Origin of the sequence: Pedobacter suwonensis (assembly GCF_900111825.1) — a bacterium.
Classification (GTDB): Bacteria; Bacteroidota; Bacteroidia; order Sphingobacteriales; family Sphingobacteriaceae; genus Pedobacter; species Pedobacter suwonensis.
In genome coordinates this window covers 61032-176374 of sequence record NZ_FOJM01000004.1, presented here as the reverse complement: position 1 = coordinate 176374, position 115343 = coordinate 61032, and the positions used below count along the sequence as shown (strand labels likewise).

Below are 115343 nucleotides of genomic sequence, written 5' to 3'. Positions count from 1 at the left end.
GTGCAACACCAGATATTAAGCTACTACCTTTTGCCTTGAACCAGGTAACCCTGAAAGCTGACCACGAAGGCCATGACACAAAATTTATTGAAAACAGGAATAAGTTTATCCGTACATTGGCTAAAACAGACCCTAATTCATTCCTGTATATGTTTCGCCATGCCTTTGGTCAGAAACAGCCTGCTGGTGCGAAACCGCTTGGCGTTTGGGACAGCGAAGATACTAAGTTGCGGGGCCATGCCACGGGACATTATTTAAGCGCTATTGCACAGGCTTATGCCGGCTCAGGTGGTGATCAAACATTGCAGAAAATTTTCGCCGATAAAATGGCGTATATGGTAAATACACTTTATGCCTTATCTCAACTATCCGGAAAACCTCAAAAAGCGGGAGGTGCATTTATTGCCGATCCTTTGGCTATTCCTTACGGTCCGGGAAAAACTGCTTATGATTCTGATATCAGCGAAAAGGGAATTAGAAGGGATTACTGGAATTGGGGAAAAGGTTTTATAAGTGCTTATCCGCCAGATCAGTTTATCATGCTTGAAAATGGTGCTAAATATGGTGGTCAAAACAATCAGATTTGGGCTCCCTATTATACTTTACATAAAATATTAGCCGGACTAATTGATATTTACGAGGTTAGCGGGAATAAAAAAGCACTTGAAATTGCCACCAATATGGCTGATTGGGTACAAATCCGACTAAGTGGCTTACCACAACAAACCTTAACCAGAATGTGGAATACCTACATTGCCGGTGAGTTTGGCGGCATGAATGAATCAATGGCACATCTTTACCGAATCACCGGAAAGGAAAAATACCTAAAAACGGCACAGCTTTTCGATAATATCCGCTTATTTTATGGCGATGACGCGCACAGCAGTGGCTTAGCTAAAAATGTAGATCTTTTTCGTGGCCTTCACGCCAATCAGCATATTCCACAGATTGTTGGCAGTATGGAACTTTATCGGGTATCCCAACAGTCAGATTACTTTAAAATTGCGGATAACTTCTGGCATAAAGTTGTAAACAACTACATGTATAGCATAGGTGGTGTTGCTGGTGCAAGAAATCCGGCCAATGCAGAATGTTTTATTGCACAGCCAGGAAGTTTATATGAAAACGGCTTTTCTGAAGGTGGGCAAAATGAAACCTGCGCCACTTACAACATGCTTAAACTTACAGGCGATTTGTTTCTTTTTGAACAAAAAGCGGAATTAATGGACTACTACGAACGCGCTTTATATAATGATATTTTAGCTTCCGTAGCAAAAGACAATCCCGGAAATACTTATCATATCTCACTTAGACCAGGTTCTGCAAAACAGTTCAGCAATGGAGACATGAGCGGCTTTACCTGCTGCAATGGTACCGCATTAGAAAGCAGTACCAAGCTACAGAATTCGATTTATTTTAAAAGCAAAGATGATGATGCACTTTATGTAAACCTTTATATCCCCTCTACATTAGATTGGAAAGCGCGAAAGATAAGAATAGAACAGACAACAGATTTCCCGAAAGAAGACCATACCAAACTAACGGTGCATGGAAATGGAAAATTCGACATCCATGTGCGTGTGCCAGGATGGGCAAACAAAGGTTTTTTTGTTAAAATCAATGGCATTACACAAAAGCTTGTGGCCAGCCCGGGCAGTTATCTTAAAATAAGCCGCGATTGGAAAGATGGAGATGTTGTGGAATTGAAAATGCCTTTCACATTCCACCTCGATCCGGTAATGGACCAACAGAATATTGCCAGCTTATTTTACGGCCCCATATTGCTTGCTGCCCAGGAACCTGAAGCGCGAAAAGACTGGCGTAAAATTACCTTAGATGCACAAGACATCAGCAAAAGCATTAAAGGTGATCCAAAGCAGCTACAGTTCACCATCGATAATGTGGCTTTCAAGCCATTTTACGAAACATACGGTCGCCATTCGGTTTACCTGGATGTAACCTTAAAATAACTCTTTCGGATTGGGGCAAAACGCCCCAATCCGAAAGAGAAATCAGATGCCTCACAGCATTACCTGTCTGTCCGGAGGACTCCACCGACTAATAATTGAAAAGAGTCTGTGACTCGTTTTGCTCCGACACAGTTATAAATCAACAATACCTTAAGACAACTTTCCCTCTACCGCTTATTTAGCTGTTGTTAGCCTGCCGACCGAAAGCACGTCAGATATTTGGTCTATCTGATCGCTGACAGTACCATTACTCAACCAATGCAAGTACTAAGTAATGCGCCAGCAGTGTGCAAGCAGTTACGAAGCAAACCCGGCCGGAAGGTGGCATAAATGTGGGGTAAACGTGGCGTAAAGGTGGACATGGAATATTTTTTGGGAGATTTTTAATCAGACGGATTAATTTGGGTGATCATCCCTAGTGATTTTCTAATATACCAAAATATGGTGAAGTGAACAAAAAGAGAGCTTCGTATTTTGTCACGGGTAGCAGAAATGCGATTTATCCGTGTCTTTCTTTAGTATTCTGAAGGGCCCGACGCTTCAATAACTGGAAAGGTTTGCGACTAAGTTTATCAATTCAATTTTATCGTTATAAACCAAAGAGACACTCTGCTTAACGCTACGGACAGAGCTGGCTATCTTCGTGTATTAAGAACCAACATCTAGCTTAATAACACCAATCAATCTACAATATTCCTTCCGGCTGGAAAAAGGCCTTAATAACCGTTTTGGAAGCCTGTTTTTTAGGCACCAGAAAAACTCAAAAAAATAAGCGTTATAAATACGTTAAAAATAACATCACTTTATTTTTTTATTTAATAAGTGTTGTTACATTCGTGCGGACGTTAGATGAAATTAGCTGCTGGTAAATCAACCGAACCGGATTAACAGCTAAACTTCTTTGAACGCAAATGCCCTTAATTTCACAACTGAAGGGTTTTTATGCTAACCAAATTCATAAAGCAGATGAAAGATGTTTCAGAGGAACTAGAACTTTTGTTGCGCGTAGCTGATGGTGATCGCCCCGCGTTTAACTTGTTGTATAGGAAATATCTTCAAAATTTGCGAAAATTCGTCGCTTCAATTTCCGGTAATACCGATCTGGCGGATGAACTTGTGCAGGACATCTTTGTTAAGATATGGCTTAACAGAAAAAACCTTCCACTTATCGGGTCTTTCAAACCTTACCTCTACCGCTGCGCACGCAACCTTTTAATCGATCATATCAGAAAATCAAAAACACAGATCAGGATAAAGGAAGTTTCAAAAAACCTGGAAGAAGATTATGCCATTGGCACAGATGATCATTTAATTTATACACAAACGCTGAGCCACCTGCATAGTGGCATTAACCTGCTTCCAGAAAAACGAAAAAAAATTGTGGAACTCAAAATCCATGAAGACCTTTCTCTTGATGAAATTGCTCTGCAGCTAAAAATATCAAAATCGGTAGTTAAAAAACAGCTCTATACCGGCATGGCTTTTCTCAGAAATTACCTGAAACATTTTTACAGGATTGCACCCTTTATTTCATTTCTATATTTTTTTCTTTAAGGAGGGGTTCTTTTTCTTTTCGCACACGTCTTAGCAGATATGGAACGAAAGGATGCTGAGCAACTCCAGCAAAAATTAATTCAAGGTGAATTGACAGAGACTGAACAGCAGGACTTTTTTAATTGGTTAAAACAATTAGATGAGCCTGAGTTAAGTGCATTCCTGAAAGAATATAGCGCATCATTCGAACAAAAACCCGATAGTTTAACAGGAGAACAGCATGAAGATTTGACAAACAAAATCGAAATGCGGTTAGATGCATTAGGCGTTCCCAAAACACAGTACCGGAGACATATGCCTTTTAAAATCATGGCCGCAGCGGCCGTATTGGTTTTGGTATGTTCCACTATATTTTGGTACTATGCGAACTTAAACGCGAACAAACAAGCCACAATTTCCAAAAACACGACCATCCCGCGCGCAACACCAATTTATGGTGGAAATGATAAAGTCCTGCTTATTCTTTCCAGCGGCAAGCGTGTTGAAGTAAATAATTTCACCAAAGGGCAATTGGCTGTAGAAAACGGATATTCGATTGAAAAAGAGAGTAATGGCCTGTTAAAATACAGGAAAATCAATACCGCTACCGCTCCGGCATCTGGCAATACCAACACAATTGTAACACCCCGGGGCGGACAATACTGCGTTAATCTTTCTGATGGAAGTAAAGTTTGGCTGAATGCGGAGAGTAAAATTACCTATCCGGTAGTTTTTTCGGGCAATACCAGAAAAATTGCCTTAAAAGGCGAAGCGTATTTTGAGGTCACCCATAATCCGGATAAACCATTTATCGTTGATTTTGAGGGTTCGAATGTTAAAGTATTGGGTACCCATTTTAATATCTGCGCATATGGCGATGGCGAAACGCCCAAAACCACCCTGCTTCAGGGTTCTGTACAGGTAAGTACGGGCGATAGCAAAAAAATAATCTTACCAGGTCAGCAGGCCATTTCCAGCAAAAAAATCTGCATTGTAAATGTTGATACCAACCATGTTTTGGGCTGGAAGAATGGCAATTTCTCATTTGAGCACGAACGCATCGGCACGGTGATGGGAAAAATATCACGGTGGTATGATGTTGATATAAAATATCAGGGTGAAGTAACACAAGAGGAATTTGTCGGTTCGATTCCAAAATCAAAAAATTTGGAAGAAGTACTCCACAGGCTGGAGTTGACCGGATTGTTACACTTTAAAATTAAAGGAAGGAGCGTTACCATTATGCCATAACCTTACCAAACAGGCTGGCCCATCCATGGAACAAAAGCCAGAGTGCTACGAACACTCTGACCTGATGTTCGGATCGCCACCAAGTAATCTACACAATAGTACAAGCCAAGTATAAACCCAAACATTCAAATATATGAATTATTATGCACGCGTAAGTAGGCTTTTGGCCTATCTGCGTAAACCGCTAATGGTTATGAAATTAACATGCCTACTTTTAGTTTCCTTAATGCTACAGCTCTCTTTGGCCTCCAGCGGCCAAACGGTAACGCTTTCGAAAAAGAACGCGGCTGTTGAAAAAATTTTCAAGGAAATTGAGCGCCAAACCGGATATCAGTTTTTGTATACCAGACAAATGCTTAACGGAACTCATCCGGTAAGTATAGAAGTAAATAAAATCAGCTTAGCAGAGGCATTGGACCTTTCGCTGAAATCACAACCCATCAGCTACAAGCTCGAAGACAACATTATCATTATTCAGCGTAGGGCAATTATTGAACCCGCCATAAATAAAGCAGCCGAAATTGTTGTTACCGGAAAAGTTACTGATGAGGCCGGCCTTCCCATCCCTTCTGTGAGCATTAAAATTAAAGGCACCAGTACGGGCGTGCAAACAGCACCAAACGGAACCTATAGCCTTAAAGTTCCAACCGGTAATGAAACTTTGGTTTTTAGTTCAATAGGTTTTGCGTCGCAGGAAATAGAAGTTAACAACCGAACTGAAATTAATGTTAAGTTGAAGGCAGAAGCCAATAATTTAACAGATGTAGTGGTAATCGGATATGGATTGCAACGTAAAGGCGATGTAACCAGTTCGGTAGCGAGTGTTAAAGCCGAAAATTTTGTAAAATCGCCTGTATTAGATGCAGGACAATTAATCCAGGGTAAAGTAGCTGGACTTACAATTAATACACCAAGCGGCGACCCTACAGCGGGAAGCAAAATCAGGCTTCGTGGCAATAATACACTTTTTGGTGCCAATGCCGATCCACTTGTGATTGTAGATGGTGTACCAAGCAGTCTTAAACTGGTAGCACCAGAAGATATTGAATCGATAGATGTGTTAAAAGATGGTTCTGCTGCAGCTATTTATGGTGTGCGCGGTACCAATGGCGTAATTATTATTACCACTAAACGATCTTCAGGTAAGAACAGCAACGTAGTAGAATATAGTGGTTCCGTAAGTACACAAACTATTGCCCGAAAACTCAATATGCTTACTGCTGATGATTATCGCAGACAGATTGCAGAAGGAACACGCCTTCCATCATATGATCTTGGTGCAACTACGGATTGGTTAAAAGAGATTTCGAATAAAACACCGATTACCAATATCCATAACATTACTTTTCGCGGGGGTAACAGCCAAACCAATTACCTGGCTACATTAAACTACCGTTATTTTAACGGGCTATTTAAAAAGTCTGATAATTCTACACTTACGGCAAGGGCAGATATTAACCATTCCATGTTTGATAATAAGGTAAAGATTAACATGGGTGTTTTGGTACAGAACAACAAATATACCCAAACCCAGGATGGTAACAGTTTCAATGGCGCTGTTTACCGCCAGGCCCTGATCCGCAACCCAACATCTCCCCTTTTTGGTAGTGACGGACATTATTTTGAAGAACCGAACAACTTTGAATACGATAACCCTGTTGCACGCCTTTTCGAAAGTACAGGTCTGAACCAAAACACTACACAACGCTTAAATTCTCAGATTACTTATAACCCCATCGCAGATCTTAAGTTGAGCGCCTTAGGTTCATATACCAAATATGTTTCAAATGGCGGTTATTCAGAATCTAAATTCCACATTTCCAACATCAGAGATAAACTGAACGGCTATGCTTCACTGGGTTCTACTCAAAGTATAGACAGGTTGCTGGAGCTTACGGCTCAATATTCCAAAAAATTGGGCGATCACAGTTTCACTTTATTGGGTGGATACAGTTATCAGGATAATTCTTACCTGAATTTCTATGAACGCAATTATGATTTCCCTACAGATGCTTTTGGGTATTACAATATCCAGCAAGGCCGTGGTGCAAACCGCGCTTTAGATGCGCTGCTTGGGAGTGGCTATTCGGAAACGAACCTGATTGGATTTTTTAGCAGGCTAACCTATAGCTATAAAGAACGCTACCTGTTAATGGCCTCTTTAAGGAGAGAGGGTGCCAGCCAGCTTTATGGTGCTGAAAAACCCTATGGTAATTTCCCTTCCGTATCTGTTGGATGGAAAATCACCAACGAAGCATTTATGAAAGATCAAACCATTTTTGATGACTTAAAGCTTCGTGCAGGATATGGTGTAACCGGAAACCAGCCGAGCGATGGATTCCGGGCCGTTGCTTTATTGGGTTATGGCGACAATGTGTATTCTAACGGCAACTGGATCCAGACACTTGTTCCTACGCAAAACCCGAATCCTGCTTTACGCTGGGAAGAAAAAAGAGAAACAAATATTGGTCTTGATTTTAGCCTGTATAAAGGAAGAGTTACCGGTACATTTGATGTTTACAATAGAAATTATAATGGCTTACTATTTGATTACCAGGTACCCAGCCCACCAAACCTCTACCCAAGTACAAGGGCAAATGTGGGCACCATGCAAAACAGGGGTCTTGAGGCTTTATTGAATATTGTGGCCATACAACATCAGGATTTTGAATGGACAACCAGCTTCAACTTTTCGACCAACCGAAATAAACTCGTTAGCTTATCTAACGATTTATATCAGGCCACAAACGATTTTTTCACTACCGGAGGAACAGGTCCGCCAGCAACCACTTTTACCAATATCGTTCGCGTTGGCGATAACATCGGAGATTTTTACGGCTTTAAAGTTAAAGGTGTAACGGCCGACGGTCAGTGGATTTATGAAGGTAAAAACGGGGAAGATGTTTCCTATAGCCAGTTTAATCATGCCTTTGAAGATAAAAAAGTACTCGGAAACGGGATTCCTAAATTTACCGGCGGATGGAACAATAACTTCAGGTATAAAGACTTGGATTTAAGCATTACCATGCGGGGTGCATTTGGTTTCCAGATTCTGAACTTCCAGAGAATGTATTATGAAAACACAGGTATTCAAAACTATAACCGACTGGTATCAGCTTACGATCCTGTTTTTGGTACAGCTGTGCTTAATAAAAATATGCCCGTAGAATTTAACAGTTATTATGTAGAAAACGGCGATTTCTGGAAAATTGACAATATTGTATTGGGTTACACTTTTAACAAGCTAAAAACCAAATATCTTAAAGGTGCAAGAGTGTATGTTTCTTCATTAAACACTTTTACCATTACCGGCTATAAGGGCTTAGACCCTGAAGTAGACTGGAGTGGTTTGGCACCTGGTAATGATAACCGGGACAAGTATCCTACCGCCCGTACATTTACATTAGGTTTTTCTCTTAATCTTTAATCCAACATCATGAAAACAAGATATATATTGGGTACTTGTACCCTGGCATTTATGGTACTGATTATAAGTTTAACATCCTGCACGAAATTAAAGGACGAAAACTACTCCAGATTTATTCAAAATAATTTTACCCCGAATACCTCTGATGTAGCGGCGCTGGTTGGCGCAGGTTATACCTATTGGAGGCCTTTAATGCTCGGAAGGAGTAACAACTCTATTTTTCGTACCAATGAGATTTCCAGTGATGAAGCCGTAATACCCGCACGCCCTAACGGCTGGGTTGATAATGGGATCTATCGACGCATGCACGAACATAGATGGACATCTGACGAAGACAACAGCTACCAGATCTGGAACAATGCCTATGGAGGTATTACTTCATGTAACCGTGTACTTTACCAGATTCAGTCCAATCTGATCCCCATTACCACTGGAAAAGACGCTACCATAGCCGAATTACGTGCCTTAAGGGCATCATATTATTATGCCCTATGCGATTTCTTTGGTGGTGTGCCTATTGTAGATAAATTTGATGTACCATCCGGATTTCTTCCACAACAGAATACGCGTGCGCAGGTATATGCTTTTATTGTGAAAGAGCTTACCGAAAGTCTTCCGAACCTGAGCAAAGCCAATAACCAGGCCACCTATGGCAAGTTCAATTACTGGGCCGCCACTGCCCTGCTGGCCAAAGTTTACCTGAATGCCAACGTATATATTGGTACTCCAGCCTATACTCAATGTATTGCCGCGTGTAATGAAATCATTGCATCAAACGTATATACACTGGAAGCCAATCAGAAATCTATCTTTCTTGATGCAAATGAAGGCAGCAGAGAAACCATTTTTGCGATACCTTTTGATGAAAAGTTTACTTCAGATGGTGCTAATGCCTTTACCCTGCACATGGAAACACTTCAGCCAGAAAACCAGGCTACTTACAACTTCAAAAACTCGCCATGGGGCGGTATCTGTGCCACACCACAGTTTGTAAGCACGTTTGACCCGGAAGATAACAGGCTAAAAGACAATTATGTACAAGGACAGCAATATACTGCTTCAGGTGCTGTTTTATTGGGAACCATTGGTGCCAGTAATGGTAAGCCACTCATCTACATTAATGAGCTTCCGGGAGTTGATCAATCGGATGAAGTACATGGTTTCAGGTTAGGAAAATTTGAATTTAAGCCAGGTGCCCTGGTGGGGATGAACAACGATTTCCCTTTGCTCAGGTATGCAGATGTTCTGATGATGAAGGCCGAATGCCTGTTAAGAACAGGAGATGCTGCGGGTGCTGCTGCGCTGGTCACACAGGTTAGACAGCGATCTTTCTCAAGCAATCCTTCAAAAGCAACCGTAACCGGTAGCCAGCTGTTGCAGGGTAGTGTGTATAACTATGGCCTTCGCAACCACTTAACTTCTACGGTAGAAGGTGGTGCCGATATCCAATACGGAAGGTTCCTGGATGAACTGGGCTGGGAATTTAATACCGAGGGCCGACGCAGGCAGGACATGATCAGGTTTGGCGTATTTACCAAAAAATCATGGTTGTCACATTCGCCAAATGGAGATTACCGTACACTGTTACCTATTCCGCGTGCGGAGTTAGCTAAAAACCCGAATATAAAACAAAACCCGGGATACTAATCCTAAATAACGAGGTTGTATTTTAAGTTATATATTAAAAATCAAATTTGTCATATGGAGCCTGTCGAACGCTTTTAAGATATTTAAAAAATGCCCTTCGACAAGCTACCCATTGACAGATCCTATAGAAGAATCGTCATTTCGACTGGAGCGTGCCGATTTTTTATCGGTAGCGAAATGGAGAAATCTATAGAGACAGATTTCTCGACTGCGTTGCACTTCGCTCGAAATGACGACTCGGGAGAGGGCTGTCAATCACATTGATTTTATACAAAAATTACCTCTCAGGATGACAATTTTACACTTATAAAACAACCTCAAATGATATAAACGATGAAAAGAAAATTTATTGCCGTAGTTACATTATTGCTTGGCTACCAGATTTCCGCACAAGCTCAATCTTTTCAAAAGACCTCTCAAGGTATTCGTACCGTTACCCAGTCGATGAATGTGGAGGTTAGTTTTTACTCACCCAATATTGTTCGTGTTTTTAAAAAGCCTGAAGGGAGCCAGCAAAAAAAAGAAAGCCTCGCTGTTATAAAACGTCCTGAGAAGTTAAAGTTCGATATTAAAAACAATGGGCAAACGGTAACCATCAGCAGTAGCGTAATAGCTGCAACGGTTAACTTAAAAACGGGAAAAGTTTCATTCGATGCTCAAAATGGAAAGAAGTTATTTACAGAAAAAGACAATAGCACCAGATTTACCGCAATAAATGATGCCGGGAACCCAACTTATGCGGTTAAACAAGCCTATTTATTAGACAAGGAAGAAATTATCTATGGCCTTGGCCAGCAACAGAATGGAAAGTTAAACCAAAGGGGACAAAAATTACTCCTTAAACAGGAAAACACAAAAGTTGCCATCCCTTTCTTCCAATCGGTAAAAGGTTATGGTGTTTTTTGGGACAACTATTCACCAACCACCTTTACAGATAATGCTCAGGAAACTTCATTTGATTCGCAGGTTGGCAACTGTGCCGATTATTATTTTATGTTTGGCGGAGGTGCTGACGGTGTGGTTGCTCAAATGCGTACACTTACAGGGCAATCTCCTATGATGCCTTTATGGTCATTTGGTTTCAGCCAATCGCGCGAACGCTACAAAACCCAGTTTGAACTTGTTGATGTAGTTAAAAAGTACAGAGCGTTAAATATCCCACTTGATGGTATTGTACAAGACTGGCAATATTGGGGAAAAGACGACAACTGGAATGCCATGAGTTTCGATCCCACTACTTTCCCAAAACCACAAGCCATGGTAGATAGTGTGCATCAACTCAATGCCCATCTTTTTATCGTTTCATGGCCTGGTTTTGCACCAAAAACCCCACAATATCAAGAGTTTAAATCAAAGAATATGCTCCTAAACTTTGATACATGGCCGCCGGGCGCAAATACAAAACCTTATGATGTTTATAATCCTGCTGCGCGTAATATTTACTGGAATTACCTAAGCAAAGGCATATTCTCTTTAGGTATTGATGCCTGGTGGCTCGATTCTACAGAACCAGACCATATTAATGTGAAGGAACAGGATTTCGATCAGCCTACCTATTTGGGAAGTTACCGGAGTGTAGAGAACGCTTTCCCGCTTCAACACACCGGAGGAGTTTATGACCACCAAAGAGCAGCAAGCAGTAAGAAACGCGTACTGCTGTTAACCCGTTCAGCATTTGCAGGCCAGCAACGATACGCAACCAATACCTGGAGTGGCGATGTTGGTTCTAACTGGCCTACCCTACAAAAACAGATACCCGCGGCATTGAACTTTTCATTAAGCGGCCTGCCTTATTGGAATGGCGATATTGGTGGCTTTTTCGCCGGTGATTTTGTGAAAGGTGGCGGTGCAAAAAATCCCGATTTCCAGGAGTTATATAACCGTTGGATGCAGTTTGCAACCTTTACTCCTTTGATGCGTTCGCATGGTACCGATATACCAAGAGAAATATATCAGTTTGGCAAAAAAGGAGAGCAGGCATTTGATATCCAGGAGAAGTTTATCAACCTCCGCTACCGCTTACTTCCGTATAATTATGCAACGGCCTGGTCGGTAACTCATCATGCCGGATCATTTATGCGTCCATTGTACTCACAGTTTCCCAATGATCCTGCAGGTTTCGAAAATAGCTCCGAATACATGTTCGGAAGGGCTTTTCTCGTAGCTCCGGTTACCGATAAGGGGATGACAAGTAAAGAAATCTATCTTCCATCTGGCAGTAAATGGTTCGATTTCTGGACAGGCGAAGTAGTTAAAGGCGGACAGACGATAAAACGCGAGACGCCTATGGAAATTGTACCGCTTTATGTAAAGGCAGGCTCAATTGTTCCCTGGGGGCCAAAAGTACAATATTCAACAGAAAAAAAATGGGATGATCTGGAAATCCGCATCTATCCTGGTGATAATGGCGATTTTGTTTTATATGAAGATGAAAACGACAGTTATAACTATGAGAAGGGCGCATTTTCAGAAATCCGCTTCAAATGGAACGACGCTACAAAAATACTTACCGTTGAGGATAGAAAAGGAGAGTTTAAAGGCATGCTGGGCCAACGCAAATTCAACATCGTGATGGTAAGTAGGCAAAACGGAACAGGCATTGATAATCAAAAGATTAACAAATCATTTATGTATAGCGGTCGTAAACTTTCCGTTAAACTTTAGCAAAAAGCTCAGCAGGTATATAAAATAATATCAACTACATCACAAATGGGCAAGGGAAAAGAAATATACTTTAAGGCAGCGGCATTGTCGCTGCCATTGGTATTTTTATGCATCATTGAAATCCTGTTACGCTTATTCAATTATGGCTTCGATCCATCTTTGTTTATCAAAGATTCCGACCAGCAGGGCTACATGATGATGAACCCTACCGCCTCTTATAAGTTTTTTTCTACCAGTGCCAATGCAACACTGGGCAACCGCGAACGGTTCAGCATCATAAAATCCAAAAATACCTTTAGGATATTTGTGATAGGCGAATCAACCACTGCCGGCTACCCATACATGCACAATGGATCTTTCCACAGGTGGCTACAATACCGGCTGATGCATGAATATCCCAGCCTGAATTTTGAGGTGATCAACGTTTCGCTTACCGCTGTAAATTCCTATACCGTATTAGATTTTGCCAAACAAATTGTTAACCATGAGCCAGATCTGGTATTGGTATACACCGGGCATAACGAATACTACGGTGCTTTAGGTATTGGCTCTACCAGCCAGATTAAAGGTAACAGGGCCTGGATAAAACTGGTCATTAAACTGCGCGAACTTAAGTTGGTACAGTTGTTAGACCGCATCATTGAAGGCGTATCAAAGCTTTTTGGAAAAGAAATTGATAAACGGGAAAACCTGATGAAACGCATGGTAACCAAGCAGCAAATTGCTTATCAATCGGCCGATTTTAATCGAGGAATAATGCAGTTTAGCAGCAATATGGACGAATTGTGCCGGTTATTATCAAAAAAACACATCCCAACCGTAATCAGTACACTGGTCAGTAATGAAAAAGACCTTAAACCATTTATCAGTACCGGTAAGTTTTCTGCGCGAAGCCATTATGCAATAGGCGAAAAACTGTATGCAAACGGCGATTTTAAAGCGGCAAAAACAAATTTTGTTTTGGCGAAGGAATACGATCAGCTCCGTTTCAGGGCACCTGAAGCTTTCAACCAGATCGTTAGAAAATTGTGCAAGCAATATCCTGGCATTTACCTGGCTGATACCCGTGCCTTATTTGAAAAAAATGAAACAGGCGGAATAATCGGTAAAAAAACCATTTTAGAGCATGTTCACCCAAATTTATCGGGTTACGCCATCATGAGCGAATCCTTTTATCAGCAGATTAACAAGAGGAAGTTAATACCGGCAAAAAAACAAGATGAAATGTCTTTTGCACAATTGCTGAAGAACATGCCTGTTACCAGGGTAGATTCGCTATATGGCGTATATCAGATCATGATGCTCCGCTCGGGCTGGCCTTTTAATGAACCCATCAATTCTACCTATAACCGTGGAAATTCGATTGATGAACAACTTGCAGGTGCATTGGCCGTAGATAGAATTACCTGGAGAACAGCCATGGACGAATTGTATAAAACCGCTATGGCAAATGGCGACAAACAAAAAGCCCTAAAGGTTACCGAAGCGGTACTGCTTGAAAACCCTTACCAAACCAGTTACTATACCTACGCAGGTCGCCTGTGTTTTGAATTGGCAGATCCTCAAACCGCTGAGTTTTACTTTAAAAAGGCTTATGAGCTTATGCCCACCCCTGAGAATGCCAATAATCTTTTCCTCTTTTATTTTAAATCAGATCTTCCGGAGAAAGCACTTCGATATAGTGATGAACTAAAACATTCCGGTCAGCAAACCTATTTGGATACGCAAACTGAAGAAATATTAAAAAACATCATCAAGCTTAAAAAAGAAGCACCATCTGACAACATCAACGAATTGATTTCCAGCTACTATCATCAAATCAAAGCCGATGAGACAGCAACAAAATACAGAAAGACAAATAGCCGGTAACATGAGCAGCAAAAAATTAGAAAACCGAAAGTTTGGTCTTGTTTTAGGCACTACAGTAATTTCACTTTCTATTATTTTTTGGAAAGGAAGCTACTTACAGTACCTGTTGTTGTCACTATCAGTTGGGTTAATCATAACCGCAATCTTCGCTCCCTTTTACCTTGAATCCATAAGAAAAATATGGTTCAAAACTGGTCATTTTCTGGGAATGGTTAATGGTACAATTTTGTTGACCTTCGTGTTTATTTTCATCCTAAGCCCTATCGCCTTTTTTCTGCGCCTGTTTAAAAAGCAGGGTTTAAAAACAAAAAAGAATAAGCAGTTGGCTTCTTATTGGGAAGAGGTATCTGGCCGGTCAACGGGTTCATTTAATCAACAGTTCTAAATTTATACTTACAATGGATACACTGATCGAATTTTTCCATTTCCTAACCCAGCGCAAAAAGTATTGGTTATGGCCCTTATTTATTATCCTGCTTATGCTAGGTTTGGTATTGGTGGCCGCGCATGGTTCTGTCCTCGCCCCATTCATTTATAGTTTATTCTAATCAGGAGCACAGGATGAGCTATATTTTGGGGATTTCTGCTTACTATCATGACAGCGCAGCATGTTTGCTGAAAGATGCCGAAATTATTGCAGCGGCGCAGGAGGAACGTTTCTCCAGGATTAAAAATGATGAGTCGTTCCCTACAGAGGCGATAAAATTCTGCCTTAAATTTGCCAACATTTCCCTGGCAGAGGTAGATCATGTTGTATTTTATGAAAAGCCTTTTCTAAAATTTGAACGTTTGCTCGAAACTTATGTCCATTTTGCTCCAAGGGGATTAAAATCGTTCCTAAAAGCGATGCCGATATGGTTAACAGATAAATTATTCATCAAAAAAAACATTGCCAAAGCGCTTAATACGATAGATCCCACATGGGAAAAATCGCGCCCCATTCTTTTTACCGATCACCACCATGCCCATGCGGCCTCTGCTTTTTACCCCAGTCCATTTGAACAGGCTGTAGTATTAACGGTAGATGGTGTGGGCGAATGGGCCACAACAACAGTTTCAATAGGCAATTCGGCCCAATTGACTTTAAAAAAGGAAATTAATTTCCCAAACTCCATCGGTCTTTTATATTCTGCCTTCACCTACTATTTGGGTTTCAAAGTCAATTCTGATGAATATAAAGTAATGGGTTTAGCTTCATATGGCAAGCCGATATACAAAGCACTCATTTATGATCATTTAATCCATGTTAAAGCAGATGGTTCCTTTCTCCTTAACATGGATTATTTTGATTATTGTACCGGGCTGAGCATGACCAATAAGAAATTCGACAAGCTTTTCGGCCATCCGGCGCGTGCGAAAGACGAAGAACTGTTGGTATTTCATAAAGACCTGGCCAGTTCAATACAAAAAGTAACGGAAGAAATCATGATTAAGCTAACTCAAAGTCTTTACAAAGAATTTGGTATAGAAAATCTTTGCCTGGCAGGGGGAGTTGCGTTAAACTGTATCATTAACTCATCCATCAGGCAGCATTCTGGGTTTAAACGCATTTGGGTGCAACCCGCAGCAGGCGACGCCGGTGGCGCATTGGGTGCCGCTTTCAGTATATATTATGCTCATTTATCGGGTGTTAGAAATATCAATTTACAGGCAGACGGCATGAAACAATCGCTGCTTGGCCCATGCTATAGCCAACACGAGGTAATTAAAACACTTCGTGTTTATGGCCTTAATTACGAAAAGGCTGAGGGTGACCTTTATCATCGTAAAATAGCAGCATACTTAAATGAAGGTAAGGTAATCGCCTATTTCAAAGGCAGAACAGAGTTTGGACCGAGAGCATTAGGCTGCCGAAGTATTCTTGCAGACCCCAGAAAAAGTGAAATGAAAGCCATACTTAATGCCAAAATTAAGTTTAGAGAGTCTTTCCGTCCCTTCGCTCCCGCTATTCTGGAAGAGTTTGCGGATTTATATTTTGGTACGGGTGCAAAAAACCGTTACATGCTGTTTACAGAACGTTATTTAGGTGATCATAATAGACATCAGGCAAACCATGCAGTTCTAATTCCGGGAGCGGTACATGTTGATGGAACGGCCCGGGTTCAAATGGTGAACGAAGCATATCATCCTGATTTTCATCAGTTAATTACAGCATTTTACAAGCTTACGGGATGTCCGGCAGTAATTAACACCTCTTTAAATGTAATGAACGAACCCATGGCCTCTAGTCCGGAAGATGCCATATGTTGCTTTCTCAATACAGAAATAGATATTCTGGCTATTGAAGGTTTACTGATTGATAAAAAAAGGATCGGGCTTTAAGGAGTTGGGCGCACCTGGCTTGATTAAATTTTAGGTTAAAAAAGAAAAGTATCTGAAACTCAAATATGAAAAACAGATACCAACATATAAAATAAGGACATCAGGTTAAAAATGAGTTATTTATAGGTAAAAACCTGTAATGATAGTTTTAGGGTTCTGGTTAATTTGCTGACTACATCAATTAACTCCTAAACCCATGAACCACTTATCAAAATTAATGCTGAACCGGCGAATAGGTGCAGTACTTTCCTTAATCTTATTGTTAAACTTTACCTCGTGTAAAAAAACTAAAGTCGCGCCTGATCCTCCGGCAAATGAAACCAGTACGCAGGCCGCTACCGCCCTGCAGATTTACAAACCAACATCCATGCAGAATATGGATTGGAACGCTACCGAAAGCGAATGGTGTTACGCCCGTTCAAAGCAATCCGATCATTTTATATTGTTCTGGGGAAAAGGATATGGTACTAACAATCCTTCCTCCACAAATGTAGAGTCAAAATACCGTGTGGATATTGATGATTTACTGGCTAAGGCCGAATCTTTTTACAACCTAAATGTAAATACATTAAAATTTGCCACCGTTGGAAACGGAACTTCAAAACTGGACAAATATAAAATGATGATCTTTTTATATTATGAAGATGGTTGGCGTGCAACTGGTTCAGGATATGACGATACAATCGGCGCATTATGGGTAAGTCCACAAACCTGCAAGCCAGTCGGTTCAACAATCGCGCATGAGATTGGCCATAGTTTCCAATACCAGGTATCCTGTGATTTAGGTACCACTCATGGCTTCAGGTGGGGTTTCGGGGGCAATGGTGCAGGTGGAAATGCCTTTTGGGAACAAACGGCACAATGGCAGGCTTTTGTTTCTTACCCAAATGAACTTTTTAGCAGCTGGTTTGATCCTTACCTTGATAATTACCAGAAACACCTCATCCACGAAGATTACCGTTATGCCAATTATATGATCCACCAGTACTGGGCACAAAAAAGAGGCATAGCGGTTATTGGCAAAATATGGCAGGCGTCACAGACTTATGAAGATCCGATTCAGGTTTATCAGCGTTTATACGGACTTTCTGTGAGCCAGCTCAACGATGAATTATATGATGCTGCATCTAAATTTGTAACCTGGGATATTGATAACATCCGTACGCTGGGCGCAAGTAAAATTGGCGCACATCATTATAAAATGAACCTGATGAACGATGGTTCTTTCCAGCCTGACCCAAGCTTTTGCCCGCAAACAACCGGTTATAATGTTATGCCCTTAGAGGTGCCTGCAACGGGTACAATTGTTACCGCGGCATTTCAAGGATTGCCAAACGCTTCGGGATATAATCAGGTAGATGCCAGCATAGCCGGCTGGAGATATGGTTTCGTTGCTTTATCAACAAATGGAACCCGAAGCTATAGCCCCATGTTCACAAGTGCCTCCGGAAATGCAACATTTACTATTCCGGTAAATTGCAGCCGCCTTTGGTTTGTGGTAACCGGGGCGCCAAGCCAATACCATCCGCATGCCTGGGATGAAAACAATACCAATGATGAACAATGGCCCTATAGAGTAAAGTTCCAGAACACCAGTTTACCTGGCTACAATAATCAGGCACCTAAAGATGTGGCCTTTACTTACGACCTCGAAGTGAACCGAAGTACTACTTCTTACGATTATGCCACAGCTCAAATTGATATTGCTAAACTGGCTACTGCTTTTCAATTACCTAAACAAGATATTACCAGTAAAATAGGCACCGACATTAAATTTTATGCACTTGAAGCTAATAATAACTTAAACGCTACCCTAACAGCCAATGGTTTCGGGCAGTGGTTCGATGCCAATGGTTATGTGGTTGGCTACAGTTCGGCTAATTCGCGGGTATTTTGCGAGTTTGATGCGCAAAATTTTAAACTCAACGCTGGTCAGTATCCTAACCGTGTTAATACAGGCGATAAGTATACCATGAAACAGGCTTTGGTCTATACGTTAGCTTCAGGCAATAAAGTGACTGCTACCTTTACTGTTAACCTGACCATAAAATAGGGGTTCCAACTTAACCTGAGTTCGATTATCCATATTGCTACCAGGTAGAAGCAAGCCCCCAAAAAGTTAAACAATATTTTGGGGGCTTTTTGTATCATGTTTTAACATGCTTTGCTATACAATCAAAAGCATCCGTAACGCACGTTAAATAAGATTGGTGAGTCCTGTTATTTTGGAAAGGTGCTGTAGCTCATCATCGGTTGGGTTCTGCCGGGCTGTCCGCTATATCTTTTGCTGACCTTCTACGCCCCCCTGCCTTTACAGCAAAAGTATGCCGCTCCCATCCCGTTTAAATACGAAGGCCTGTGCAGGAAAACTTCATCTCTCTGCAATTTGCGATAAAACGAAAATAGAATCCACTATCCTGGCCACCTAAACCCGACTGGAGCATAAAACCCGGAGCGAGGCACGAGTGAGGACTTGAAGCGAAGGCGGGACTAAAAAGACCAGATGCTTCTGGAACTGCTTTCCAAAAAAGTAAATACCATTAACACGCTTAAATCATTTGAACATCCGTTTGTAGGTGTTACTTAAAGTTATCGTAGCGATTACATTTATTCGAATATAGTTTCAAAAAAGATTCTTTACGCCTTCAGGATTTCGCAAAGCCATGTGGACTCCACTCACCAGCAACACGAAATTGCTATCTCCGTATTTGCTGACTATCTCTTCCCTACACCCTCACTCGTCATGATTACTCTTTTAAGCGTTCCATCTTTGTTGTAAAAAATTTCATCTATACAAACCGATCTGTTATTGCTTCCCCCTCCAGGTTGCATGGCTCCGTTGTGATAAAAGAAATACCATTTGTTTTTAAATTTCACAATAGCCTGGTGGTTGGTATCACTATTCCCGGCTACTTCATTTAAAATACCCTGATATCTCCATGGCCCCTCAAGGGATTTACTCGTCGCATAAGCAATTTTTTCAGGAAAACCGGTAGCATACGAGAGATAATAGATGCCCTTCTCCTCGTGTATCCACGGCGCCTCTGTAAAGTTGAAACCTTCAAAATTGATTCTTTTTACAGCGCCATCAATTTCGATCATATTTTCTTTTAATTTGGCGTAATAACACTCACTGTTTCCCCAGAATATCCACCCCTGCCCTTTTTTATCCACAAAAACAGTTGGATCAATACAGGCCCAATAGTTTTTAGAATCATAACAGTCTTTATTTGTGAGCAGCGGCTTTCCGATTGCATCTTTATACGGTCCTTCAGGTCGATCTGAAACGGCAACACCTATGCCCAACGCATTTGTACTGATATACCAATAATATTTTCCATTGCGCTTAATCACCTGCCCAGCATAAGCATCGCCACCCTTTGCCCATGAAAAATCAGAAAGCTTAAGCGGAACAGGGTATTGCGTCCAGTTTTTCATATCAGTTGTGGAGAAAACCGACCAATCTTCCATTTTAAAAGTTTTTTGCTTCCCGCCTGCATCATGCCCGGTAAACAACCATAGTGTTCCCTGATCCACAATCGCTGCAGGATCTGCAGTGTATTGATGCGTGATAATCGGGTTTCCCTCAGCTACGAATTGAAACCGGTCGCCAAAAAGTTTAGGAATAAGCAACTCACCGGGAACACCTTTCCAAATACTGTTTAGGTAGCGGGCTTCCTGACCGCTTATCCCGATCACACTTCCATGTCTTGGAAAAAAATTCTTGGTGAATGACAATGGCGCATCGCTAAAGTTAAACAGATCGGTACTCTTCTGATATTCATATCTTCCTTTGGTATATAAATCATACATCAATACATAATCCGGAGAATTGTTCAGTTTAAAGATACTTGATCCCTCTACCGGAGTGCCTGTTCCGGCGTAAGCATCAAGGTATTTAAAGTCTTCCACCCATGGTCCCTGCAATGATCGGGATGTGGCCTGCTGAATTCCATTTTTTACTTCCTTTCCATCTACCTTGGTATTTCCTTTATAAAAAAAGTGGTATATCCCATCTTTAAAGATAATATCCCCATCAATACCACCAAATTTCGGGCTAAACATTAAAGTTGGCTCCTTTTCAAAACCGGTAAAGTCCTGGTTGGCGTAGGCGCAATAAAAATCAAGCTTATCATCGTCCTCAAACCTGATGGTAAAATACACGAGATATTTCTTAGCAATCGGATCATAAATCGTTTGTGGAGCCCATACCCACTTCACTTTGGCAAAAGTTGCAGGATACTCCTTTGCAAGATCGACGGCACTATGGCTCCAGTGGCCCAAATCTGAAGATTTTAACATCACAATTCCTGTATTTTTAGCCCAGCCGTTTTTATGGGTGTTCATATCTGTTGCCGTAATATAAAATCCACTTGCATCTTCTTTCCTCAGGATATGCGGATCCCTGATGCCGCCAGAATTGGAAATGGTATCCGATTTGATTACCGGATCATTTTGGTTTAGTGCATACCAGTTTATTCCATCAGAACAGACTGCAAACCGGAGCTGCTCCTGAACATTCCCTGGCCCCGATCCCTCAAAATAAGCAAAAAGATACCCTTCAAATTTATTCGGATACTTTACTTCCTGTGAAAAACATTTAAAAAAAACAATTGCCAATGCGACAATTATCAACATACATTTCGAATAAAACTTCATACGTTCAAATTATTTGGGATGCTAACAGGCATTTAAAAGTTCAGCCTGTGATTAATAGTTTGATTAACCATTATTGGTGAGGACCATTTACAAATATTTAACTATACAACAGACCTTTACCAAAAAAAAAAAATAAACGTGCAAGTAACATTTATTTTCAAATGTAAAAAAACACGATGAAATATTTTATTATCGCCGGTTTTGCCACATCCATTTGTCAGGTAAACACCAATATGAAAATGATTTCAAAGCAAATTAAATTTATGTTTTAATTTATATGCCGGTTAAATCTTGATGTGAATGTAGCCACTTTCTTCAATTGTTCATCAACACCTGTATAAATTGATTGATTTACCCCCCAAAATCGATTGATTTACAACCCCTCTTACAACCGACTGTATATTATATTTGAAACACAGAAGTAATTACTAATACCTACCTGTATTACCTAACCAAATTTTATATGAATCTAAAATGTTTACTATTAACAGCAGTACGACAAAGGAAATCAGCATCATCTGCAAGGGGAATTCCAAATGAAACTTGCTATTTATTAAAGCCAGGCTGAACCTAATCACTTCCTAAAAAATCAGAATTTATTGCTTAAACCCAGAGATTTTCCAAATTCAAAATTTTACGCCTTTGGGAAAAATAAAACTTTGGTTGTCGCGTAAACTACCATATAAAAACCTAAACATGATGATGAAAAACAAAATGCTTTTTTTAAAGTACATGGGTGCGATTTTATTAGCTGCCATTTTTACCTCCAGTTGTAAAAAGGTTGCAGAAGTAAACCCCAACGAGACGGAAACATTTAACTCGGCAATAACCAAAAAGAAAGTCCAGGCTATTCAGGCTATTGAAATTCCACAGGCACTTGCAAACGGAACCTTTTATATCATGAGTAAAACCAGCAGTAAGGTTATCGATGTACCTGGAGGGCAAAATGGAAATAATACCAGTGTATGGCAGTGGGGCGGCACAGGTGGAACTAATCAACAATGGAAACTCACTTCCCTATCTGGTGGATACTACAGTATAATCGGTGTAGAGAGCAACCGGGCCCTAACCGCGGCTGATAATACCAATGGTGGCAATATTCAAATCAACGATTATACAGGCGCCAATAACCAGCAATGGCAGTTCGTATCATTGGGAAGTAACTACTATCGCATTGTAAACAGGGCAAGTGGAAAGGCGCTTGACCTTTGGGGCTCTTCATTGGAAGATGGAGGCGATATCAATCAATATGATTCACATGGTGGCGATAACCAGCAATGGGTTTTGGTGAAAACAAAATATAACGGCCAGGTTGGCTGGGCATGGACCTCAACTAACGGCGTTCCTGCTGATGTGATTACTAGAATCACAAATGCGATGAATGATGCATGTGCACGTTACAATGCCGGTGCCGATTGGGATGCGAGAACCCTCAGTGTTTCCTACAATACAGGTGTGCCAACCGCTGAGGCAAATGTAAATGGCAGCATCAGTTTCGGTGCAAACGCAAGCTATCAGAATGTACGCACGGCTATGCACGAAATGGGACATTGCTATGGTGTAGGACAAACCGGGGGCTGGTATGATCTGACCAATGGAGGAACATACTCTGGTGCGAATGGTATTGCGACCATCAGGGCGCTAGAAACCCCGACCAGTAATATCAGTGCCGGAGGCGGTCACTTTTGGCCTTATGGTTTAAATTATGATTCGGAATGGTCAGAAACAGGGGCGTTCAGACACGTTAAAGTTGTACGTGCCATGGATTTAGATGGCGTTTATTAGTTAGTTAGATAGATGATAGCTTGAAGGGAGCGTTAAATGAATAACTCAGGTTACACATTTATGCTCCCTGGCTATTTTATAAGTAATCCTGCCTTTCCCGAAATCAATAACTTTCGGATGCAAAGGCTTTTTGCGTCACCAGCACTTCCTGATTCTCAGAAAACAATTTCCTGTTAAAAATAACAAGCGGAAGATTGCCTTGCCTAACTGTAGTTATTCCGCCTCAGCAAAGACGATATTAAAATATAGTTGTGGAGAGCCTAACGATGAGCTGCCATAAAATATTCTTATTTTCCTTCGCCTCATGTTTTTAGATATACTGATATCAAATCATCAGTTCGTTTCTCCCTTAAACAAATTTTATCGATATAAACGGTTTTCAATCCCCACAGCTTTTTAAGCTAACCTAAATTCACGCTTCATCATCCTATTTGCTGATTTACCGATTTATAAATTATCTATCAGATGTTTACAAATTATTTTAATAAAAACACCTGCTACGAAATGCCTAAAATCGCTGGATGAAGTAAGCCCAGCACAAACAATTTTCCACTTTCCGTCAACCTGATCTGATATCAATCGGATTTATTTCAGGGTATGCCGGATTAAATTAAGCCGCATAACTCGGCGTTGCCTAGTTCTCCCAACAGAATACATTTTGAATAATTTGAGAGAAAAATAAATTAAACGTTATCATAACATTTAATTTAAAATAACTAACTTAGGTGAAAACAATGTACAGCTTAGGCTAATCATTGTTGCTAACCAAATTTACACGTCTAACCAGGATAGGATTAAAGATTCTACATGATCTTTGAGTTTTATTAACTGCAACTATATTGATATGCATAAAATCTTGATGAATACCAAAAGTCAGATTTTTTTTAAAAAAAACTGACCAATTATGCCAAAATACCTGCCGTTATTATGCTGTTTATTATTCTTCACCGGGCGTATCACAGCCGATCAGAATGACGAGCGCCTGTTTAGCATCAATGAAGGGCTCTCCAATAATTCGGTAAGGTGTATCTTTCAGGACCATTATGGTTATATGTGGTTTGGTACATACGATGGACTGAACCGCTATGACGGGAGCGTTGTTAAGGTGTTTCGTAACCGGCTTAAAGATGATTACTCACTTCCTCATAATTACATTTATTGTATTGCCGAAGATGCAGAAAATAACATATGGGTGGGTACGGGGCAAGGCTTGGCCATATATAATGAGCGAAGCGGGAAATTTGCGCCGGCATATTACTCGCCTAAGCGAGGGGATAAACCTATCAAATCAATGATGGCAGTAAATACCATCGTGCGCGACTCAAAGGGGAATTTATTTATAGGTACAAATGGGGCTGGAATGTATTATAAAGGTAAGCAAGACAAATACCCATATAAAATATTAAATAGCGACAAAAACAGGCCACTTTCCAATGCGAATATAACGGGTATTGTGGAGGGGAGTCAGAACCATATCTGGATTACTGTAAGTGGAGTAGGATTATATCGTTTTGATGTCCGGCAGAAAAAACTGGTTCTGGTTAGTACTGAAATGATGCTCACCAACTGTATACTGGCAAAGGAAAATTATCTATGGATTGGAACCAGGGAGGGCCTGTATCAATTTTCGGTTATGTATGATAATAAAATACCAAAAGTCTCATCCAAAAAGAAACTGTCAAACGGGAACATATTGTCACTCCTGCTAAATCCAGGATATAAGCTCTGGATAGGGACCGAAGGAAGTGGTATGTCCATTTTGGATTTAAAAACATTACAAATTAGCCAGGCTAAACTCACACCACATAAATCTGCTTATACCAGCGGTGAAACCATACCTGCCATGTATAATGATAAAGATAATCGTAAGTGGATTTCCAAGTTAAATGGAGGCGTTGTGATCATTGACAGTACAAAAAAGCATTTTCAAGTATTCTGTAATAATCCACATACCCAAAACAGCCTGGTCCATAATTATGTATCCTGCCTGGCTGAAAAGGTTAATGGCGACATTTGGGTAGGAACTGATGGAGGGGGAATGAGCTTATACTCCCCCAAAGCGAATAGCTTTACCCAGTTCAGGCACGATCCGGCCAAATCAAATTCTTTAAGCAGCAACATCGTGACAAGCATATTAACAGATCGAAAAGGCAGCACGTGGATAAGCACTTTCGGCGGTGGTATTAATAGGTTTAACGAACAGGGGCAATCTTTTAACAGATATCGTTGCGTTAATGATAAGGGTAAGGAGAGCAATTATATCTGGCTTATTTACCAGGATCATCAAGATATGATCTGGGCAACAACAGTTGTTGATGGCGGCATATACAGATTAAACGCTCAAAATGATCAGTTTGAACTGTTTGATTCCAGTCTTTGTGATCTCAACGACTTTAAAGAGGATTCTTTCCACCAGCTCTGGGCCGGTACTTCAAATGATTTGGTAAAGATAGATACCCAGAAAAAACATCATGTCTATTATACAATAGGTAAACCCGTTAGGGAAATATTCGAAGATCGGAACCGTAACTTTTGGCTCGGCACAGAGGGCGGTGGCCTGATTCTGTTCGACAGGATAAAGGGAAAAATAAAGGCCCAGTTTTCTGATGCGGAAGGTCTGTGCAACAATTCGGTGCTTAACATCCTTCAGGATGATCAAGGGTATTTATGGCTTAGTACTTTCAATGGTTTATCCCGGTTCGATCCGGTGCGTAAAACCTTTAACAATTATTATAGTGAAAACGGATTATCAAGCAATCAATTTTCGTACAGTGCGGCTTTACGCCTGAGATCTGGCGAAATGGCCTTTGGCAGCATCAAAGGTTTTACGCTTTTTAATCCGAAAAACTTTCAGTCGAGCCCTGCAAACCTCCCCGCCCCCTATCTATCATCGGTGTATGTGAACAATCGATTTATTAGCGCAACTGATGAATTAGTAAACCAAACTAATCAGGAACGGATTTCCGAATTAACTGTACCGTATAATGAAGCGGTTTTATCACTCAGTTTTTCTGCTATAGATTTTGCAGATAAGGGCAAAATTAAATTTGCGTACCATTTAGAAGGAGGTAATAATGAATGGATTGAAACCACGGCATCAGCTCCTGTTACCTTTCTTCGGTTAACAGATGGCAAGTACATACTGCACGTTAAACGCAATAATTACATTGGCGGATGGGGGCCGGAACACCGCTTGCTGATTATAAACGTGCTCCCACCCTGGTACCGCAGCTGGCTCGCTTACTTTTGCTATGCGCTTATCGGTTCTGCTGTTATATATGCCTATAATGCCTACAGAGTGCGACAGGCAAACTTAAATTACGAAATTAAAACTGCCCAGACAAATGCACAAAAAGAGAAAGAGCTGAGCGAAAAAAAGTTCGCTTTCTTCACCAATGTTTCGCATGAGTTTCGTACACCACTAACGCTGATCATCAATCCGTTAAAAGATTACATACAACATCACCCGGCCTCTGGCAGTAAAGGAGGTCTTGATCTGGTTTACCAAAATGCAAAACGATTGCTGAAACTGGTAGACCAGTTGCTGCTGTTTCGAAAAGTTGGCGGGGAGAGTGAAGATTTAAAGATCTCAAAACTTCCCTTTTCCGAAATCTGCAAAGAAGTCCATATCAGTTTCTCTGGCCAGGCCGCATTGAAAAATTTAAACTACCAGTTTACATGCCCCGATAACCCGATTGAGCTATATGCCGACAGGGAAAAGATCCAGGCAATCCTTTATAACCTGATTTCCAACGCGATCAAATTCACCGAACCTTATGGCGAAATTAACATGCGGCTATGGGAAACAGCAAACACAGTAGAATTGAGTATAAAAGATAATGGGATCGGTATTGATAGCCATGTTAAAGAAAAGTTGTTCGATCGGTTTTATCAGGTCAGGGAAAATAGTTCTGCATCGGGCTTCGGTATCGGTCTATATCTGGTAAAGCAATTTATGGATCAGCATGGTGCACAGATTTATTATGAAAGCGGCATTGGATGTGGAACCACCTTCTTCCTCTCGTTCAAAAAAGGTAAATGCCATTTTGGCGATCTGACCATATATGAAGATATTACAACAGAAACTTTCCAGGCTGAAGATCAGGCCAAGCCAACTCCACCCACATTAAAAACAGATCCAAATCTGCTGCTAAGCACACAAGACCTTATCCTGATCGTAGAAGATAATGAAAGTATCCGCGAATACATTCAGGGCATATTCAAGAATGACCACCTGGTTATTACCGCCTCCAGTGGAAAAGAGGGACTTGAACAGGCCATTCAACATTTGCCCGACGTCATTATTAGTGATATCCTGATGGAAGATGGTACCGGATTAGAGTTATGTAGCGCCATTAAGAGCAACCCTACACTTGGGCACATACCGGTAATTTTATTAACGGCACTATCTGATGCCGAAAACCGGCTTAAAGGTACTCAATGTGGCGCGGACGATTATATTACCAAACCTTTCGAAAAAGAATTGTTAAAGGCAAGGGTTAAAGCTTTGCTTGAAAACCGGACTAAACTACAGCAATATTTTTATAACGAGATTACGCTCAAAAAGCAGAATTTCAAGATCTCACCAGAGTACCGCGAGTTTTTATCAACCTGCATCAATATTATTGAGCGTAACATTGCTGATGAAACTTTTAATATCAAAAAGTTTTCACAAGAAATTGGCATGAGCCATTCCGGCCTGTATCGGAAGGTCAAATCTGTTTCCGGCCAATCAATAGCCGGTTTTATTCGATTCATCCGCCTTCGGAAAGCTGCTGAACTCATGGTGGAATCCAATTATACCATTAAAGAAATCGCCTGGGAAGTGGGGATTAACGACATCAAATATTTCCGTAAACAATTTAGTGCCTTATTCGGGATGAATCCATCCGACTATATAAAAACCTATCGGAATACACCTCACAAATAAATTATTTTAAGCTTTTAGGGAAAACAATCTCCAAACGTTCGCTACAGCTCACGTTTGGAGATTGCTATGTTCCTCGTGATCTTGATTTTACGCAAGCCCAGTAAAGTGCTTCGTTTTAACAACCGTTTTTAAAACGTATAAGATTAAATACGTTTTTATGATGTATTTACGCTAACAATTATCGTTGGTTTAGGGGCTTAAAAAGTCATAAATCATTAAAATCTTAACCGGAAACCTGGTTTATGATAAAAGTGATGTTTAAAGCCGATTTAAATAGATTTAAACGCGAAAATTGGCGATTTACCCCCTCTTATTTGACCGATTTATTCCCTCGGCTAACACCATCTCATACTACATTAGGGTCCATAAAATGATTACTAACCAAACCTAACTGAATCCTTTTATTAGCAGATACAGGCAACAGGAAATTCAGCAATGCTTACCTGTTATTGTATCAACAGGCGGCATACAATAGATAAAATCTTTGTACAAGCCAGCCTTATAACCAGATAAAAAATAAAACAGCACTAACCAAACAAACCGGGCATCCAGAGCTATCGGTTTGATCCTATAAACCAATTCTAAACTGATAAAAGCCTATGGATGAAAAGACAATAGTATAATACCCCTATTCCTGAATGATTCCGATCATTATTTATTAACTCCAAATAGAACTATATGAATAACCAAACTTTACAAAAAAAAATTATTCCCAAAATCCTTTTACTGTTTCTACTGATGGTACCATGCATCAGCTTTGCGCAAAACAACGAGATTATCGTTACCGGAAAGGTCAGTTCTGACACTACAACAATTGTTGGCGTTACCGTACAACTAAAAAATTCTAAAAAAATAGTTTCTACAAATGCTGAAGGAAAATACTCCATAAAAGTACCTTCAGATGGTATTCTTGTTTTCAGTTATACAGGTTACGAAAAGCAGGAAGTCCCGATCAACGGACGTCCGGTGGTTAACGTGATGCTAAAATCAAGTGAAAATACGCTGAACCAGGTAGTGATTACCGGTTTTGGTGGTTCACAAAAAAAGGCAAGTGCCATCAGTTCAATTACAACAGTAAATGTGAAAGAACTGAAAGGGCCAACCGGAAACCTAACGAATACCCTAGCCGGCAGAATACCCGGGATGATTTCTTTTCAGAGGAGTGGTGAACCCGGTTTAGGTACCGATAACTCCGCATTCTTTATACGCGGGCTTTCTACGTTTGGCTCAGGCAAACAGGATCCTTTGATTTTAATTGATGGAGTTGAATCCTCAACTACCGACCTTGCCCGCCTCCAGCCTGATGATATTTCAGATTTTTCGGTACTGAAAGATGCCGCTGCGGCAGCCGTATACGGTGCCAGGGGAGCCAACGGGGTTGTACTGGTAAACACCAAAATGGGTAAAGAGGGTGCAACACAGTTTTTTTTCCGTGCTGAAAACCGCATGTCGAGTAATACAGAAAATTTCAAGTTAGCAGACAACATTACCTATATGCGCTTGGCTAATGAGGCATTGCTTACCCGATCGCCCCTGGCTAAGCCTACTTACAGCGAAAGTAAAATTAACCATACCATTGCAGGAGACGACCCTTACCTATATCCAAATAACGACTGGATGGGACAGATGATCAAAAAGAGAACGCTAAACCAAAGTTACAACCTGAATATCAGTGGTGGTAATGCACGTACCAAGTATTATATTTCAGGCACCTATAACCAAGACAATGGTGTATTAAAGGTAGACCCTATCAATAACTTTAACAGCAACATTAAACTGGCAAACTATTCTATCCGTTCTAACATCAGCCTTAACCTTACCAGCACCACACAATTTAATATCCGCATGTATGGTCAGTTTGACGACTATAATGGACCGATCGGCGGAGGTCAATTATCATTTAACAATGTACTTTGGGCCAATCCGGTGATGTTTCCTGCCCTTTATCCCAAATCAAAGCTACCATATTCAGACCACCCCTTATTTGGCTCGGGCCGTATTGTAGAGGCAGGCAGTCCAACCTCAACACTTTACGTAAACCCTTACGCAGAGATGGTGAAAGGATATAACGTATACAAAACATCCAATATACAGCCACAGCTTGAACTCCAGCAAAACCTAAATGCCATTACCCCGGGGCTGAATTTCCGAACAATGGCTTATCTGAGAAGATATTCTTTCTATTCGGCCGACCGGAGTTATAATCCGTTTTACTACGAAGCCATTGTAGATCCCACAACGCTTGATTATAGTCTAAATGTACTGAACAGCGGAACCGGCGTAACTGCCGGTACACCGGGGACAGAATACCTCGGCTTCCAGCAGACCGGGAAAAAGCTGGATTCGCGTTTTTGGCTTGAAGGTGCACTAACTTACAACCGGACCTTTAAAAAACATGCGGTAAGTGGCTCTTTAATATCTTTTATGTCTAATTATGAAGCAGCTGACGCCAACGATCTGACCGCATCTTTGCCACAGCGAAATCAAGGTATTTCAGGTCGTTTCTCTTATGGCTTTGATGATCGGTATCTGGCAGAATTTAACTTTGGTTATAATGGTTCAGAACGTTTCGCAAAAAATAACCGGTTCGGCTTTTTCCCTTCTGCAGGTATAGGTTACCGCATTTCTAACGAAAAGTTTTTTAAACCGTTAAGAAGTGTAATTGATCAGCTTAAATTCAGGGCTACCTACGGATTAGTGGGAAATGATCAGATCGGCAACATTGGCGACCGTTTTTTCTACCTGTCTAATGTCAACTTAAATGATGGTGGCTATGGCGCATCATTTGGAACCGGAGACGGAATTCCCTTTTATTCCCGTCCGGGTGTTTCCATTTCCAGATATGCCAATAATAACATTACCTGGGAGGTAAGCAGATCTTTAAATATTGGTATGGATTTAACCGCATTTAAAGATCTTAACTTAACCGTAGAGGTATACAAACAGTTTCGTTCACAAATCTTACAACCAAAATCGAGTGTAGAATCCGCTGCCGGCTTTGAAGCTTTGCCTTTTGCCAACTTTGGGAAGGCCGAAACCCAGGGTGTAGACTTCACAATGGCCTACCAACGTTCTTTTAGCGGTGGTGCGTGGGTAAATGTACGTGGAAACTTTACTTATGCAACCAGTAAATTAAAGGTAAGTGATGAAATCCAGTATGCCCCTAACATTGCTTATTTATCAAGGGTTAACCACTCCCTTTCGCAAAGCTGGGGTTTAATAGCCGAAAGATTGTTTGCAGATGAGAAAGAGGTAGCCAATTCCCCGCTTCAATATGGAGATAATACGCTGCGTGGGGGAGATATAAAATATAAGGATGTGAATAAGGATGGGATCATCAATGATGATGACATGGTGCCCATCGGTTATCCACAACAGCCTGAAATTATCTATGGATTTGGAGTATCAAGCGGATTCAAACGCTTCGATCTGAGTTTCTTTTTTCAGGGTTCTGCCAGGTCTTCATTTTTTATCAGTCCTGATAATACGCAGCCATTTTTCATGAATGGTGGTTTTCAAAATAATTTGCTGCAAGCTATAGCTGATAATCACTGGTCAGAAGATAAGCAAAATATGTATGCTTTCTGGCCAAGATTAAGTACCAACCGGATTTATTCCAACAACAGGCCTTCAACATGGTGGATGCGCAATGGTAACTTTCTTCGTCTAAAAAGCGTTGATCTGGGATACAATATTCCTGAAATCAAATCGCTGAGGTTAAGAAGTACGAGAGTATATTTTTCTGCAACCAACCTGTTCGTCTTCAGCAAATTTAAAATGTGGGACGTGGAAATGGGTGGCAACGGACTAGGATACCCGGTTCAGGCTGTATACAGCATTGGCGCACAATTCAACCTTTAATAACAAGACACTTTCATATGTATAAAATGAAAAAATCATTAAACCAGAATAAGCATACCGGTATAATCTACCGGGCTACATTGCTTATGAGCATTGTAATTGCCATTACATCCTGCAAAAAGTACCTTGACGTAGTACCTGATAACGTTTCTACTATTGATAATGCATTTAAATTAAGACTGGAAGCGGAGAAATATTTATTTACGCTTTATTCCTATCTGCCTAAAAATGGCGATGGCTGGTATAACCCGGGTATGACAGCTGCAGATGAAATCTGGTACCCTCAGGATGACCAGGCGCAATGGCATGCTGCTTTCAGAATTGCGGAAGGACAACAAAACAGGGCAGCACCTTATTTTAACGATTGGACTGGCGCGAATAAAGGTCAGAATGTAACAACAAAGCCAATATGGGGAGGAATAAGGAATTGTAATGTTTTTCTGGAAAACATGGCAGACCAAACTAAAGTGCCTGACATTACACCAGCTGAACGCTCCCGTTGGATTGGAGAAGCACTGTTCCTAAAGGCTTTTTATCACTATTACATGCTACGCATGTATGGACCTATCCCACTGATTAATACAAATGTACCTGTTGATGCCGACCTTGCAGGAGCTTATGTGAAACGTAAACCCATAGATGAATGCGTGAGTACCATATCCAACTGGTTTGATGAAGCGGCAAAGCTACTCCCAGACCGTATTCAGGATGAAAACACACAAATGGGAAGGGTAACTAAACCTATCGCATTGGCCATGAAGGCAAAGCTATTGATCATGTCAGCAAGTCCGTTATTTAACGGAAACAGCGATTTTGCGAACTTCAGGGATAAAGATGGTAACATTTTATTCAATCCAAGTTATGATCCTCAAAAATGGATAATAGCCCGCGATGCTGTGAAAGCCGCTATTGATGCCGCTACCAATAGTGGCTTTGGACTTTACAACTACACCAATGATGGATTAGGGCTAAGTGATACCACTAAAACACAACTTAGCATACGTAATGCCATTACCAAAAAATACGGTGTAGAATGTGTATGGGGGAATGCACAATCCTATTTTGTGAACGAATGGTTATGTATGCCACCTACCGAAGATAATGGTGTAAATGGTAGAGGGCCTGGCTCAGGTGTTTGGGCGCCGCCAATCAAGATCGCAAAACTATTTTATACTTCAAATGGAGTACCCATAGAAGAAGACAAAACTTTAGATTTCACTAAATACAGTCAATTGAGAACAGCCACAGACAAAGAACGGTTTTACATCAAAAATGGTTTTACAACCGCCCGTCTTAATTTCGACAGGGAGCCACGTTTTTATGCGGACCTGGGATTTGACGGATCCATCTGGTACATGAAAGACGGTAATGACAGAGGCAATGATGAAAATAATTTTTATGTAAAAGCAAAAAACGGAGATAAGGCGGGCTTTGGTAACGATTTCAGAAATTGGAGCGAAACCGGTTATTTTATTAAGAAACTGGTTAACTGGGAATCTACCACCAACAACAATTCGGTTGTTTGGCGACAATTCCCATGGCCGGAAGTTAGGATGGCCGATCTTTATTTGCTCTATGCTGAAGCAGAAAATGAAGTAAATGGCGGCTCAAGCGTGGCCATTCAATATTTGGACAGAGTAAGAACACGTGCAGGACTAAAAGGCATTGTAGAATCCTGGACGGCATATTCAAATAATCCTAGAAAATATTCCACTAAAGAAGGCCTTCGCGCCATCATCCACAGAGAGCGCACAATAGAGATGATGTTCGAAGGGCAGCGTTTCTGGGACCTGCGCCGCTGGAAAGAAGCACCAGAAGAGCTTCAAAAAGACATCACCGGGTGGAATATCATTGGTAAAACCGATGCTACATATTATCAGGAACGCTTCATCTTCAGTCAGCGTTTTATCGCGCCAAGAGATTATTTCTGGCCGATTGGTGACTATGATACCCGACGAAACACCAATCTGGTTGAGAACCCAGGCTGGTAATATGAAGAACATGAATAGGTAAATATATTTTATATGAAAAGTAAACTAAAAATTCTGGCATTAATAGCCTGTTCCATCATTCTTTTAGCTTCATGTAAGAAAGGAGAAGAACTGAACACTAATGAACCGGTTGACAATGATCCGACTGCTCCTGCTCAGGTGAGCAACATAAGCGTAGTTAACCAGAACGGAAAAGCAACGATCACTTATACTGTACCTAAAGATCCTAGGTTGCTGATCGTAAAAGCTGTGTACAACTTGTCGTCAGGCAAACAATATGAAGCGCAGACTTCATATTACAACAACTCACTGGAGGTTGCCGGCTTTGCCGATACTGACGAACATGAGGTAAAAGTATATTCTGTCAGCCGTTCAGGCGTATTATCGGACCCCATTATCGTAAAGGTAAAGCCCTTAACTGCACCGATCTGGCAAGCATTTAAAAGTTTAAAAGTACGAGACGCTGCCGGCGGTTACGATATAATGGCATCTAACCCATCAAAAGGGAATATAAACATCATGGTCATCGGCAAAAATATATATAACGAATACGTTGTGGATTATGATAAAAGTATTTTTACCAATTTAGACAGTGTCTATTCCAAAATTAGGGGTTTAGATACCAATGTTCACCGGTTTGGTTTTTTTGTTCAGGACAGGTGGGGGAATAAAACCGATACGATCTATAAGGACATTAAACCAATCTTCGAAGTACAGCTACAAAAATCCAGATTTCAGGAGTACAAGCTTCCGGGAGATCCGCCAATGTGGGGAGCGGTAAGTAAAGCCTGGGATGGCAGATATGGCTGGGAGGCCTGTTTTACACAGCAGATAGCTGGTGGTAACGGACCCCATACGGTAACCTTTAGTTTGGGTGTATCAGCAAAACTGAGCCGGATCTGGATGCGTCCTTATGCAGAGGTTAACCCACTAAGGTATTACTACCTACAAGCCATGCGCCGCTTTGAAATTTATGGTTCAGACAATCCTAACCCCAATGGCAGTCTCGATCAAAGTTGGGTTCTCCTAGGATCTTATACCATTACCAAGCCATCAGGTCTTCCTTATGGAGTTGAAAATGATTTGGATAAACAAACTGCTGAAGCAGGTTTTGATTTACCATGTGATCTTTCGGCACCAAAAGTAAGGTATCTACGGGTACGTTGCCTCGAGAACTGGGTAGGTGGAACAGGTTTGAATATTGACGAACTAACCGTGTATGGTGATACCCGATAAAAATCAGCAACAAACGGCTCTGATTTCGGCACCATGTGCCGGATGTAAAATGGGAACAAAAATATTATAAAATGGAAAAAAGAAAATTAATAATGATTATAACCATAGCAATCATTAGCATGGCGATGGTTTCCTGCTCCAAATGGGATGATTTTAAAAAATATACCGCTGACGGAGAAACGATTTATAGTGGCAAGGTCGATTCTTTAAAAATACTACCGGGAAGACTTCGTGTTAAACTAACAGGTTTGTTATCAGCAGATGCCAAAATTGAAAAGATCAAAATCACCTGGAATGATAAAAAAGACTCTTTAATTTTTGATATAGCAAAAACAGGAAGACCTGAAGCCATAGAGAAAATTTTTAGTGTGGATGAAGGTGTGAAGAATTTTAATGTGCAGACGTTTGACGCCAGTGGTAACGCTTCATTAATCGTTAGCGCGACCGGGACAGTATATGGGCCAAAATATGAAAGTAATCTTTTTAACCGCCCTATTCTCAATGCCGAACTGCTGGATAATGGCAGTGCCAAGATTGATTGGGATACCTTCGATACTTCGACAGGCGCAAAGGGAACATGGATCACCTATACTACAACAGCCGAAAAACGAACTACCGTATTTTCAGAAATTGGCGAAAATTCTCTTACCCTATTAAATTACAAACCCAATACAACCTTCAGCTACAAAACGATGTATTTGCCGGTTCCAGCGGTTATTGACACCCTATATTCAGCCGTGGATACAAAACTGGTCCGGTAAAAAGCAGATAAAATAAACGGGCTCTAAATAGCGTCCTCTCAACCGCAATGGGGAAATCTTCAAACTTTGTTAAAGATTTCTCCCATTTGCTATGCCTCAGTCGATGATACATGGTTTTGAATCTTTAGTTGATAGCTGATGTGCCACTATTTAAACTTGTTGTTACCTTTATTCGAAGATATGCCCGATTAACCGGCTAGGTTAACTATTACTCCTTTTTCTCAAGCTACGGACAGGGTTCTATCCGGCACCGCTTGTCTATTGCTCATAACGTTTGGGTTTCAATTTGGATCAACCATATCTCCATAAAAAAGCCTTAGTTGCGGCACAAACAGCTTTCTACAGTATGTTATTTTTGCTAAATTCAACCAAAAATTTGGCTAAGCGCCATTTTTCTCTAATTTTAAATAAAAAGATACATGACAAAAAACGTTTTCGCTGTAATGCTATTGGTGACCATATTCGGTTGTAAAAAACCTGGTGATGATGACATTACTGCTTACCGTTGGAAGCGAGATTTGTACCGGGCGCGGGTTCATAGCGAGGGGCCTGCGGTATTTTATTCAAAAGACCCGAATGTTTCCGGGAATCAAGACGCCATCTTTTTAAGCTCAAGTTTTGTGATCTTAACGGAACACCGCAAAAATATACAGCAAGACAGTATCTATAATGCCAGTGGAAGAACACAGATTTACAAGTATGAGAAAGTTGACGACTAATTTTCCGTAATATTTATAGGCTTAGCAAAAAAGCTTTACCCTGAATAAAATTACCATCCTGAAGGATGATAATTTTATAAAATCAATATAAAATGACAGATTTTTTGCCAAATGGTGGGCTGCAACGGTCATTCTTGCGAGAAGGATTTCAACAGATAGCTTGTCCCGACCTTTCGCGCAAGCAATATTTAAAGCAAGATCATTAGCTTGCAAGCTTGCTTCGTTGTTCCTCATCGCAATGACGACTTTTATACTGAGTCTGTCAATGGCAACTTGTCTAAAGGGCCTCTTTCAATATTTTAAATGTTATCTGGTTTCGATCGGCAGCACTGCAGTCTTTAAACCTTTAGCAGAAACACTTAGATTTAATTTCCCAGCTTGTTCTGTTGATTGAACGGTGATGACCAGTTTACCTTTAAAGGCCTTCATTTTCGGCAGGTGGAACAATTCCAAACTGGTCGGATCGCCATTGGCCACGGCTTTATATGCTCCTTGTCCGGTAACTTTAAAATTAAGGCTATTTTCAGCATCAGGACATACGGTACCGTTGGCATCTACCACGCTTGCGGTAATATAAGCCAGATCTTTCCCATCTGCCATCAAGGTCTTACGATCTGATTCTAATACAATATGGTGCGGTTTGCCTGCCGTTTTAACGGTTTGTTCGGCAACGGGCTTGCCATTACCATCATAAGCAACTACCTTTATTTCTCCGGGTTCGTATTTCACATTGTTCCACATTAGCCGGTACCTGCTGGTACTGGTCGCTTTATTCTTGCTTTGCCTGCCCCGGCTCTTATTATTGATAAACAATTCTGCCGATGGATAATTGGTATACACAAACACCGGTGTTACCTTTCCCTCACGACCGGGAAAAGTCCAGTGTGGCACAATATGCAGGGTTGGTTTTTCAGGATTCCATTTGCTGCGGTAAAGGTAAAAACGATCTTTAGGGATACCTGCCAGATCAATAATTCCAAAGTAAGAGCTGTGCGACGGCCATTTTTCATCATAAGGCGTAGGTTCGCCCAAATAATCAAAACCTGTCCAAACAAATTCGCCGATTACATATTTCAGTGAATCCTGCATCATAAATTCATCATCCGGAATCTGCGACCAGTTACAATATTCCAGATCGTATGATGAGCTTTGATTGTCATCGTACATTTTCATTTTCTGTGGCACAACCGGGAATTTATATACCCCTCTTGAGCTCACGGTAGAAGCCGTTTCAGAACCCAAAATCATTTCCTGCGGCAAGCGTTTGTACGCCTCCCCATACCAAAATGGCTTATAATTAAAGCCCGGGATATCTAATACTGCGGCAAAGTTGTTGTCCAGCGCATCTTTAAGCCTGTCCATACCCGCTGTTACCGGCCGGGTTGGATCTTCCCGGTGGCATATATCCTGTAAAAACTTTAAGATCTTGCCCCCTTCTTTAGTCGATTGATCGGGTACTTCGTTTCCTATACTCCACATCACTACTGAAGGATTGTTTCTGTTGGCATGGATCATATTTACGATATCTTTTTCGGCCCACTCATCAAAAAGATGGCTGTATCCATTTGAAACCTTAGGGGCTTTCCATTCATCAAAAGATTCGACCATGAGCATAAATCCCATTTCATCACATAACTTTACCAGTTCTGGCGCCGGCATGTTATGTGATGTCCTGATCGCATCGCATCCCATATCTTTCAATAATACGAGCTGCCTGCGCAAGGCAGAAACATTAATAGCAGCACCGAGTGGCCCTAAATCGTGGTGGTTGCAAACGCCTTTGAATTTACGGTAAACACCATTTAGCGAGAACCCTTTTTCCGCTTCGTATTTAATGGAACGGATGCCAAAAGTAGTGGTGTATTCATCTTTTAAGCTGTTTCCGGCATATAATTTTGTTACGGCTGCATATAGATTTGGTGTTTCCGGCGACCATAATTCAGGGTTTCTAACCACTAAATCCTGCTCAAACTCATTCAAATCTTCTGTTGTTAATTTCTTCGTCGCTGTTGCTACCGTTTCACCCTTTGCATTTACGATGGTGGTTTGCAGGCTCAAACCATTATAGTTTCCACTTAATGAATTAACCTGGGTCCGTATTTTTACCCGGGCAAAATCTTTGTTGATTACCGGCGTGGTTATATAGGTACCCCAAACTGGAATACTTACCTCGTCTGTAATGATAACATGCACATTGCGATAGAGACCTGCACCCGGATACCAGCGGGAGGCTTCCGGCAAATTCTCCAAACCGATGGCGAGTACATTTTTGCCAACCCTCATCTTGTCGGTTATATCAATTGAAAAAGAATTATAGCCATATGCCCAGTGTCCGACGGCCTCCCCGTTTAAAAATACTTTTGGATAGCTCATGGCGCCATCAATTAAGATTGCTGCTTTTTTGCCTTTTGTAAAAGCGGGAGCAACAAACGTATTTCGATACCAGGCTTTGCCAACAAAAGGCAGGCCACCCGTTCTTCCTGTTTTTAATGATGCCGTTTGCTCGCCATTTTGTACAATCTGTACATTCTGACTATCATTATTCCCATCAAAAGGACCTTTGATGGCCCAATCATGTGGAATACGTACCGTTTCCCATTTGCTGTCATCAAAAGCGGGATTTACAGATTCAGGAAAATCACCCTTGCTAAATTTCCAGTTTTTTTCCAGCAGGTATTCTGTCCTGCCCTGTCCTTGAGCTGTTCCACAAAATAGTGCAGCTAATAATAAAATGGATAAACCCCGGTATAACGATATTTTAATTGCATTCATCCTCAAATCTAAATGTTAAAACAGTGCTCAACAACTTAGGGAATGAACAGGTTAAAATAAGTCAATAAATGGTTTAATTTTGACTGGTTTATTTGCAAAAGCTGGGCCCACTTCAGATACTCATCATTAAAATTTTACAGTAAGCGAAATGTTAAATAGACCTTGTTTTGAGCTGTAATTAGCGATATTGAGAAGCAAAAAGCATAAGCAAACAGTTAAGGACAGTTGAACCGCTAATTTTAATTATTTTGGACACGGACAAATAGCAAACTATTTTATCCCGATGTTATTTTTTATTTCCCAATACTCGATATGAGCGTAATCAAACCAAATTTATTAAACTACTTCTTACCCTTTATACTGCTTTTTTCAGGCGCTCAGTCGGCAAAGGCAAATGGAATCATCAAGTTAAAATGCGAGCATTTAATTAATCCGATTGGCGTTGATAACCCTAATCCCCGGTTATCATGGCTAATGGACGATAACCGTAAAGGTGCATTACAAAAGGCTTATCGGATTACTGTTGGTACAGATTCATTACAGCTTAAAGGTAACATGAATATACAGTGGGATACAGAAAAAGTAAATTCAAGTAATAGTTTAATTACCTATAAGGGCAGGGCGTTAATGCCGTTTACCAAATATTTTTGGAAAGTAGATGTTTTGGATCAGCATGATAAGCTCATCTCATCAAAAATCGCAAGTTTTGAAATGGGGATGATGGGTGCTGAAAATTGGAAAGGAAACTGGATTAGTGATGGAAATGATATAAATGTCCGTCCAGCACCATATTTTAGAAATGTTTTCGAATCTTCCGGGCAGGTAAAATCTGCACGGGCCTACATTGTAGCAGCAGGCTTGTATGAACTCTATCTCAATGGCAAAAAGGTTGGCAATCATCGCCTGGACCCTATGTACACGCGTTTCGACAGAAGAAATTTATACGTTACCTACGATGTAACATCCAACATCCGGCAAGGCAAAAACGCCATTGGTGTTATTTTGGGAAACGGTTGGTATAACCACCAGGCCATGGCGGTTTGGAATTTTGATCAGGCACCCTGGCGGGCCAGGCCTGCATTTTGTTTTGATTTAAGAATTACCTATACTGATGGTACAACCGAAACCATAACTTCCGGGAGTACATGGAAAACCAGTTTAGGGCCAATCACTTCTACTAATATTTATACTGCCGAACATTGTGACGCAAGGTTGGAGCAAGAAGGCTGGAATAAAGTTGATTTCGATGATACAAAATGGCATGGAATCAACCTGCGGGCAGCCCCTTCAAAAAATATTGTTGCCCAAACCATGCATCCCATCCGTAATGTGGAGGAAATAAAAGCCAAAAGCCTGCGGAAGTTTAATGACACCCTTTACCTCTACGATTTGGGGAGGAACATTGCTGGCGTAAGTAAGATAAGGGTTTCAGGTAAAAAAGGAACGGTAATTAAACTTAAACATGCAGAACGCTTATCTGCAAACGGCCGGGCAGATTTATCCAACATTGATGTTTACTATCGTCCGAAAGATGATACCGATCCCTTCCAAACCGATATTTTTATATTAAAGGGAAATGGCGAAGAAGAATTTATGCCTTTGTTTAACTATAAAGGGTTTCAATACGTAGAAATTACATCAAGTGAACCGATTAGATTAGAAAAAAAGAGCTTGGTGGCTTATTTTATGCATAGCGATGTCCCCGCTATTGGGAAAATAGCATCATCAAATCCACTGATTGATAAAATTTGGTGGGCAACAAATAATTCCTATTTATCGAATTTATTTGGCCTCCCAACAGATTGTCCACAAAGGGAAAAAAACGGATGGACCGGAGATGGACACTTCGCTGTAGAAACAGGCCTGTATAATTTCGATGCTTTAACTGTTTACGAAAAATGGTTAGGCGATCACCGTGATGAACAACAACCAAATGGCGTTTTGCCAGATATTATCCCAACCAGCGGATGGGGCTATGGTACAGCTAATGGAACCGACTGGACCAGCACAATTGCCATCATTCCGTGGAATATTTATATGTTTTACGGTGACACAAAAGCATTGGCCGATAATTATAGCAACATCAAACAATATGTTGATTATGTAAACAGCATTAGCAAAGATGGTTTGACAACTTTTGGCAGAGGAGATTGGGTTCCTGTAAAATCTACTTCAAATTTAGAATATACCTCATCCATTTATTTTTATGTTGATGCTGATATTTTAGCTAAAACCGCTAAGTTATTTGATAAGCAAAATGACTACCTGGTTTATAGCGCTTTAGCCAATAAAATTAAAAAAGCCATTAACAACAAGTATTTCGATGCGGAAAAGGTTAGCTATGGTTCAGGCGTGCAAACCGAGCTGAGCATGGCTTTGCAATGGAATATTGTAGAAGATGAATATCGGTTGAAGTTGGCCGAAAATCTTGCGAAACGAGTTGCGGCAGACGGCATGCATATTGACGTTGGAGTGCTGGGTGCTAAAGCAGTTTTGAATGCCTTAAGCGATAACGGACAGGCCGAAACAGCGTACAAACTGGCTGCACAAGATACGTTTCCGGGTTGGGGCTGGTGGATTGCAAATGGTGCAACAACGCTTCACGAAAACTGGGATATAAAGGCCACCAGGGATATTTCTGACAACCACATGATGTTTGGCGAAATTGGCGGATGGTTTTTTAAGGGAATAGGCGGAATAAAAATTGATGAGCAGCAACCCGGTTTTAAGAACATTTTACTGCAACCCCACTTTGTAGCCGGCTTAACCCATTTTACAGCAAGCCACGAAAGTCCGTACGGCACCATTTTATCCTCATGGAAAAGATATGCGAAAGGTGTAAAATATGATGTAAAAATCCCTGCCAATGCAACTGCCAGTATAACTATTCCGGAAATAGCCGGGAAGAAAGTTTACTTAAACGGAAAAATAATTAACAATAAACTTGATATGCCTGCCGGCAGGTACGTTTTTGAGATCAGATAACCAATAAAGCTCTTTATATTAGCGTCGGATAAAGTCCAGTCATTATAAGCTGGAATGACGAAGCAATGTTACCATGATCGTTCGGTTATCTTCGTGCCCTGCAATAAGATCCTTTAAGCGGTAGATTAACCAGTTTGACACTTACAAATAGCCCTTCAATGAAAAAAATACTTTTTACACTTGGCCTCTTTTTCATTTCATATTTATTTGATAGCAACAAGACTAATTGGGTCGCCATCGGCGATTCTATCACTTACCTGAACGATCACCTCGAAGAAACTGGGAACCGCGTGCATAAAGGTTATCTCAGCAGGGTAACGGATGAATTAAAATGGCTAAATTACATTAACAAGGGTTATAATGGTTGGACAGCAGGGGCAGTAGCCGAAAAGATTGAGCGCCTGAATATCCCTAAAGCGGAGGTTTATACCATATTTTTGGGAACTAACGATTGGTGGGCAGGAAGACCAGTGGGACAGATAGAAGATTATAAATTAAATAAGGGTAATGGCACCTTCTATGGTTCAATGGCCATCATCATAAATAAAATCAAAAAATTAAGTCCAAAGGCCAGGATCATACTCATCACGCCGATGCAACGGGCTGACTTTGTATATATTGCCGATAAAAACAATAATGCCTATGGTTCATACAAAAAAAAATCAGGGCAAACATTGGAAGATTTCGCTAATGCAACCCTAAATATCGGGGCCGAAAGTGGCTTTAAGGTAATAGACCTGTATCATGATAAATCCCTTGGACTGAAGAAGCTTGTAAAATTTAAACGACTGAAAATTCCGGGAACAGGGACTTATAAAAATTATTCATTTAAATCTTCATTTAATATCCCCTTTAATCCGCAGAATGATGATTATCCATATCCTCCAGAAGCCATTCAAATGACATACGACGGCCTGCATCCATCTGACAGCGGCAATCAGGTAATCGCAAATAAACTAATTAAAGTACTTAGTTCATTGGAGCACTAATACATACCATTTATTTGGATTGAAACAATTATTTGATAAAAAGTCCGCAAATCATTTGTGCATACCACCTGGAAAGATAGTCATTGGGATGGTTGACATTGTTTCCGGTCATATCCTGATAGGCTTTATTCCTGAGCAATTCCCTGTGTACACCAGTCATATCTACAACTTCTACATCCGTTGAAGCAAGTTGATTTAAAACTTGTAGATATTGTCCCTGTAAACCATCCTGAACTGCCAGGGGATTAGCCAACATAGGCGCAATCAGTATAAATTCTGCTAAAGGATTATCAGCCTTTACTGTTTTAATTATAGATGAAATTTGATTCTTGAAATCTTCAGCACTAACATGCGAAGCACCATCATTCATTCCGAACCCAATAATCACCACATCCGGTTTTTCCGGCGAAACCAGCGCTGAAGCCTGTTCAGCCCCCCATCTCGCCATTTTACCGGCCACCGATGGATTATAATATGTTATACGGCTTTTAAAATGTTGCTGGAGTTTCCAGCTAACGAGCTCTGGCCAGCTTGGCATGTAAGGAGGGCCGCCAATAAAGCCGCTTGCATTGTAACCGGTTTCAATGCTATTTCCGTAAAAACAAAGTTTTACTGACTGCCGATCCTTTAACCGTTTTTTACTTCTGGCGAGCTTCATTTGGTTAATAAACGGCCTGGGCCCTACCCAGTTGGATGGTCTGGTTTTCTTGTAGGTAACCAAAATCTGCCTGGATTGGAAAAACAAACCTTCCTTAAATAAGATGTATCCTCCTTCTTTTTTTGCGGCCATTGACAGACCGGGCTTGAGCGTATTAAACTGCAGATCAGTGATTTTAAATGTTGGAATAGCTGAATCTGTTAAAATTTTCAGCTTACCACCTTTTAAAGTCCAGTCTACTTCCTGTTTATAGGTGATAGAATGATCTGCCGAGGTAACTGATAATATTTTTTTTGCCGGAAATAGAAGGCTGGCACTAAATTCTTCCCCGGATTGAATAACCATTACTGATTCATCTATAAGAATAGGTGTTTTCCAAAAAGGATTCATATACTCATCGAGATCGATATACGGTGTATATTTAGCCTCATCTAAAGACTTAGTCTGCCCAAAAACTTCAGGTGAAGGATAAAACAATATGGCCAGAAACAGCCAAAACAAAATTCTATTACCCATTTTAGTCAAGAAATAAAGTATCGAAAAGCCTTAAATAATTCAAGTTTGGATATATCATAAGCATAAAATTGCCATCCTGAGGGATAACTTATGAATACAAATAGATAAAATCAAAGCTTTATAAATAATCTTAATGCAAGTGTTTAAGATTAGCTTCGCTGAGCACTCGTGGTTCCCGCATGCGCAAGAATAACCACCGCCCCTGGTGGATTCTGGTAGAGGTTATGTATTGATCAGCCGTTATCCTAAAGAAAACCGGCCGGCAATGCCGACCGATTCTAATCTAACTAACCTTTACCATCCTGGATTTTGGTCCAATTTTTTTCCGCTGTTTGCATAAAAGGCAATTTCCCGGAGCGGCAGGGGCTGCAGATAATCCCTGTTCGGATTAAACTTACGTCCGGTTTCCGCAATCAAAAAGCCGTTTGCATCCACGCGGTTTAGGTAAGCCGCGTTGCTATAAGGTGCACGCGTTGCCCATTGGGTACCTGTAATTTTTATGCCTTTAATGTCTTGCGGAAGTTCGGTTTCTGCAGTCTTCCATCTTCTAAGGTCATCGTAACGAAAACCTTCCAGGCAAAGCTCAACTGTACGCTCCCTTCTTAGCTCGTTTCTCATATTCAATCCGTTGGCCGCGACAAAAACATTTGTAAGTTTAGGCATGCCTACCCTATCCCTGATTTTATTGATGCTTAGATCCAGATCTGCATCCGAAATAGAACCATTTTTTTCATATACTGCTTCGGCATAATTTAAAAGTACTTCAGCATAGCGCATAATGTGCTTATCAAAGTCAAACAAACTCGCTGCGCCTTGTCGGCCAGAGTTATTGGCAACAGCATCTTCAGACATATATTTGTAAAGTATGTAACCAGTATTAAAATTTCGCTGCGGATTGTCTGGCCAGTTGGCTACCTTGGTTACAGGATTAAATACGCGATTGGTTAACGTTCCAGGATTAATCATGGTCATGGTCATTCTTGGATCCCGGTCCTGAAATTCAGATATGAAAGTTTGATAGCCCTGGAAAACTGTTCCAGGTGAGGTAATCGGGAAGCCATTTTTATCCAGATAAAGGTCTGCCATTTTTCGCGTTGGGTTATAGCCATCCTGATCATAGGCATAGGGTACATCATGGCCAAAAATATTTCTTTGATACCTTCTGTCAAGCATGGTTTCCTTCGAATCATCTCCAGCTTCCAGAAAAAGGTAACGGTAACTCTGTGCACCGTTCCCTACATATAGGGAATATATACCACTGCTGATCACTTCCTGTGCGGCCGCAACTGCAGCGTCAAGGTACATGTTGGCATTTGCCTCTCCCCTGAATTTAAGCCAGGTCCCCTCAAATAGTGCAACCCTTGAAGCAAGGCCAGAAGCTATGCCCTTATTAATTCTGCCAACATCTCCTCCACTCAGGTTAAGAGGCAAGTCAGCTTTGGCGGCTTGTAGATCTGCTAAAATAAAATCCGCAGTCTGGGTCATACTTGACCTTGGTGCGAACAGGGCCTCATCGCCAGTTTGAAGTACTTTCGAAATCAGCGGAACGCCTCCATAAAGCCTGAAGAGTTTATAATAATAATAGGCACGGAAAAATCTGGCTTCGGCAACATATCGCTTTATGCCCGCATCGGTGCTGGCAGCACCTTTATCAATGATGTTGTTCGCATAGCGGATATTGGTGTATAAGCCAGACCAGGAAGTAGTTTCAGTTGGCAGTAGCTGTCCGTTGCTAACCGAATTAGGGTTATTGAAGGCAATATCAGATTCGGTATCTTCAGTACCCCATTGTTCCAGCCCCTGATAAAGTACGTTTGCGGCAAGTTTATAATCAGCTGCTGTTTTATAAAAGGTTGCATCGGATATATTATCTTCCGGCACAAGATTTAAATCTTTTTTACATCCTCCTAAAACTGTTAAGAAGAGCAACATGCATATTCCCGAAAATACTTTGCCAGCAGAACGCCGGCTGATAGCGTCAGCGAACAAACCATGTTGATTAATATTATGGATTTTCATAAGAATCATTTTAAAATTTAACATTCAAACCAATTGAATAAATTTTGCTGAAAGGATAAGTACCCTCATTTCGGAAAGCGTCCTCGGGATCAAAATTCCCTCCAAGTGTACCTTTTGAAATCGTGAATAAATCCGTCCCACTTAAGAACAGTCTTGCAGATTTAAGTTTAACAGCTTTAGCAATATTCTCCGGGAGGTTATAACCTACTGTAATTACTTTAAAACGCAGGTAGGCCACATTTTGCGTAACTAGCGTTGAAGAACGGTAGTTATTCGAGCGCAGGTCGTCAAACCCCACATTACCTGGAATGAATCGGGGATACTGAGCGTCAGGTCTGTTCGGGCTCCAGGTACGACCGTTATAATAGGCCAGCGAAGGCCAGAAAAAAGTGTTTGGTGTCGCAATATTTCCACCATACTGCACATTACGTTTTCCAACACCCTGTACAAATATCTGCAGGTCAAATTGTTTCCAGCCGAGATTGATATTTGAAGAAAAAGTATATCTTGGGGTCAGATCACCCAGGTATTGCATATCACCAGCTAAACCTTTGCTTTTATCTCCAAATGGCGTTAATACTCCATCGCCATCTAAATCCTTGAACATAGCATCTCCAATACCAATTCTTGCCGGAATTCCCTGGAGTTTTTTATAGTTGTCCAGTTGTGCCTGATTTTGAATAATACCGTCAAATACATATCCGAAGTAAGAATTCATTGCATAACCTTGCCTATACTGGTTGAGGCCAACTTGTGGATTATCGGTGTTTTTCAGTTCCAGTAGTTTATTCTGTGCATCACTTAACTGAACGGAAACACTATACCTGAAGGCGCCCACATTATCCTTCCAGGTCGCAACAGCGTCAAAACCTTTCGTTTTTAGTTTACCCTGGTTTGAAGAGGGGGCAGAACCGCCGAAGGTTGCAGGAACTGCAATGGCTACGAGCATGTCATTGTTGATTTTATTAAAATAATCGAATGAAAAACTCAACCTAGAATTCAGCATTGCAACATCTAAACCAATGTTTCTGTTCTCTATCGTTTCCCAAGTCCTGTCAGCAGATGCCGGGTTAGATCTTACACCAGGTAATCCTGCATTAGGAGAACCGATTGGGTAAACACCCGGCTCTCCAGGCGGAATAACCCGTGTAACCAATGGGATATAATCATAAAGACCCAGTGAACCAATTTCTTGATTGCCCATTTTGCCCCATGACGCACGAAGTTTCAACTGGTTGATGGCTTTTATTGACTTGATGAAACGCTCTTCTGAAAGATTATAAGCCAAAGCGGCTGAGGGAAATACCGCACTCCACCGTTTATCTTCCACAAACTTTGAACTTCCGTCCGCGCGGGCAGTTACATCCAGAATCAGTTTATCTTTAAAGGAATAACTTACCCTTCCAAAATAAGAACCAAGCGACTGCCTGTTTAAAAATCCTCCAAAATTAGCGAAGGCTACGTTTGTCCTGTCAGCCAGATTTAATGTAAAGATATCGTTGCTGACAAAGTTATAACCCCAGGTATTCTGCCCGTCATTTTTGGTTTTTTCTATCGAAGTGCCAGCAGTTATGTTAATTTTGTGGCTTTCCCCAAATTGTGTATTATAATCTGCATAAAGCTGATAAAGCTCATTTATGCTTCGGCTATTACTATACTGAGCAGAGTTAGGTGTTTGGCGAATATCCTGTATACCGCCTGTGTAATTGTAACGGGTAAAGGTTGGCAGCGTATAATTATTGTTATTGTAATTCAGTCTCAAAGCAGCCTGCGCAGTCAGCTTTAACCCAGGTATGACACTGTAATCTGCCTTAAAATTTGTGGCAAAATTTGAGGTATTATCCATGGATATACCGGCCTCAGATAAGCTTTGGGCGGGATTTTCATATCCCTGATAGCCATAAAATTGACCAAACGGATTAAATACCGGCTGATATGGGAATTGCCTGGTTATATTTGTGAGGGCATTACCCAAATTAGTTGGATTGGTATTGCCTAAATTGGTATAACTGGTTCGCGTTTCCAGATTCAATTTTGGAGTCAGGCGAAAATCGTAATTTAAGCGCAGGTTATAGCGTTGAGAATTATTTATCCCATAGCGCACAATACCCTCGTCTTTATTGTATCCTGCTGAAAAAAGATAATTATTGTTCTCTCCACCACCCGAGATTGAAATGTTGTGGAGTTGCTGGATGGCGCTTTTATATATTTCCTTATTCCAGTCTGTATAACCGAAGAATCCAGGATAATTAGTGATGTTATAATTCCAGCCCACCGCTTCCATAGGTGCATTTGCACGGATTTTATCGAAGACAGATTGTGGAAATCCGGCAATACCTACGTTGCGCAAGCCTTCGTCCATAAATTCTGCAAACTCAAGGGTATTTTGCATTTTTCTTAAATAGCTCGGTTCCTTAAGGCCGAAGGTAGCGCTATAACTGACTTCAGGTGGGCCGCTTTTGCCTTTTTTGGTGGTTACAATAATCACCCCATCTCCGGCACGCGCGCCATAGATGGCAGCAGAGGCATCTTTCAAAACAGTTACTTCAGCTATATCCGCCGGATTCAATGTATTAAAAGTTCCAAAACTTGTTGGCACACCATCAACTAACACAAGTGGAGAATTTCCATTAATTGAGGACGACCCCCTTACATTAAAGCCATATTCGCCGGCACCCGGCTGGCCTGATCCTTTAGTAATGGTAAAGCCGGGGATAGTCCCTTGTAAAGCGTCAAGACTATTATTAAGTGCCCGGTTTTCGAAAACTTCTGATTTTACTGTCGAAATGGCTCCCGTTACAGCGCCTTTAGTTCTTGTTCCATAACCAACAACTACAACGTCCTGTAGTTTAGTATCTGCCTTTTTTAATCTGACGTTAATAGTGGCTTGCCCGTTATAGTTGATTTTCTGAGTTTCGTAACCTATAAAAGAGATCACCAGAACGGCGTTGTTTCCCGGTATGTCTAACGAAAAATTTCCATTTACATCAGTTGTGGCACCGGTTTTTGTACCCTCTAACAGCACGCTTGCGCCAACAATGGGTCCGCCATCAGCTGCATCAGTAACACTTCCGGTTACCCGCTGTTTTTTTTGCTCATTTACGGGATTGGTAACTGGTAACGGCCTTCTGGTGATGAGAATTGTCTTATTTTTTATGGTATAACGGACCGGCTGATCTTTGAAACATTGTTCCAGCACAGCAATCAAATCCATATTGCTCGCCTTTAACGAAATCGGCTTCGCCTTCTTTACGTCTGCGTTATTGTATAGGAAATCGTAATCGGTTTGTTTCCTGATTTGTGCGATCACTTCCTTAAGGTTCGCTTTATCGGCATTGATGTTGATTTTTTGTGCAAAAATCTCAGCCCTTACCTGGAGAAACATAACGATTAGAAAAACAAAAGTTAGTTTCATTTTCAGTAAATAATTGGAATATACATAGGAGTTCCTCCTGAATAGTAATTCAGTAAATTTTTTATACATTTGGTTAATGGGTTTAGTTAAACTGTTGTCGGTTTATTTACCTGTTAGGCTAATTATAGTCATCTGCCAGGGACGGTCGCAACGTTCCTGGTTTAATGAGTTAGTTATTTTTTTTCAGAAATTCCTCCTTTCTAATATGATTGGTTTGTGGATTAATCGGTGACGATTACCTTCTTTGGGGTTATAGTGAAATGAACATTTCCCAATTTTTCCAAATTTGCTAATATTTCTGAAAGCTGCTTTCCTCTGGAAAAAGTTCCGCCAAAGTGTTCTGTATTTTTATCGCTCAGGAACTGAACATCTACATTGTACCACCTGCTCAAAACTTTCATAATGCTGTAGACATTTTGATTGTCAAACTGAAAATAGCCATTTTTCCATGACAATATCTCGTCCTTATCTATTGCATGAATCAATACATCATCATTTGCGGAGGAAGTTGTTGCGCTTTGCCCGGGCTGTATTGACTTTTCCACTTTAGTTTTTAAGTTTTTAACACGCACTGCCCCCGAGATCAGCGAGGTGGTAACAAATTCATCATCCTGATAGGCACTAATGTTAAAATGGGTACCCAGGACAGAAATTTCCTGTTCTCTTGCGGTGACTAAAAAAGGTTTCTTTTTATCATGGGCAACCTCAAAATATACTTCGCCGGTTATAGAAACTTTTCGATAATTACCTTCAAATGCGGCCGGAAAACTTATGGATGAAGCTGCATTCAGCCAAACCTTGGTTCCGTCAGATAATACCAACTGATATTCACCGCCACGCGGGGTGGTCAATTTGTTTATCATTACTGCTTCCGAAATTTCTTTACGCCCTTTGTATACCAATTTTCCGGTTTCTGTTTCCGTCACCTGTACAGTGCCTTGACTTGCAACTTCGCCTTTCGCGGGGTTTCCCAGTGAAACCTCTTCCCCATTGGCCAATGTTAATATGGCTTTGTTCCCTCCGGGTTTGAAGTCTGTACGTGCTTTTTTAACAACTAAATTTGTGCGAGGACTATCAATTCTTTCTTTATAGAACCAAAATACGATAATGAATAGCAAAATACCTGCAACGGCAGACAGCCAATACCAAGGCTTAAGCCTGTGCACCGGAGAATTCAGCGCTAACCAGACTTTGCTTTTCGCAGCATTTATCTCGTCCTCCGTGAAATGCTGATTATCAGAATTCCAGTTGAGATACCAGGTTTCCAGGAATGCCTGTTCTTCAGGAAGGATTGTACCTTGACGAAACTTTTTCAGTAAATCATTAATATTATATTCAGGCATAAATAATTATCGCTTATATCTTATAGACAATTAAGTAAATGGTATAGGGGTAGAGAAATCGAATTATTTTATAAAATACAAAACAATGTAGAAGAACAGGCCCAGCCTAAATCTTAAAACCTTAAGGGCATTTTTAACATGGCTCCTTACAGATTGCTCTGTAATATTTAAGTCCTTTGCTATTTCAATATAAGTCAGGTGTTCAGATCTGCTCATTAAAAATACGCGCTTCATTTTTGGAGGCAGACACTCAATTTCTTTGGCAATGAGCGCTGAGAGCTGACGTGCCCGCACCAGATGATCCGTCTGGGACTCAAATTTTTCAGTTACAGCCAATGATATTTTGTACTTTTCCTGGAAACCAGTGCGTGAAATAAGGTTTAATATTTTATTTCTGGTGCAGGTAATTAAATAACTGGATAAACTGGTGTGAATATTAATAGATTGGGCGCCAGACCATAAGTCTACAAAAATCTCTTGAACAACGTCTTCAGCTTCCTGTGTATTTTTGAGTCGTTTGCGGGCATGAACGTAAAGTATTCCAAAATACCGCTGATAAAGCTCAGCATAAGCACAACGGTTCCCGGACTTTAACAAGTCCAAAAGCTGAGTATCCGTAGCTGCGTTATATTTGGTCATTCGATAACGTTTTGTTGAATCGCAAATCAGGCTGAGTATTCACCGTAATCAAATGTAACAATATCATAACAACCCCGCAACCTTATCTGTCTGTAATGGCATTACTGTTCGCATCGATACGGGTTTTCAATTTTACGTCTGTGTATTTAACTCGTGTAACATTAAAAAAGGAAGGCCAGTCACTTTCAACCAAAAGCGTTTCTCAACGAAAAGACCGGCCTTATATCCTTTTTAAGCGTCAGTTTTAATTAGCCGCTAACATACCCACAAAGATATATTATGATTAATATAAACCGTCACCTACTATCCCATCAAAACATCATACTGAATTTCGCTGTGTAACTTTGAAAGGTATAGATACATGAGATTTACATCCACTCATGATCATATCTGCCGCTGTCTCTCCCATCATCATAAAATCAGTTGAAATTGTAGTTATACCATTAAGAATTATTTTTTTTATAGGCGTTTCATTGTATGAGATAATACCTACGTTTTGGCCAAGCACCAGGTTGGTGGAGATGAGCTGTTCGATAAGTTCTATAAGATCATCCTCTCTCAAATTAATATATACGGTACCCTCCATCATCACCTCATTTTTTAAATTGGAGAGAATTTCATAATCGAAGGAATGGTGTACACAAAAATTTATAAAACCTTCCAAAATATTTTTAGAATAATAGCTGTTTGCAGGAAATATGATTTTTATGGTTTTATAATTATTGAGCCTATCTTTAAGTTCTACCAATGCACCATAAATATCTTTTTGGAAATCTTCATAAACGGCACAAAAATCACCGTTGACTTCCTTAATCAATTTGTCAACGAGAACAAGTTTATCTTTGTTTATGGTTTCTATAAGTTTATAGGTGCTTTCCTCTTCATCAAAAAAGTGCGGTATGATAACAACCTTGTCATATGAGTCGGCTTTAGATTCAATAATTTTTCTGAAGACATTAATTTCATTGTTATAAATGTAAAAATCAATCACCCCGAATTCTCCCAGCCTGGCGACCAAAGCATCGTAAATGATTTTTTTATGGTTACTTAATTTGTTAAATAGCAACAAGACTTTTATCGGATGGGTAAAGTCAACCTTACAGATATAATAACCTTTGCCGGGAACGGAGTCGACTACACCGAAATTCTTTAGCTGACGGTATGCCCGCTCCACGGTGTTTCTGGCAACATCTAGGGCAATGCTAAGATCATTAATAGATGGGAGTACATCATCAACCTCTAACTGATTGCTTTCTACAGCAGCCAGAAAAGCATTGTATATCTGCAGGTATTTCGGGGTAATGGATTCCTCGTTAAGCTTTATAAATTTTAAATAATTCTTCATTATCATTTGTTGACGCCTGTATCCAGAACTCTCCTGAAACTGACTTTGAATTTATACTTGGTTTTATAAGTGACAAATGAAAAAGCCTTATGGGGGTAAGAGATTTCAAAATTTTCTTCGGGGAAAATTATCCGATTTTTTTTTGACTGAGCCAGGTCTCTACAGGTAAGAAATACTATATCTATGGAGCAATCAATTCAGCAGCTTGTTAATATAAAACGTTTTAGACAAGCACAATCGACAATATCTATCAGACAGTTGAGGATGGAAGTTTAATTCAATCGCTGGATATTGGCCTCAATAAAAATAACCAAATATTAACTATATGAATACACTAACTAAAATGCCGAAGGCATTGTATGGAAACGCATTTTCTTTTTTATGCAATTCAAGCAGTAATGTTGAACCCATTTTAACGCCTTTTAAGCATAATATCCATAATAAACTAATTGAAACATAACCGATCGCCCACGCTCGAATTCCAGTTTACACTACCGAACAACCGCTAACAAAAGAATAGCCCAATAACCGCCAGAGTTTAATAATACCAAACCATAAACAATTACTATGATTAAAAATAATTACAGAAAACCATTTCGATGAGCATGGACAGAAAAGCGTAGCCGAGGCTGGGGTTTTAATCTCACACGTCTGCAAAAAAGTAAAAGGCCGTGTCTGGCCCAAACTGAGATCAATAAACCTAATTTATCGTTTTTTAAAAGAAATTATGCAATCTAAATTTTTTACAAATCGCCTGTTTTTCATCTTTCGGGATGAATCAAGGCTAAAATTGCTGTTTACGCTTTCGCTATGTGTGGCGATGCTCATACTTTCACCTTTAGCCAAGGCTTCAAACTTGGCAAGAGTGCTAACAGACTCCAAGCCTTTAACCCTCCATAAAAAGTCCGGTAGTTTAAAAAACTTTGCCCAAATAACGGGAAAGGTAACTGATACACTTGGAAAGCCAATCCCAGGGGTTTCGGTGCTTGTTAAAGGGACTAAAAAAGGAACAACAACAGATACTAATGGAGAATTCAGGCTTGAGGCTACCTCAGGTGACATACTGGTTTTCCGGATGACCGGCTTTACAACAACCGAACTCAGGTTAGGAACGCCAATCCGCTATGAAGTTTCTTTAAAGGAAGAGACTTCTGATTTAAACGAAGTTGTTGTTGTTGCGTTCGGAGCACAGAAAAAAGTCACATCAATTGGTGCCCAGAGTACAGTGAAGGTAGATGATCTTAAGCAGCCGGTAGCCAATATTTCTAATTTGGTTGCAGGTCGCGTAGCAGGAATTGTTGGCGTTCAGCGCAGTGGAGAACCTGGTTATGATAATTCCGAGATTTACATCAGGGGTATCTCGACATTTACAAGCAGTTCTCCCTTAATACTGGTAGACGGGGTTGAACGTTCCTTCAATAACATTGATCCGGAAGATATTGCCAGTTTCAGCGTACTCAAAGATGCATCTGCTACCGCACTTTATGGGGTAAGAGGTGCGAATGGGGTGATCATTATCCAGACTAAGAAAGGACGTGTTGGCCAGGCGACTATAAATGCGCAGTACGATCAGGGTTTGACACAGTTTACCAAACTACCTGAATTTGCTGACGGGGTAACTTACATGGAAATCGCAAATGAAGGCTACCGAAACAGCTTCCCCAATGATCCCAACCCAAGATATTCTGCTGCCCGCATTGCCGCCACCCGCGACCAGACAGATCCGGATTTGTATCCGAACGTGAACTGGTTTGATGCAATTCTTAAGAATACCGGTAATAACCGCAGGTTAAGGGTAAATGCTAATGGCGGTTCTGAAAAGGCTAAATATTATCTATCTGTTGGTTACTATGATGAAACCGGCATGTTCAAAACCGATGAATTGGCAAATTACAACTCATCGATAAAATTCAGCCGCTTTAATTTCACTTCCAATCTTACGCTAGACATTACCAAAACGACTAAAGTCGATTTTGGCGTATCCGGATGGTTAAGTAATGGAAACTATCCGGGATCAGGTACTGGGAATATCTTTAACGCAGCTTATGTATTAACGCCTGTTACCATCCCTATTCAATATTCTAATGGATTAGCCTCCAAAATCCGTACTGCTGATGTAAGTAATCCATACACCATACTTACTCAGTCTGGCTATGCAACTGAATTCCGTGGACAATTATGGAGTAACCTAAGGGTTACCCAGGATTTATCGTTCCTAACAGATGGACTTTCTGTTACTGGCATGTTTTCTTATGACAACTACAATAACCACAAAATTTCAAGATCAAAAACCGTCGATGGCTTTTTGGCAACCGGCAGGGATGCGAATGGTAATCTTTTATTTGATCAAACCCAGATTGGCACCAACTATCTCGGATATGGCAGGGAAAATGGCGGTAGCCGACAGTTCTATATGGAAGGCGCCATCAACTACACCAAAAAAATTAAAGCGCATGATTTTGGTGCCATGGTGCTTTACAATCAATCTGACCGGGTGGAGGCCTTCGCTGGCGACTTCATCACCTCTATTCCATACCGTTATATGGGTCTTGCAGGTAGATTAACTTATGCCTACGACAATAAATACCTTGCTGAGGTCAATTTTGGTTATAACGGGTCTGAAACATTTGCACCTGAAAAAAGGTTCGGATTTTTCCCATCCTTCGGGTTAGGCTGGGTTGTTTCGCAGGAAAAGTTTTATGAACCCATCAAAGACGTTTTATCTTTCATGAAATTCCGCTTCTCTTATGGTACGGTTGGTAACAGTAACATTGGAGGCCGCCGCTTTGCCTATATCAGTACCATTACCAATCAGGGAGGATACTCGTATGGGCAAAACAACACCAATAATAACATTGACGGATTAAATTTTGGAGATTATGCAGTAGACGTTTCCTGGGAGCGGGCAACTAAATACAATTTAGGTATTGAGCTAAAGGCATTTAAAGACGAACTTTCAATTGTTGCAGACTTATTCCGCGAGAAGAGGGACGGAATTTTCAGGCAGCGTGGGGATGTCCCATTAACAGTTGGGGTTCCCAATCTGCCTTATGCAAATTTGGGCAAGGTTAACAATACCGGTATCGATGCAACGGTAGATTACCAGAAGCGATTAGGTGATTTTACCCTTGGCATAAGGGGAAACATCAACTGGAACAGGGCTATCGTTATCGATGATGCAAATGCACCATGGCCTTATCCATGGCAACAGCGAATCGGGCGCAAGTTAGGCCAACGATTTGGTTATATAGATGAAGGTTTGTTTAAATCTGATGAAGATGTTGCTAACAGTCCTTATCAAACAGGCATTAACAAGGCTGGAGATATTAAGTACAAAGATTTAAATGGCGATGGGAAAATTGATTCTTACGATCAGGCACCTATTGGTTATGGAAGTATTCCTGAAATCGTATACGGCTTTGGACCTACTTTTAAATGGAAGAACTGGTCTTTAGCTGGATGGTTCAAGGGCATCAGTAATGTTGATATTTTTCTCAATGGTGATGGTTTCCAGCCATTCAGGCTTGGGGGCGAACGCGGAAATTTATTCAGTGCCATCACCAACCGCTGGACACCACAAAACAATGCCTCTAACCCACTCTACCCAAGAATTACATATGGAAATGATAACATGAATTACGAAACGAGTTCATGGTGGACTAAAAACGGCTCCTTTTTACGTTTGCAAACGGTAGAACTGAATTACAATTTCGCAAACAAAAAATGGTTGAAAAAAATTGGAGCATCAAACCTGAACATTTATTTCATTGGCTACAACTTGTTAACTACAAGTGAATTCAAACTATGGGATGTTGAGCTGGGTGACGGAAGGGGTTCGCAATATCCATTGCTAAAAACCTACAATATGGGTTTAAGGTGTAATTTTTAATAAGTTGATTTAAGGACATAAAGATGAAGAAACAATTGAAATTTATCATTGTACTACTGGCAGGTTGCGGTACGATGCTGACGGGCTGTAAAAAATTCCTGGATCAGGTGCCTAACGATAGAATAACCATTGAAGAGGTATTTCGCAAAAAAGCATCTTCAGAAGCATTTTTAGCCAATGTGTATAGTTTTGTACCAGATGAATCCAATGCGATAGATGGCTATCCGATGGTTGGATGTGCAGACGAGGCTGATTTAACCTGGGCAGGTGGTCCAAATTATCCGGTTAACATTGGAAATCTAAACCCTTCAAACGTTATTTTCGACCGCTGGGGTAATTATTACCAGGGTATTCGTTCTGCAACCTATTTCATGCAGCACATTAATGAAAATATTGAGATCCGTTCATTGAATGGACAGCAACTTATTGACCAGTATCAGGCTGAAGCCCGTTTTTTAAGGGCATACTTTTATTTCCTGTTGATGCGTCAGTATGGCCCGGTTGTGTTAATGGGTGAAGAAGCAACGCCTCCTGACGCTGTAGCTGCAGATATGCAAATACCGAGGAGTAAATTTGATGATTGCGTGAGTTATGTGGCAAGTGAGTTAGATAAAGCTGCAGCTGTTTTGCCTTTGCAACCTCAACGTAACGGGCAAACGAGTGACGCTGAATTCGGCCGCATTACCAAAGGTATAGCACTTGCTGTAAAATCCAGATTATTATTATATGCTGCCAGTCCCCAGTACAATGGAAACACTGAAGTTAGTTCCTTTGTGAGTAAAGATGGGACACCATTAATTTCACAAACTTATGATGCTCTGAAATGGAAGCGGGCCGCAGATGCAGCTAAGGCCGTTATCGACCTGAATATTTATCGTCTCTATAAGGATGCTTCAGGAGATCCGGTAAAATCACTGGATGGTTTGTTTTTTAACAGCTGGAATTCAGAGCAGATATTTGTAAGAAAATCGAACGATCTGGCTCGTTGGGATGTGCACGCGACACCTAGACAGGCGGGTGGATGGTGTGGATTGGCCCCTACCCAGGAAATAGTTGATTCCTATTTCATGTCAGATGGCCTCATACCTGCTGAATCATCGCTGTATTCAGAGGCAGGTTTTACCAATGTTTCTGGTGTACAAGTATCTAATATGTACCTTAATCGCGAGCCAAGATTTTATCATGGGGTAACATACAATAACAGTATATGGCAAGGAGGCACCATGTCTGCTCCGGCACCAATAAGTTTCTTTTTATCGAGTGTTAATGGAAGAAACGGACATCCAACAGACTTTTCGAAAACCGGCTATCTGATACGCAAGAATGTTGGGCGGCAAACCAATGTTGGCGCTGGCGGAAACGGACAGGTACAATCCAGAACGCTTATTCTTTTTCGCCTTGGAGAGATCTACCTTAATTATGCCGAAGCCTTGAATGAGTACCAGCCTGGCGCCCCAGATATACTCAACTATCTTAATGCAATCAGAGAGCGGGCAGGTATCCCAACCTATGGCGGAGGTACGGGACAAGTTGCCATCCCGGCTGGTCAGGCTGCAATGCGCAGTAAGATCTGGGCTGAACGCCGTATTGAGCTGGCTTACGAGGGGCATCGTTTTTACGACATCAGACGCTGGAAAATTGCGCCACAGGTAATGGGTACCATGCATGGGATGGATATTAGTAAGGATGGTAATGATTTTTATAAAAGAGTACCTACAGCGACCCCTCACCTTTTCCGCCAATCTTATTATTGGTGGCCAATAACGCAGTATGAATTAGATAGAAACCGTTCAATTGTTCAAAATCCATTCTGGTAAATAAAAAATTATGAAAAAGAAGTCAATTATAAAAATATTGATGCTGAGTGGCGCAATATTGATGGCCAGTTCCTGTAAAGAGACCGTTATGTTGCCCGAGCAGGATGAAGCCAGTTACAATCAGGTTTACATGCCTCAATCTGTAAACGGCACTGTGAGCAAAACATTAGAAGTTAAAGATGTTGACCAGTCGTTCGTTTATGGTGCAAATTTCGGAGGTATGGGTTATCCGGATAATGACATTCGGGTTCGGTTTAGCGTAGATAATGCTTTGGTAAACACCTACAATACATTAAACAATACAAATTATGAGCCCCTTCCTGATGGTGCTTATCAGTTAAGTACCACAGAATCTGTTATACCTAAAGGAAGCCTGTCCACTTCGCCATTTAAAATTTCGGTAAAAACGACGGGTAGTAATGCAATAAAAATGTTCAGAAATTACCTGCTACCTGTAAGTGTATCTTCTGATTTCAAAATTAATGAGAAACTTAAAACCACTTACTTTTTAATCAGCTCACAGCCTAATCAGGCCGATTATCCGGATTACGACCGTTCTGCGTGGAAAGTTGTGGATTTTTCCTCTCAGGAGGCGAACGGCGAAGGTGCAAATAACGGAAGGGCAATATTTGTACTGGATAGTAATATCCAGAGCTTTTGGCATTCGCAATGGCAGGGTGCCAGCCCGGGACCACCCCATTACATTACAATAGATATGGGTAAGGTACTCACCCTGCACGGGGTAAATTTCACTGCGAGGCAGGTTGACGGTGCCGGCGGTAAACCTCAGGACGTTCGTATAGAAACCAGTATGGACAATATTAACTGGAAGCCGGCAGCACAGTTTACGCTCAATGCTGTTAGAAATCAGCAAAAAAAATGGTTAACTGATTTCGTTGATGCCCGTTATGTAAAATTCGTTATCTTATCCAGTTATAGCTCATCGAGTGTACACCTTGCCGAATTTGGTGCATATTAATTTAATGCCCTGCAGAACTGGCTTCTGCAGGGTTTTACCAATATTTTATTTATGAAAAGATCATATATTTTTATTTACCTTTTTTTGGTATCCTTAACCAATATTAGCTTCTCTTTTGCGCAGCAGCTAAAACAAGAGCAAGCAAAAAGCCCAAGGATCATCAACATCGTTAATTTTATCAGGGCAATAGAACCTCGGGAACAAGAAGTAACACCTGACGTGCTCTATCAAACCGTTGTGGAGCAAATAAAGCTGATGACCAAAAACGACCTGGGTGGCACGTTTTTGTTACAGTATGATGCCCTTATTGATGAGCGTTATCAAAAACTACTTAAAGCGCTTCCAGAAGATAAATTTGAATTAGGTGCCTGGTGGGAACTTCCTAAACCCCTTATTGAAAAAGCAGGAATAAAGTGGCGTGGAAAATATGCCTGGGACTGGCATTCAGACATTGGTTTTTCTGTAGGTTATACACCAGCTGAAAGGGAAAAGATAATTGATGTTTATTTTAATGATTTCAAACAAATATTTGGTCACTATCCCAGGTCTGTTGCAGCCTGGGTTATCGATGCCCATTCCCTGAATTACATGTATAATAAATATAAAATTGTTGCCACCGCAAACTGTAAAGATCAGATTGGAACAGATGGTTTTACCTTGTGGGGCGGTTATTGGAACCAGGCTTATTATCCAAGCAAAATCAACGCTTACATGCCGGCCCAACATGCTTCAGCTCAAATCCCGGTACCCGTATTTCGCATGCTTGGAAGTGACCCCATCAGGCAATATGCCAACGGAAGTGCTGTTGTTACTTTAGAACCCGTATATCCCGAGGCAGGTGGCAATAAAAACTGGATCAACTGGTTTTTTGAAACCTTTACTAAAGATTCTGCATTGGGCTTTAATTATACACAGGCCGGACAGGAAAATTCATTTACCTGGTCTAACATGAAAAAAGGGCTTGAAATACAAATGCCAATAATTGCCCGTTTAAGAGATGAAGGGAAGGTTAGGGTTGAAACGATGGAGCAGTCTGGAAAATGGTTTTCCAAAACTTACAAAGTTACGCCGGCAACCACCTTTACGGTAGAAAAGGATCTGGGTAATAGTGATAAAAAAACAATCTGGTACAATAGTAGATTCTATAGGATGAATATCTTGTGGGAGAAAAGTACTTTGCGCATCGCCGACATCCACCTATTCAATGAAAAGATCCCTGACCGATACTTAAATTCAGTGACAACCATCAACAAAAGTTTTTTCTACACCCTGCCTGTAATAGACGGCTCTCAGTGGGGAAAGGATGGAAATCCTGCCGGTCTACGTTTGATGGTAAATGAAAACGGAAAAGCCACGCCTGTCACAGGTGGACAACCGACTTTTGAAAATATAGGTCGATATTCAACAAAGATCACATGGCCAACTGAACATGGTAAGTTTGTATTAAATTTAACAGAGCAGACGATGTCAATAAAACTTCTTAATAACCCGTCAAAAAAATGGTATATGGAATTAAATGTTCACTATCCGGAGAAGCTGCCATTGAAAAAAATTCAACCAAAAGCTTTAGCTTTCGACTTCGACAACCATTCATACACTTTAAATGCCATTAAGGGTTTCTTTGCAGAAAGAGATAACGGTGTTGGTTTTAAAGTTATGCCTCAAAAAGGAACACTTTCATTCTTATTGGTGGATAAATAAGTTAAAACCGCAGTAGATCAAACTTATAATTGATAACCAGCGAAGGAGATGTTAGTTTAGTTTGCCTTTAGATAGAAGCAAAATTTACAGGAAGATTCCTTCGCTGCATATCGGGATGATACGATGGAATTGTCATTCTGAGAAATGTTTATGGTATAAAACATTATAAATAACTCATGTATAAGAGCGTTTAACGGCCCCGAAGTATCGTCCTTTCGAGCGCTGTAGTGAATCTGAAGGCACCGCGAGGTAAAAGCTCTTAAACCAGATTCAATAACGCAGTTCAAAGCGCTATCCATTTTGCTGCGCTACAGTCGAGATGAGGATTTTTTTAGAATCTATCAATGGTCCGGTATCGCAATATCTTTAAGATTAATTGTAATCCGATGTTTAATAAAAAAAACCACCTATAATTTCCGCTATAGATGGTTGACTTGAATTAAAACTAAGTTATTTGGTTAGCGCTATTGTCTTATCCTGTTCTGCTTCTATCAGTTGGCTGTAAAACTTCCAGTCGATACTGGGGTTTTTCATGGCTGCAACTGATATCGTTTTCATTTTATCATTCTGATTTGCAGTATACATTTTCTTTAAATCCCTCAAGGTTGTTTTGATTCCGCGCAGAATTGCAAAAAACCTGCGATCATAGAAAACGATGTTATTTTTGTTTCTTTTGCTAGACTTATATTCATCATTGGAAGCATCGCTATAGGCTTTCTGGAGTTTATCCAGAACTTTTAATCTTTCGCTGATATTTTTCAATGACTCTTCAGACAGATCCATGTCCTTAATGCCAATAATTTCTTTTTGGTCAGTTAAAACCGTAACACCGTCAATCTCTATTTCGTTTTTACCATCTCTGGAAAACAAATAAACCGAAGCCGGTAAATCATCGATATCAACCGAATCCAATTTTATTAAATTTTTGTTGAAGTTTGTACGGGCAGCAGATAATAAGTCGGCAGACAGCGGTTTAACAATTTGGGCTTTAGCACTGGTTATTAAGGTTGATAACACTATGATTTTTAGAGCGTTGTTCATGAAAACAAAGATACTCTTAATTATTTTTTAAAGTTTACTTAACAAAAATTGAGTCTTTGATATTTATCAACAAAGTGCTTTTAAATGGCCGTTAAGCATTTTTTGGAGCACAAAAAAAATGCAAATATCAATTATATGTGTATTATTTATACTGCTTTTTATATAATTTTTGAAAGCATAAACATGCGCTCACCTTGATTTTTGATTCGATCTTTGAAACCATAACACTTCAGCTCAAGCGACACTAATCACGTATCGACCAGGTTAATCAACATGAAATATTGCTGAACTATTAACTTCGTAGCAAAAGATTATTCGCCACGTTTTTTGCGGTAGTTTTTGTAGAGCTTTACGGCAATCATTATCGCCATCGCCACGCCCATAATGCCGATTAAGCCATAAATCCAGTTGATAGCATTTTTAAGAATCACCACAAACACAATGGCAATCATAAAAATGGTGGCCAGTTCACGCCATAACCTTAATTGGAAACTGGTTAGCCTGTATTGATTGTTTTTAAGCTGTTTAACAATGTTCTGGCAAATAAAGTGATAGATAAGCAGGCCGATCACGAAGCCAAGCTTAACCCACATCCAATCGGCTTGAAGCAGCCCTGAATTTAAAGTTAACATCGATGCCCCAGCCAAAACAGAAATAATCATGGCTGGAGTAGCAATGATTTTCCATAAAGTAGCTTCCATTTTGACAAACTGTTTCTGGAGGATACTTTTTTCCGGCTCGGGTTTATCGTTTGCTTCTGTATGGTAGATAAAAAGACTTAGGATATAAAAGAGCCCAGCCATCCAGCTGATCACAAATACGATGTGAACAGCAAGGAAGTACTGGTAGTATGGCAGTAAGTTTTCTATCATTGTTTTATTTTATCCAAAATGTAAGTGTCTATCCAATTTGGGATGTTGGTAATCTTTAGATCCAATATCCCATCAGAAATTCCGCCAACATAATCATGTTTACTACCAGAATTATCCCAAAGAAAAGTTTGATCCGCCTTTTTAATCATGTCTATCAGTAAGTCCATTGTCAAAAAGTAGCGTTGCTCAATTTTACCACTATCAACTAAATGCCCTCCTTTTAAAACTCTGTCTTTTACACGCTCTACATTCATTTTAGGGGTTTGTGTACCAATAAAATAAAGATAAACCTTAAAATTATTGCGATGAGCCAAATCAATTAACTTCAATTTTGAGGGGTGTGAAAATACAGTTTCGAAACTAAATGATTTTTTATTTTTGATTAACTCATAACGGATAAAATCCGCAATAATAGCAAAGTGATAGGAGTTGTAAGGCGATGTATCTATTGAATTTTTGACTATAACATTTTCCCGTATAACGAGATTCCAACTTTTAATATCAAAACCCGCCTTTATAAAGAGACCATTTTGAAAACAGAACAATTCAAAATCATCATTTGTGACATCAATTTCAAAATCAGATAAGTTTATAAAGTTTTTATTTTTAAACTCCTCTTCCAATAGATCAGCATTAATGAAAATTCTTGTAGAAAAATAGCTTGACCTTATAGAATCGAACAATGTCGTTTTACCAGAACCGTTTGGACCTGCAAAAATCCTTAATCTAGGCTTCCGCGACATTAAAAAAGCTTAATTCTCTTTACAGAAACAGTTCTTTTTTTAAAATTACCATCAGCTATCTTAACAACATCTCCATTATTGAATGTACGGTATACCCCATCAGCCTTTACCTCGGTTCTGCCCAAATTTAAAGCATCAACAACTCTCAGCACATCGTCCATCTTCTTGTTAACTGCTCTAATTAGCTGTTTAATTGGCAATTTATCCTCGTCATCTAATGATCTAACAGTCATAATATTTGAGTTATAAAGCTAATATACGAAAACCAAACGATTTGATTAAAACCTAAACTCCTTTACTACGTCAATTGCATATTTTACGTTATCGAAAGGAATATCAGGCATAATACCATGACCTAAGTTAAAAATAAAACCTTCCGTACCGCGCATGCGCTCGAACAGTTTATGGATCTGCGCCTTGATTACTGATTTATCAGCATACAATATATGTGGATCCAAATTCCCCTGAACGGCAATTCCTGCTGGTAAAGCATTTTTAATATTCAATAAATCAGCATTCCAGTCAACCGAAATTACATCTGGTTTAGCTTCGGCCATAATCGGAGCAAAAACCGAACTTCCTTTACAGAAAGAAATTACCGGAATATCTTGTCTGTTCAGATTGGCAATAATTTCCTGAATATATCGGTGTGAAAACTCCTGATAATCGTTCCATGATAAAGCCAGTGCCCAGCTATCAAAAATCTGAACGGCATTAACACCGGCTGCAATCTGAAGATTCAGGTAATCGGCCGTTATTTTAGCAATTTTAGCCAAAAGTTTATGTGCCAGTTCTGGTTGGTTATGGATAAATAGTTTGGTTAATTTAAAATCTTTGGAAGAACCTCCCTCAATTAAATAACTCATTACCGTAAAAGGTGCACCGGCAAAGCCGATTAAAGGAATATTTCCAGCTAAACGTTGTTGGATTACCTTAATTGCATCGGCAACATACTGCAGTTTATCTAAACAATCAATATTTAGGTTTTCAACGTCCTGGGCCGTCCGAACAGGATTTGCAAACTTAGGACCAACACCTTGAGTAAAACTTAAATCGCCACCCATTGCCTCTCCGGTTACCAAAATATCAGAGAATAAAATAGCTGCATCGATATCCAATAAATCAACAGGTAACATTGTTACATCTGCTGCAATTTCGGGGGTTTTACACATCTCCAAAAAAGAGTATTTGTTTTTAATTTCCCAATATTGTGGCATAAAACGACCTGCCTGACGCATCATCCATACTGGTGGGCGTTCGGTTTGTTTTGAAAATGCTGCGTCTAAAAATAAATTATTCTTCATGATTTGTATTTGGTATCTCACTTATCGTCACCCTGAATCCATTTCAGGGCCCAACATATAAAAGATGCTGAATTGAATTCAGCATGACGATTTGCTAAGGGACGAAAAGTCTAAAATTAATTTTGCAAAGGTATAAATAAAAAAAAAACGAAGTACCTTTTTATCCCTAAACCGGTGCTTCGTTATTCAAAATGACAATATTAGTATTATAACTTACCTATTTCTTTTTCAATTTTAACAATAATATCCTTCGAACGTTGGGTTTCAGCAAGTTCTTTAGCCTTTTTGGTATAGGCTTCTGCTCTTTCCCGATCTTTTTTGCGCAATGCGAGATTAGCCAGGTGGATCAGTATGTACGATTTTTCATTCTTACCTCCTACCGGAAAACGGCTTGCCAGTTGAAAGTGATATTCGGCCTTATCAAAGTTTTCTTCCTTCAACGCCATATTGCCCTGCATAAATTCGTAGTAACCCCTGCGGCCTTTGGCCAAACGCTCAGGTTGTGTAACCTCGGCAAGCAAGGCTTTGGCCTTCCCAAAATCATTGTTTTTGAAATGTTTCGAAGCCATTAAAACCGAACCATGTTTAAAATGGCTCCAGATTACAAAACACATCAATAATGCCGAAAGCGCTGCCAACTGGTATTGATGGTAAAAAACACAAACCAATCCGGCAAGCAGGAAAACGGCCATTAAAGCATATCTGCCCTTATTATTGTACATTAATGACTATCGGTAAATTTGTAACCTACGCCACGAATGGAATGGAAATAAACCGGATTTTTCTGATCTGGCTCGAAATATTTACGGAACGTTAAAATAAAGTTGTCGATTGTTCGGGTTGATGGATAAACGTCATAATTCCAAACCGTTTCTAAAATCTGCTCTCTCGAAACCGCATCATTCTTACGTTCAATAAGCAATTTTAACAACATGGTTTCCTTCTTGGTTAAGGGTGTGATGGTACCATCATCATGTTTCAGCTCAAAAGAGTTAAAATAAATGGTTTTATCACCAATTTTGTAAGAATTCAATTCTTTTAGATCGTCAGATTTTAAACTGCGTTTAACCAGAATACCAACACGAAGAATCAATTCTTCCAGGTTGAATGGTTTAACCAAATAATCATCAGCACCTTTTTTCAAACCGAGAACACGGTCTTCAGAAGTGTTCTTCGCAGTTAAAAACATGATTGGAACTTCTGCATTCTCTAAACGTATGGTTTCACAAACCTGAAAACCATCCATTTCAGGTAACATTACATCTAAAACAATTAGATTAAAGCGTTCTTCTTTAAAAACTTTAAGAGCGGTTTTGCCATCTTTAACGGCGTGAACTTTATAACCCTCCAGTTCGAGGTTTAATTTGATAGCATCTAACAAGTGATCCTCGTCCTCTACCAATAGAATTCTTAATTTTTGTGACATAATTGAGATTAACTAACTAAATGTTACTTCAAAAATACTTCCATGAGGCTGATTGTCTTTTACTGTAATATCTGCATCATGGTATTGTAAAACCTCTTTCACAATAAACAAGCCTAAACCTGTTCCTTTCGCTTTTCTGACATTCTCGTTACCAACGCGGTAAAACTTATCAAATATCAACATTTTTTCGGCATCTGAAATACCCGGCCCTTTATCAATTACGCTAAACTGAATATGTCCATCCACTTTGTTTAAATGCACATTTATCTCATCGCAGGGACTTGAATATTTAACTGCATTCTCTATTAAATTGGTAACAACAGACGATAAGGCAAATTTGTCACCCATAAGCTGCAAATTTGGCTGAATATGGGCATTGATCAATTGTTCATTGCCACAGGAATGAACCTGAAGCCGATCAGTAATTTTATAAACCAGCTCTGAAAAATTAAACTCCTCTTTAGGAAAGGTATAAGATCGGTTTTCAATTTTAGTAGCCAGCAACATATTCTCGACCAGATCATCCAGACGCTCAATATCTTTTAAAGAATTGTTTAACAACGAAATTTGGCGCGCTTTATCCAAATCTCTTTTAACAATGGTTTGGATGGAAAGTTTTATAGCTGCTAATGGAGATTTCAACTCATGCGTAATCGACATTAAAAAATTTTGCTGTTGCTCGCGTAATTTATCCTCACGTTTTAACGATTGATGCAGAAAATAGCCACCGAAACCAAGCAAAAATAAAAATACCGAACCCTCCCCCATAATCATCGTCATGCGGCTGGGTTGCAAACGCACCACCAAGGTACCCCACGAAATGAGTTGAACCAGTGCATAAAGCAATAATGCGTAAAATATAATTATAGATTTCTTCATTCCCTTGGGTTGATTATATGGGTGATTTGATTACACCGATTAATTCTCTCCTTGGTTCGTATCCACACGAACCATCGCTCAATACTATATAAGGGGTTAAGAACTATTTCTTAAACACCAAATCCAATGCTTCAAAAATAGCTCTTTTTGCTTTCTCCAATTCAATCTTGGTATGAGCTGAAGATACAAAGCCAACTTCATACCCCGATGGACCTAAATAAATCCCTCTATTCAGCAACTCGCGGTGCATTATTTTAAACTTCTCCATGCTGCCGGCATCAATATCATCAGCCGACTGGATTTTATCCTTATCAGTAAAGGCAAACCAGAAGATAGAGCCAATGGTAAACACTTTAAACTTATAGTTACGTGCAGTTGCAAAACGCTGAATGCTCGCTACAAATTCTTGTGCTTTATTGTTTAAATCTTTATAAAAACCAGATTTATTTAACTCGGTTAAAGTAGCAATTCCCGCTGCCATGGCCACCGGATTACCTGATAAGGTTCCGGCCTGGTAAACGCCGCCATCAGGAGAAATGTGCGCCATGATTTCGGCACGGGCACCATACATACCAACAGGCAACCCACCGCCAATAATTTTACCATAAGTAACAATATCCGGTGTTATGCCGTAATGCGCTGCTGCACCTTCAAAACCAACCCTAAATCCGGTAATTACTTCGTCAAAAATTAGAAGTGAACCATTATCGGTACAGATTTTACGCAAGAAATGAATGTATTCTTCATCCTGCATAATTAAACCGTTGTTGGCAGGAATACCTTCTATAATTACGGCCGCAATCTGATCTTTAAACTGGGTAAATGCCTGCTCAATCGCCGCCCGATCATTTAATGGAACCACAATGGTTTCTTCGGCAAAAGACTTAGGCACTCCTGCAGAAGAAGTTTCACCAAAAGTAACCAGGCCTGAACCTGCTTTAACCAAAAGCGAATCGCTATGCCCGTGATAGCAGCCCTCAAACTTTAAAATCTTATCCCGATTGGTAAATCCGCGTGCCAAACGAATGGCTGACATTACGGCTTCGGTACCCGAACTGGTAAAACGGATTTTCTCTACAAAACGGTTGTTTTTAATAATCAATTCTGCCAGTTCATTTTCCAGGGCTGTTGGTGCGCCAAAGCTCATGCCACTTTGCATCACTTCGGCAACTTTCTCGCGGATTTTAGGATTATTATGTCCTAAAATTAGTGGTCCCCAGCTACCGCAGAAATCGATAAACTGATTACCATCGGCATCCCAGATATAACAGCCATCACCTTTTTCGATAAAAAGCGGCGTACCATAAACTGATTTAAAAGCCCTTACAGGCGAATTTACACCACCAGGGAAATACGTTTTCGATTTTTCATACAATTCAGCAGATTTTGCCCTCGAAATATCAGGTTTACTGCCTGTATTTACCGGAATATCGGCTTCATTGCCTGCAAACATTTTCTTTAATGAATCTAACATCTTTTAAAGGTTGAGGTTAGAAGGTAGAGGGTGTAAGGCTTAGGGCGCATAAACCCTCAATCCTTGAAAATCTCTATCTTATACCATGAATTATTAGGGTTAAAGACTAAAAGGCAGAAATTGAAAGATTTTGGACACATAAACCCTTAACCTTAAAACCTTCTGCCATTTACCTTAAAGCCAGTTGTTATTTAAAATATCTTTAATATGGTAAGTAGTAATAATACTTGCGCCTGCTCTGGCAAAGGCATGCATGGTTTCCATTACCACTTTCTGTTCGTCGATCCAACCACGCTCGGCCGCTGCTTTTACCATCGAATACTCGCCAGATACATTGTAAACTGCAATCGGCAAATCGGTATCCTGTTTTAGCCGTTGAATGATGTCAAGATAGGCCAGGCCCGGTTTTACCATTAAAACATCAGCTCCCTCCTGCTCGTCTAAAGCCGCCTCTCGTAAAGCCTCTAACGGATTTCTGAAATCCATCTGATAAGCTTTTCTATCTCCTTTGCCAGGTGCGCAATCAGCGGCCTCTCTGAAAGGACCATAATAGGCTGAAGCAAATTTTGTAGCGTGGCTCATAATAGCTGCATTCACAAAACCGTTTTCATCCAAAAGATTACGCATGGCTTCAATCCTACCGTCCATCATATCAGATGGCGCAAACATATCTGCACCTGCTTCAGCATGGGTTAATGCCATTTTTGCGATTACTTCAACTGTTTTATCGTTTTGAACGTAATCATTTTCTAAAATACCGCAGTGACCGTGGGTGGTATAAGAACATACGCACACATCAGTAATCACATATAAATCATCGGCGAATTGTTTTTTTAATTCGCGTACCGCTACCGGCACCAAGGAATGATCGTGGTAAGCCGATTTGGCATCTGCTGATTTTTCATCACCAACACCAAAAAGCATGATTTTATTGAGCCCCTTTTTCATTCCGGCTTCCACATCTTTTACCAGCGTATCAATAGAATAATGGTTTACACCAGGCATGGCATCAATGGCGTGGGTAACATTGCTGCCCGGCACCACAAAATAAGGGTACACAAACATATCCTTTGACAACCGTGTTTCGGCTACCATCTCTCTCACTAACGGGTTTTTCCGTAATCTGCGCGGACGATTTAACATTTGTTTATCTATGTATTTAGTATCAAGTATTTAGTATCGGATATCAAGATTGAAGTATCGAGTATCAAGATTGAAGTATCGGGTATCAAGATTACAGTATCGGGTATCAAGACTTAATTATCTTACACCCTAAACCTTCCTGCCTCTACCTCATCTCTATTCCAAACACCGCTTCTGCCAATCCAATTTCATCCGGAGAATATGGCAAAGCATATTTAACGCCCATTTCATCAAATTTCTTACCGGTAGAGTTTCCTATGGCAATTACCTGCTGACCGGGTTCCAATAAATTGTTTGCGAAATAGGCATCCACATTTGATGGACTGGTAAAAATAAGCACATCGGCATAACTCCGATCTATATCTTCTTCTATTACGGTTTCATAAATGGGCAGATCGATTACTTTAGCATCAGCAGGTAGCGATTTTTGAATAGATTGCAAAGAATCCTGTGCCCTAGGAAACAATATCTGCTGACCAGCAACCAGTTTGGCAAAATCTTCCGCAACCTCTGTAATATCACCACTCTCACCAACAAAATCAGCAATATGACCGAATTTACGTAAGGCGTCTTCCGAACCTCTGCCAACAACACCAAATTTGGTTTTCTTTGGCAATACAGGTTTCAGGTTGAAGAAATATTCAACACTATTGCGGCTGCTGAAGAAAACCCAATCTACGTGCTTCAAAATAAACTGATCTAAAACAGTTACGATCGGGAAGGTCCGGATTAGTGAGCGCCCCTCAATTTCGATATCGTTATTCTCTAACGCTCTACGGAAATAACTGTGTTCGCCGATTTCGCGAGAAATAAAAACCTTTGCTGGTTTCTTTCTGTCTTTATTAAACTTTTCAACAATTTTTTCAGCCAGACCTTCGGTACTTTCTGCACGTAAAAACAAGCGTTCGGGAAAATGGTCGGCAGTTTCGGCTTTTGAAGTCCAGATTTCGAATTTTCCGTTTTCCTTTTTGCAATAACAGCCTAACGGCATATGGCAGCCACCTTCAAAAAGGTTTAACACCTTACGTTCAACCGTTACGGTTTCAGCTGTTTCGGGATCATGTAATTTTTGAAGAGCATCAAAAAGTTCGGTATCATTTTCCCTGATTTGAATGGCCAAAGCACCTTGGGCAGGTGCTGGGATAAACTCAGTAGTTTCCAGTTCCTCTACATGTAGATCGGTCACATCAAGATTTAAACGTTTAACACCGGCTTTGGCAATCAAAATCGCATCATAATCTTCATCCCGGAGCTTTTGGATCCGGGTAGGTACATTTCCGCGTAAATCTTCAATTTCCAAATCAGGTCGAAGACCTAATAATTGTGCTTTGCGACGATTAGATGAAGTACCCACCATTGCCCCTTTTTTTAACGACAACTTTTGTGTAACGTCAACGCAGTCTTTTAAAATCAAAAGATATTCACTTGCTTCTTCACGTGGTGGTAAAGCAGCAATGGTTAATCCGGCAGGATGTGTAGTTGGTAAATCTTTAAGGCAATGTACAGCAAGGTCAATTGTTCCACCCAAAAGCTCTTCTTCCAGTTCTTTGGTAAAAAAGCCTTTGCCTTCCAGTTTATCTAATCTTAAGTTCAGGATTTTATCTCCCTGAGTTTTAATGATTTTGATTTCTGCATCAATTCCGATGGCTGCTAATTCATCTTTGATATGATTTGCCTGCCATAAAGCCAGATCGCTACCGCGTGTTCCAATGGTTAATTTCTTCACTATTAAGATTAAATGAATTACAAATTTAATTTAAATAGTGGTTTATACCATGAATTGTTTAAAAATGAGACAGTGAGGTTACAGAAAGGAGAATTTAAAGGATTTCTATGACATTAGGCTATTATCTGTTGTCATTCTGAGCGCAGCGAAGAATTTACCTAAAGAGATGTTTCCTTCCCATAGAAAAGATCCTTCATTTCGTTCAGGATGACACAAAAAAAGGATCCCATATTATCTATTGTCATTCTGAGGGATAATTTATGATATAAAAATCAATATGATTGACGTTTTTTCCTTCGCACAATTCTTGCCTCGGCTCACCGCCGCCGAAGGGCTCTTACTTTTTGGCATCAAAAAGTAACAAAAAATGCCGGCTGAAAATTTTTCTTTCAAAGCCAGTGTTATGGCTAGAACAGTGCAGTCCGAAAAATTTATTAGGCCGGTTTTAAGTAGAACGGTGATACGGTGCTATGGCCTAGCTATACGGAAATGCATGATGCTGCATTCTGCTCATTAATGGGTAATTACAAAATAACGTCAATGGTAGCACAGCGAAGAATCTACCTTCAAGGATGTTTCCTTCCCATAGAAAAGATCCTTCATTTCATTCAGGATGACACAAAAAGAATATGAATATGAATAAATTAAGGTTGGTTTACCAGAATTTCTTTGGCCATGACCATCGGTACGCTGATGTATTTTTTCTCCATGTAGTTCATAACACGTTCCAAAACTTCACGCGAGGCTTCATCCATCTGACTGATTTCGTCAGCAAAAACACCATTTATAGCTGTGTTTTTGATTTCTTTAATCTTTCTCGGCACTTCCTGCATCGCCAGTTCAATCCGACGTTGTTTTAAAACAGAGAAAAACTCGGTAATGTTATTGCTGATAATTTCTTCGGCATGCACCAGTTCGTTATAACGTTCCTGGATATTTTTGCGTGCTACCTCCTTCAACGATTCCACCTCGATATAATGCACAGGATTATTATGGATCACTGCAGGCAGAACATCATTCGGAATAGCCAAATCTACAATCACTTTTTTGCCCTGATCGCCATTTAACAGTTTAGCATATAACGCTTCCGTGATAATTGCTTCAGTAGAACCCGTACAGGTGATGATCACATCAAACCCTTCATTAAAATCTTCAAGTGCCGCTAACGGATAAGCTTTACCCCCTAGCTCTTCAGCCAAAACTTCGGCTTTAGAGAAAGTACGGTTGAAAATGGAAAAATTGGAGTATTTATGTTTGTTAAGATATTTTGCAATATTCTGATTGGTTTCGCCGGCGCCGATAATTAAGATACGTGAGTTGCCGCACATGTTCAACTCTTTTAACTTACGGTAAGCCAATGAAACAACAGAAACAGGATTTTTAGAGATATTGGTATGTGTATAAACTTCTTTCGCCGTTTTTACTACACGATCCATAATCATGCGCATGTAATCGCCGGTAAATCCGGCATCGCGGCAATTTTCGTAAGCTTTACGGATTTGGGCAAGGATTTCCTTTTCACCAACCACCAAACTCTCTAAAGAACATGATGTTCTAAGCAAATGGTTAAAAGCTTCCTCGTTTTCGTAAACGGTAACGTTATCCAGAAAACGCTCCATAAATTCAGGAGGCAGCCCCATGTCTAAAACAGTGAGAAATTTGGTTACAAATTCCTTGTCGGTTTTCTCTTTGGTCAAGAAAACAAATTCTACACGGTTACAGGTTCCGACATAAAAAATTTCGCTAACGGGAAGCTCTGCTTGAACATTCTTCAACCTGCTATCTAAACTCTGGTCACAAATAACTAATTTCCCTAAAGATTTCAGGTCAATGTGGTGATGCGTAAAAGCTATTACTTTTAAATATTCCAAGTGCTTCCGTTATTAATATTATCGGGATACAAAAGTAACATGGCGAAGGCATGTGACTGTCATTAACCTGTAATTTACATCAATTTAGAACGGTTTTAAATAGCAAACCCAAAGATTTAAACCCTATACCGATCCATTATGAAGAGACCAATTTATAAAATTTTCCTTTGGATTTATGCACTTTTCTACATTCTGGCTGGATGCAACCACTTTTTATCCACTGAGGTATATTACGTAATCATGCCAAAATGGTTGCCTGCACCTGGCTTTTTAATTTATTTTTCTGGAATATTAGAAATTATTTCAGGGCTGTTATTGTTGATTAATAAAACCAGGAAATTTGCCGCACTACTCATTATAATGATGTTGATTGCCTTTTTGCCTGCACATATTTACATGATCCAACAGGCACCCTTTATGCTGGGTCAAATATTAATTACGCCACTAATCGCGTGGCTTAGGTTACCACTTCAATTCTTGTTTATAGGCTGGGCAGGCTATTATTTTAAAAAAATGGCCTAACAGTTTTTATTTTACGCCGTGTTTCCCTAGCAAAAAAATTTTTTCTGAAAAGCAGGTTCCGGCGTTCATCGGTTGCTTCAGCCCTGCCATCCGCTTCAATCTTTTTGTGGTTAAGGTACTGCTTTTGTGAAGGTACCTGTTTCTATCGGATGCAGACGAGCGTGGTTGGTGGGTTACTGCCAGCAAAAATGATTTTCGCTGCTGTCAGGTTTAGTTAACGCACAACTGTGGAAAGAAAAAATTATCAGCAGTTTATAAGAACACAAGCCATGGAAGGAGAATGAAGAAACGCAGTTTGCAAGCGTAGCCATCATTTCATTTTTAATTTAGTCTCTATTATTCGTTCCAATCTTTTGTGAACCTCGGCCTGAACTTTTCGAAGGCCTGCATCAAAAAGTATTTTTACGACTATCCTTTTTAGAGAACATTTTGCTGATTCTGCGAACGGTTTTATTGGTTCCTGCATCACAACAATACCATCAAGCCAATACAAAAGCACACAACAAAATGAAATTTTGTAGGTTTATATTTTATACCAATCCTTAAAATTATGATTACACAAAGCAATTTTAGCCTTAGCGGTGCAGACGGAAAATTAATTATTGGCGACATTACTTTTGATGAAAAAAACCCTAATACTCCAATCGTACTTTTTGTACATGGCTTTAAAGGTTTTAAAGATTGGGGCGCGCATAACTTGGTTGCCAGGTATTTTGCCAGTAATGGTTACCGTTACGTCAAGTTTAATTTATCGCATAGCGGGGTTCCGGTTGATGCCCCAACAGATGTTAACGACCTGGAAGCTTTTGCCAGCAACACGGTATCGAAAGAACTCTTTGATATCAATGCAGTGTTGGATTTTATTGAGAAAGCTTATGGTAAAGACACAAAGGTGAACCTGATAGGACATAGCCGTGGCGGTGGATTATCAATTATAGAAGCAGCAAATGATTTGAGGATCAACAAACTGGTTACCTGGAGTGCTATTGCGGCTTTTGATAGTCTTTGGAAAAAAGAACAGGAGGCAGAATGGAAAAAAACCGGGAAGATCTTTGTAACCAACGCCCGCACCAAAGAACAAATGCCGCTAAATGTTACCTTATTAGAAGATCTGGAAGAAAATGCAGCGACTTTAAATATTATAGATGCAGCAAAGCGCATCAACATCCCCTGGTTAATTATACATGGTGATGATGATGTCAATGTTCCTTTCGAAACCGCGCAAACCTTGGCAGAAGCCAACCCTGGCAGCAGGCTGGTTAAAATTGAAGGTGCCAACCATGTTTATGGGGCGACACAGCCTTACACTAATGAAACTTTACCACCGCTTTTGTTTAAGGTTTGTGAAAAGGTTTTAATATTTTTAGGTGAAAAATAATTAAATGTTATAACTCCTTTAACTCAAGAACAAATTAAAGAAATAGCAGAAAATATTGACTGCGGTTTTGTATACCTATGGAATATTAACAACAATAGATTGATTTTCCTGCCAAACAATCAACTCATGCAGGATAACGACTCCGATACATGGGATGAAGACGTTAAAGAGATAGAAACAAATCCGAAAGAGTACATAGCAATTGAGCATCCAGATTCAAGGGAATCATTCAAGTTTATGGAGGAATTTACAGCTGAGCTACCCGATAATACCCGGATAAAAGCTATATTGATAGCGGCACTTAGTAAGAGAAAACATTTTAGGGAATTAAATATGATATAGACAATTCAGGAGAATATAGACAATTATGGTTTGATTTCAAGAACCAAAGAATGACTGATTATGTAAAAGACAGTATCGATTATATGGTTAAATACGAAACTGATTAATGCTTCTTTTTGAATTTAAGTAGTGGTTTCAAATCATTAATTATATTCTGCTCGTGTAAATATTCTGGAATTCCGTATTCTAAGGTGCAGTTAAAATGTTTAGCAATTTCATTCAGTATTTCTTTAGTTGCTTTAATTTCTCCTTCGAACCAGTTATTCCATACTAATAATACGGTTTCTGTATTTTTTTCAAATCGATAAAAATCAAAATCAACTCCTTTATCAAAAAGATTTTCATCATATTCGATAGTTAATTCCCAACCATTTTCTTTTAAGAATTTAATTACTGCATAAAATATATCCGTGTCAATATTTGTTGCAATTTTTATTTCCATAGCATTGATTTCGAAGACATTAATCATCCCCTCTCCTTACAAAATTACGCATATCGCTACCACTCGGGCTTTGGAAAATCTCTAAGTCGAAGTATGGTACCGCTGCCAGCAAGTGGTCAAAAATATCGGCAGCTACTTCTTCAAAACGCTTTAAGGCCTTTTCTTTAGAAAACACGTAAATTTCAATCGGCAGTCCATTTTCTGTGGCCTGCAACTGGCGCACCATAAAAGTAAGCTCCTTATTGATATAGGGATTGCTTTCCAGATATTTTTCTGCATACACCCTAAAAGTACCAATATTGGTCATGTGGCGACCGTTCACCAGATTGTTAGGGTTTACTGTATTTTCTGCATTGTAACGTTCAATAAAAGCCTGGGTTTCCCGAAGGTAATCTTTAAGAAAATCGATGCTCTGCAACCTACCGATCAGTTCCTCATCGCAGAATTTAATACTCGAAATTTTAATATTGATATGCCGTTTAATCCGCCTGCCTTCACTTTCTTCCATCGCCCGCCAATTCTTAAACGATTCACTAACTATTGCATAACTTGGCACAATGGTTACGGTTTTATCCCAATTGCGCACTTTAATGGTGGTTAAATTAATTTCCGTTACCTCGCCATCGGCACCATATTTTTCTACTGTGATCCAGTCGCCAACCCTAACCAGATCAATAGCACTCATTTGTACCGATGCTACAAAACCTAAGATAGGATCTCTGAAAACCAGGATAAAAACAGCTGTTACTGCGCCAAAACCACCGAAAACATATACCGGAGATTCGCCAAGAATAATCGAAAGAATAAGTACGAAACCAACGATGTAAAATACAATTTTAGCTACCTGTTTATAGCTTCTGATGGGTTTATCGGCATATTTCTTTGATGATTCCATGATAGAAACCACCGCATTCAAAAACGCATTTACAGCAAACATGACAGCCAAAACCATGTAGATTTTTGCCAGAATCAAAGCATAAAAATGCCAGTTTTTAAAATAGACAAAAAGGTATGGAACAACATTATAAATGATATAAGCGCCAAAAATTAAGGCAAAAGCCCTAAAAACACGAAATTCGAATAACGCTTTTTGCCAGTCTGACTTAGTTTTGGCCCTTTTTACCACAACGATAAACACCTGTCTGGTTACCAAAATGGTTACAAATAAGAATAAAATAACTGCAACAAGCCCGATCAGAAAATAAGAATAAATGAGTTCGTTACCTGCAAGGCCTTTACCGGCCAGCCAGTTTTTAAGTTCATTAAAGAGGTATTGAAACTCCGGAATCTTCATCAAGGCAATTTAGGATTTATTGGTTAGAAAATTAAATGGTCTTGTCATTCTGATCCGATTGCTATCGGATGCAATGAAGAATCTTCTGTGAGAATATCGATGTTGAAAATATGCTAGTATTGATAATGCCGCAGTAGTTTATAACTCGGCAATACCAGTATATGGATTCTTCACTGCGCAGGATGACAGCATAGCAGTCTGTGAGGACACAGACCAGGGCTTACTTTGCCATTCCAACAATAACAATTAAACCTTTTCTACCCAGTTGCCATCTCCTTTGATGATATCGATCAGTTCATCCAAAGCGTAAGCTGTGGTTACATTTTTCTTTACCACTTCTTTGCCACGATATAACGTAATCTTATCGGGTCCGGTACCTACATAGCCATAATCCGCATCAGCCATTTCTCCGGGACCATTAACAATACAGCCCATGATGCCTATTTTTATTCCTTTTAAATGGTCGGTACGGGAACGGATCAATTGCGTGGTTTCCTGCAGATCGAAAAGCGTTCGTCCGCAGCTGGGGCAAGAGATGTACTCTGTTTTACTGATTCTTGTTCGGGTGGCCTGCAAAATGCCGAAACTGGTTGAATTGATCAGTGAAAGATTTTGTCCTTCAGCATCAATCCAAACCCCATCGCCAAAACCATCAGTAAGCAGGGCACCAAGATCGGTGGCAGCATAAAGCATTAAATGATCGGCATCTACATCCTGGTAAGTTCTTTTTATAATTACCGGAACCTGAATATTTTTTTCCTGCAATTCAACAAAAAGGGCCCTTTGTTCAGCCATGCCGTGTGATGCAGACGTTTTTAAAATCAGGACAACATTAGGTTCAAATGTTGGAATATTGGAAAGTTGGAATGCTTTCGCATCAACCTCAACAAAGTTTAACAGATCATCTTTATGATCAGCTTTGATAAATTCTTCTAAAGAGAATAGCGGATGACAGTTATTGTTATCCTGAAGTTTTAGCCACGTTTGGTAATTATAAACCTGTTTTAAATTTCCCGGGAAAGAGAAAGATGGCAGATTATCTCCTAAATAAGCTAAATCGCAAGCCTGATCTGCCAGATTATATTTATCTAAACCTGCACTATAGTGATAACCAACCGAACTTAAAAAATAAGGATCTTTTAAATTTTCTTTCGAAACATCAATCATCACTACCGGATGGTGATGTCCGCCGATATGTTGTACAGGAGTAGTTATACGGCGGTTGTATTCGTAAGGACTATAAGTAGGGCGCGGAGCGCTCAGCGATGAGCGATGAGCTATCGACTCCGGACTTATGACTTCGGACTTCGGACTTCTTAAAGCATAACGGTCTGCTAGAGCTTTAGCTACCGGTGCTTCAAATTCAGGATCTTCGGTTAAAGAAACGCGGATGGTATCGCCTAAACCGTCTTCCAATAAAGTTCCGATACCAACGGCTGATTTAATTCGACCGTCTTCACCGTCGCCAGCTTCAGTTACACCCAAATGCAAAGGATAATTCATCCCTTCTTTAGCCATAGTTTCTACCAGTAAGCGATAGGCCTGAACCATAACCTGTGTATTGCTGGCTTTCATTGAAATCACCAGGTTATAATAATTCTGGTCTTCGCACATGCGGATAAACTCCATTGCCGATTCGACCATACCCCGTGGAGTATCGCCATAATGACTCATAATCCGATCAGAAAGTGAACCATGGTTGGTGCCAATGCGCATGGCGGTACCGTATTCTTTACAGATTTTCACCAAAGGGATAAACTTTTTATAAATCCGGCTTAACTCCGCATTGTAAGCGTCCTGCGTATATTCTATGTTTTCAAATTTCTTTTTATCTGCATAGTTGCCTGGGTTAACCCGTACTTTTTCTACAATACGGGCAGCCATTTCGGCAGCATTTGGTGTAAAATGGATATCGGCAATTAATGGAACGTTATAACCGCGAAAACGCAGTTCTTTTTTAATATTGGCCAGATTTTCGGCTTCTTTAATGCTTGGTGCAGTAATACGCACATATTCACAGCCGGATTCTACCATGCGGATGGTCTGCTCTACCGTACCCAAAGTATCCATCGTATCGGTGGTCGTCATTGATTGAATCCGGATCGGATTGTGTCCACCCAATGCGATATCACCAATGTTTACCTCGCGGGTTAAGTACCTCGAATAAGCGGTTAAACTGCTGCAATATCCGCCATCCAGATCATGTTTTGCCAATATATTTTCCATCTGTTTGCAAAGATAAGGATTGTTGGAATGTTTTAATGTTGGAATGTTGTAATTAATCGACCCCGTGCTTCAGGACAACATTTAAATTTTTTCGAAAACTGAAAAGTAGTATCGCTTGATAAATGCATTGGGTTTAGCATGCTTGCACCACCCAGGTTTTCAAAAGGGACGGTAGCGGCATTCTTTGGCTGTCAGCCGGAGCGTAGTTGAATACCAGACAGAGATCCAGCACACGTGCCGGGTAACTCAGATAGATGCACCAGTGTTGCCTTCCTGTACATATCAGAGCCTGTGTTGTAGATAGAAGAACTGGCATTCTCTTTTGAAGAGCAAGGTCAGTGATAATGGGTTAAGTTCGGTCCTGCTGTTTGTTGCAATCCTTTTGGAAGAAATATTTAATGAAACAAACCTGTCTAACCCAAAAGGGATTTCCACTCCCATCAGGTCTAATGATTTTGATGTCAGGTGAGCTTGGCATACTTGCACCAGCCCAGGTTTAATAAACGGGATGGAAGCGGCATCCTTTGGCTGTCGGCCTGGGGTAATGATGGCGGGCCAAAGATATAGCGTACAGCCCGACTAACAATAACAACTGCATTAACCTTGCTTTTCTGATCAGATCAGCCTGTCTTTAATTACCAAAGTATTGGCTACAATATCATGCCAGCACTGGTGTTTTTTATTAAGGAAACTATATAGATAGCCAAAGAAAACAGGAATTACGGATAAAATTTTAGAAAAGTTCCTGGCAAAGGAAACACCAAAAGAAATCTGGCTACCTTCTAAATCGGTTACTTTAATGTTTAAAAGCTTTTTACCAATAGTTGCCTGGCTTTTAGCTGCTTCGGCAATGCTGCCGTAAACTAATTTGACTAAAAATATCAACGGAAAAGGAACTAAAAAAGCCATAATCCGCTGATCTTTCCCTTCTATAAAAATATAACTGGTTAAAATAATTAGGGTATAGATGCCGAAAATAATAAAATGATCAATCACCGAAGCCAATAATCTTTGATCAAAAGCAGCGAAATATTGAGGTGCAGTTTTTTGATAAGTAAAACTTAAAAGCTCACGCAATTCGGACATTGCGTGAGCTTCTTTATAATCGTCCATTCCAGGTTTACGTATAAAAGTATTCGCAGTGATATTTAAATCTTTCAGTTCGTTTAAATCATACGGTCCTTGCGGCTTTCCATTAATTACAACTGTATATTGATCAGGATTCATGGGATTGGATCAGGATTGTTCGGTTTTAGGACTGTAAGTTCAGCATTTACAAAGGTTAGATCGAATAAAGCCTTACACCCTCAACCTTAAAACCTTCTACCTTTCTAATATCTGCTTACTTCAAAGTTACTCAATCCACCATCTAAATTGATAAAGATTTTTTTGGTTGAGATTTTATAGTTTGAAGTTTCGTAAACACCATCACTTAATTTTTCAAAACCATCGAAATCCTTAGCCGATAAGCCAGTTTTGGTTTTGATACGGCAACCAGAGTTTGCAGGTACATTAATTTTTACATCAGCCACACCAGACTTTACGATGACGTCTGTTATCGGTAATAAATCCCCGAATTTGATATCCAAAGCTGCTGCACCACCATCAAAGCGGAAAGTACGTACTTTATAATCTGCAAAATCAAAGTTGGCTTCACCAGCACCCAGTTTCATCAAAATATCCCAATTGGCTTCTTTGTTCAGTTTAAAATTAACATCATTACCCCCGTCGCCAAAATTCCATTTATTCTTTTTATCATCCATCTGGAAAGTCAGTACGGTAGCACTATCGGTAAGTAATTTCTTTAAAGAAAAGTTACCATGTTTTTTCTTTACGTCAGCATTGATCAACTCATCGGTTTCACCATCCAGGTTGAATGATATACCACCTCCGGAAATATTTAATACTGTTTTTTTTGCATTGTCTGCCGCCACAAAAGGCTCAGATAAACTTAAATGGTTAAAAGATGTATCACTATTATTATCGTCGTCATCATCATCGTTGTTATGTTCAATATTAATATCGACATCTTTCTTAAACTGACGTCCCCACCAACTGCCGCGCTCAGGAACCTGTTGGCCTCTATAAAAAAGAAAAGAAAGGGCCACCACTAAAACACCAATAGAAATGATGCTTCCTGTTTGCGAATTATTTTTATTAAACAGGATATTTAAACCTGCTATGATCAAAAATACCGGCCAAAAGCTCCAGACATTGCGCCAATAAAAAGTGATTACACCGAAGTTTTCGAGTAGGAGTACGCCGCCAATAAAAAGCAGGATGATACCCCACATTAATCTATCTAATTTCATTTCTTTAAACTTGAGGGTTAGCGGATGTTGAATGATCGTCTGTTTTAACCGGTGATGCAGGTTCGTTTTCTACTATCGTTTCAGAAAAATCGGCTGTTTTTTGTTTTTCAGCTTCCTGTTGGTGCTGAAAAGCTGCCCAGTCATTTTTTCTTTTTGATTTGGCTATAATACTTATACCTAACGCGATAAATATCAGCGGCCACATGTACCTGAATAAATTACGGATACTAAACCAATCAGGTATAAAATCCATTTCGCGCATCAGGAAAAAACAGCCAATTACCAGTAATACCAATCCGCCTATAGTACGGCCGGTATCATTCGATTTATTGAATTTACTAAAATCAGGCTGGGTTTCGAAAGGTGTTTTCGGCGTGCCGTCTACCGGTTGGGTCCAATTCTGGTTTGCCTGGCTATTGGGACCTGCAAAAGGATCGGTTGTTCCAAACGGCTGTGAATTTGGGTTTTTATTACCAAAATAATCATTAAATCTGGAAAACCTTGCTGCCGGATCATTGTTAACCGGAACAATAATCCACATGATGATATAGGCAATTAAGCCACCTCCTGCCATAAATATGGCCGATAATGCAAATAACAACCTGATTATGGTAACCTCAACCTGCATATAATCTGCAAGTCCCGAAGCTACACCGGCAATCATCTTATCGTGTTCGTTTCTAAAAAGCTTCTTTTCCATAATATTGTTCATTTTGTGTTTAAAAATCGAGCGGAGTAATTAAAACCTCATCTACATTTACCCCTTTACTTAAGTTCAAAATGGTAAATAATGTTTCTGCAATATCTTCAGGCTGTACAAATTTTTCATCTGGAATTGTCGTGCCTTCCCATGATGAAGTTTTGGTAGCGCCTGGCAAAAATGCTGTTACTTTAACATCGTGAGGTGCCAACTCTTGCCGCAATACATGATTAAGACTCAACATCGCTGCTTTTGTTACACTATAACTTCCGGCATTTTTTGCAGGCACCTTACTTGCCACCGAACAAATGTTGAATATGTGGCCCTGCTTGGCTGAGCGCATTTTTTTTCCAAAAAATTTGCTCAGATAATAAGTGGCATTTGTATTTAAATGTTGTTGTTTCTCAAAGGTTTCGTCATCCTCGTCAAGCATACTGCCGGGAAAAAAGCCGCCTACATTGTTGATTAAAACATCTACCTGATCGAGATTAATTGTAGTCGAATTTAAAAACGCATACACTTCTTCTTTAGCTGAAAAATCTGCCGCGTGGATAAAAACAACATTCCCATAAGGGGTTAACTCTTCCCGAAGTTTATTGAGGTCGCTCAAGCTCCTCGCTACTAAAATTAAATCGTATCTGTTTTGGGCAAGTTTAGCCGCAATAGCTTTACCAATTCCCTTAGTTGCACCGGTTATTACCGCTTTCATTATTTATGGTTTAATTTTTGTTAACAAAAAACCATAATTATATTCAAAACCACGAATATTTTTGTAATTAGCAAAGCGCTCCAACTTTTTTATCGTTTCTTTGTAGTAGTATAGAATAATCATTTAAATTAAGCAAATATATACGGAATGAATTTTACCAATTTCGGCAGATACATCCTGCTACTTAAGTCTGTATTCAGAAGGCCGGAAAAAATGAAAATTTACCTGAAAGAAATCGCCAAACAGATGGATTATGTTGGCGTGGGCTCTTTAGGTTTAATTGCTATTATTTCTACTTTTATCGGCGCAGTAATGACTTTACAAATTGCTTTCCAGTTGGTTAGTGATTTTATTCCAAAAACCATTATCGGCTCTGTGAACCGTGATTCGAGCATACTGGAATTGAGTCCAACCATTAGCGCGATTGTACTGGCAGGAAAAATCGGTTCGGCCATTTCATCTGAAATCGGTTCTATGCGGGTTACCGAACAGATTGACGCATTGGAAATTATGGGTATTAATGCGCCAGGATATTTAATTCTTCCTAAAATCATTTCGGGCATTACCATGGTACCCATGTTGGTTATTATTTCGATGTTCTTAAGCATTACCGGTGGTTATATCGGCGGTTCGGTTTCCGGCGCGGTAACACCAGCAGAATATATTCAAGGTATTACCACCGATTTTAACCCTTATACCATTACCGTTGCTCTGGTAAAAGCATTTGTATTCGGATTTATCATCACGTCCGTTCCGGCGTACGAAGGATTTTATGTTCGCGGTGGTGCACTTGAAGTTTCTCAGGCCAGTACAAGGGCTGTTGTAATTAGCTGTATTTCTATTTTAGCTTGCGATTATATCGTGACCCAATTGTTATTGTAATGATCGAAATTAAAGATATTTATAAGTCATTCTCTGGAAACGATGTATTAAAAGGCATTTCCGGAAAGTTTGAAGAGGGTGTAACCAACTTAATTATTGGCGGTTCCGGATCGGGAAAAACAACCTTGCTAAAATGTATGGTAGGTTTGCACCAGCCAGATTCTGGATCGGTATTGTACGATGGTCGCGACTTTACACCTATGACCTATGAACAGCGTATCGAGGTACGTAAAGAAATCGGCATGTTATTTCAAGGCTCCGCCCTGTTTGATAGCATGACGGTTGAAGAGAACATCATGTTTCCTTTAAACATGTTTACTGATCAAAGCAGAAAGGAAAAGCTTGAAAGAGTTGATTTTTGTTTGGAAAGAGTAAACCTGGCTGGCAAAAACAAATTATTTCCGGCAGAATTATCTGGTGGTATGAAAAAACGTGTGGGTATTGCACGTGCCATTTCGATGAACCCAAAATACCTTTTCTGTGACGAGCCCAACTCAGGCCTGGATCCGAAAACTTCCATCGTAATTGATGAACTGATCAAGGAACTTACTGAAGAATATAAAACAACCACCATTGTAGTAACGCACGATATGAACTCTGTAATGGGGATTGGCGATTACATTCTGTTTCTGCATGAAGGAAAGAAATTCTGGGAAGGCAGCAATAAGGAAATTGCCCATACCGACATTCAGGAACTGAACGATTTCGTATTTGCCAGTCGCTTCATGAAAGCCGCAAAAGACAAGTTTTAAGAAAAATCGTATATTTGTATATGACTACGGCAACTAAAAATATCATTCACAAATTGGAAACCTTACCAGAAAACATGGTAAACGAGGTAGAAGATTTTATTGATTTTTTAAAAGCCAAACATTCGAAGAGCTTCCCTAAATCGGCAAATGAACAAGCAAATGTTGTTGAAGAGCCAAAAAGCTTGTATGGTGCTGCAAAAGGTCTATTTGTCATTCCTGAGGATTTTAACGATCCGATAGATGATTTAAAAGATTACATGTAATGCGGCTTTTACTAGATACCCACATCTTCATTTCATTGATCAATGAAGATCGTAATCTTAATAAATCGACAATAGACAGCATTATAGATTTCGAAAATGAAAAATTTATCAGTATTGCCAGTTTATGGGAAATCATTATAAAACTCAATATAGGTAAACTGATTATTACCAGAAACTTAGAAGAGATGTATGAGGTAATCAGCAATTTCGGCATTTCAGTATTGAATATTCAAAAACAACATCTTGATCAGTATTTGGCTTTACCTTTAATTCACAAAGACCCATTTGACAGATTGATTATTGCACAGGCATTAGCAGATGAGCTGACCTTGATAACTGACGATCAATACATTGTCAATTATCCAAATTTAAAGTTATTTAATTAAATGATACAATTACTCGCCCCCACCCACTGGAAAGATTATGAACTGATAGATTGCGGGGATTTTGAAAAATTAGAACGTTTTGGAAACGTAATCCTGATCCGTCCTGAACCTCAGGCGGTATGGAAAAAAACATTATCAGAACAGGATTGGAAAAAAACTGCCAATATTACTTTTAAAGGCCGCTCGGCAACTTCCGGCGAATGGGTAAAAAAAAACCAATCCATCCCAGACCGTTGGCACGTAGAATATAAAAATAATGAAGTTGCCATTAAACTTCGCTTAGGTTTAACCTCATTTAAACATGTGGGTGTATTTCCGGAGCAAGCCGTAAACTGGGATTTTATTTCCTCATCAATTAAAAAGTTTAAAACACCACAGCCTAAAGTTTTAAATCTTTTCGCCTATACTGGTGCTGCATCACTAATTGCAAATGCAGCAGGTGCAGAAACTACCCACGTAGATTCGATTAAACAGGTAGTTACCTGGGCAAATGAAAACCAGGAACTTTCGGGATTGAAAGATACCCGCTGGATGGTTGAGGATGCGCTAAAATATGTAAAAAAAGAACTAAAAAGGGGCAAGAAATACAATGGCATTATCTTAGACCCACCAGCTTATGGCCACGGCCCCAATGGAGAGAAATGGAAACTGGAAGATCATATCCAGGAAATGATGCAGGATGTTGTACAGTTATTAGATGAAAAAGAACACTTTCTTATCTTAAATACTTACTCGCTGGGGTTCTCTTCCGTAATTGTTGAAAATTTAATCCGTACTTCTTTTCCCGCGGTTAAAAACCTCGAAACAGGAGAACTTTATTTACAGGCTACTTCCGGCATTAAGTTGCCATTAGGTGTTTTTGGTAAATTCTGTAATGTGTAAATGTTGATTACTTTATTTTAAACTACCAGATTTCCGCCCTACTTTCATCGGTCCGGAAAAGACTAAATTTTAATTATCTAATATATCTATGAAATTCCCTCAATTAGCAGGCACCGTAATACTTGGTTTTGCCGCAATAAGCTTATTTGCCAACTGCAATTCAGACAGTAAAGGCGGAAGCAGCATTGGTAAAATCTTCTCCACCGATACCACCAAAAAGAAGACAGACTCAACCGCCAATGTTATGAAACCGGTTGATCCAAAACTTTACGATTCATTGGTTAAAAAACTGGCAAACGGAGATACTACAGGCAAATGGCCGGTAAAAAAACAACCGTACCCTTTGGCTGGGGCAATTTTACCTTTTAAACGTATCGTTGTTTATTATGGAAACCTGCATTCAAAAAAAATGGGTGCGCTGGGCGAATATGCACCTAAAGAAATGTGGCAACGCCTGAATGCTGAAGTTAAACACTGGGAAAAAGCTGATCCATCTACGCCTGTACAACCAGGGTTACATTATATTGCTGCTGTAGCTAGCGGGACACCAGGAAAAGATGGAAAATACATCAACAGGATGGGCAACAAACAGATCGATTCTGTTTTGAAAATTGCCAAAATGCAACCTAATACCATCGTGTTTTTAGATCTTCAGGTCGCTTTAAGTACCATAAAAGCAGAATTGCCACACATCGAAAAATATCTTGAACTGCCTTATGTACATTTAGGTATCGACCCGGAATTTTCAATGAAAGATGGTTCATTGCCTGGCAAGAAGATTGGCACATATGATGCGGCAGACGTAAATTATGTGACACAATACCTGGCCGATATTGTTAAAAAGCACAATCTACCTCCAAAAGTATTTGTATTGCACCGTTTTACAAAAAAGATGGTAACCAATTCAGCTAACATAAAACTACGTCCTGAAGTACAGGTCGTTGTGCATATGGATGGGTGGGGCGAACCTGATTTAAAAATTGGCACCTACCGCCACTTTATACAAAGCGAACCGGTACAGTTTACAGGCTTTAAGCTATTCTATAAAAACGATCTAAAAAAAGAGCCTAAACGGTTAATGACCCCTGAAGAACTGCTAAAGCTAACACCAAAACCGATATATATCCAATATCAATAACTTCGAAGCCTGTAATTCCAATTACAGGCTTTTTTATATTATAACTGGTTGCCATACTTAAACCATTCATAAGTGACAGCCAACACTGACAACCTGCAGGAATAAACGAGCTTAAATCTTGCTAATTGGTCAAAAAACGCATTTTTTTTGAAATAATCCAAAAACTGGAATAGATTTTATACCAACTTAGAATATGCAAATAGCAACATTTGGCGGAGGCTGTTTTTGGTGCACCGAAGCCGTTTTTCAAACTTTAAATGGCGTAAGTCAAGTTACATCGGGATACATGGGGGGAGATTTAAAACATCCTACCTATATGGAAATATGTAATGGTGATACGGGACATGCGGAGGTCGTTCAAATTACATTTGACGAAAATGTGATCACATTCAACGAGCTTTTATTAGCATTCTTTAAAACCCATAATCCAACAACCTTAAACAGACAGGGGAATGACGTTGGTACACAGTACCGTTCGGTAGTGTTTTATGAAAATGAAAATCAGAAAAAACAGACGGAGAAAATGATCGCGGATTTAACGGAACAACATATTTTCGATAGGCCTATTGCTACAGAAGTGGCACCAGTAGCTGAATTTTATGAAGCAGAAGATTATCATCAAAACTATTATGGCAATAACCAGTCAAAACCATACTGCGCTTTTGTAATACAACCTAAACTGAACAAGTTTATTGTGGATTTTAAAGATCAGGTCAAACCAGGGTTCTTGTAATAATTAGCTTTCGAAAGTAAGTAAGGCATGCTGGCTGGCCGTATAAAGATCCCTCCAAACCCTATTGATTTCCGATTCTTTCTTTGCCGCCTCTAACCCACAGTATGGAAACAACATGGCTGCTAATTTCCAACAGGCATGGGCCAATTTACGGCTGTTTAAGCTTACCTCGTTTAACTTGTCATCTCCAATTTTACCTTTATTCATTAATTCATCCCATGATTCATCAAAAGAAAGGTAAAATTGCGTACGTAGGCTTAACAATTCAGCTTTGCAGTCGTTAAGCACACTGTTAAAAAACAAAATCTGCGATTCGCTATATCTCCCAAGTCCAGAACGGGCATAAAAAGATTGTTCAACCAATCTGACAAAATGATTGGTCATTCCTAAACTATTTACGGCTAGTGTGGTTTCTGCGAGTTGCAAAAAGGGGTAATCAAACCCGCAATCGGTCACTTCAATTTGTTGATTAATTTTAAAGGTCCGGTTTTCGTTCACGCTTAAATTACAAACTTCAAATGCATGGCTTCCTGTAGCTATCAAGCCAAAGTACGACCAGCCTGGTAAAATATTCACTTCTTCCCTTTTGAGGATAAATGACTTTACTTCCGGCAATCCGTTTTCATCCAAAATATCATCACCGCTTTCATTTTTGAGGGTACAATTGGCGGTAAATATAGTGGCATGTAATGCACCGCTGGCATAACTCCATTTACCATTAAGCAGATAACCTTCCTGAGTTTTAACCGCTACTCCACCAACAGCTCCACTTCCTGCAAAACAAACTTCACGCTCAGCAAAGATCTCTGCTGCCAGTTCGGGATTTAAAAATCCGGCAAACCAGCCCGCACCTGCACAAAGGGTAACGGTCCAGCCTAAACTTCCATCGGCTTCCGCTAATTCTTCTTCCAACCTTAAAATTTCCGGAAGTTTCTTCCCTGGGCCACCATAAACCTCGGGTACAAAAAGCTTAAACCAATTTTCCTGATAAGCAAGCTCCAAAATTTCGGGATGTAGCTTGCCTATTTCTTCAGAAATTGCAGCATAAGGTTTAACTCTTTCCTGCCATGTAGCGTTTAATGTTTTATTCATGATCGATTAATGCGAAAGATGATTAGGCTATGCTGAGTTTATTTTTGTTAATGATCTTTTTCCATTCAAAAAAACCAAATATGGCTACTATGAACAAAAATGTTGTTAAACAGGCCATGAGCGGAAGTTTTTTATGAAATAGCAATGGAATGGCCACAATATTGGATACATTCAGGAATATCCAGTTTTCGATTTTTCGCTTAGCTAACAACCACATGCCTGCCCATGCTGTTGACGACACAAAAGCATCAAACAAAGGCACATCTGAGTCGGTATAATGCCTCAAGACCAGGAAAAGCAGTACGAAGCCGATTATCGAAATTGAAACTGCAATGATTAATTCATTATTACCCGACCAAGATACCTGACTCTCACCATCCAGCTTCCTCTTTTTCCAGATAATCCAGCCATAAATGCTCATTACCAGATAATAAATACTCAAAAGCGTTTCAGCGTACAATTTTACGTTCAATAATAAAAACATGGATAGCAGAATCGAAATTATTCCGGTTGGATAAAGCCAGATACTATTCTTCTTCGCTAACAAAACTTCAGCTACGCCGAAACCTACGGCCAGCCATTCAACTAATGAAGTATTTAAAATCTGCTCCTGAAAAAGTTTAAACCAGTCTTGAAAACTCATTTACAATATTTGTTAAAATGATTGAAACTGCTTTCAGGGCGAAACAGCAAGGTAAATGCTAACCTCTTTCCTACGTCGGTATTATCCGCATCAGGTTCATTTAAGGTGGAGGCTGGAAGGTTGGAAGGTGGAGGGGGAAAACCTTCAACCTTTTACCTTTCTACCTTTTACCTTAAAATGGGTATAATCTCAGCAAGTTGGACGCAATAGAAACTACAATACCAAAAAGCACCCCTTTGAGCAAGGCAAATATAGGTTTAAAAATGAAATGTTTTGATCGAAATGAGAAGAGTTGTCAACTTTCCTGCCAACAGGCTACTAAAGTTGACAACTCCAGAATCTATTTAGAATAACCCCAACTGTCCTTTATCGTCTATATCAACATCATCTGGGTTGGTGATTTCGAAATCTATCTTTTTAACAGGTTTTTCATCTGCCTTGGGTTCATCGCTGGCTTTACCACTTTCCTTTTTAACTGTTTCAGGTTCTGATTTCGGTTTTTCTACTGCACCAGGTTTAGCTTTTACTTCTGGTTCATCAGCCTTAACTGCTGGTGCTTCCGTAGGTTCAAACTTTGGTTTTGGCTGTGCTGCAGCAGGTTCATCGGGTACGGTCGGTACAGTTTCGTTACCGGTTCCCGCTTCTTCATTGGCAATTTCCGCATCAGGTATTGATTCCTCATCCCATTTTTCTTCCACAGTTGTGTCTGCTGGTTCTTCAACAACGATTTCCGGTTCTTCTAACGCTACTTTCTGAACATCATGCGGAGATAATCTATTACCGTTCGCTTTCAATCCTTTAACATCAATCAGTTCCGACAGGGTTAAATCCAATGTTTCGGGAATCTGGGTTTTACCTTTTAAAACATCGACAATAACTCTCGCAGCCGGATTGGAAGTCAGGTACAGCAATTTCGATTTCTGCTCTTCACTGATAAAAATGGTTTTCTTGCCATTAGCCTGCAGTTCGAACATGAAACGTTTGATAAAATAGTTTTGCGCTTTACCTTCAAAATGCACTGCTGCGAAAATCTGTTCAGGATCAAACTTCTGGATCAGAATCAAGCCATCATCAAAGTGATTGCTCAGTTCGAAAGAACTCAACTCATAATATCCATCTTTATGTACCTGTAAAATACGGTCATCGCCATCAAATTCGCCCAGATATTTTCCGCGTCCATCAACATTCAGGCGCTTCAATAGATCATCATACCAGATTTTCAGCCCCGATAAGGTAGAAACACCTTTACTTTTCAGAATGATTTTCTTAACCGGGTACTTAGATACAATATTACCCTGCGAACCACGTCCTTTAATGGCTACTTCGGCAAAATCAAGATCGAACTGCAGCTTACGCAGTTTAGAATGGGGCTTTAGTGCTACATTGATCACTTCAGCTTCTCCATTCGGATTAGCGGTAAAATACAAAACCTTTGAGCCTTTCGATCCCTTGGTTAAATCATATTCTTTATCGCGTGTTACGCCTACCACTGCAAACCTTTTAATATAGGAAGTACCGCTCGCCCCATCCTTATAAACCATGTTATAAATGGTACGTTCGTCGTTCTTCTTAAAAACCTGCACATGGATAATCCCTTTACCCACGAAAGTTTTATCAGCTACTTTGGTAATGATACATTTCCCATCCTCACGGAAAACGATTATCTCATCAATGTCCGAACAATCGGCAACAAATTCATCCTTGCGCAAGCCCGAGCCTACAAAACCATCAGCCCGGTTTACATATAATTTTACATTGGCTAAGGCAACTTTTGATGCTTCTACCCGATCAAACAAACGGATTTCGGTTTTACGTTCCCTACCTTTACCATACTTATCCTTCAGTTTCTGATACCAGGCAATGGCATAATCAGTAAGGTGTTTTAAATGATTTTTAACAACTTTTATTTCATCTTCCAGATTTTTCATCTGCTCGTCAGCTTTTTTCACATCAAAACGGGTGATGCTACTCATCGGCTTATCAATCAGCTTCTTAAAATCCTCAGGCAATATTTCGCGGTAAAGCGATGGTTTAAACGGTTCGAATAAAGCATGTAATACCTGAACCACGGTTTCAAAATTGGCAGAATTTTCATATTCAGGATTCTTATACATGCCCTCCTGAATAAATATCTTAAGTAAAGAACTAAAGAAAATTTTCTCCTGTAATTCGTGCAGGCGGATTTCGAGTTCTTTTTTAAGTAAACCCTTGGTGTGTTTGGTATTTTCAATCAGGATATCGTTCACACTCAAGAAGTGTGGCTTATCATCCTGGATGATACAGGTATTTGGCGAGATGGAAACCTCACAGGCTGTAAAAGCATATAGCGCATCAATAGTTACATCAGGCGAAATACCCGGTGCCAGGTGCACTACAATTTCTACATTGGCAGCGGTATTATCCTCAATCTTTTTGATTTTGATCTTGCCTTTATCATTGGCTGATAAAATGCTGTCAATTACAGATCCTGTTGTGGTACTGAAGGGTACTTCAGTGATGACCAGGGTTTTCTTGTCCTTTTCGGTTATTTTTGCACGCACACGGATTTTGCCGCCGCGCTGCCCTTCATTATAGTTAGAAAAATCAGCCATTCCTCCCGTAAAGAAATCGGGCAGGATATTTGGGCGCACGCCGCGTAATGCTTCCATCGATGCATCCAGCAATTCGATGAAATTATGCGGCATTACTTTGGTGGCCAACCCTACCGCAATACCTTCTGCACCTTGTGCAAGCAATAAAGGAAATTTAACCGGTAGTGTAATTGGTTCATTATTACGCCCATCGTAACTCAACTGCCATTCGGTAGTATCAGGATTGAATACCACTTCGTTGGCAAATTTTGATAAACGCGCCTCAATATAACGTGGTGCTGCAGCGCTATCACCCGTAACCGGATCACCCCAGTTACCCTGCATATCAATCAGTAAATCTTTTTGCCCAATCTGCACCATTGCATCTCCTATTGAAGCATCGCCATGCGGATGATACTTCATGGTGTTCCCGATTACGTTAGCGGCTTTATTGAAACGGCCATCGTCCATCTCTTTCAGAGAGTGCATAATGCGGCGTTGAACAGGCTTTAAACCATCATTAATATGCGGAACTGCCCTATCAAGAATTACATAAGACGCATAATCGAGAAACCAGTTTTCGTATAAACCGTTGATTGGGGTTATGGTATGTTTGTGCTCTTCGTTTACGTTTTGATCTAATTCTTCACTCATTTATTTACAGAAATTGGCAGCTGTAAATATAATAAAAATGATGGCACAGCGTGAAGAGAGGTTATTCACATTTTGCAAAGTGCACCCATCCTATCGGCTGGTGGCTCACCTGCCGAAATTTAAATTTGTTTGTGTTGATTTGGAAAGCAGGGTTCTGTAGGTTTTTTGAAACGTTACTTCCGGCTTTCCGATTCGATCTTTTTTGCGCGCAAGCCATACTCAGCCTACAAAAAAGGATCTCCTCTGCAATCCGGTTTAGACGGATAGTTTCGTGCTGCTATTTAGGGTGGCAAAGAGCAGAAAACAAATCGCGCCTTGGAAACTGGCAATAAAGAACAATTGCAAACATACCATCGAACTTATATTACCTTAAATGTCTTACATGTTGAAAGAATCAAAAAAGATCCTTCACTACATTCAGGATGACAGATCCATCTATCCTCCACTGGCTCACCTGCCGAAATTAAAATTTGCTTGTGTTGATTTGGAAAGCAGGGTTCTGTAGTTTTTTTGAAACGTTACTTCCGGCTTTCCGATTCGATCTTTTTTTGCGCGCAAGCCATACTTCAGCCTACAAAAAAGGATCTCCTCTGCAATCCGGTTTAGATAGATAGTTTCGTGCTGCTATTTAGGGTGGCAAAGAGCAGAAAACAAATGGCGCCTTGGAAACTGGCAATAAAGAACAATTGCAAACATACCATCGAACTTATATTACCTTAAATGTCTTACATGTTGAAGGAATCAAAAAAGATCCTTCACTGCGTTCAGGATGACAGATTTATTCTATCGGCTGGCGTCTCACCCGCCAGAATTTTAATTTACTTGTGTTGATTCGGAAAGCAGAATTAAGCTTATATTACCTTAAATGTCTTACATGCTAAAAGGAGAAAAAAGATCCTTCACTGCGTTCAGGATGACAGATCATTCCTCCCCCAACAGCACACCCGAAACGTTCCAGGCACTAGAGCTGCCGCCTTCAGGTTTGCCCATGGGGATGGTTACTTTTATGGTATGAGTACCCGCCTTTAAATCGCCCAGACTGATCCAGTTTGGATTGGTAACCGTACCCGGGCACCAATTAGAACGGCTTAAATCTGATGAAGAAAGTCCACTTTCGAAATTGCCCGAAGCCGGGTTGGATAAACGGTATGATCCGCAATCCTGCCGCCATGGGGTAAAAGCAAAAGCTTCTTTTCCATCTAACCAGATCGTATTTTTCCGGGGTACAAACTCATCGCCATTACCCCAGCCACCATGTCCGGTGGTAATGTAACGCAACTTTGCATCTTTTAAATCCTTTGTTAAAGTGAAAGAAACCTCCAATCCCTTATCGCTGCTAAACATGGTCGCATACTCCTGCCCCGCCATTGCCATTACATTGGTGGAATCGAATAAAGGTAAAATCACTTCTTTCGCCACTTTCGGTCTTCCGCCGTTGTGTAGCGTAATATTCAGTGAAACCTGATGTCCGCCTTTATCATAATTTCCAATGAAAACAGCTACCCAGGCTTCTTTTCCGTTCATCAATGGAAATAACTCCGAAACATCCTGACGGTAATAAACTTGTTCCGCCCAGTTTTTATCTTTCAATTTTAAGGTATTGTATTTACCCACTCCAAAAGGCGTAAAAAAGCGCATCAGTTCAATTACCGGATCATAATCTGCCGTAGCCACTACGCCCTGGTATTTCTTCCCGTTTCCGTTATCATAAACAGGCAGTTCTTTAACCGAATTCTTAAGCGCATCCATCAAACTGATCTTCTTGTCAGTCGGGATAATAAATACTGAACCTGTCCTGTCGTAAGCATCACCGCTTGATTTTTCTGTTAAATCAACAAATACAGTTGGGTTGACCAACGCCGGGAATTTAACTTTTCGGGCGATTACCGTTCCGCCGGCAAAGCGAAAAACAGAATCGTTTGATTGTGGTTTATCAACAAAATTAATGGTTTCGTTACTAAAAACATTTAAAGTGATAAATTTGCTTTTCCAAAGCAAATCTTTATAATTTAACCCATCGGTTAGTTTAGCTGATATTTTTTCTAAGTCAATTGGCTTTACCTTCTTAACTTCTTCAATTTTTGTAGCGGTTATATAACTGTTTCCATTACGCACCTGCTCTAAAACCAGTCCCAGACCTTGTCCCAAACTTGTTGGCGCAGCTTTTATACCGGCATCGGCAGTATACCATAAATCGATACGGTTAGAATTTACCACCGTTGTTGCCCTTTGGCAGGTGTAGCCTAAAATTACCTTTGTCTCCGTACCCAACTCAAAAGCCTGCTTAGCAATTGCAGCGCTATCAGCAGTAGCAATCTGATTATCGACACCTAAATCGGCCAACTGATATAAAATCTGATTGGGCTTGTTTACAATGCTCTGTTCGTAAGGATATTTCGCCTTATGATTGAGAATGGCTGCATTGGTAATTAAGTTCTGCTTTGCAGAAGCAATAACTACTGCAGGATTCCGATCTTCTTTTGGCTTCCCATCAGCTGAACGGAAATAAGTAATTTGATAAACTGAATTATCCTTAAGTATGCCCTGCGCATGCAGGTTAAAAGAAATAAAAGCAGAAAAAATAAGGGTGTAGAGGTATTTCATTGTGGCTAAAAAACCAAATATAGAGAATAGTTTAATAAGCGTTAATAAGCGAGACAACAACCAATAGCCTACGGCAGAAATCGTCATCACCAAAGCAAGGCGGAGTGTACATATCTAACAAGACAGATTTAGCTTCGCTGAGCCTTCGGGTTCTCGACTGTGTTGCACTCCGCTCGAAAGGACGACAATCCAAAGAAGAAATACTTCCGCGACTAACGCTCCAACCGATCCTCAACAAACGCAAACGGTATCAAACTCTTTACACTGGGCACTTTTAAAACTTCTCCATTTAAACAGTAAAAAATCACCTCAATCGGTGCATTTTGTTTCCGCTCAAATTCTACCATTACCTGTAAGCAACCTCCACAGGAAGTTACTGGCTTTAAAATCTCAAAATTATCGGTCTGTGCCGTAATCGCCATGCTTTCTATTACCGCATCCGGATAGGTAGAACCAATACTAAAAAGCGCAACACGCTCCGCACAAAGTCCTGAGGGATAGGCTAAATTCTCCTGGTTGCTGCCTAAAATGATTTCGCCAGAGGCCAGGCGGATGGCAGTTCCTACCCTAAATTTAGAATACGGAGAATAAGAGGTACGTAAAGCCTTTTCTGCGCATTCGCAAAGGGTTTTATCGGCCAATGTCAGTTCAGAAATATCAGCATACTGTTCAAAAGTTATATTAAGATTTATAGCATTCATTTTAATTGATTTGGAACCGCCAATGTTAAATTTTTACAGCGGGCGAACAATTTAGGTTATTTTTTGTATTATTTAGTAAACCTGCCTTAAAATTAATTTTAATGGCATGCTTTAGGCATTTATCTAAATACCAAACACACTTAGCTTTGAATAAATACGTACGCAAAAGTCTTAAAATTTTATTGTGGGTAATTGCTTCCATCATCTTTCTGGTGATTGGTGTGGCCCTTTCGCTAAATATTCCAGCTGTTCAGAATTTTGTTAAAGGAAAAGCGATAAACTATCTTAAAAATAAAACCAAAACCGAAGTGAGTCTGGAGAGCATCAAAATTGCTTTACCAAAAGATGTGGTTTTAAACAAGTTTTACATCCAAGACCTTAAAGGCGATACCTTATTATATACGGAGAAACTTTCAGTTGATATCAGTTTATTCAAATTGTTGAAAAACACGGTCGAAATCAATAACATTGAACTTAAAAATGTACGTGCCAATGTAAAGCGCATCGCTCCGGATACCACCTTTAATTTTTCTTTCCTGGTTGATGCTTTTGCAAGCGATCAGAAAAAACCGGAGGAGCAGGTGAAAAAAGACAGCACTTCTACCCTAAAATTTTCCGTTGATAAGGTCTCTTTCGAAGATATCGGCATCAACTACCGGGATGATGTTGCCGGTAATGATGTAAAGTTGTATTTAGGCGCATTCAAAACCAAAATCAAAGATTTCGACCTGGCCAATCAGCATTATATCATTAAAGAATTAAGCCTGGTAAATACTTCGTTCCGTTATCTACAACAAAAACCACTTGTTAAATTGGTACAGCACATTACCAACAGCGTTGATAGCGCTGAAAAAACACAGGGTAAGCTGCCATTGATAGAAGTACAGAATTTCGTTTTCAATCATGTAAAGGTCAACTACGACGACCAGATTTCGACAACGAAAGCGGTTGCCGATGTGAACGACCTTGGCCTGGTAAACCTGAAAGTAGATTTAACCAATAGTAAATATGCTGTAGATGATGCGCATTTAAACAAATCGAATATTCTTTTCGCATTTAAGCCGGCCCCAAGCAACGATTTAAAGAAAGTTAAAGATACTGTTGTTCCTGAAAAATCATCATTGGGATTAATGATCAAAAACATTAGTTTAGCAGATAACGATGTACAGTTCGACAACCTGGGTGCAAAACCCGCTCTTAAAGGCATAGACTTTAACCACCTAAAAATAAACCAGTTGAACTTAGGCGCAAGCGATGTAAGCTATAGTTCAGCAGGCATAAAAGCCAATGTTAAAAATGGATCTTTAAAGGAAAAAAGCGGCTTTATCCTGAACGAACTGCGTGGCGATGCAGTGTATAATGATAAACAGATCAGGCTGAGCAATTTCATCCTGAAAACGCCAAATACCAGCATAGAAAATGCTACCGAGTTAAATTTTACTTCAATGGAGGATTTGACCAAACATCCGGAACGCGTAAAATTGAATATAGCCCTAAAAAATACTACCATTGGTTTAAAGGATGCCGGATATTTTAGTAATGCCGTACCGGCAAATTATCGCAACGAAAAAATAAAAATCAATGCTGATGTTAACGGCTACCTGAACGACCTGAATATCCCTAAACTACAGATCAGCGGTTTAAAAAACACACAGATAGACATTAGTGGAAAAGCGAAAGGTTTACCTGATGTTAACAAAACCTTTCTCGATTTAAACATCAAAAAACTTCATGTAACTAAAGGTGATATTCTGGTAGCTTTACCTAAAAAATCGTTACCTCCTTCAATTGAACTGCCTAACGTAATTGATGCAAAAGGTAATTTTAAAGGTTCGATGACTGATTTTAATACCAACCTGAACATTAATACCGATATGGGCGGAGCTGTGGTATTTGCAAGCATGAATGGCCCTAAAGGGAAAGAGCATTATAAAGCAGATGTGAGTTTAAATAACTTTAATGTAGGCAGGCTTTTAAAAATGCAGCCTAAACTGGGCCGCGTTTCCATTAAGGCCAATGTGGCTGGAACAGGCCTTGATCCTAAAAAAATCAATGCGAAGTTCAATGCCAAAGTGTTAAATGCTTATTACAATAAATATACTTACCGAAATTTAACACTTGCCGGAGATTACAGCAATCAGCGTATCAACATCAAAAGCAACATGCCCGACAGTAATGCCAACTTTAATTTAGACGCGAAAGTAAACCTTGCAGGTAAATATCCTGCGGTAAAAGCAGATCTGAATCTAAAACAGGTAAATCTGCAGGCGCTCAATTTCAGTCCAACGGTGTTAAGTGCTGCCGGAGTAGTTAAAGTAGACCTGGCTACTGCGGATGCGGATTACCTGAACGGATCGGTGGATGTTACTGGCTTACAACTGGTGAAAGATAAACAAAGAATTAATGTGGATACAATTTCGGTCCGGGCAAAATCTACCGCAACTGAAAACGAGCTGACACTGAAATCGGAAGTACTTTCAGCAAAAATCGACGGAAAATACCAACTGACCAAAGTAGGCAGCGCCATTATTAACGAAATCAATAAATATTATGCTTTTGGTACGGTTACAAAGGTGCCCGATCAACGTTTAAGATTTTTTGTCCAGGTGTATGATTCTAAGTTATTAAAGAACTTTGTGCCTGAGTTAACAGTATTCAAATCGTCACAGTTTTACGGACTGATTGATACTCAAAAAGACAGCCTGCAGATTAAAGGCAACTTTCCACAGGTTGTTTACGGCGATTTTAAAGTAGATACTACGGTGTTAAACATCAATAATGACAACAATAAATTAGACTATAGCTTAACTGTTAAAAGCCTTCAAAGTCCATCTGTTGCGCTTTTCAATACCGAAGTGAGTGGCGATGCTGCAAATAACAATTTAGGTGTTAACATTTTCTTGCGAGACAGGCAGAAAAAGGACAAGTATGTAATTGGGGGTAATTTCCAATCGATCAATAAAGATTTTAAATTCTCTTTAGATCCGCAGAAACTTTTGCTCGATTATCAGAAATGGGTAGTTTCGCAGGATAACTATATCCAATTTGGCGCTTCGGGCATATTGGTTAACCAGTTTCAGATCAGCAATAATGGTCAGTCATTATCTATTAACAGCAATCCCACCCAACCCAATGCACCTTTAAATGTAACATTTAAAGATTTCCAATTGGAAACCTTAACTAAATTTGCTGAAACCGATACGACTTTGGTTGGTGGCCGCTTAAATGGTACAGCAAATGTGAAAGATCTGGCCGGTACACCAAAATTTGAAGCAAACCTCACCATCGATCAGTTGCGCTATCAAAAAGATCAGTTGGGAACCTTACGTTTAGCGGTAAACAACAATACCGAAAATGCCTTCGAGGTAAACGTTGCCTTAACCGGGGTACATGAACTAAGGGTAAACGGATTTTACTATACCGCGCCGAAAAGTGCTCTGGATCTTACCGTAAATATTGATAAGATCGAAATGAAAAATATTGAGAGCTTATCTGCAGGTCAGCTTAAAAATGGAACTGGCACGCTATCAGGGGAACTAAGTGTTAAAGGTGAATTAACTGCTCCGAAAATATTGGGCGATTTAACTTTCAATAATGCAGGGATCAGGGTGGCATACGTAAACTCCTATTTCCGCATGCCCAACGAGAAAATTTCCTTCACAAATGAAGGGATCAGTTTTAACAATTTTACGCTGATCGATTCCTTAAATCAGAAGGCTACCATCAATGGAAAAGTTTATACCAGCAATTTCAAAAATTACCGTTTTGGTTTAGACATCAAGATGAACAATTTCAGAGCAATCAACTCGACCGCAGCTGATAATGACATGATTTATGGAACGGTATTTTTAACCAGCGACATTAAAGTGCGAGGCGATTTGAACCAGCCTGACGTAAACATGAACGTTAGGGTGAACAAAGGCACAAAATTCTTTTTTGCCCTGCCATCAAGCGATCCTTCTGTTATTGACCAGGAGGGAATTGTGCAGTTTATTGATGCTGACGCGCCACCATTTAATGGCCAGAAAGCTTTGAAAGTTGATACCGTTAGTAAAGCTGCCATGAAAGGGATTAACCTGGTTGCTGCCATCACCATTGATCCCGAAGCAGAACTGAATGTGGTGGTAGATCCGTCAAATGGCGACGCCCTGAATATCAAAGGCGAGGCAGACCTCAATGCAACAATGGACCCAAGTGGAAAAATCAGTTTAACAGGTCGTTACGAAGTTATAGATGGTTCGTACAATTTATCAGTTGGTCCGCTAGGCAAAAAAGCGTTCAAACTGGTAAAAGGAAGTACCATCGTATGGACAGGTGAACCTACTTCGGCCAATGTGAACTTGACGGCATTATACGAAGTGAATGCGGCCCCTATCGATCTGATCAATGAGCCGGATAACATCCAGGCCAAAACCAAATTGCCTTTCCAGGTTTATTTGATGATGAAAGGAGAGCTATTGAAACCAATCATTTCTTTCAAACTTGATTTGCCGGAAAACGAGCGTGGTGCGTTAAATGGAACAGTATACACCAAACTGATCAACGTAAACCGCGATGAAAGCGAACTGAACAAACAGGTTTTTGCACTGCTGGCATTGAACAGGTTTATCGCCAACAATCCTTTCGAGAGTTTAGCCGGTGGCGGCGGTGGTGTTTCTACCCTGGCCAGATCAAGCGTGAGTAAATTATTAACAGAACAGTTAAATAACCTTGCTTCTGATTTAATTCAGGGTGTAGAACTGAACTTTGGCGTAAATTCATCAGAAGATTATTCTACCGGATCACTTCAACAGAAAACAGACCTGGAAGTTGGCTTATCAAAAAAACTATTAAATGATAGGCTTACGGTTACCGTAGGAAGTTCTTTTGCCCTGGAAGGACCGCAGGCACCGGGCGAAAAATCGACCGATATCGGCGGAAACGTAAACGTTGAATACGCTTTATCAGCCGACGGAAGATACAGATTAAGGGCTTACCGACGCAACCAAAACGATGTAATTGTACAGGGGCAGATTATCGAAACCGGTTTGGGTTTCACCCTCGTAGTAGATTACAATAAATTCAGAGAGATTTTCCAGAAAAAACGCAACAGAAGAAACATTGAACAAAAACCTAAAAATGAGACAACTAATTAGACCAATTTTATTAGTACTGGCCTGCTTAGTTTGGGCTGCATGCAGCTCTACCAAATCGTTAAAGCCGGGACAACATTTATACACTGGTGCTGAAGTAAAGATTAATCCAGATTCTTCAGGTAAAATTGATGATGAGAAACAGGTAAAGCGCGATTTAGAAAGTAAGACAAGACCCCGCCCCAATAGTTCTATTTTAGGCATAAAGTTTAAACTTGGGATTTATAACCTCGCCGGAGAACCAAAAAAGCCTAAAGGTTTTAGAAACTGGTTACGGAGACAGGGAGAAGCCCCGGTCCTTCTTAACGAAGTTAAACTAAAATACAATAACGATGTGCTTACCAGCTATTTAATCAGCGAGGGTTATTTACAGGCATCGGTTACCGGAGATACGGTAGTAAAAGGTAAAAAAGGGAAAGCCGTTTATACTGCAGAAACGGGTAACCGATATAAAATAAACAAAGTTACTTTCCCTCCTGACACAGGGGTTTTAACCAAAATCATTAATCAAAACAAAAATAAAACCTTAATAAAGGCAGGCGACTATTACGATTTAGACAATTATAAAAACGAGCGTATCAGGATTGACAATGACCTTAAAGAGCAGGGTTATTTCTATTTTGGGCCCGATTATCTGATTATGCAGGTTGATAGCACGATTGGAAAAAACCTGGTAAACGTGAACATTAAGGTAAAAGATATTGCCCCTGATGCCGCATTGAAACCGTATACCATCAGGGATATTAATATTTATCCGAGTTATAGCCTACGTAGAGATACCATCTTAAGAAAGTTAAAGCCACTGGAATATCACGATTTCAGTATTTATGATGACCGGAATACTTTTAAGCCAAGGCTGTTCGACCGTCTGGTGTTTTTCCAAAAGGGTGAACCTTATAACCGTAAAGATCATAACCAATCGTTAAACAGAATGGTTAACATCGGGGCTTTCAGGGATGTCAGGGCAGAATTTTTACCGGTTGACAGCTTCAGAAATAATCAGTTGGACCTGAATATTTACCTTACCCCATTAAAGAAAAACTCATTGAGTTTTTCGGTTACGGGTACCAGTAAATCGAACAATTTTGTCGGTTCTGAAGTAAAGGTTACCCAAACTACCCGAAACCTGTTCAGAGGCGCAGAGCAATTGGATGTGAGTGTTAGTGGCGGTTTCGAAACGCAGGTTAGGGGTACCTCGCTGGGCCGGAACTCCTTATCATTTACAGCTGAGGGAAAACTAACCTTCCCAAGGTTTATTGTACCATTTTATAAACCGAATAGCACAAACGCTTTTATACCGAAAACCATTGCTTCGCTTTCTTACCAGATGCTTAACCGTGGGTCTGAATATACCTTACATGCCATAAAAGGTGAGTATGGCTATAATTTTAAAGAGAACCAGTATAAAGAACATAACTTAAACCCCATCTCGATTAGTTATATTTCTACAGGTTTTCCAGATTCTAATAGAAGAGATAGCCTATTTAGATCAAATCCCCTATTAAGGAGTACATTAGAAAACCAATTCATTATTGGAAGTAATTATAACTTTACCTACACCAACCAGATGGAAACCAACCGCCGCAATAACGTTTATTTCTTCGGGGGTTTAGAAACAGGCGGTAATGTTTGGGGCCTATTTACGCCAACTAATGAGAAAGGACAAAAAACGTTATTTAATACACCACTAACACAATTCATCAGGGCTGAGGCCGATTTTAGGGATTATTATAAAATTAACCGCAACCTGATCTGGGCAAACCGTTTAAACCTGGGTTATGGTTACGCCTATGGTAATAGCAGTTCATTACCATTTGTGAGGCAATTTTTCGCCGGGGGTAGCAACGATATCAGGGCCTTTCCGGCCCGTACTTTAGGACCGGGTACTTACAAAGTTCCGGATAATGCGATTTTTGCTGATCAGGGTGGCGATATTAAATTGATGCTTAATTCTGAACTCCGGTTTAAACTGGTAAGTGTGCTTTATGGCGCATTGTTTGTGGATGCGGGAAATATCTGGCTCAGGAAAGAAGATCTGGGAGAACCCGGAAAACCGGAAACAGCAAGATTAGGATCAGGTTTTAAGCTAAAAAATACTCTTAATGAGTTAGCTGTGGGTACTGGTGCTGGTTTACGAGTAGATGCAACCATTTTTGTTGTTCGTTTAGATGTAGCCTTTCCTGTGCGAAAACCTTATCTGCCTGAAGGACAAAGGTGGGTATTTGATGATATTGCCTTTGGCAATAAAGATTGGCGCAGACAGAATTTAATTTTTAATATAGGCATAGGATATCCGTTTTAATTTTCAGATGAAAGTAATCACCAAGATCAAAAATTTCTTTATTGCACTTTATCATCTTTTTGTTGCTGCCGGAAAAGGTTTTGTAGAAGATCGGGTAACTAAATTGAGTGCTTCGCTCGCTTACTACACTATTTTTTCACTTACTCCTCTGATTATTATCCTCCTCTCGGCAGCCACGTTGTTTTTTGGCGACGAAAGAAACCAAAAGACAAGGGTCCAGTTTTATGGCCAGGTAACCGAAATGGTGGGCAGAGATGCAGCTACACAAATTCAGGGTTTTGTAGAACATGCCAATAAATCTGGTCAGTCTACCATTGGTTTAATTATTGGTATAGGAACGTTGATTATCGGATCAACGGCTATTTTCATTGAAATACAAGATAGCATCAACATGATCTGGAAAGTAAAAGCTGTACCTAAAAAAGGTTGGCTTAAAATGCTTTCCAACCGGTTATTGTCTTTCTCTTTAATTGTATCGATGGGCTTTTTATTGCTGGTTTCGCTGGTGGTTAACAGCATAGTAGTGGGTTTGGGCTCAAAATTGGCCAACTTGCTTTCGAAAAGCGAAATAAATGAGGTTATTCCGGTTGCAAATGATACCATGGCTTTACTGATCTACATTTTGAACAATGTAATTACCCTTGCCGCTGTTACAGCTGTTTTTGCAGTTATTTTCAAGGTATTACCTGATGTGATTATCCGTTGGAAATCTGCAATAATCGGTGCTTTATTTACGGCTGTCCTCTTTAGCTTAGGTAAATATTTGATTGGTATTTATATTGAAAAAGGGAACCCAGGCTCTGCATTTGGCGCAGCCAGCTCCATCATTGTGATCTTATTGTGGATTTATTATACCTCGATCATACTCTATTTCGGCGCTGAATTTACCCAGGCTTATGCAGAAAAATATGACAGGGGTATTTCTCCAAGTAAATATGCCGTATTTACGAAAATCACCATTGTAGAAAAAAAGGTAGATGTATTGCCCCCTCAGCATCCGGAAAATACGGTAAATGCACCAGAAGAGTAATTAATTTAGTTTAAAGATCTCTCTGCCGCGCGCTGCTTAGGTAGAGAGGCGATGTTTTTATTGAAGTCATTCAATGGATAGCGGAGCCATTAAGGGCATCGCTCATAAAATCCATAGACCATACTACATCTGTAGTTTCTGGAACAGATAATGGCTTTATGACTCTTTCTGGCAGTCTTTTCTTGGCCGTACGCTGAATATCAAGCCTCCTAGTGGTATAAATTCGATAAACCTTTTATGGTTCCAAGTAAATCCTTTTCGACCTAATCTATCGTAAATTGCTAGAGACCTATGGAAACATGCTTTTCAACCAGAAGCGAAAGCGCATTGATTATTTCGCTGTCATCGGGCCGCTTGTGAACATGAACGGTAAAGCATATTATTAAAAAAGATATCATCTATGACAATACTTAATTATATCGCTACTTCATTTGATTAGCAGGAATAATCACATCAAACTATTGCTTTTGGGTAACTGCAGTAATGACAACTTTCCTTAAGCCGCGCAGATACAAACTTGGATCAAAAAATGCTTGGTTTTAAATTACGCAAATAAAGCCCTTATTAAAAGAACTATAATCGTTGGTGTACAGCATATAATAAAAGCTTTATACAATTCCACTTCACAACGTTTATTCACATTGAATGAGTAGATAATAAAAAATAATACCCAAGAGACATAACCGACATAAGTATAATCTCTCATGGTAAATTTACCAAATAGGTAAATCTCACTTAACTGACTTAATGAAGCGCCTTCAGATAACAATCCCGTGTCCAAGTTTGACAGCAAAATAGAATATGCGGCAACGCTGATTAACACGGGAATAAAGGCGTAAGCAATTGAAAGGTTTAAATTTTCCAAATCTAATTTCAAATCTAAAATAGAAGCGACGATTCTTGAAGTTAAATTAAAAAACGCCAAAAGAATAATTGGGATGAAAAAAGAAATTACATTGTTGACATTTGACAATACTTTGAAATAGCCGTTATCGCTGCCTGAGATCATTTTCTGCAAATTTCCTGCTTCGTTTGAAGTCCAAACAAAAGCAGCGGACGTTGATAACACTACAAATACTAATAAAATATAGTTATTTACTTTTTTATTAAGCCAGTGATACATATACTTCGAAAAAACCAGCGATAATGGTGATAAAAACACTTACTATCGCTAAATAAATAATTTGATTTAGTTTAAATTTTTTAGGTTGTGTTTTTATGAAACAGAACTTGAAGAAATGGACGCCACAATAAAATGATATGGCTGTCGATATTAATAATCCAATCAGTTCAATAGAATGAGGCAGGATATTATTCAATAGCTGCTCAGAAGAATAGGCGCTGGAAGCACTTCTTAAAATATAGGTAAGAGTGAATCCATTGTAAGCCGTGTTGATAAAGGATAATACACCAAAAGAAAATATCCCAATAAAATTTATCAGCAGCACATTGAGGTTATTCTTTATGATGTGACTTAAAACCTGTGTCTTTTTCTCTTGTTTAAATCCAGAGTAAAATGTTTCAATCTTTTCTGTATCAGATTTGCTGAAAGAAGTATCAATATCGATGCAGAAACAAACTGCTATGCCCATTGCATAGGTCACTAATGAGAGGATAAAATAATTTTTCATTTTGGTTGAAGTGAGCGATTTCTCGCCCACTTTATAAATTAAGCACCAGCTACTGCCCCCGCAATTGCGCCTGCAACTGGAGTTGCAACACTACCTACAGCAAAGCCCCAAACAGCAGCATCCGCAATACCAATTGCTCCTACCGCAGCTCTAGTGCCTAAACCCGCATTTTTATTGTGCGATACAAGTTCGCCAATTCCCCACCATACTTTGCCAACTTTGGCGCTAATGTTAGATGTGTTTGCGAGACCAAATGCAGCGCATACGATTACTAATGCTAACGAAGATTTGATTTTTTTCATTTTTTTTAGATTAAGTGATATAAAATTGGTTGATTAATTGGCTTCAATAAATTCAGTAGTATTATAAAGATATATAAGTAATATTAATATTATTAATGTCGCACCTGAAACGCCGCAAATAAATGCTAGTAGAATATTATCGTATAAATATGATATTGTTTTTGCTGGAACGATAAATCCTAAAAATCCCAAAAGAAACCCCCAAGAAAATGAAACAGGATTTTTTGTTACCAAGTGAGTTTTACAGTTACTACAAACAGTTTCATGCCCTTTTTTAAACTGTAACATTTCAGTCCAAGGGATATTATTATTACATTTAGGACAGACAAAAGTATTCTTATCAGCTGTTATTCTAACCATATTTCAATTATAAATAAATATCATTAATAATACAAAAAAATATAAATAGTAGATACACTTTTATTCCCGATGAAACTTAGGCATCGTTTGTCAATATCTTATTCATCAGAAAACAAAAAAATAGGCGGAATAATGGAAGACCTTCTGAATAACCCCATTTTCCGTTTCGATTTGCGAAAGAGTTAATTATAATGAATTATCTGCAACCCTGCAGAAATAGGGGAACTGTTGGGGTGTATAGGTTTAAAGCGAAGCTTAACTTTCCGATTTACTGAAAGACTTAGTAAAAAACTTTGTTACTCGGGATGAGACCACAAAACAAGGTATTAACACGGTTCAGAAAAGATCATAAATAAAAAAGCCAAAGCGTGGTCATTATGCCTGTATTCAACTGTAGGAACTGCCAGCTTTTTTAAAGGTACTCTATGCCCCCTTTATCAAAGCGCAGGACTATCCCAAATCTTGCTGCAAGGCTGCTGATGCTGACATTTGCCTGCACCAATGAAATGATGAAAACGGAGCACTATTGCCTGGTTAAAGTTTGTATTTAATGTATTTTTTGTCCATGTTGTATTTTAGTGAAGTAACTCAAATATAACAGCACAAAAGGTAGCTCATATCGCTACCTTTTTATCAGCAAAAAAATATTTTCTCCAAACAATAGAGAAACAAGTTCACTATGACAAAATTCGTTCTCTCCAATCGTCAACCTGAGTTTATCACATGGTCTTCATAGCGCAAAATAACAGGGCAGATATTAAACCAAATTCAATATGATTGAATTCATTCCCTTTATTGCAATCAAAATAACGCGTTAATAAAAAAGAAGTCAAGTTGACTTCTTATATGGGATTTAGACAAATCCAGCAACCTGTCATCCTGAGGGATCATTTATGGTGTAAAAATAGTTCCATAAGTCGATCATTAATAAATGATTTTGAAATAACGTCAATGGTATCATAGCCGAAAAATCTTTCCTACGCTACTTCTTCAGTAATCACTTTAGGTTCTTCATTTACCTCATCCTTTTCGATCCTGAGGTTGCGGATAATATGCTGCTGCCTGTCGGGTGTATTTTTCCCCATATAATATTCAAGCAGGCTTTTAATCGTCTGGTCCTTTAAAATAACAGGATCCAACCTGATGTCTTTGCCTATAAACAAACCGAATTCATCCGGAGAAATTTCACCCAATCCTTTAAATCGGGTTATTTCAGGTTTATTGCCCAGTTTTTCGATAGCATTTTTACGTTCTTCGTCGCTATAGCAATAAATGGTTTCCTTTTTATTCCGAACCCTGAAAAGCGGCGTTTGCAAAATGTAAACATGGCCTGCCTTTACCAGGTCAGGAAAAAACTGCAGAAAGAAAGTCATCATCAGCAAACGGATGTGCATACCGTCCACATCAGCATCTGTTGCAATCACGATATTGTTATAATGAAGCCCATCTAAACCATCTTCAATGTTTAAAGCATGTTGCAGCAGGTTAAACTCCTCATTTTCGTACACTACCTTTTTGGTCAGTTCGTAACAGTTAAGTGGTTTTCCTTTCAAACTAAATACCGCCTGGGTATCTACATCACGCGATTTGGTAATGGAACCAGAGGCTGAATCCCCTTCCGTAATAAAAAGGGTAGTTTCATAACGCTTTTCGTGGGTGGTATTGAAATGAACTTTACAATCGCGTAATTTTTTATTGTGTAGGGATGCCTTTTTAGCCCTATCGTTAGCCAGTTTTTTAATCCCCGCAATATCCTTACGCTCCCGCTCCGATTGCATAATCCTTTTTAACAAAGCATCGGCAACATCCGGATTCTTGTGCAGGTAATCATCCAGTTCTTTTTTAACAAAATCGTTAATGAAAGTAGCTACAGAAGGTCCTTCAGGTCCCATGTTCTGCGAACCTAATTTAGTTTTGGTCTGCGATTCAAATACAGGTTCCTGCACGCGGATAGAAATGGCCGCAATAATGGATGAACGCACATCAGCTGCTTCAAACTCTTTTTTGAAAAACTCCCGAACCGTTTTCACTACTGCTGCCCTGAAAGCTGCCTGATGCGTTCCACCCTGTGTGGTATGCTGCCCGTTAACAAACGAGTGGTAATCTTCGCCATATTGCTGACCGTGTGTCATCGCAATTTCGATATCGGGACCAACCATATGAATAATCGGGTACCTGATTTCTTCGGGCTTATTAAATTTGGAAAGCAGATCGTAAAGGCCTCTCTCTGAAAAATATTTCTGGTTATTGAAATTGATTGTTAAACCCGTATTTAAGAAAACATAGTTCCAAACCATGCTCTCCACAAAATCAGCAATGTAATGATAATTTCTGAAAATACTTTCGTCAGGATAAAAAGTAATGGCGGTACCATTACGTTGTGTAGTGTCGATTACCGGATTTTCATTTACGATTTCCCCTTTAGAAAATTCTACTTTTTTGGTTTTTCCATCGCGGTACGATTGAACGGTAAAACTGGTCGATAATGCATTTACTGCTTTTGTACCCACGCCATTTAAACCCACCGATTTTTGGAAAGCATTACTGTCGTACTTACCACCCGTATTGATTTTGCTTACACAATCAATTACTTTCCCTAATGGAATGCCCCTGCCATAATCGCGAACGTTAACTTTTTGCTCGGATAGTGTAATTTCGATGGTTTTTCCGGTTCCCATTACAAACTCATCAATAGAGTTGTCTACAATTTCCTTTAACAAAACATAAATACCATCATCTTGTGCAGAGCCATCGCCAAGTTTACCGATATACATACCCGGGCGTAACCTGATGTGCTCTTTCCAATCCAATGAGCGGATACTGTCGTCGTTATAAATTACTTCTGCCATAATGTGTTTATCTGTTCTTCAATGAAAAACCCTTGCATTTTTTGATCTGCAAAGTGATGAAGAATTTGTAGAAACAATCCTGATGATTGAAATAAAAAACATTTTCAAATAAGTTCCTCAGAATTATTATACAATAATAGTTTTATTCTGTGAGGCAAACAAAAGAAAATTTCAACATAAAGATGGATGATGGAATATGTAAAATGGATAATGGCCTGGTTGTTAATTTATCCATTGGCTATCAACCATGCACCAATGAACTAGTGACCAATTAACTAGTAACTAATGACCAATGAACCAAAAGACCATGCCCCATAAATTTCACCTCCATCCTCCCTTTTCCATCTCACATCTTATCTCACATCACCCATCTCACATCTTTACATAATTTCCCTATCTTCATCCAATTATTCAAAAATCCTTTTTAATGCAACAAAAGAAACGGCTTTCGCTCTTTGATTTATCCATGATTGTGGTGAGTTTAGTGATTGGAATGGGTGTTTTCCGTACACCGGTAAATGTGGCAGCTAAGGCCCAGGTTCCCGAATTGTTTTACCTGGCCTGGTTTATCGGCGGTTTTGTAGCTTTTTGCGGTGCATTAACTTATGCCGAAATCGGTTCGCGTTTTCCGGTAACTGGTGGCTATTACAAAATCTTCTCGGTGGCTTACCATCCTTCCATTGCCTTTGCCATTAATTGTATTGTGATTATTTCAAGCGCGGCATCGGTAGCGGCCATATCTATTATCGGGGCAGAGTACCTGAGCAAGATTATATTACCGCCGGCTATACAAACCGAAACATCAAGGGTAGCCATAGCCATTACCACCATTTTAGTATTTTATTTCATTAATCTGTTAGGCTTAAAAGCAAGTTCCAAAACGCAAAACATATTAACGGTAATTAAAATCGGGATGATTTTAACGCTCATATGTGCGGTATTTTTTGGTAGCCAAACACAAACCGTTATACCGTTTTTTAAAACCGCAACAGGAGCTTTACCAACCTGGTCTGATTATGGAAAGGCACTAGGCCTTTGTTTAATTGCCGTTTCTTTCTCTTATGCAGGTTATGCGCAAACCATCAACTTTGGTGGTGAAGTTAAAGAGGCCAAAAAAGTAATCCCGCGCTCCATTATTATAGGTTTAAGCATTATTGTGACCCTTTACCTGGCCATTAACTATGCATATGTGAAAGTAATCGGTTTCGAAGAATTAAAATCGGCCGAAAGTATAGCGGCAATATTGGCTTCAAAAATATTCGGTCCTGCCGGATTTAACGCACTTTCGATAATTATTTTTTTCTCGGTAATGGGTTATGTGAATGTGAATCTGCTGAGCAACCCAAGGGCCATGTTTGCGATGGGCGAAGAAGGGGCTCTGCCAAAAATTTTTAGCAGGATGAACAAAAAAACAGAAGTAATTACCGTTAGTTTAACCGTTTTCACTTTGATTTCGGTGGTGATTATTTTCTATGCGAAAACCTTCGATAAAATTTTAAACTATACCATTTTCTTAGAAAGTATTAGTATGGCGAGTTCTGCAGCAACCATTTTCATTCTCCGCAAAAGGACCGCACATCTTGATAAAAAAAGCATTTATACTGTGCCATTATATCCTATATTGCCTATTATATTTATTGCAGCTTATACTTTTGTTGCTTTCAGCATTTACGCCGATGACAAAGACGCAGCACTTAATGGTTTATATATTTTTGCCGGCTTTCTGGTCATCTATTTTGTAAGCAAGTGGTTTAATAAGAAATAATTCATCTCAAGTTTAAACCTCACAGGTTTCAAAAACCTGCGAGTTTTAGAAAACACTTTTTAAAAAATTAATGAACAAAACACTCTCCTTAAAACAAGAAATTGCTTATGCCGCCGGTATGATTGGCTGGAGTACGATGACCAACATTATCATCGTTATGCTTCCCTATGTCTACCTGCCGCCAAGTAACGCTGGCTTAACACCTTTAGTACCACAGCTTGTTTTGTTGGGTGCATTTAATATCCTTTCTATCATCGCGGCCTCAGGCAGACTGGTAGATGCGATTTACGATCCTTTCATCGCTTCAAGAAGCGATGCGAGTACCAATAAAAACGGTCGCCGAATGCCTTTTATGAAATGGGCCATTGTGCCGGCTATGCTTTTCTGCGGATTAGTTTTTTACCCCATTCAAAAAACAGAAAGTTTGCATAATGCCTGGTGGCTCACCATCACACTTTGTTTATTTTTTATATCGGTTACCACCTATATTATCCCCTATAATGCTTTGCTGGCTGAAGTAACCCATACGCCGAAGCAAAAAGTTAAGTTATCCAGCTACCAGCAGGTGGGCTTTGTTATCGGCATTATTTTATCGGCCTGTACCAATAACTTTGCCGATCTGGTTGAAGCTAACTTTCATGTAAGCAGCCGCAGCGAAGCCATTCAAGCCGCAATATGGGGTTTGTGCATCTTATCCGGATTGGTGATGTTATTACCCATTCTTTTCATTAATGAAAAAGAATTTTCGGTGGCCAAACCTACGCACGTTCCGTTATGGCCAGCTATAAAAAGTACTTTTAAAAACAGTAATTTTAAATACTACCTTATATCTGATTTTGCCTTCTACACGGCACTAAGCATTATATCAAGTGGTTTATTGTTCTTCTGTACGGTTTTATTGGGGCTGCCGGAATCAGAAGGAGGCAAATTTATGGGCGCCATGGTTATGGCATCTTTGCTATTTTATCCACTGGTAAACTTTGGTTCCGCTAAAATTGGCAAAAAGCCTTTCGTATTGCTTGCCTTTGGCGTGTTGTGTTTAATATTCGTCACTATTTTCTTTTTAGGTAAACTACCTTTCGGGCCATATACGCAGATTTATATCCTGGTATTATCAGCCTCTTTCCCACTGGCAGCGCTTGGCATTTTACCTACTGCGATTCTGGCCGATATTGCACAAAAAGACACGTTGAAAACTGGTGAAAACCACGAAGGCATGTTTTTCGCGGTGAAATATCTTTTTGTAAAACTTGGTCAAACCCTGGGTATTGCCATTTTTGCCATGCTCACCATTTATGGTAAAGATCCGGGCAATGATTATGGGTTAAGGTTAAATGGCGTGGTAGGTTTTGGGCTTTGTTTAATAGCGCTGCTGGTTTTCAGCAGATTTAAGGAAGATAAATAGTTTCTAGATATTAAAAGATACCATACTAATCTAAATATCATCAATAAACTACTTTTATGATAGCTATTTTTTATGGAAAGCAATTGCGGTGCCGTTTCGGTTACTGTAGTCCCGCCCTTTGCTTAATCCCGATAGCACAAAACGTGTGAATTAAATCCGTTCTGATCGGGATAACGCTGTCGGTCGGGTTTATTTTACTTAGCGCAGTAGCCATATTACAGTTACCTAACCCCACCGAGCAAGATGCTTTTTCAATCTGCAGAGAAAGGAAGCCGAATGAAGAAATATTTTGTTAAAACAGATAGCTTCAGGCGTACCCATTTGCTTATTCAGTCCGCAATTAAAAAATATAGATTTAAAAAACATGTAAGAAAACATCAGCGGAGCAATGTTTTGATCATCGCTCCGCTAATGTATTCCATTATCAATTCACCTAATATCCAGTATTTTGTTTTAACGTTCCCTTACTCCTGTCTATCTGATCCTGCGGTAAAGGGAAATATTCATCTCGGCTTTCTATACTAATTCCTTTCAGGTAGTTAAAATACCCGCCTTCAAAAGCAAAATAACTCTCAAGGGTTTGTTTTACTATACCCCACCTTACCAAATCAAAAAACCGGTGTCCTTCCATAGCTAACTCTAACCTACGTTCGAAACGTACGGCATTTCTGGCATAAGTATCATCCGGAAATGCCGGGTATTGACTCACTTTATATGCGGCTGCAGGCGTTCCATTTATGGTTTGTGGCGTTATTTTAGCGGCACGTGCTCTTACGGCATTTACCAGCGTTAAAGCCCTGCTTAAATCGCCTTTTTCTACTGCACATTCTGCAGCCATTAAATAAACATCGCCTAAACGAATCAGATTCACATTTAATCCGCTCACATTGGTAGCACCCGGTGCGGTTCCGCTGGTTAGCTGGGCAATATCAATGGTATTTTTAACAGCGATAAAGGGGCCTCCGTTGCTGGAATCACGAATCCAGGTATCGCCTGCCATTAAACCCCAGTCACGGTAGGGAACGCCCCTTCTTCCTATGGTAGATTCAATTCTAGGATCTAAAGGTAGCGTTTTATCTACCACATAATTATCTTTAGCTGAACCAGTCAAGCCCAAATCAGATTGATATGGATTATTGCGATAGCTTCCATCCAGCAATGGCAGGCCTAA

Annotated in this window: 77 protein-coding genes (2 of these 77 cut by a window edge); 39 read left to right on the top strand and 38 right to left on the bottom strand. The window is 39.8% G+C overall.

Annotated features, from left to right (window positions below; translation table 11 throughout):
- From BM107_RS07010 to BM107_RS06960, 11 genes are all read left to right on the top strand, one after another.
- Nucleotides 1–1970, top strand: the 3' portion of a protein-coding gene (locus BM107_RS07010) for a beta-L-arabinofuranosidase domain-containing protein (RefSeq protein ID WP_090981670.1). 1114 nt of this gene lie to the left of the window's left edge; 1970 of the gene's 3084 nt are visible here — the last part of the coding sequence; the start codon falls outside the window, past its left edge; the stop codon is at nucleotides 1968–1970.
- Nucleotides 1971–2912: 942 nt separating this feature from the next.
- Complete coding sequence (locus tag BM107_RS07005) at nucleotides 2913–3524, top strand: RNA polymerase sigma factor (RefSeq protein WP_090981668.1); 612 nt, start codon at nucleotides 2913–2915, stop codon at nucleotides 3522–3524.
- Between the two features lie 39 nt (nucleotides 3525–3563).
- Entirely contained in the window at nucleotides 3564–4754 is a 1191-nt protein-coding gene (locus BM107_RS07000; protein WP_090981666.1) for a FecR family protein, read from the top strand.
- 193 nt (nucleotides 4755–4947) lie between these two features.
- The gene (locus BM107_RS06995; protein ID WP_244278752.1) at nucleotides 4948–8181 is read left to right on the top strand and encodes a SusC/RagA family TonB-linked outer membrane protein; all 3234 of its coding nucleotides are present in this window, start codon (nucleotides 4948–4950) and stop codon (nucleotides 8179–8181) included.
- 9 nt (nucleotides 8182–8190) lie between these two features.
- Nucleotides 8191–9828 carry a RagB/SusD family nutrient uptake outer membrane protein gene (locus BM107_RS06990; protein ID WP_090981662.1) on the top strand — a complete coding sequence of 546 codons (1638 nt, stop codon included), beginning with the start codon at nucleotides 8191–8193 and terminating at the stop codon, nucleotides 9826–9828.
- Between the two features lie 333 nt (nucleotides 9829–10161).
- Complete coding sequence (locus BM107_RS06985; RefSeq protein WP_090981660.1) at nucleotides 10162–12492, top strand: glycoside hydrolase family 31 protein; 2331 nt, start codon at nucleotides 10162–10164, stop codon at nucleotides 12490–12492.
- Nucleotides 12493–12537: 45 nt separating this feature from the next.
- A complete protein-coding gene (locus BM107_RS06980; protein WP_090981658.1) occupies nucleotides 12538–14361 on the top strand; it encodes an SGNH/GDSL hydrolase family protein in 1824 nt (607 codons plus the stop codon).
- Entirely contained in the window at nucleotides 14321–14746 is a 426-nt protein-coding gene (locus tag BM107_RS06975; RefSeq protein ID WP_090981657.1) for an SxtJ family membrane protein, read from the top strand. Before BM107_RS06980 ends, BM107_RS06975 begins: the two co-directional genes overlap by 41 nt.
- A 13-nt stretch (nucleotides 14747–14759) precedes the next feature.
- Entirely contained in the window at nucleotides 14760–14909 is a 150-nt protein-coding gene (locus BM107_RS25055; RefSeq protein WP_090981655.1) for a DUF5989 family protein, read from the top strand.
- Nucleotides 14910–14922: 13 nt separating this feature from the next.
- On the top strand, nucleotides 14923–16683 hold the full coding sequence (locus BM107_RS06965) for a carbamoyltransferase family protein (protein WP_090981653.1): 1761 nt from the start codon (nucleotides 14923–14925) through the stop codon (nucleotides 16681–16683).
- A gap of 196 nt (nucleotides 16684–16879) precedes the next feature.
- The gene (locus BM107_RS06960; protein WP_244278751.1) at nucleotides 16880–18736 is read left to right on the top strand and encodes a DUF4859 domain-containing protein; all 1857 of its coding nucleotides are present in this window, start codon (nucleotides 16880–16882) and stop codon (nucleotides 18734–18736) included.
- Between the two features lie 662 nt (nucleotides 18737–19398).
- Here the strand turns inward: BM107_RS06960 and BM107_RS06955 are convergent.
- Entirely contained in the window at nucleotides 19399–21321 is a 1923-nt protein-coding gene (locus BM107_RS06955) for a family 43 glycosylhydrolase (RefSeq protein WP_090981651.1), read from the bottom strand.
- Between the two features lie 717 nt (nucleotides 21322–22038).
- Between BM107_RS06955 and BM107_RS06950 the strand changes: the two genes are divergently transcribed.
- From BM107_RS06950 to BM107_RS06920, 7 genes are all read left to right on the top strand, one after another.
- Complete coding sequence (locus tag BM107_RS06950) at nucleotides 22039–23127, top strand: RICIN domain-containing protein (protein ID WP_090981649.1); 1089 nt, start codon at nucleotides 22039–22041, stop codon at nucleotides 23125–23127.
- A gap of 904 nt (nucleotides 23128–24031) precedes the next feature.
- Complete coding sequence (locus BM107_RS06945; RefSeq protein ID WP_090981646.1) at nucleotides 24032–28057, top strand: hybrid sensor histidine kinase/response regulator transcription factor; 4026 nt, start codon at nucleotides 24032–24034, stop codon at nucleotides 28055–28057.
- A gap of 678 nt (nucleotides 28058–28735) precedes the next feature.
- Nucleotides 28736–31918, top strand: a complete 3183-nt coding sequence (locus BM107_RS06940; RefSeq protein WP_208864347.1) for a SusC/RagA family TonB-linked outer membrane protein — start codon at nucleotides 28736–28738, stop codon at nucleotides 31916–31918.
- 26 nt (nucleotides 31919–31944) lie between these two features.
- Nucleotides 31945–33909, top strand: coding sequence for a RagB/SusD family nutrient uptake outer membrane protein (locus BM107_RS06935; RefSeq protein ID WP_090981826.1), 1965 nt, complete (start codon nucleotides 31945–31947; stop codon nucleotides 33907–33909).
- 33 nt (nucleotides 33910–33942) lie between these two features.
- Nucleotides 33943–35145, top strand: a complete 1203-nt coding sequence (locus BM107_RS06930) for a DUF4959 domain-containing protein (RefSeq protein WP_090981643.1) — start codon at nucleotides 33943–33945, stop codon at nucleotides 35143–35145.
- A 71-nt stretch (nucleotides 35146–35216) separates the two neighbouring features.
- Nucleotides 35217–35906: a DUF4998 domain-containing protein gene (locus tag BM107_RS06925; protein ID WP_134204105.1), complete on the top strand. Its 690-nt coding sequence runs from the start codon at nucleotides 35217–35219 to the stop codon at nucleotides 35904–35906.
- Nucleotides 35907–36325: 419 nt separating this feature from the next.
- On the top strand, nucleotides 36326–36625 hold the full coding sequence (locus BM107_RS06920) for a hypothetical protein (protein ID WP_090981639.1): 300 nt from the start codon (nucleotides 36326–36328) through the stop codon (nucleotides 36623–36625).
- 306 nt (nucleotides 36626–36931) lie between these two features.
- Here BM107_RS06920 and galB read toward each other — a convergent pair whose 3' ends face one another.
- The gene (galB, locus tag BM107_RS06910; protein ID WP_090981635.1) at nucleotides 36932–39397 is read right to left on the bottom strand and encodes a beta-galactosidase GalB; all 2466 of its coding nucleotides are present in this window, start codon (nucleotides 39395–39397) and stop codon (nucleotides 36932–36934) included.
- Nucleotides 39398–39709: 312 nt separating this feature from the next.
- Between galB and BM107_RS06905 the strand changes: the two genes are divergently transcribed.
- On the top strand, nucleotides 39710–42382 hold the full coding sequence (locus tag BM107_RS06905; RefSeq protein WP_090981632.1) for an alpha-L-rhamnosidase: 2673 nt from the start codon (nucleotides 39710–39712) through the stop codon (nucleotides 42380–42382).
- Between the two features lie 158 nt (nucleotides 42383–42540).
- Nucleotides 42541–43371, top strand: a complete 831-nt coding sequence (locus tag BM107_RS06900) for an SGNH/GDSL hydrolase family protein (protein ID WP_090981630.1) — start codon at nucleotides 42541–42543, stop codon at nucleotides 43369–43371.
- A gap of 28 nt (nucleotides 43372–43399) precedes the next feature.
- On the opposite strand, the gene BM107_RS06895 is transcribed toward BM107_RS06900, so the two are convergent.
- The 6 genes from BM107_RS06895 to BM107_RS06870 all read right to left on the bottom strand — a co-directional run bounded on the left by BM107_RS06895 (nucleotide 43400) and on the right by BM107_RS06870 (nucleotide 53306).
- Complete coding sequence (locus BM107_RS06895; protein WP_090981628.1) at nucleotides 43400–44545, bottom strand: SGNH/GDSL hydrolase family protein; 1146 nt, start codon at nucleotides 44543–44545, stop codon at nucleotides 43400–43402.
- A 294-nt stretch (nucleotides 44546–44839) separates the two neighbouring features.
- A complete protein-coding gene (locus BM107_RS06890; RefSeq protein ID WP_159435206.1) occupies nucleotides 44840–46564 on the bottom strand; it encodes a RagB/SusD family nutrient uptake outer membrane protein in 1725 nt (574 codons plus the stop codon).
- A gap of 10 nt (nucleotides 46565–46574) precedes the next feature.
- Complete coding sequence (locus BM107_RS06885) at nucleotides 46575–50048, bottom strand: TonB-dependent receptor (RefSeq protein ID WP_090981624.1); 3474 nt, start codon at nucleotides 50046–50048, stop codon at nucleotides 46575–46577.
- A 152-nt stretch (nucleotides 50049–50200) separates the two neighbouring features.
- Nucleotides 50201–51322, bottom strand: a complete 1122-nt coding sequence (locus BM107_RS06880; protein ID WP_090981622.1) for a FecR family protein — start codon at nucleotides 51320–51322, stop codon at nucleotides 50201–50203.
- Nucleotides 51323–51385: 63 nt separating this feature from the next.
- Entirely contained in the window at nucleotides 51386–51961 is a 576-nt protein-coding gene (locus BM107_RS06875) for an RNA polymerase sigma factor (protein ID WP_090981620.1), read from the bottom strand.
- A gap of 319 nt (nucleotides 51962–52280) precedes the next feature.
- On the bottom strand, nucleotides 52281–53306 hold the full coding sequence (locus BM107_RS06870; protein WP_244278750.1) for a GntR family transcriptional regulator: 1026 nt from the start codon (nucleotides 53304–53306) through the stop codon (nucleotides 52281–52283).
- A gap of 865 nt (nucleotides 53307–54171) precedes the next feature.
- Here BM107_RS06870 and BM107_RS06865 point away from each other — a divergent pair.
- Genes BM107_RS06865 through BM107_RS06850 form a run of 4 tightly spaced genes read left to right on the top strand, consistent with a single transcriptional unit; the run spans nucleotide 54172 to nucleotide 61692 of the window.
- Nucleotides 54172–57195 (top strand): SusC/RagA family TonB-linked outer membrane protein, encoded by a 3024-nt coding sequence (locus tag BM107_RS06865; protein WP_208864346.1) that lies wholly within the window; start codon nucleotides 54172–54174, stop codon nucleotides 57193–57195.
- A gap of 23 nt (nucleotides 57196–57218) precedes the next feature.
- Nucleotides 57219–59012, top strand: coding sequence for a RagB/SusD family nutrient uptake outer membrane protein (locus tag BM107_RS06860; RefSeq protein WP_090981614.1), 1794 nt, complete (start codon nucleotides 57219–57221; stop codon nucleotides 59010–59012).
- A gap of 10 nt (nucleotides 59013–59022) precedes the next feature.
- Nucleotides 59023–59991 (top strand): BT_3987 domain-containing protein, encoded by a 969-nt coding sequence (locus BM107_RS06855; protein ID WP_090981611.1) that lies wholly within the window; start codon nucleotides 59023–59025, stop codon nucleotides 59989–59991.
- A gap of 51 nt (nucleotides 59992–60042) precedes the next feature.
- Nucleotides 60043–61692: a hypothetical protein gene (locus tag BM107_RS06850; protein ID WP_090981609.1), complete on the top strand. Its 1650-nt coding sequence runs from the start codon at nucleotides 60043–60045 to the stop codon at nucleotides 61690–61692.
- 450 nt (nucleotides 61693–62142) lie between these two features.
- Here BM107_RS06850 and BM107_RS06845 read toward each other — a convergent pair whose 3' ends face one another.
- The 12 genes from BM107_RS06845 to hemA all read right to left on the bottom strand — a co-directional run bounded on the left by BM107_RS06845 (nucleotide 62143) and on the right by hemA (nucleotide 74171).
- Nucleotides 62143–62733, bottom strand: coding sequence for a hypothetical protein (locus BM107_RS06845; protein ID WP_090981607.1), 591 nt, complete (start codon nucleotides 62731–62733; stop codon nucleotides 62143–62145).
- 311 nt (nucleotides 62734–63044) lie between these two features.
- Nucleotides 63045–63605, bottom strand: a complete 561-nt coding sequence (locus BM107_RS06840; RefSeq protein ID WP_090981605.1) for a CopD family protein — start codon at nucleotides 63603–63605, stop codon at nucleotides 63045–63047.
- Complete coding sequence (locus BM107_RS06835; RefSeq protein ID WP_090981603.1) at nucleotides 63602–64348, bottom strand: ATPase; 747 nt, start codon at nucleotides 64346–64348, stop codon at nucleotides 63602–63604. Before BM107_RS06835 ends, BM107_RS06840 begins: the two co-directional genes overlap by 4 nt.
- Nucleotides 64348–64581 carry a hypothetical protein gene (locus BM107_RS06830; protein WP_090981602.1) on the bottom strand — a complete coding sequence of 78 codons (234 nt, stop codon included), beginning with the start codon at nucleotides 64579–64581 and terminating at the stop codon, nucleotides 64348–64350. Before BM107_RS06830 ends, BM107_RS06835 begins: the two co-directional genes overlap by 1 nt.
- A gap of 45 nt (nucleotides 64582–64626) precedes the next feature.
- Nucleotides 64627–65652 (bottom strand): uroporphyrinogen decarboxylase, encoded by a 1026-nt coding sequence (gene hemE / locus BM107_RS06825; protein WP_090981600.1) that lies wholly within the window; start codon nucleotides 65650–65652, stop codon nucleotides 64627–64629.
- A 206-nt stretch (nucleotides 65653–65858) separates the two neighbouring features.
- Entirely contained in the window at nucleotides 65859–66374 is a 516-nt protein-coding gene (locus BM107_RS06820) for a hypothetical protein (protein ID WP_090981599.1), read from the bottom strand.
- Nucleotides 66374–67078, bottom strand: coding sequence for a response regulator transcription factor (locus tag BM107_RS06815; protein WP_039477978.1), 705 nt, complete (start codon nucleotides 67076–67078; stop codon nucleotides 66374–66376). The genes BM107_RS06820 and BM107_RS06815 overlap by 1 nt, the downstream gene beginning before the upstream one ends.
- Before the next feature lie 12 nt (nucleotides 67079–67090).
- On the bottom strand, nucleotides 67091–67957 hold the full coding sequence (locus tag BM107_RS06810; RefSeq protein ID WP_090981597.1) for a sensor histidine kinase: 867 nt from the start codon (nucleotides 67955–67957) through the stop codon (nucleotides 67091–67093).
- Nucleotides 67958–68060: 103 nt separating this feature from the next.
- Nucleotides 68061–69431 (bottom strand): glutamate-1-semialdehyde 2,1-aminomutase, encoded by a 1371-nt coding sequence (gene hemL, locus BM107_RS06805; protein ID WP_090981596.1) that lies wholly within the window; start codon nucleotides 69429–69431, stop codon nucleotides 68061–68063.
- A gap of 174 nt (nucleotides 69432–69605) precedes the next feature.
- Nucleotides 69606–70574: a porphobilinogen synthase gene (gene hemB / locus BM107_RS06800; RefSeq protein ID WP_090981593.1), complete on the bottom strand. Its 969-nt coding sequence runs from the start codon at nucleotides 70572–70574 to the stop codon at nucleotides 69606–69608.
- A 145-nt stretch (nucleotides 70575–70719) separates the two neighbouring features.
- Complete coding sequence (gene hemC, locus BM107_RS06795; RefSeq protein WP_186462453.1) at nucleotides 70720–72300, bottom strand: hydroxymethylbilane synthase; 1581 nt, start codon at nucleotides 72298–72300, stop codon at nucleotides 70720–70722.
- A gap of 644 nt (nucleotides 72301–72944) precedes the next feature.
- Complete coding sequence (gene hemA / locus BM107_RS06790; protein ID WP_090981589.1) at nucleotides 72945–74171, bottom strand: glutamyl-tRNA reductase; 1227 nt, start codon at nucleotides 74169–74171, stop codon at nucleotides 72945–72947.
- A 138-nt stretch (nucleotides 74172–74309) separates the two neighbouring features.
- On the opposite strand from hemA, the gene BM107_RS06785 reads away from it, so the two are divergent.
- The 3 genes from BM107_RS06785 (at nucleotide 74310) to BM107_RS06775 (ending at nucleotide 76413) form a co-directional block, all read left to right on the top strand.
- Nucleotides 74310–74693 carry a DoxX family protein gene (locus tag BM107_RS06785; protein WP_090981586.1) on the top strand — a complete coding sequence of 128 codons (384 nt, stop codon included), beginning with the start codon at nucleotides 74310–74312 and terminating at the stop codon, nucleotides 74691–74693.
- 550 nt (nucleotides 74694–75243) lie between these two features.
- The gene (locus BM107_RS06780) at nucleotides 75244–76071 is read left to right on the top strand and encodes an alpha/beta hydrolase family protein (RefSeq protein WP_090981584.1); all 828 of its coding nucleotides are present in this window, start codon (nucleotides 75244–75246) and stop codon (nucleotides 76069–76071) included.
- Between the two features lie 126 nt (nucleotides 76072–76197).
- Nucleotides 76198–76413 carry a UPF0158 family protein gene (locus BM107_RS06775; RefSeq protein WP_090981583.1) on the top strand — a complete coding sequence of 72 codons (216 nt, stop codon included), beginning with the start codon at nucleotides 76198–76200 and terminating at the stop codon, nucleotides 76411–76413.
- Nucleotides 76414–76516: 103 nt separating this feature from the next.
- Here BM107_RS06775 and BM107_RS06770 read toward each other — a convergent pair whose 3' ends face one another.
- The 7 genes from BM107_RS06770 to BM107_RS06740 all read right to left on the bottom strand — a co-directional run bounded on the left by BM107_RS06770 (nucleotide 76517) and on the right by BM107_RS06740 (nucleotide 84096).
- Nucleotides 76517–76855, bottom strand: a complete 339-nt coding sequence (locus BM107_RS06770) for a hypothetical protein (protein ID WP_134204113.1) — start codon at nucleotides 76853–76855, stop codon at nucleotides 76517–76519.
- Nucleotides 76856–76874: 19 nt separating this feature from the next.
- Nucleotides 76875–78149: a mechanosensitive ion channel family protein gene (locus tag BM107_RS06765; protein ID WP_090981577.1), complete on the bottom strand. Its 1275-nt coding sequence runs from the start codon at nucleotides 78147–78149 to the stop codon at nucleotides 76875–76877.
- Nucleotides 78150–78395: 246 nt separating this feature from the next.
- Nucleotides 78396–80375 (bottom strand): (E)-4-hydroxy-3-methylbut-2-enyl-diphosphate synthase, encoded by a 1980-nt coding sequence (gene ispG, locus BM107_RS06760; protein ID WP_090981575.1) that lies wholly within the window; start codon nucleotides 80373–80375, stop codon nucleotides 78396–78398.
- Nucleotides 80376–80990: 615 nt separating this feature from the next.
- Nucleotides 80991–81602 (bottom strand): RDD family protein, encoded by a 612-nt coding sequence (locus BM107_RS06755; RefSeq protein WP_090981573.1) that lies wholly within the window; start codon nucleotides 81600–81602, stop codon nucleotides 80991–80993.
- A 104-nt stretch (nucleotides 81603–81706) separates the two neighbouring features.
- A complete protein-coding gene (locus BM107_RS06750) occupies nucleotides 81707–82687 on the bottom strand; it encodes a LiaF transmembrane domain-containing protein (RefSeq protein WP_090981571.1) in 981 nt (326 codons plus the stop codon).
- Between the two features lie 4 nt (nucleotides 82688–82691).
- Nucleotides 82692–83387: a PspC domain-containing protein gene (locus BM107_RS06745; protein WP_159435205.1), complete on the bottom strand. Its 696-nt coding sequence runs from the start codon at nucleotides 83385–83387 to the stop codon at nucleotides 82692–82694.
- Between the two features lie 19 nt (nucleotides 83388–83406).
- A complete protein-coding gene (locus BM107_RS06740; protein ID WP_090981568.1) occupies nucleotides 83407–84096 on the bottom strand; it encodes an SDR family NAD(P)-dependent oxidoreductase in 690 nt (229 codons plus the stop codon).
- Between the two features lie 147 nt (nucleotides 84097–84243).
- Here BM107_RS06740 and BM107_RS06735 point away from each other — a divergent pair, with 147 nt between their 5' ends.
- The 7 genes from BM107_RS06735 to msrA all read left to right on the top strand — a co-directional run bounded on the left by BM107_RS06735 (nucleotide 84244) and on the right by msrA (nucleotide 89132).
- Nucleotides 84244–84978, top strand: a complete 735-nt coding sequence (locus BM107_RS06735) for an MlaE family ABC transporter permease (protein WP_090981566.1) — start codon at nucleotides 84244–84246, stop codon at nucleotides 84976–84978.
- Nucleotides 84978–85730 carry an ABC transporter ATP-binding protein gene (locus BM107_RS06730; protein WP_090981564.1) on the top strand — a complete coding sequence of 251 codons (753 nt, stop codon included), beginning with the start codon at nucleotides 84978–84980 and terminating at the stop codon, nucleotides 85728–85730. Before BM107_RS06735 ends, BM107_RS06730 begins: the two co-directional genes overlap by 1 nt.
- A gap of 20 nt (nucleotides 85731–85750) precedes the next feature.
- Nucleotides 85751–85993, top strand: a complete 243-nt coding sequence (vapB, locus tag BM107_RS06725; protein ID WP_090981562.1) for a type II toxin-antitoxin system VapB family antitoxin — start codon at nucleotides 85751–85753, stop codon at nucleotides 85991–85993.
- Nucleotides 85993–86379: a type II toxin-antitoxin system VapC family toxin gene (locus BM107_RS06720; RefSeq protein WP_090981561.1), complete on the top strand. Its 387-nt coding sequence runs from the start codon at nucleotides 85993–85995 to the stop codon at nucleotides 86377–86379. The genes vapB and BM107_RS06720 overlap by 1 nt, the downstream gene beginning before the upstream one ends.
- Nucleotides 86380–87261 carry an RsmD family RNA methyltransferase gene (locus BM107_RS06715; protein WP_090981558.1) on the top strand — a complete coding sequence of 294 codons (882 nt, stop codon included), beginning with the start codon at nucleotides 86380–86382 and terminating at the stop codon, nucleotides 87259–87261. It abuts the gene before it with no gap.
- Between the two features lie 88 nt (nucleotides 87262–87349).
- A complete protein-coding gene (locus BM107_RS06710) occupies nucleotides 87350–88399 on the top strand; it encodes a hypothetical protein (RefSeq protein WP_090981556.1) in 1050 nt (349 codons plus the stop codon).
- 193 nt (nucleotides 88400–88592) lie between these two features.
- Nucleotides 88593–89132 carry a peptide-methionine (S)-S-oxide reductase MsrA gene (gene msrA / locus BM107_RS06705; protein WP_090981554.1) on the top strand — a complete coding sequence of 180 codons (540 nt, stop codon included), beginning with the start codon at nucleotides 88593–88595 and terminating at the stop codon, nucleotides 89130–89132.
- A gap of 3 nt (nucleotides 89133–89135) precedes the next feature.
- On the opposite strand, the gene BM107_RS06700 is transcribed toward msrA, so the two are convergent.
- From BM107_RS06700 to BM107_RS06675, 5 genes are all read right to left on the bottom strand, one after another.
- Nucleotides 89136–90224: an acyl-CoA dehydrogenase family protein gene (locus tag BM107_RS06700; RefSeq protein ID WP_090981552.1), complete on the bottom strand. Its 1089-nt coding sequence runs from the start codon at nucleotides 90222–90224 to the stop codon at nucleotides 89136–89138.
- A gap of 22 nt (nucleotides 90225–90246) precedes the next feature.
- On the bottom strand, nucleotides 90247–90867 hold the full coding sequence (gene pnuC / locus BM107_RS06695) for a nicotinamide riboside transporter PnuC (RefSeq protein WP_090981550.1): 621 nt from the start codon (nucleotides 90865–90867) through the stop codon (nucleotides 90247–90249).
- Between the two features lie 344 nt (nucleotides 90868–91211).
- On the bottom strand, nucleotides 91212–94091 hold the full coding sequence (locus BM107_RS06685; RefSeq protein ID WP_090981546.1) for a DNA gyrase/topoisomerase IV subunit A: 2880 nt from the start codon (nucleotides 94089–94091) through the stop codon (nucleotides 91212–91214).
- A gap of 921 nt (nucleotides 94092–95012) precedes the next feature.
- Nucleotides 95013–96695 (bottom strand): PNGase F N-terminal domain-containing protein, encoded by a 1683-nt coding sequence (locus BM107_RS06680; protein WP_090981544.1) that lies wholly within the window; start codon nucleotides 96693–96695, stop codon nucleotides 95013–95015.
- A gap of 212 nt (nucleotides 96696–96907) precedes the next feature.
- A complete protein-coding gene (locus BM107_RS06675) occupies nucleotides 96908–97396 on the bottom strand; it encodes a cytidine deaminase (RefSeq protein WP_090981543.1) in 489 nt (162 codons plus the stop codon).
- A gap of 146 nt (nucleotides 97397–97542) precedes the next feature.
- Here BM107_RS06675 and BM107_RS06670 point away from each other — a divergent pair, with 146 nt between their 5' ends.
- From BM107_RS06670 to BM107_RS06660, 3 genes are read left to right on the top strand one after another with little or no spacing between them, the layout of a single operon-like run.
- The gene (locus tag BM107_RS06670) at nucleotides 97543–102531 is read left to right on the top strand and encodes a translocation/assembly module TamB domain-containing protein (RefSeq protein WP_090981824.1); all 4989 of its coding nucleotides are present in this window, start codon (nucleotides 97543–97545) and stop codon (nucleotides 102529–102531) included.
- Nucleotides 102515–104830, top strand: coding sequence for a translocation and assembly module lipoprotein TamL (gene tamL, locus BM107_RS06665; protein WP_090981822.1), 2316 nt, complete (start codon nucleotides 102515–102517; stop codon nucleotides 104828–104830). The genes BM107_RS06670 and tamL overlap by 17 nt, the downstream gene beginning before the upstream one ends.
- Nucleotides 104831–104837: 7 nt before the next feature.
- Nucleotides 104838–105860: a YihY/virulence factor BrkB family protein gene (locus BM107_RS06660; RefSeq protein WP_090981542.1), complete on the top strand. Its 1023-nt coding sequence runs from the start codon at nucleotides 104838–104840 to the stop codon at nucleotides 105858–105860.
- Between the two features lie 544 nt (nucleotides 105861–106404).
- Here the strand turns inward: BM107_RS06660 and BM107_RS06655 are convergent.
- From BM107_RS06655 to BM107_RS06635, 5 genes are all read right to left on the bottom strand, one after another.
- Nucleotides 106405–106983, bottom strand: a complete 579-nt coding sequence (locus tag BM107_RS06655) for a hypothetical protein (RefSeq protein WP_090981540.1) — start codon at nucleotides 106981–106983, stop codon at nucleotides 106405–106407.
- Complete coding sequence (locus BM107_RS06650) at nucleotides 106967–107491, bottom strand: stage II sporulation protein M (protein ID WP_090981538.1); 525 nt, start codon at nucleotides 107489–107491, stop codon at nucleotides 106967–106969. Before BM107_RS06650 ends, BM107_RS06655 begins: the two co-directional genes overlap by 17 nt.
- Nucleotides 107492–107529: 38 nt before the next feature.
- Nucleotides 107530–107793 (bottom strand): hypothetical protein, encoded by a 264-nt coding sequence (locus BM107_RS06645; protein ID WP_090981536.1) that lies wholly within the window; start codon nucleotides 107791–107793, stop codon nucleotides 107530–107532.
- A 33-nt stretch (nucleotides 107794–107826) separates the two neighbouring features.
- On the bottom strand, nucleotides 107827–108153 hold the full coding sequence (locus BM107_RS06640; RefSeq protein WP_090981534.1) for a hypothetical protein: 327 nt from the start codon (nucleotides 108151–108153) through the stop codon (nucleotides 107827–107829).
- Between the two features lie 977 nt (nucleotides 108154–109130).
- Nucleotides 109131–111002: a DNA topoisomerase IV subunit B gene (locus BM107_RS06635; RefSeq protein WP_090981532.1), complete on the bottom strand. Its 1872-nt coding sequence runs from the start codon at nucleotides 111000–111002 to the stop codon at nucleotides 109131–109133.
- A 427-nt stretch (nucleotides 111003–111429) separates the two neighbouring features.
- Between BM107_RS06635 and BM107_RS06630 the strand changes: the two genes are divergently transcribed.
- On the top strand, nucleotides 111430–112767 hold the full coding sequence (locus tag BM107_RS06630; protein WP_090981530.1) for an APC family permease: 1338 nt from the start codon (nucleotides 111430–111432) through the stop codon (nucleotides 112765–112767).
- A 70-nt stretch (nucleotides 112768–112837) separates the two neighbouring features.
- Nucleotides 112838–114172 carry an MFS transporter gene (locus tag BM107_RS06625; RefSeq protein WP_090981529.1) on the top strand — a complete coding sequence of 445 codons (1335 nt, stop codon included), beginning with the start codon at nucleotides 112838–112840 and terminating at the stop codon, nucleotides 114170–114172.
- 433 nt (nucleotides 114173–114605) lie between these two features.
- On the opposite strand, the gene BM107_RS06620 is transcribed toward BM107_RS06625, so the two are convergent.
- Nucleotides 114606–115343, bottom strand: partial view of a RagB/SusD family nutrient uptake outer membrane protein gene (locus BM107_RS06620; protein ID WP_090981527.1) — the 3' end only. The gene runs 975 nt beyond the window's last position; the window shows 738 of its 1713 coding nt (coding positions 976–1713); its start codon lies beyond the right edge, outside the window — the gene reads right to left on this strand; it ends in the stop codon at nucleotides 114606–114608.

Coding starts and splice junctions, on each gene's coding strand:
- BM107_RS07005 (WP_090981668.1), top strand. CDS start 2,913: ATGCTAACCAAATTCATAAAGCAGATGAAAGATGTTTCAGAGGAACTA.
- BM107_RS07000 (WP_090981666.1), top strand. CDS start 3,564: ATGGAACGAAAGGATGCTGAGCAACTCCAGCAAAAATTAATTCAAGGT.
- BM107_RS06995 (WP_244278752.1), top strand. CDS start 4,948: ATGAAATTAACATGCCTACTTTTAGTTTCCTTAATGCTACAGCTCTCT.
- BM107_RS06990 (WP_090981662.1), top strand. CDS start 8,191: ATGAAAACAAGATATATATTGGGTACTTGTACCCTGGCATTTATGGTA.
- BM107_RS06985 (WP_090981660.1), top strand. CDS start 10,162: ATGAAAAGAAAATTTATTGCCGTAGTTACATTATTGCTTGGCTACCAG.
- BM107_RS06980 (WP_090981658.1), top strand. CDS start 12,538: ATGGGCAAGGGAAAAGAAATATACTTTAAGGCAGCGGCATTGTCGCTG.
- BM107_RS06975 (WP_090981657.1), top strand. CDS start 14,321: ATGAGACAGCAACAAAATACAGAAAGACAAATAGCCGGTAACATGAGC.
- BM107_RS25055 (WP_090981655.1), top strand. CDS start 14,760: ATGGATACACTGATCGAATTTTTCCATTTCCTAACCCAGCGCAAAAAG.
- BM107_RS06965 (WP_090981653.1), top strand. CDS start 14,923: ATGAGCTATATTTTGGGGATTTCTGCTTACTATCATGACAGCGCAGCA.
- BM107_RS06960 (WP_244278751.1), top strand. CDS start 16,880: ATGAACCACTTATCAAAATTAATGCTGAACCGGCGAATAGGTGCAGTA.
- BM107_RS06955 (WP_090981651.1), bottom strand. CDS start 21,321: ATGTTGATAATTGTCGCATTGGCAATTGTTTTTTTTAAATGTTTTTCA.
- BM107_RS06950 (WP_090981649.1), top strand. CDS start 22,039: ATGATGATGAAAAACAAAATGCTTTTTTTAAAGTACATGGGTGCGATT.
- BM107_RS06945 (WP_090981646.1), top strand. CDS start 24,032: ATGCCAAAATACCTGCCGTTATTATGCTGTTTATTATTCTTCACCGGG.
- BM107_RS06940 (WP_208864347.1), top strand. CDS start 28,736: ATGAATAACCAAACTTTACAAAAAAAAATTATTCCCAAAATCCTTTTA.
- BM107_RS06935 (WP_090981826.1), top strand. CDS start 31,945: ATGAAAAAATCATTAAACCAGAATAAGCATACCGGTATAATCTACCGG.
- BM107_RS06930 (WP_090981643.1), top strand. CDS start 33,943: ATGAAAAGTAAACTAAAAATTCTGGCATTAATAGCCTGTTCCATCATT.
- BM107_RS06925 (WP_134204105.1), top strand. CDS start 35,217: ATGGAAAAAAGAAAATTAATAATGATTATAACCATAGCAATCATTAGC.
- BM107_RS06920 (WP_090981639.1), top strand. CDS start 36,326: ATGACAAAAAACGTTTTCGCTGTAATGCTATTGGTGACCATATTCGGT.
- galB (WP_090981635.1), bottom strand. CDS start 39,397: ATGAATGCAATTAAAATATCGTTATACCGGGGTTTATCCATTTTATTA.
- BM107_RS06905 (WP_090981632.1), top strand. CDS start 39,710: ATGAGCGTAATCAAACCAAATTTATTAAACTACTTCTTACCCTTTATA.
- BM107_RS06900 (WP_090981630.1), top strand. CDS start 42,541: ATGAAAAAAATACTTTTTACACTTGGCCTCTTTTTCATTTCATATTTA.
- BM107_RS06895 (WP_090981628.1), bottom strand. CDS start 44,545: ATGGGTAATAGAATTTTGTTTTGGCTGTTTCTGGCCATATTGTTTTAT.
- BM107_RS06890 (WP_159435206.1), bottom strand. CDS start 46,564: ATGAAAATCCATAATATTAATCAACATGGTTTGTTCGCTGACGCTATC.
- BM107_RS06885 (WP_090981624.1), bottom strand. CDS start 50,048: ATGTATAAAAAATTTACTGAATTACTATTCAGGAGGAACTCCTATGTA.
- BM107_RS06880 (WP_090981622.1), bottom strand. CDS start 51,322: ATGCCTGAATATAATATTAATGATTTACTGAAAAAGTTTCGTCAAGGT.
- BM107_RS06875 (WP_090981620.1), bottom strand. CDS start 51,961: ATGACCAAATATAACGCAGCTACGGATACTCAGCTTTTGGACTTGTTA.
- BM107_RS06870 (WP_244278750.1), bottom strand. CDS start 53,306: ATGAAGAATTATTTAAAATTTATAAAGCTTAACGAGGAATCCATTACC.
- BM107_RS06860 (WP_090981614.1), top strand. CDS start 57,219: ATGAAGAAACAATTGAAATTTATCATTGTACTACTGGCAGGTTGCGGT.
- BM107_RS06855 (WP_090981611.1), top strand. CDS start 59,023: ATGAAAAAGAAGTCAATTATAAAAATATTGATGCTGAGTGGCGCAATA.
- BM107_RS06850 (WP_090981609.1), top strand. CDS start 60,043: ATGAAAAGATCATATATTTTTATTTACCTTTTTTTGGTATCCTTAACC.
- BM107_RS06845 (WP_090981607.1), bottom strand. CDS start 62,733: ATGAACAACGCTCTAAAAATCATAGTGTTATCAACCTTAATAACCAGT.
- BM107_RS06840 (WP_090981605.1), bottom strand. CDS start 63,605: ATGATAGAAAACTTACTGCCATACTACCAGTACTTCCTTGCTGTTCAC.
- BM107_RS06835 (WP_090981603.1), bottom strand. CDS start 64,348: ATGTCGCGGAAGCCTAGATTAAGGATTTTTGCAGGTCCAAACGGTTCT.
- BM107_RS06830 (WP_090981602.1), bottom strand. CDS start 64,581: ATGACTGTTAGATCATTAGATGACGAGGATAAATTGCCAATTAAACAG.
- hemE (WP_090981600.1), bottom strand. CDS start 65,652: ATGAAGAATAATTTATTTTTAGACGCAGCATTTTCAAAACAAACCGAA.
- BM107_RS06820 (WP_090981599.1), bottom strand. CDS start 66,374: ATGTACAATAATAAGGGCAGATATGCTTTAATGGCCGTTTTCCTGCTT.
- BM107_RS06815 (WP_039477978.1), bottom strand. CDS start 67,078: ATGTCACAAAAATTAAGAATTCTATTGGTAGAGGACGAGGATCACTTG.
- BM107_RS06810 (WP_090981597.1), bottom strand. CDS start 67,957: ATGAAGAAATCTATAATTATATTTTACGCATTATTGCTTTATGCACTG.
- hemL (WP_090981596.1), bottom strand. CDS start 69,431: ATGTTAGATTCATTAAAGAAAATGTTTGCAGGCAATGAAGCCGATATT.
- hemB (WP_090981593.1), bottom strand. CDS start 70,574: ATGTTAAATCGTCCGCGCAGATTACGGAAAAACCCGTTAGTGAGAGAG.
- BM107_RS06785 (WP_090981586.1), top strand. CDS start 74,310: ATGAAGAGACCAATTTATAAAATTTTCCTTTGGATTTATGCACTTTTC.
- BM107_RS06780 (WP_090981584.1), top strand. CDS start 75,244: ATGATTACACAAAGCAATTTTAGCCTTAGCGGTGCAGACGGAAAATTA.
- BM107_RS06775 (WP_090981583.1), top strand. CDS start 76,198: ATGCAGGATAACGACTCCGATACATGGGATGAAGACGTTAAAGAGATA.
- BM107_RS06770 (WP_134204113.1), bottom strand. CDS start 76,855: ATGGAAATAAAAATTGCAACAAATATTGACACGGATATATTTTATGCA.
- BM107_RS06765 (WP_090981577.1), bottom strand. CDS start 78,149: ATGAAGATTCCGGAGTTTCAATACCTCTTTAATGAACTTAAAAACTGG.
- ispG (WP_090981575.1), bottom strand. CDS start 80,375: ATGGAAAATATATTGGCAAAACATGATCTGGATGGCGGATATTGCAGC.
- BM107_RS06755 (WP_090981573.1), bottom strand. CDS start 81,602: ATGAATCCTGATCAATATACAGTTGTAATTAATGGAAAGCCGCAAGGA.
- BM107_RS06750 (WP_090981571.1), bottom strand. CDS start 82,687: ATGAAATTAGATAGATTAATGTGGGGTATCATCCTGCTTTTTATTGGC.
- BM107_RS06745 (WP_159435205.1), bottom strand. CDS start 83,387: ATGGAAAAGAAGCTTTTTAGAAACGAACACGATAAGATGATTGCCGGT.
- BM107_RS06740 (WP_090981568.1), bottom strand. CDS start 84,096: ATGAAAGCGGTAATAACCGGTGCAACTAAGGGAATTGGTAAAGCTATT.
- BM107_RS06735 (WP_090981566.1), top strand. CDS start 84,244: ATGAATTTTACCAATTTCGGCAGATACATCCTGCTACTTAAGTCTGTA.
- BM107_RS06730 (WP_090981564.1), top strand. CDS start 84,978: ATGATCGAAATTAAAGATATTTATAAGTCATTCTCTGGAAACGATGTA.
- vapB (WP_090981562.1), top strand. CDS start 85,751: ATGACTACGGCAACTAAAAATATCATTCACAAATTGGAAACCTTACCA.
- BM107_RS06720 (WP_090981561.1), top strand. CDS start 85,993: ATGCGGCTTTTACTAGATACCCACATCTTCATTTCATTGATCAATGAA.
- BM107_RS06715 (WP_090981558.1), top strand. CDS start 86,380: ATGATACAATTACTCGCCCCCACCCACTGGAAAGATTATGAACTGATA.
- BM107_RS06710 (WP_090981556.1), top strand. CDS start 87,350: ATGAAATTCCCTCAATTAGCAGGCACCGTAATACTTGGTTTTGCCGCA.
- msrA (WP_090981554.1), top strand. CDS start 88,593: ATGCAAATAGCAACATTTGGCGGAGGCTGTTTTTGGTGCACCGAAGCC.
- BM107_RS06700 (WP_090981552.1), bottom strand. CDS start 90,224: ATGAATAAAACATTAAACGCTACATGGCAGGAAAGAGTTAAACCTTAT.
- pnuC (WP_090981550.1), bottom strand. CDS start 90,867: ATGAGTTTTCAAGACTGGTTTAAACTTTTTCAGGAGCAGATTTTAAAT.
- BM107_RS06685 (WP_090981546.1), bottom strand. CDS start 94,091: ATGAGTGAAGAATTAGATCAAAACGTAAACGAAGAGCACAAACATACC.
- BM107_RS06680 (WP_090981544.1), bottom strand. CDS start 96,695: ATGAAATACCTCTACACCCTTATTTTTTCTGCTTTTATTTCTTTTAAC.
- BM107_RS06675 (WP_090981543.1), bottom strand. CDS start 97,396: ATGAATGCTATAAATCTTAATATAACTTTTGAACAGTATGCTGATATT.
- tamL (WP_090981822.1), top strand. CDS start 102,515: ATGAGACAACTAATTAGACCAATTTTATTAGTACTGGCCTGCTTAGTT.
- BM107_RS06660 (WP_090981542.1), top strand. CDS start 104,838: ATGAAAGTAATCACCAAGATCAAAAATTTCTTTATTGCACTTTATCAT.
- BM107_RS06655 (WP_090981540.1), bottom strand. CDS start 106,983: ATGTATCACTGGCTTAATAAAAAAGTAAATAACTATATTTTATTAGTA.
- BM107_RS06650 (WP_090981538.1), bottom strand. CDS start 107,491: ATGAAAAATTATTTTATCCTCTCATTAGTGACCTATGCAATGGGCATA.
- BM107_RS06645 (WP_090981536.1), bottom strand. CDS start 107,793: ATGAAAAAAATCAAATCTTCGTTAGCATTAGTAATCGTATGCGCTGCA.
- BM107_RS06640 (WP_090981534.1), bottom strand. CDS start 108,153: ATGGTTAGAATAACAGCTGATAAGAATACTTTTGTCTGTCCTAAATGT.
- BM107_RS06635 (WP_090981532.1), bottom strand. CDS start 111,002: ATGGCAGAAGTAATTTATAACGACGACAGTATCCGCTCATTGGATTGG.
- BM107_RS06630 (WP_090981530.1), top strand. CDS start 111,430: ATGCAACAAAAGAAACGGCTTTCGCTCTTTGATTTATCCATGATTGTG.
- BM107_RS06625 (WP_090981529.1), top strand. CDS start 112,838: ATGAACAAAACACTCTCCTTAAAACAAGAAATTGCTTATGCCGCCGGT.